A 114,166-nucleotide genomic window follows, 5' to 3' on the forward strand; every position below is an offset into this window, starting at 1 on the left:
TTCAAGATTTCGCGTAGATCACTTGATCTTGGGCGGCCTGTTGTATAAGGCTCGAGTTCTTCGAAGATTTTTTCGACAATCTCCCATTCTTCATCGGAGATATCGCTTGGGTATTTTGGCGAAGAGTTTTTTTCTGAAGTCATATTCACGATATGAGTGGGGTTAATTAACTCGCAAAATTTGCCATATTCTCGAAAAAATCTACTTCAAAATCAATAGTTTAGTTTTTAGACAGTCTCTTAATTGCGGTTGATCCACGCTATTTTCGGCCCACTGAAGTTGAAACGTTGCTCGGCGATCCAACCAAAGCACGCGAACGACTTGGCTGGGTGCCGCGTATTGGTTTTCAGGAATTAGTCGCCGAGATGATGCGCGAGGATCTCAAAGACGCCGACCGCGACGCGCTCTGTGCTCACGAAGGATTTACGGTGTTACAACGGCATGAATAAAACCTATCAGCGCACTATATGAACACAGTCAAAACTAGTCCTATTCCTCGCCGCGCTGTACCATCATGGCTTGCATCCAATCCATTTGAATCCATCTAAATAAATAGGGCCGACTATGCAATGGGAAACCGTCATTGGTCTCGAGATTCACACCCAGCTCGCGACTCAGTCCAAAATTTTTTCCGCTGCGCCGACCGCATTTGGCGCTGAACCTAATACGCAAGCCTGCGCAATCGACCTCGGATTGCCGGGTGTACTGCCGATGCTTAATGCTGAGGCGGTGCGGCTTGCGGTGCGCTTTGGTCAAGCGATTAATGCAGATATTGCGCCGCGTTCGGTATTTGCACGTAAAAATTATTTTTACCCGGATTTACCGAAGGGCTATCAAATCAGCCAATACGAATTACCCATCGTGGGAACAGGGCGGGTTGAAATTGTGCTTGATGATGGCACAATTAAAACCATCGGCGTAACCCGTGCGCACTTGGAAGAAGACGCAGGTAAATCGCTGCATGAAGATTTTCACGGTTTTACTGGCATTGATTTAAATCGTGCTGGTACACCACTGCTGGAAATTGTTTCGGAACCGGATTTACGTTCACCGGCTGAGGCGGTGGCTTACGCAAAAAAAATTCATCAGATTGTGCGTTACATTGGCATCAGCGATGGCAATATGCAAGAAGGCTCATTCCGCATGGATGCGAATGTGTCAGTGCGTCCAGTTGGTCAAAAAACATTTGGCACTCGCGCTGAAATCAAGAATGTCAATTCATTCCGCTTTTTAGAAAAAGCGATTGCTTTTGAAGTCGAACGCCAAATCGAACTGATTGAAAGCGGTGGCACAGTTATTCAGGAAACACGATTGTATGATGCCGTGAAAGACGAAACGCGCTCTATGCGCACTAAAGAAGAGGCCAACGATTATCGCTATTTCCCTGATCCAGATTTGCTGCCGCTGGAAATTGATGATGCGTTTTTGAGTGCGGCAACCGCTGATTTACCTGAGCTACCCGATGCGAAACGCACTCGCTTTCAGTCTGAATATGGTTTATCCGAATACGATGCAAATTTGCTTACTGCCAGTCGTGAATTAGCTGATTATTATGAAGCTGTAGCACGCGCTTGCAATGAACCCAAGCTGGCAGCGAATTGGGTCAGCGGTGAACTTATGGCGGCATTAAATAAAAGCGAAGGCGAAATCAGCGCAAGTCCGGTCTCCGCTCATGCGCTGGCTGGTTTAATTGCACGCATTCAAGATGGTACCGTGTCGGGTAAATTAGCCAAGCAGGTATTTGAGGGTATGTGGAGCAGTGGTGATACAGCCGATGCGGTGATTGAAGCGCAGGGACTTAAACAAATCACCGATAGCAGCGCAATTGAGGCGATGATTGATGCCATTATTGCGGCGAATCCAGCGCAGGTTGAGCAATATCGCGCCGGCAAAGATAAGGTATTTGGCTTTTTCGTCGGTCAGGTGATGAAGCAGAGCGGCAGTAAAGCAAATCCAGCACAGGTGAATGAATTGCTTCAGCGCAAGTTGAGCGCCTAATAGTAACCGTGCATATGGTCACGAAGCTAAAACTTCGTGACCAGAAAATTATCTCCGCAGGTTGGATCTGGCTTTAAGCTGGAAACTGGCGGCTGATCGCTGGCCACTCAAAACCCCAATCAATCATCTTCAACATAATAAATCCAGGCATCCTGATCGACCTGTAAATCAATCAGGCTGCCATTGCGGACATCGAGATGAATATAAATCGGCTCACCTGCTGGCACCATTAGCCCATAACCGGACGGAAAGGTAATGGTCGTGTTGGTGATATTCGAGCCAACATAGGTGCTGCCTGAATTAGCGGCATAATCAAATAAGCCTGGGCCAGCGTATTTCGCCCGAAAAATACAGCCGCGTGAATCATCACCGGCGCATTGATACATTTCGGGGCGGGTGCTGACTTCAATGTCCGTGTATAGGTCAATATCGGCTTGTTCGGCGACCGAAACGCCGAGAATGGCAATCGCTTTTTTCGGCGTCCAAGAGCCAGCGCGGTCGCGGTGGCAGGTCTGGCCGCGCTGACAGAGGCCGGTTGTGGCCTTGATGACGGCGACCTTGAGCGGCTCGATGTCATCGGCGCGTGATGCAGTGGCCGGAAGCAGGGTGCTCAGAAGCAGCGCGGCCAGCAGCGGACGCGCACGAACGGGATTCAGTGACATGATTGATCCTTGATTGATCCTGATTGCGTGGAAAGGGACGCCGCCGCCGTGCCGAGTTGTACCCAGAGTCGATGTTGGCCCGCGCCCGCTGGGAGCACGGCTCGCGCCGCGCCCTGTTCGATGGTGAGCGGTTCGGCGTTGAGCGTCGCGGCGCTGACCGGCCCGCCGCCGTCGCCATTCTCGACGGTGATCGCGCAGTCGGTCACGCCGTCGGGTAGTCGATACTGTAGCCGAAAGCCGCGCCAGCTTGCCGGAATGCACGGACGGATGACGAGTTCGCGCCCGTTTTCGACGCGCAGACCGAGCACGGATTCGAGCGCAACGCGATACCACCAACCCGCCGATCCGGTGTACCAGCTCCAGCCGCCGCGCCCGTTGTGCGGCGGTGCGCCGTAAATATCTGCCGCGACGACGTAAGGTTCGAGCTGATAGCGTTGCACTGCGGCGGGCGTGCGGCTGTGGCTGACTGGACTGAGCCGCGCCAGCCAGAGGGCGGCCTGTTCGCGGCGTTCCAGTTCAGCCAGCGCCGCCACTGCCCAGCACGCGGCGTGCGTGTATTGGCCGCCATTCTCGCGCACGCCAGCGACATAGCCTTTGATATAGCCCGGATCGTGTTCAGTGGCAACAAAGGGCGGCGTCAGCAAGCGAATCAGTTGTTCGTGTTCGCTGGCTAGATGCTGTTGCAGCGCATCCAGCGCCTGTTCCGCACGCGCTCGCGGCACCGCGCCTGAGAGCGCCGCCCACGCTTGCGCCAGCGCGTCGATGCGGCATTCGCTGTCGGTCGCGGTGCCCAGCGGTGTGCCGTCGTCATAATAGGCGCGGCGGTACCAGTCGCCATCCCAGCCGCTCGTCTCCAGCGCCTGTTGCAGGGCGATTTGATAGGTGCGATAGCGGTCGATTCGCGTCTGATCGCCGCGTTGTTCGCACAGCGGCAGAAAATCATCGAGCACGCGATAGAGAAAGAAGCCCATCCACACGCTTTCGCCGCGCCCCTCGCGCCCGACGCGATTCATGCCGTCGTTCCAATCGCCGGTTCCCATCAAGGGCAAACCGTGTGCGCCGCTGGTCAGCGAGCGGTCGAGGGCGCGACAGGCGTGATCGTAGAGATCGCCGGATTCATCGCTGACCAATGGGGCCAGATAAGCTTCATCCTGTCCCGAGGCGAGTTGCGGCGCGGTGAGATACGGCAGGCGCTCATCGAGCACACTGACATCGCCGGTGACGCGGAGATAGTGCGCGAGCACAGACGGCAACCACAGTAGATCGTCGGCAAAGCGGGTGCGCAGTCCGCGCCCGAGCGGAGCCGGATGCCACCAATGCAGCACATCACCTTCAACGAATTGATGCGCGGCATGGAGCAGAAGTTGCGCCCGCGTCAGATCGGGACGAATCGTGACCAGCGCGGCGGCATCTTGCAGTTGATCGCGGTAGCCATAGGCACCGCCGGATTGATAAAACGCCGACCGCGCCCAGATGCGGCAGCCGAGATTTTGATACAGCAGCCAGCCGTTGAGCATCAGATCAATCGCCGGTTCGGGCGTTGTGACCTGCAAGCGCGAGGTGAGATCGTCCCAGAAAGCGACAGCTTCTGTGTATGCGGTGTCAATCGCGGTGGCATCCGCGTAACGCTGGAGCACATCTGATAACTGCGCTTCGCTCAACGCTTCGCCAAACAGCCAATCACAGCTCAGGGTGTCGCCGGGCGCGAGGCTCACCACCAGCCGTTGTGTAAAGCAGGGATCACCGACTGTCCCATCACGACCGTCAAGCGGTTGGTCGGTGGTCATGGCAATCGGGTCAGAGAGATCGCGGTTGCGTCCGATGACGGCGCGGCGGTCGGTAGTGTAATCGCGGGCGATCACGGTCGCACCAGTGACATGCGCGGTACTGAACACGCTGCCGCCCGCGAAGTCACCCGCGTTGGGATTGCTCGCCCGCAACAGCGCGGCATCGGCGTCAATGCGGGTGATGATGGCGCTGCTGGCTGAGGGTTGCTGACCGAGCACCAGCCGTTGATAGCCGAATAGCGCCAAGCGGCGCGTGGCCGTGCTGTGATTGGTCAGACGCAGGCGCAGAATCCGCAGCGGATCGTGACGCGGTACAAACACCGTCGTGTCGTGCGCGAGATCGGCATAGTTGAGCAGACAGCGACTGAAACCGAAGCCGTGTGTCATCTGATAATCCGCTGGCGCTGGACGTGGCCCGGGCAGCGGCGACCAGCACGCGCCGCTGTGTGCATCGCGGATATAAAAAGCTTCGCCGTGTGGATCACTGACCGGATCGTTTGACCAGGGCGTTAGGCGATTAGCTTGACTATTGCGCGACCAGATATAACCCGCGCCCGATTCGCTCACCAGACAGCCAAACGTCGGATTGGCGATGACGTTGATCCAGGGGCGCGGCGGGCGGCGATGGCGGCCATCGGGTTGATAAGGCAGATGGATGACATAGCCGCGCCCGTCGGCAGTAAACCCGCCGTAGCCGTTAAAGTGCTGAAGTGCGGTGTCAGGTGGCGGCGCATGGTCGCCGAGAACCGGCGGCGGTGCCGATTCGGCGACAGCGAGCGGTGCCGGTGATAGTGGCGCAGCGGCTAACAGATCGAGCGCCGCTTGACGCTCGGCCGCCGCGCCAGTGAGCCAGGTTAATTCAGTGCTCGCGCCCGGAGCGAGTTCGATGATCGTGCGCAGGGCGAGTATCGGATCGAGAACATTGCCGAGTGTGCCCGACAACGGCACGTCCAGTGCCGCCGGATGCGCCCGCGTGCGCCCGCGACCGATGAAGCGGGCGCGGTCGGTTTCCCAACTCACCGCCGTCGCGCCCAGCAGCGCATGAATCAGCCACGGCCAAGATTCACCCTGAGCGCGTGGCCGTCGATGTGCGAGCAGAGCGCCGGTGGCCGGATCGCGTTCGGTTTGCACGAAGAGCTTGGCAAATGCCGGATGTGCCGCGTCCGCGTCAGCCGGAAATAGCACCACTTCCAGATAACTGGTCAGTTCGAGGCGGCGCGGGTGCGCGGCATGATTGGTGAGCTGCACGCGGCGGCGTTCGAGGTCGCCGGTCGGATCAAGGCTCAAATCGAGCCGCAGAGCGAGGTCGTGATCCTCACGTTCGAGCCAGAATTGCCCGTTCTGTGTTCCAGTGCGATAGACACGCGGCGCGGTGCGCGTGGGTTGATAGCCAAGCGACCAGATCGCGCCCGTATCCAGATCGCGTACATACAGCAGGCTCCCCAGATCGTCACTGACCGGATCGGCGTGCCAGCGGGTGAGCGCCACGCCGTTCCAGTGCAGTTGGCCGGTGCCAAGCTCGGTGATGCGCACATCGAGCCGATCCGTGCGCAGATGCTGACAGATCGGCGCGGGGCCGTGCGGGTCGAACAGCGGGGATGCGTTCATCAGTCTGGCCTTGTTGGTAGCGAGCGCGAGCAGTTAAGCGTGTCCGATCAATTCGTCGATATGCGTACTGATGCAGCGTCCCAGCGCCGAGAGCACATAGCCGCCTTCGAGACAGGACACGACCCGTTCTTGACTATGCCGCCGCGCTAACTGATGAATCTCGCGGGTGATCCAGCCGTAATCAGCTTCACGCAGATTGAAGTGCGCCATATCGTCCTCGATGTGGCCGTCGAATCCGGCAGAAATCAGGATCAACTGGGGGGCAAAGTCATCTAAGCGCGGCAGCCAGGCGGTTTCAACTGCGGCTTTGTAGGCGGCCCCATCGGTCAGGCGCGGCAGTGGGAGATTGATGATATTCGGGGCTTGGGTATCGGCACCGCTGCCGGGATAAAACGGATGCTGGAAGCTCGAACACAACAAAATACGCTCATCGCCGCTGATGATTTCTTCGGTACCGTCGCCATGATGGACATCGAAATCAATGATCGCCACCCGTTCGAGTCCGTGCGCGTCGAGGGCATGGAGTGCGCCAATCGCCACATTATTAAAGATGCAGAAGCCGCTGCCCTTAGCGCGTCCGGCATGATGTCCGGGCGGGCGAATGGCGCAAAACGCGGCATGATGCCGCTCGCTCATCACCAGATCGACGCCCAGAATCGCGGCACCTGCGGCATGTAGCGCGGCAGCGAGTGAGTGTTTATTTAATGCTGTGTCGCCATCAATCCACGTCAGCACATCCTCAGCTTGAGGTGCGGCATCGTGGATCATCTGAATATAGGCGCGATCATGGGCACGGGCTAACTGCTCGATGCTGGCCGCTGGCGCATCATAGTGCGTCAACAGCATTTCCAGCCCAGCGGCAATCAGCCGATCCTGAATGGCATACAGCCGTTCGGGACATTCGGGGTGATGTGCGCCCATCCGATGTTCACGACAGCTTGGGTGCGAGATGAAAGCGAGGTTCATAGCTAAAGGGGCTTCCGGCTTACAGCGTCCAGCGGACTTTGGCAAAGTTGCGCCGCAGCGTCAATCAAGACTGGTGTGAACGGCGCGTCGGTGGGGGCATGGAGCTGATGCGCGGCGATGAGCGGATCTGTTTGGGATCGAAACACTCACCCCAACCAATCCAACACCCGTTCATCCGGCGCGGGTTGCACGCCGAGCTGTTCGATAAACAGCCGATGCCAGATCGCAAACTGCATCAACCCAAACAGTTCGCGCACCCCGCCGCGTCCGCTCTGACAGGCCGTGACTAGCTCCGGAATCGCGGCGATCTCGAACCAGTCGCGCAGCCCCGGATGACGCAGCAATCGCTGGCCGATGTCAGCCGCCAGCGGCCCGCGCAACCACTCGCTCACCGGCACATGAAACCCGCGTTTCGGTTGCGCCAGATGTCCGGGCGGGAGCTTCGGTTCGGCCCAGCGTCGCATCAGCCATTTCCCCTGCTGCTGGCGCACCTTGAGCGCATCCGGCAGCGCCAGCCCAAATTCAACAATCCGATGATCGAGCAAGGGCACGCGCCCTTCTAGCCCAAAACCCATCAACAGCCGGTCGGTTTTGACCAGCAGATTATCCGGCAGCGCCGTGACGAGATCCGTGTATTGGCGGCGCTGCATCGCTGACCAGTGCGGCGGTGTCTCGCGCCAAGCGCGTTGAAATGGCGCTCGTTCGGTCGCAGCCACCGCCCGAAGCGCCGGCCCGAACAAACGTCGTGTCCAGTATCCAGACCATTGACCATGGGTGCGAAATCCACCGCTGCCCGGATGCAGCAGCGATTTCAGCAGCCGTTCGGCCAGCGGCGGACGATAGCGGCCATATCCCGCAAACACTTCGTCGCCCCCTTCGCCAGAAAAGACAACCTTTAAATCGGCGCTCGCTGTTTCCGCCAAAATCGAAGTCGGCAGACAGGCATAATCGCGCATCAGCTCATCGGCGCACCAAATTGTATGCGGCAGGCGTCCGAATACCTGAGCCCCGTCCAATTCGAGCGGTTGATGATCGAACCCAAAATGCGCCGCTACCCGCGCTGCGGCAGCTAATTCCGTCGCAAGACGGGTGCCGCGATAACCGACCGAATAGCTTTTAATCCGCCCCGCGCCCTGTTCGGCGAGCTTGGCGGCCAGCACCGCCGAATCCAGTCCACCGGAGAGAAATAGCCCAAATGGAACATCGGCACGTTGATGCTCGCGCAGTGCGTCATCGAGTCGTGCATCGAGTTCAGCAGCGGCTGCTTCAATCCCAAGCTGGCGCGGTGCGACAGCAAGCGCCGACCAGTAACGATGCGGGCGGATCTGCAACTCAGCATTGATGCGGAGCACCGTGCCCGGTGGAACACGCTGGATACCGTCGAGCACGGTGTCCTCACCGCTGGCAAATTGCTGTTGCAAAAACTGACGCACGGCGCTGGGCACAAGCTGTGGCGAGTGCGGCAAAATAGCCAGTAACGCTTTGATTTCAGAAGCAAAGGCGATGCGATCTGCCAGCCGGATATAAAACAGCGGCTTGATGCCGAGACGGTCGCGCCCAAGCAGCAGTTCACCGCGCTGGACATCATGGAGCGCAAAGGCATACATGCCGCGTAGCTGAGGCAGCGCGGCGAGTCCGTGTGCGGCATAGGCGTTGAGAATGGTTTCGGAATCCGAGCCAGTGTGCGGCGGATAGCCGAGATCGCGTAGGGTCGCGTTCAGCTCGATATAGTTATAGACCTCGCCGTTGGCCACCAGCGCATGTTGACCATCCGGCGACAGTAGCGGCTGATGACCACTATCGAGTCCGATAATTGACAGGCGCGTCTGCACCAAGCCGACTGGCCCGGCAATATATCGACCGCGATCATCGGGGCCGCGATGGGCGAGCCGCTCGGCAAGCCGGTCGAGTAAGTCTGGCTCCGGGCGCTGGCCGTGAGCGCAGATGAATCCAGCGATGCCACACATGTGTTATTCCCGCATCACCTGCACCAACTCGCGCAACGCTGCCAGTTCCTGCTCATCATCCGGCAGCGGCGGCGGCGCGAGCGCCAACAGCCCCGCCGTCGGTATTGGCTTTGGCAGCACGGCGCGGAGCCGCGCCTCGACCTCGGCAACACGATAGTGCGGCTGCTCAAACAGTCGCAGCAACGGCAAGCCCGCCACCCGACACAACCGATCCAGTCCATCACGCGGCGGCGTTTTTGTGTGCCACCAGCCGCGCGGCGTCAGATTGATGGCACAGCACGGCCTCAGCGTCTGACGCTCGCAAATCAGCAGATCGAAGCGATACCGCTCCAAGTGCGCAGCGGCGCGTTCCCGCTCCCGTCGCCGCAACTGGGGCGCAAGTTCCAGCACCTCCGCAACCCGCACCCGCTGCACATAACGATAGCTGTCGCCTAAAATCGCTTCTAGCACCGTGAGCAACGCCCGCTCAGACGGATCGAGCCAGTGCGGCGGCAAGCGATACAGCGGCGGACGCCGCCACCCGAGCGCCCGCGCCACATCGAGCACCAGTAACACCACCACCAGCGCACCGCTGCCGAGCAAAACGTGCAGATGCCACATCCGTCACCTCACCGTGCCCGCGCCTCACTTCGGCAACGGCAGACGCTGCTTGTGATACCACGCCCGATCCAGCGCCCAGACCACCGATTCGACATCCGGTTGACGCAGCATCACCTGAATCGCCTGCAACTCGATGGCCCGCCAGCGGCGCTCGGCTGCCACGACTTCAGGTGCCGTGTCGGGTTTATCAGCCAGTGCCGGATCAAAGCGATTGAGCACCGGACGTAGCGGTAACTCCGAGGTGTGCGGACTGCTCAGGGTGGCGACCCCATTGATAAACAGTAACACCTTGAAATCATAAGGATAGTCAGCCAGCACCGGGTCTTGTTCCAACAGCTCATTGAGCTGCCAAACACGCGGGCGCAGTTCATCGTTATGCCAAGTCAAGGTCACAATCAAAAAGACCAAAAATGCGGCAGATGCGATGATCGAACTCAGGGTTAAGCGATCCATGATTAAATGCGGGCCTCAAATGCGTTAGATGCGTTAGATACGTTCACCAAGCCCGACATGATGCGTGCGTGCCCCTATTGGACGCAAGCCGCGCCCGTCACAGTCACTTAACTCCAGCGATCCATCAGCGACCGAACCGCGCCCGACATGACCACCGAGCCTCACGTTCTCCCGCCCTTTGGCACGCGCCGCCTCTGGGATTTTCTGCGCCTCAAACCCTATGGCGACAGCCTACTGACACCAGCGGTGCGGGTGTGGCTGGGGTTTGCCTGGACGATCATCCTGCTCATGGCGACCCTCGAAGGTATCGTCTGGGGGCTGGTCGGCGCGAGCATCGTGCCAGCCGAGAGCGCCAGTTTGCGCCCCTTTGCTGGGCTGCTGCTCTTTGCGCTGATCTTTTCAGTCGTCTGGATTATCGACGCCTCGTTAGTGATGTCCGAACGCCCGACAGCGCGGTCACGGCGCTGGAATCGCGGCAACAATCAGGGATTTTTGGCGCTCGTGCGCTGGTTATTTGGCTTTTTAGCGCGGCTGGCAATTGTCGCACTCTCGCTCTATGTCACCGCGCCGTTTTTGGGCAAAATCATTCGCGCCGATGATATTGCAACCTATCATCAACAGCAGGTCGAACGCTATTACGCCCAGCGCGACGCGCAATTCAAAGCGCAATTAACCGAGCGCACCGCGCAATTCGAGCAAACCTATCAAGCGCGTGTTGCGACTTTACAGGCCGAAATTACCCATCTGACTGAATCCATCACCCGCGAACGGCAGCGCCGCAGTGACATCGAAGCGCAATTTTCTCCCGAATTAGCCGTCTTGCGCCGCGATTTAACTGCAATGCAGCAGCGTGTCGGCGATGAAATTTTAGGGCGCGACGGGCGGGCATCCGGGCGCGGGCCAGAAGCACGGAAATGGGAATTTAACGCTCAATTACTCACCAGTCAATTAGACAGCAAACAAACCGAATTAAATACCCTCGTTGGGAATATCAATCAGCAGCTTACTGATTGGGAACGCACTTTGAATGAACGCACCGAAACACTGCAACGTCTCGGTGCCGAACACCAGCAGCGCCTTGACAGCATTGCCGCCGAATTAACCGCGCAACAGCTGCCACCGAATCCACCGCGCTTGAGCTTTGCGGCGCGTTCTAAAGCCCTGCAAGCCCTGCAAGCCAGCCCTGAAGAACAGGGCGTGCCGCATTTTGAGACCGTCGAAGGCTTTGCTCAAGCTACCCTCGGCGTTTTATTTTTATCGCTGCTGGCGCTGAAATTATTTGAACCAGGATCCGTCCGCGCCTATTACAGCGAAACGATTCAAATGCAGTACCGTAAATATCTCGAAGGGGGTTTAGCTGATATTCCCAGCTTCGAGTGTTTAGATAACGAACATCGACTCAACCCGATTGAATTTACCCGTCTCTGGTTAGCCTACGAAAAAGATCCGACTGCGTTTTTTACGGAACGACAGGCGATTATTGAAGTCCGTGAACCACTGTTGCGTTATTTAGCCGAGCGTGAATTAGAACGCGACCGGTTAGCGCACCGTCAAACCAATCTCGAAGATGAGTTATTATTTGCACATCGCCGCCGCGAACGCCAATTAGCGGCTTTTGAGCGCGAATTAGAGGTGCGGACAACGCAACTGCAAGCACAACTCGCCTGCGAAACCAAAACCATCAACGATCAGCGGCGCATTCAATTAGCAATTGAATTACAAAAAGCCCGTCAAGATTGGAATGTTCGGCGCTTACATGAAGAAGAAGCCTTAAACCGCGAACGCGAACGCTTAGAGCACGAACATCAACAAGCACTCGAAGCCTTGCGCTTACGTGAGCAAGAAATTGAGCATGTGCGCGAGCGTAGTCAAACGCGCTTACATCAAGCTGAAGTGGCCGCGCAATTAGAGCATGAGCGCAAGTTATTAGAAATCGAGCAACGCCATGAACGCGAACAGCATAAAGCACGGGTGAATGATGTCCGTGCGGAATTAGCGCGTTTACATACTGCTGAAATCAAACAACGCGCCGAACGTCAAAGCGTGCGTGAAGCGGCACGTAAGCTCGAAGATGAAATGATGGGGCTGCGTTCGAGTATCACCGTAGGTGAGGTTGAATTGATTTCACTGCAACGGCGCACCAAAACCCTGCGCGAACAACTCGCCTTGTCGCGTCAAACTCAAGCGGCAGCGGCTGAAGAGCAAGCGACCGATGAAGGCGATGCAATACAGAAATCACGGTTTTGGGCGCGGTCACGTTCAGAAGGTGAATTAACCAGTCAGCGTGAAGTCGAGCGCGAATACAAAGCGGCTGAAAAAGCTGAACGCGCCATGATGGAGCAATTAACGAAATTGGCTGATACGCTCAAAATACTGGAATTGCGTTTCGAGTCCAACGCCAGCGAGCAGCGTGATATTGAAACACGCTTAGATACCACTGAAACACAGATTCAATTTTATGAAGATAGTTTGACAACGCTGTTGATGCCGATGGCGAAAGAATCCTAAACTGCGCATCTCATCAGTTTATCTTTCGGCTTGCGCTTAACGAATCTGAATAGCCTGCAACACAAAAAAGCCACCGTCCGATTATCAGCGGGCGGTGGCTTTTAAATTAACATGAGTTCTGTTTAAGAGGCTGTCTAAAAACTAAACTATTGATTTTGAAGTAGATTTTTTCGAGAATATGGCAAATTTTGCGAGTTAATTAACCCCACTCATATCGTGAATATGACTTCAGAAAAAAACTCTTCGCCAAAATACCCAAGCGATATCTCCGATGAAGAATGGGAGATTGTCGAAAAAATCTTCGAAGAACTCGAGCCTTATACAACAGGCCGCCCAAGATCAAGTGATCTACGCGAAATCTTGAATGCTATCTTTTATTTAAACAAAACAGGTTGTCCGTGGCGTTATCTCCCAAATGATTTTCCATCTTACAAACTGGTTAACTATTACTACAATAAGTGGACAGATAACAAGTTGCTTGAAAAGCTGAATACCGCTTTACGCAAGCACTTACGCGAAAAAAAAGACCAAAAACCAGATCCGACAGGGGCGATCATCGACAGTCAAAGTGTCAAGGGAACCCCAGAGTCTAAACAGGCTTCTGGGTTCGACGGCGGTAAGTTAGTCAAAGGCCGCAAGCGGCATATCGTTGTAGATACAATGGGTTGCGTGCATGCCGCCAATATCTTTGATGGTACCGCCGCACGCGAAGTCATCGCACGCTTATTTTTACTCCTTCAATCCGTCAAAATTATTTGGACGGATGGCGCCTACGCCGGAGCAGAACTGATTGAATGGGTATTTAAGCAGTTTGCCTGTACGCTCACTCTTGTTCGGAAACAAACTGGTCGCAAAGGTTTTCATGTCTTGCCACGTCGCTGGGTCGTTGAAAGAACATTCGCTTGGCTTGGACGCTCGCGCCGATTGAGTAAAGATTATGAGCGTAAGCCAACCTCTAGTGAGTCTCAAGTTTACTTAGCGTCTAGTCGATTGTTGCTTCGCCAAATTTGCAATAATCAAGTTCGCTATAAATTAGCCGCTGGCTAGAAAAAAACTGATTTGCCAGTTTCTAGACAGCCTCTAAGAGCCTTGTCAATTCAACAGAATAAGCTAATTTTTAGTGCGGTTGTGGGATGGATCTGAGGGCTGATTAAATATTCGGTGCTGTGTGGTATTTGGGATTGATGGCGCTCCAGATTGAATAACGCGCCCAATATCAAATACCCGATACCGCATCATTACGGCAAAAACGAACAGCAATAATCGGTCAAGCGCGCAACGCGCATGGTAAATTTCGCATTAGCTGGCACTGCAAATGATTCGCCGCCCTGCACCGACCGCCAGCCATCTTCGCCCGGAAGCTGTACTGTTAATTCACCGCTGAGAATTTCCATCACCTCAGCCGCTTGCGTATTAAATTCAAATTCACCCGGCTGCATGATGCCGAGTGTTTTGCGGCTGCCATCAGCACAAATCACAGTGCGACTGGTCACCAGACCATCGAAATAAATATTGGCCGTTTTAATCACGGTGACTTGCGTCAATTCGGACATCAGTGCATTCCTATTAGTCTTTGTCAGAAATAAAAGCAATTCGCGGTTGCTTAAGCTGAAGCCGCTAATTGGCGCATTAAAAACGGCTCAATTGCGGCTAAAAATGCTTCGGGGCGTTCTTCTTGCGGCAGATGTCCGGCATCGGCAATCACCTGCAATTCCGCTCCGGTAATGGCTTGTGCAAGCTGTGCGCTTTCGCTGGGTTTTACACCGCGATCATGTTCGCCAGTCACAACCAATGTTGGTTGCGTAATGCGGTCGAGCTGGGTATCGAGATGCAATCGATGCGTAGCCAGAAACAATTCCAAAAAAACCTTGTCCCACTGACCGCGCATGAAATCGCGTTTAAATTCCGCCAGCGTCGCATCACTTAAGCGTTCTTGCCGATGCCAGAATTTGCGGATCGCTTTTTCATACAGCCGATTGATTAAAAACCCCATTAGCCGCGTAAACAGCGGTTTTAAACCGCGCATCAGCGCCAACACCGGCGCGGGCACCTGACTGGTCGCATAGCCGCTGTAAACCACGGTATCAACCAGAATCAAGCTCTGCACGCGCTCACGATGACGCAAGGCGGTTAGCAGCGCAATGGTACCGCCGGTCGAACTGCCAACCAGGATCGCCCGCTCAAAACCCAGCGCCGGAATCAAGGCCGCGATCAAATCGCCCTGGGCTTCGGCGCTATAAGGCGACGGTTCGGGCGCACCCTTCGGCGGCAGCGGGCGCGAGGTCAGGCCACAGGTCGGGCGATCAATGGCCACCACGGTTGCGTGTTGAGCCAACGGCGCGATCACCTGCGACCAAGATTTAAGGCTCAAAAAACTCCCATGCAGCAGCAGAAGCAAGGTCGCGCCGCTGCCCTGACGCTTGTAGTGCAGCCGAAAGCCGTTGACCGCAATGAATTGACTATCGGGATCGGCAAGCTGGGTTTGATACCGCTCAATCGTAGCCATGACGTGTGGAATCTCTGCAAGCGCAAGCGATTAAAGGCGAATAGCGACGCCACTCGCAAAACTCGATACACTATACTGCTTTTTAGTCCCCGAGGCGAAAGACCATGTTCGAGCAAACACAACAGATCCGTGACTATGATCCCGAACTTTGGGCGGTGATCCAGAACGAAGAGCGGCGGCAAGAAGAGCATGTCGAACTCATCGCTTCGGAAAACTATACCAGTCCGCGTGTCATGCAAGCACAGGGCAGCGTGCTGACTAATAAATATGCTGAAGGTTATCCGGGCAAACGCTATTACGGCGGCTGTGAATATGTCGATATTGCCGAGCAATTAGCAATTGACCGCGCCAAGCAATTATTCGGCGCAGACTATGCCAATGTGCAGCCGCATTCGGGTTCGCAAGCGAATGCAGCGGTCTATATGGCGCTGTGCGAGGCTGGTGATACCGTTTTGGGCATGAGTTTAGCGCATGGCGGTCATTTAACGCACGGAGCCAAGCCGAATTTTTCCGGTAAGCTGTATAACGCGGTGCAATATGGTTTGAATGCCGAAACCGGCGCAATTGATTATGCTGAAGTCGAACGCTTGGCGCATGAACATCAGCCGCGCATGATTGTCGCTGGATTTTCCGCCTATTCGCGGGTGATTGATTGGCAACGCTTCCGTGACATCGCCGATAGCATCGGTGCGTATTTATTAGTCGATATGGCGCATGTCGCTGGATTGATTGCAGCGGGACTCTATCCCAGTCCGGTGCAAATTGCTGATGTGACCACAACGACGACGCATAAAACATTACGCGGCCCGCGTGGTGGCTTGATTCTGGCGAAAGCCAATCCTGAGCTTGAAAAAAAGCTCAATTCAGTGGTATTCCCCGGCACACAAGGCGGGCCATTGATGCACGTCATCGCGGCCAAAGCCGTTGCCTTCAAAGAAGCCTTGGAGCCGAGTTTTAAGGCCTATCAGCAGCAGGTATTAAATAATGCGCGGGCGATGGCCGAGGTCTTTATTCAGCGTGGTTATGATGTCGTTTCCGGCGGCACCGACGATCATTTATTCCTCGTCAGCTTTATTCATCAAGGACTGACCGGCAAAGACGTTGATGCGTGGCTGGGCGCAGCGAATATCACGGTCAATAAAAATGCGGTTCCCAATGATCCGCAATCTCCGTTCGTGACCAGCGGCATTCGCATCGGCACCCCCGCTATCACGACTCGTGGTTTTGGTGCGGATGAAGCCCGGATACTGGCTGAATGGATGTGCGACCTCATTGACGCCCGAGGTGCTGCGGAGACGCTGGCTACTGTCAAAGCGCAGGTACTCGATCTGTGCCGGCGTTTTCCAGTGTATAGTCACTGATTGTTTGCGGATCGTCGAGCGCGATGCCGACGACTGGCAGGTGCAAAAATGCGTTGTCCCTTTTGTGGTGCGCAGGATACCAAGGTCGTTGATTCGCGCTTAAGCGGCGAGGGCGATCAAGTGCGACGGCGGCGCAAGTGCGAGCTGTGCGGCGAGCGGTTTACGACCTATGAGACGGTCGAGCTGAACTTGCCGCGCATCGTCAAGCGTGACGGCAGCCGCGTTCCCTTTGAGAGCGACAAACTACGGGCGGGCATGATGCGGGCGCTCGAAAAGCGTCCCGTGAGTACCGAGCAAGTCGATCAGGCGGTGGTGCGGCTGCAACGGGCGCTGATGTCGAGCGGCGAGAGTGAGGTCGCAACGCAGCGCATCGGGGAATTGGTGATGGACGAATTGCGCCAGCTCGATCCGGTCGCCTATGTGCGCTTTGCGTCGGTGTATCGCCATTTTGAGGATATTGCCGCCTTTCGTGCCGAGATCGAGCGTTTGGAATCGCAACCTGCTCCCGAAATCAGCCGTCAGCAGCTTGGCTTGCTCGATGAATTAGAGGGCGACCGCTGATGATCTGGTCACCCACGAGCGTCGCTGAAGACATCATGGATCGTCGTTTTATGACGCGAGCGATCCGCTTGGCCGAACGTGGCCGCTATACCACTGACCCGAATCCGCGTGTTGGCTGTGTGCTGGTGCGTGAGGGCCAGATTGTCGGCGAGGGCTGGCATCAGCGTGCCGGTGAGCCGCACGCCGAACCGCTGGCGCTGGCGCAAGCCGGTGAACGCGCCCGCGGGGCGACGGTGTATGTCACGCTGGAACCCTGTGCGCATCATGGCCGCACGCCGCCCTGTGCTGAGGCGCTGATTGCAGCGGGGGTAGCGCGGGTCGTGTGTGCGATGCGTGACCCGAATCCGCAGGTCGCTGGACGCGGGATCGAGCGCTTGCAGGCGGCGGGGATTCGGGTTGAGGTCGGCTGTCTCGACAGCGACGCGCAGGCGCTCAATCCCGGATTTATCAAACGTCACACCCAACAGCGACCCTATGTGCGCTGTAAGCTCGCGGCCAGTCTCGACGGGCGCACTGCGTTAGCGACTGGGGAAAGCAAGTGGATTACCTCAGATGCAGCGCGGCGCGATGTGCAACGCTGGCGGGCGGCGAGTTCGGCGATTGTCACTGGACTGGGCACGGTGCTGGGCGATGATCCGAGCTTGAACGTGCGTTTAACCGCTGCTGAACTTGGTCTGGATGCGGATGCGCCGGTGCGGCAACCCTGGCGCGTGGTGGTCGATAGCTATTGGCGCACACCGCCGACAGCGCGTTTATTGAGCTTGCCCGGGCGCACGCTGATTGCTGGCACTGGCCCCAAAGGTCAGGCGGCGGCCGCACTGGCAGCGGCTGGCGCGGTATTGCTCGAACTGCCAGAACAGGCGGGACGGGTGGATTTGGCCGCGCTGATGACCGCCCTAGCGCAGCGCGAGATCAACGAAGTGCTACTCGAAGCCGGTTCGACACTATCGGGAGCTGCCGTGCAAGCCGGATTAGTCGATGAAATTTTGCTCTATCAAGCGCCCTGCTTGATGGGACAGGCCGCAAAAGGGCTGTTTGATCTGCCCGGCATCGACAGCATGGCCAATCGTGTTGTGCTGGAGATATTCGATGTGCGGCGCATTGGCGTTGATCTGCGGATTCGGGCGCGGCCGCAATTAAAGACGGCGTAGCTGATAGCTCATCGCTGGCAGCTAGAAACTGCCCGCTGATACGCTATACACTGCACTTCAGCATCCAACCCCCGCGATCCCGTAACCGCCGCTTCGGATTTCACTGATTACTATGATTTCGCTCCTCGATTATGGCGCGGGCAACGTCCGCAGTCTGCGCAACGCCATCCACGCCCTCGGTTTTACCCTCAATGAGATCGCGCATCCTGAAGAAATTCTCAAAGCCGAGCGGCTGATTTTCCCCGGTGTCGGCGCATTTGGCGCGGCGATGGAGCGGCTCCAGCGGCTAGGTTATGTCGAGCCACTCAAGGAATATCTGGCCGCAGATCGGCCCTTTTTTGCCATCTGTGTCGGGCTGCAAACGCTGTTTGAGGGCAGTGAAGAATCCCCCGGCGTGCCCGGACTGGGCGTCATTCCCGGACAGATTCGTCGTTTTGCCGGTCAGGGTCTCTCGGTGCCGCACATGGGCTGGAACGCGGTGCGGCTCGAACGGCCCGCGCCACTGTTTGCCCAGTATGCCGGTGAAAAGTTTTACTTTGTCCATTCCTACCACGCCGCGCCCAGTGCCGAGAATGCCGACTGGCAACTGGCGTTGACCGATTATGGCCAGCCGTTTTTGAGTGCCGTGCAGCGCGGCGCGGTGGCTGCTGTCCAGTTTCATCCCGAAAAAAGCGGCGCGGCTGGTCTCGCGTTATTGCGCAATTTTTTAGCGGGTGAGACGGCAATCAGTAGCGCCATGCCGCGCCCGAGCACCGCGCCAACGCGCTTTGCTAAACGCATTGTGGCCTGTCTCGATGTGCGCACCAACGATCAGGGTGATCTGGTGGTCACCAAAGGCGATCAATACGATGTGCGCGAAAAATCCGGCGAGCGTGAGGTGCGCAATCTCGGCAAGCCGGTCGAGCTGGCAGCGCGGTATTTCGACGAGGGCGCGGATGAGGTGACCTTTCTCAATATCACCGCGTTTCGGGATTTCCCGCTTGCCGATCAACCGATGCTCGAAGTGCTCAAGCGGGCATCGGAGCGCGTATTCGTGCCGCTGACCATCGGCGGCGGGATTCGTGCATTTACTGATGCCGATGGCCGTCACTACTCGGCGCTCGATGTGGCGCATGAATATTTCCGCTCCGGTGCAGATAAGGTCTCTATCGGCTCCGATGCCGTCACCGCAGTCGAAGCCTATCGCGCACGCGGCGGCGTCAAAGACGGCTCAACAGCGATGGAGCAGATCGCCGCTGTGTATGGCAATCAGGCGGTGGTGATTTCCATTGATCCGCGCCGTGTTTATGTCACCGCGCCCGAGGACACCGCGCACGCGGTCGTTGAGACTGCAACGCCGGGGCCGAACGGCGAACGCTATTGCTGGTTTCAATGCACCATCAAGGGTGGCCGCGAGGGGCGCGATGTCGATGTCGTCGAGCTGGCGCAAGCGTGCGAGGCATTGGGCGCAGGTGAAATTTTGCTCAATTCCATCGACCGCGATGGCACTGGTGCCGGGTTTGATCTGGAACTGATCGCGCAGGTACGGGCGGCGGTGTCGATTCCGGTCATCGCGTCGAGCGGCGCGGGCTGTGTCGAGCATTTTGCCGATGTGTTCGCAGCGACCGGCGTCGAAGCGGCGCTGGCCGCTGGCATCTTTCATCGGCGCGAGGTGCCGATTCAGGCGGTCAAATCCTATCTGCGCACACAAGGCATCGAGATTCGGAACTAATGCAGATGGCGAGCCCCTCATTCAAATCTGCGCTTTTCTAAGCCAATCTAGGCTTTTGAAGCGCACAGTTGAGGGTGCAGGGTCAGGTCTATGCGACCTACGTTGAACAGGTCACGACACCCATGAATGAACGCCAGTTTGTGGCGCTGTCGATGGCTTTTAAGGAACGGCCTGGAGATTTGACCATGCCGCGTGAGGCCATCCCGACAAGCCTGTTCAACATTCCCGAGGCAAACATAACCCCTTTACGGGAGATGGTTCAGAAATGAACACCAATTTTGTTTTCGTGCTGGACACTGAAAGGCGACCCTTGTCGCCTTGTCATCCGGCCCGCGCACGGGAGTTGCTGCGCACTGGCAAAGCGGCGTTGCTGCGGCGGTTGGGGCTATCGGCTCTTTGGTGCTTGCCACAGACCGACCATTGAACATAGTCGCCAAAGGGCAGGGCGGGCGGCAGAAAGCCGTGCTCGATCAATTCGGCTACCCAAAACAGCACCGCAGCCTAAAACCGCTTCACGGCTGGCGTTCTGGCGACATCGCACGCTGCGAAGGCAAGACAGGGCGTATTTCGCCGCGTGTCAAAGGCAGTTTCGAGATGCGGCCATTCGATGGCGGGAAACCATTCAGCCGTCCGATGCGAACCTTTCAACCCCTGCACCGGAATGATGGCTACGACTATGGCACCACAGAAAAGAATACATAGGCGAGATTATCCGAAACAAATCGGAGCCGCCAGCACGTCCGAAGTGCGGTACGCTCGGTGTTCGGACTGAAGCGGCGGGCGCTATTTGGTCTTCTGGGCGGCATCAGTCTGCTGCTGCTCGGATGCGTACCGCCGCCGGAGCGCAGCGAGGCTGAGGCTGAGACGCCGGCCTCGCGGCTGACGCTCAATCGTGAAGCGTTGTTAGTGACCATCGCTTCCTGTCATCTATTGCGCGTCGGGCAAACCAATGATGTCGCGTCCACAGATGCAACGGTCATCATTGCAGCGGACAAATATCGCCTCTCGATCACCTCCATTGTTGAGCGTGCCAATCGGCTGGTGATGGACTATGCACAGCGCCCGCTGGAGCTGATTAACCAAGCTGTTGAAGCCTGTAATCAGCTTGCCGAGCTGACCGATACGGCACCGGCGCTGGTGCGGTTTGAGCCGGATGGCACGCTGCGCACGGCATGGTTACGGCTCGATGGCGTGGAAATCACCACCGGTTTTGCCCAGCGCACCATCACCGAATTACGCCTACGCAAAGCGATTGGCTTGGTCATCAACAGTCCGGGCGGTTCCGTGGACGAGGCGCGGAAACTCGGACGTTATCTACGCGCCAACGGCCTGCGCACGGCGGTCGATGATTACTGCGCCTCGGCCTGCATCGATGTGCTCGCCGGTGGCGTCGAACGCTACGCGACCCCGCTGGCGCGGATCGGCGTGCATCAAAGCAAGGTGCCGCCGCGCTACAGCAGTCACGAAGGCGGTCAACTCTATGTCGCCGATTCCTTTCTCTATCTGCGTGAAATGGGCGTTGATGCCGATGTCGCCATTGCAGCGGCGACGGTGCCCAACAATCGCGTGCTCATCATCTCACCTGCCGAAGCCCTGAACGCACGCTTGATTACCGGGGTTGTTGAGGGGTTTGAGTGAATGTTTTGACGCGCACTGACATAAACAACGCGCCGCGCAGGATCGTGCCAAATCAAAAGCGATGTACTCAGTGCAGCGTTTAGAATAGCGCCATCCTTTGCCTCGTATCGGACGCTACACACACATGAGCGAACTGCATCACAACGTCGATCACGCCGAGATCAGCAAGTTCGAGGCGCTGGCCTCGCGCTGGTGGGATCCGCACAGCGAATTTAAAACCCTCCACGATATCAACCCATTACGTTTGGATTATGTCGAGCGCGGCGCGGGCGGACTGGCTGGACGGCGCGTGCTTGATGTCGGTTGCGGCGGCGGGCTGCTGTCTGAAGGCATGGCGCTGCGCGGGGCGCAGGTCACGGGCATTGATATGGGTGATATGCCGTTGCGTGTCGCCGAACTGCATACGCTGGAAACCGGCGTTGAGGTCGAATATCGGCGCGTGCCAGTCGAGACGCTGGCCGCCGAGCAGCCGGGCGCGTTCGATATTGTCACCTGTATGGAAATGCTCGAACACGTTCCCGATCCGGCGTCAATCGTCGCCGCCTGTGCGCAGTTAGTGCGGCCGGGCGGTTGGGTGTTTTTTTCGACGCTGAACCGCACGCCAAAAGCCTATCTATTTGCCGTGGTCGGGGCGGAATATCTGCTGCGGATGCTGCCACGCGGCACCCATGATTACGCCCGTTTTATCCGTCCAGCTGAGCTAGATGCTTGGATTCGCCCGACTGCACTCCGCACCACCGCGCTGACCGGCATGGTGTATAACCCGCTCACCCAAGTTTATCGGCTCGATCCGCATGACTTGGATGTGAACTATTTTGCGACCTGTGTCCGCGCTACCCATGACTAATTCACGTCCGCCACGCGACGGCCTGGTGCTGTTTGATCTCGACGGCACCTTTGCCGATACCGCGCCTGATATGGCGATTGCGCTTGATCGACTGCGCAAACGTCACGGACGCTCGCCGCTGCCGTTTGCGCGGGTGCGGCCCTATGTGTCGCATGGTGCGCCGGGGATTCTCAAGGTCGGCTTCGATCTAACGCCCGATGATCCAAACTATGAGCCGTTACGCCGCGAGTATTTGCGGATTTATGAAAGTGCGCTTGTTGAACACACCGCGCCCTTTCCGGGCATTGTTGAGCTGATTGATGAACTCGACGCACGCGGCGTACCTTGGGGGATTGTGACGAACAAAGCTGCCGCATTAGCTAAACCACTGCTGGAGCGCCTCGGCTTTTTAGAGCGCGTCGCCTGTCTGGTCTGTGGCGACACCACACCACGCCCAAAACCCTATCCCGATCCGCTGCTGTATGCCTGCGATCTGCTCGGAGTGACGCCGGAGCGCGGCTGGTATATCGGTGATGCCGAGCGCGATATTCAGGCTGGATTAGCCGCCGGTATGGGGACGCTCACGGCGCTCTTTGGCTATTTGGGGCCGGACGATGATCCGCGCACCTGGGGCGCACACGGGATGATCCAGCATCCGCTGCAACTGCTCGATTGGCTCGCCGCTGAAGCGAATCATGCGGCTTGACTAAAAGCCAAACAGCTCGGGCGCAGACGGCACCAATCCCAAAGCTGGTCGCCGGAAGCCGAAAGCTGATCCACACGCTAGGCTTTGGTATCCTTGCCGCTTATCCCAAGCTGTCATCGGGAGTCGCCATGCCCATCGCTCATCACGCGCTCGTGCTGAATCTCCATCAGCCACCCGGCAATCTTCAGCAGTTGCTGGAGCATCAAACCTGGGAGGCCAAAGAAATCCTCTTCGCGCTCGACCGCATCCCGCGCAGTCTCTGGGGCCGCGAGGAGCTGGCCCGTGTTCATCTCTCGCTCTCCGGGACACTGCTGGAAACGCTCTCCGATCCAGCTTTTCAGCAGCAGGTGTATGGTCTGGTCGATTGCGGCGCGTTGCTGTGGCATGTTCAGAATCAAGCCCTGTTTGAAATCGTCGGCACCGGCTATTTTCATCCGGTGCTGCCGCTAATTCCCGAACCCGACCGGCGCGAACATCTGGCGCGTTGGCTCGACATCGCCCGCCATCTGCTGTGGCGTCCGCAATTTCAGGGCTTTTGGCCGCCCGAAATGGGCTTTTCAATGGAATTGATCCCGCTGCTCCAGACATTCGGCTATCGTTATGTGTTCGTTGATAGCGAACACGTCGAGCCAGTCACCGCAATGAGCTGGCAAGAATTACGCTATCGTCCACATATCGCCCGCTATGGTGAACACGAGATCATCGTGATCGTGCGCGACCGCGAACTCTCCGACGCGCAAGAATCCGGCATGGATGTCGGCTGGTTTTTGCACGAAGTCGCCGAGCGTACCAAATGGTGCGATTTTGCCCCGCTGGTCACCACCTGCACCGATGGTGAAAACGGCGGCTGGTTCCGCAATGTCACCGAGGGCGCGAACTTTTGGAGCGCTTTCTATCTGCCCCTATTGGATCGCGTTGCCGCTGGTGAAGCCGCGATTCGCCCCACCTTTGTCAGCGATTATCTTGACGAGTATGGCGCACACGGCGAAGTGCGCGTCCGTACCGGTGCGTGGAACACCGGCTGGCATCACGGCCGTGATTTCACCCAATGGATGGGGTCAGAGCGCCAGCGTTACGCCCTTGCCGAATGCGCCGCAGTCAGCCACGCTATCCACGAAGCGCGTTGGTTTGCCGGTGAACGCGGCGTTACAACGGGGCCAGAGTCCGACGCGCTCACCGAGGCGCTCTGGCATCTGTTACGCGCTGAAACCAGTTGTCATTTTTACTGGGGTGAATCCTGGGTGCCGCGTGCCGAGTCCGATTTACACGCCGCTCGGCTGGCGCTCGAACACGCTTTGCTCTTTGCGCCGTCACCAGCGCCGCCCACAGCAGCGAGCGCAACGCCGACCGACGATGCCAACGCCGCCGACACACCCCGAATCACGCCCACACTAACCACACCCTCATCCCCCACTCAAGCCCAAGAAGGAGCTGATCGTGAACGCCATGCCTGAATACATCGGAGACGTGCCCAATCTGTCCGGCCAGGAGGCCGAAGTCGCGCAGGTTGTCGCGCGGGGCCGCGAGCGCGAACTGTTTGCCAAACAAGGCGGGGTCGATTTTGGCTCCATCCGCGCTGCTACTGCGATTGCGCTGCACCAACATCAACCGCTGATTCCCGCCGGAGGTGGCGATTTGCGCACCGCTGCACTCATTAGCAATCTGCAATATATGATGGAAAACCAGCATATCGGCGACAATCACAACGCGCCGACCTTTGTTTGGTGTTACAAGCGCATCGGCGAATTTGTGCCGCAATTAATCAGCGAAGGTAAATCGCCGCGCTGTATGCTCGAATATTCCGGCACCCTATTACATGGTCTGCGCAAAATGGGCGAACATCATGTGATTGATGCGCTCAAAACCGTCACCTGTAATCCCGATTATAATTGGGCAGTTGAATGGCTCGGAATGCCCTGGGGTCATGCCGTTGCGCCCTCAACGCCGGTGCAAGATTATCGCCTGCATGTGCGGGCTTTTCAGCATCATTTTGCCGCAATTTTCGGCTGGGAAGCACTGGAACGAGTGCGCGGTTTTTCGCCATCAGAAATGGCGCTGCCGAATCATCCCGATGTAGCGTATGAATTTGTTAAAACCCTCGTTGATTGCGGCTATCAATGGGTGTTAATTCAAGAACACACAGTACATCAGATCGGCAACGAACGTCATCCTGAACGCCCGCATATTCCACATCGTCTCGTCTGCACCAATTCCAAAGGCGAAACCGTGAGCATTATTGCGATTCTCAAAACCCAGGGTTCAGATACCAAGCTGGTCGCGCAAATGCAGCCCTGGTATGAAGCGCAAAGCCTCAATCGTGTTGAATTAGCCGGACGTTCAATTCCGCCGCTGGTGACGCAGATTGCCGATGGCGAAAATGGTGGCGTGATGATGAATGAATTTCCGCCAAAATTCATGGAAGCCGTGCGCGGCGCAAGCGGCACCCAAACGCCCTTGATGAATGCCAGCGAATATCTGGAACATCTATTTGCATCTGGCATCAAACCCAGTGACCTGCCCGAAATCCAACCACTCTTCCATGATCGCATTTGGTCACGGATGCAACCCGGCGATGGCCCCGAAAAACTCAAGCAAGTGATTGAAGAACTCAAACGCGAAGATGGCCGGTTTCACATGGAAGGCGGCAGTTGGACAAGCGATTTATCTTGGGTCAATGGCTATGAAAACGTGCTCGGCCCAATGGAAGCCGCCAGCTCGCGCTTTAATGAACTGGTATTACGGCCCGGCATTGCGACCAATCATCCGGCGTATCGCAACGCGCTGTTTCATTTGATGTCTTCGCAAACCAGTTGCTATCGCTATTGGGGTCAAGGGCTGTGGACGGATTATGGCCGCGAGATTTGTCGGCGTGCCACCGAAATCGTCGAGCAGGATTTCGCCAAACACTAACCGTCACTGGAGAATAGAATGGATGTCAACGACGCATTCCAACGTTTGAATATAACCAAACAGCTTACGGCGCAGATGACGCGCCTGATGACGCTTTATCATCCCCGCGTGTGGCGCGAAAAAGGGCTGATGTGGACGGGTGGGTTATTTATTGTCACCTATCTCGTCGTCGTGGTGGTATTGGGAATGCTCTGGTCGCGCTCACCGGAAATATTCGATGTCCGTGCCAATGCGCTGGCGATGGTGAAAGCGGATGAAACGCGGCTAGTTACCGGCAGCTACACCGCTGCAACGGCCATTCGTATCGGTGAAACACTGTTGGGTAAACCGGGCGGTTATCTCAGCAATGATAAAACCCCACCCGGCGTCTATCTGGATAATATTCCAAATTGGGAATTTGGTGCACTCACTGAATTGCGCGATCTAGCCAATTCGATGCGCAATGAATTAAGTCGCGCTCAATCGCAATCGATCGAAGATCGGGATTTGCAAATTGCGCAACCGCAGTTTAATTACAATTCCGATTCTTGGATTTTACCGTCAAGCGAATCTGAATACCGCGATGGCATCAAGGCGCTAGAGCGTTATATGCAGCGTCTGTCAAAAGGCGAAGCGCAGTTTTTCGCACGCGGTGATAATCTGCGCGTTTATTTGCAGGTTGTCGAAAAACGCTTAGGTAATTTGGCGCAGCGGCTATCGTATGCCGTTGGTCAAGATGATCTGGATACCGAATTAGCGGGCGATCCGAGTGCGCGGCGTGCGGATGGTATGGCGGAGCAGATGCACAATCAAACGCCCTGGGCGCAAATCGACGATGTATTCTTCGAAGCGCGCGGTTATACCTGGGCACTGATTCACACATTGCAAGCAATGGCGCTGGATTTTGAAAGCGTGCTCAAAACACGCAATGCGCAGGTTTCGCTCGATCAAATCATCCGCAAATTGCAAAGCACGCAAGATCCGGTGTGGAGTCCGCTGATTCTCAATGGCACTGGATTTGGCCCAATGGCGAATCATTCGCTAGTGATGGCGTCCTATATCTCGCGTGCCAATGCAGCGATTATTGATTTGCGGCGGTTATTAGAGCAGGGGTGAATGGTTAGCGATCAGCGGCCAGCTTAATTTGAGTGGGGTATGCACTGCGTACCCCTTTATTTTACTTTTACTATCCATCTGTTCCCAGCGACAAACCATCCACCCGGCATAGCGATTCGGGCGCGTCGTTGGTACCATTGCCTGCTTGAGTCCTGCTCGGTGTGCGTGTTGGTGCGAGGACGTTCAAACCCTGCGCGTTCTAGGGTTGCCTAGACCAACCCAACCGACGCATCCTCCTTAAATTCTGTGGCCGAGCCGCCGCCGTCCTGAGAGGCGTCCGTGACCGCCCCGTCTTGAGACAACCCGGAGCTGATGATGCGAATTCTTTTTGTTCACCCCAACTATAGTGCCGGTGCCGCTGACATCGCCGGTAACTGGTCTCCAGCCTGGGTCGCCTATATCGCGGGCTATCTGAAATCGGGGGGCTATCAAGATTACCAGTTCATCGACGGGCTGGTTGATCGGCTCGATGATGACCAGATGCGGGCCGCCATCCGCGCCGCACAACCCGACATCATCGCCACCACCGCGATGACGCCGATGATCTATGCCGCACAGCGCGTGTTGCAGATCGCCCGCGAAGAGCACCCGAACGCCATCACCGTGCTCGGCGGCATTCACGGCACCTTCATGTACGAACAGGTGCTGGGCGAAGCGCCCTGGATCGACGTGATTGTGCGCGGCGAGGGCGAGGCGGTCACGCTGAATCTGGTGCGCTGCATCGACGAAGGCCGCTGGCCGAATGAGCGCGAATCCGTGCGCGGCATTGCATTCCTTGATGAGTCGGGCAAGGTCATCGCCACTGAAGCCGAGCCGTCGATTAAAGATGTCGATTCGATTTGGCCGGATTGGAGCATTCTGGAATGGAAAAAATATATTTATATTCCGCTTGGCGTGCCGGTCGCGACGCCGAATATGGCGCGTGGTTGTCCCTTTACCTGTAGCTTCTGTTCGCAGTGGAAATTCTGGCGTGATTATCGCGTGCGCAATCCAAAGCGCATGGTGGATGAAATCGAAGAATTGGTCAAAGTTCATGGCGTGGGCTTTTTTATCCTCGCTGACGAAGAACCGCAGATCAATAAAAAGCTATTCGTTGAATTCTGCCAAGAACTTATCGACCGCAATCTCGGCATTCACTGGGGTATTAACACCCGCGTGACTGATGTGATGCGCGACGAGGATCTATTGCCCTTCTATCGCAAGGCCGGTCTGGTACATATTTCGCTCGGCACGGAAGCGGCGGCACAGCTTAATCTGGATCGCTTTGTCAAAGAAACGACGATTGAGCAAAATAAGCGTGCCATTCAGTTATTGCAGAAAAATGGCATTGTGACTGAAGCGCAATTCATCGTCGGGTTAGAAAATGAAACCCGCGAGACGCTGGAAGAAACCTATCAGATGGTCATGGATTGGGGCGCAGATATGGCCAACTGGTCGATGTACACCCCTTGGCCGTTCTCGGATATGTTCGCTGAAATGGGCGATAAGGTCGAGGTCTTCGACTATTCAAAGTATAACTTTGTCTCGCCAATTATGAAGCCGGACAATATCGACCGCGCTGAATTGCTTGATGGCGTGATGGCGAATTACCGGCGCTTTTATATGAAACGGATGTTCTTCCAATATCCGTGGGTGCGCGATCCGTTCCGCCGTAAATATCTGATTGGCTGTATTAAGGCGTTCTTAAAAAGCGCAATGGAGCGGCGCTTTTATCAGCTTGGCAAACAGAATTACTGGGGGCCGCTGTTTAAAAAGTTCATCAAGTTCGAGTACGACACCAACCGCTCCAAGATCATCGAGCCAGATCATAATGCTTGGAAGAAAGCGCCGCCGGCCAAGCGTCAGGCCGTGGTCAGTGCCGTGGGTGCGGCACCGCAAGCCTGTGGTGGTGGCCCGAAGGCGTGCGGTGGCGGTGATGAGCAGATGACCGACGAGCAAATGGAAGCGGTTGCACGCGCCAGCAGCGGCCAGTCTAAACAGGCTGAGGTCGCTTGATGGCGATGATTTGAATGGTATTTGAACCGCAAAGACGTGCAGTGCGCTAAGAAAAACTGAAAAAAGAATTAAATTTAATTTTAATTTTTTATTCTTTCGTGTGCTTTGTGTCCTTTGCGGTTTAATACAGCTTTTCAGTTCATTGATCACTGACCCGCATTCGTTGAATATAATGAATGCGGGTCATGTCGTTTTAAGAGATTTTCTACATGACTGATTCCGCGCCCTCGATTCGTCTCGAACTCCCGCCGCTTGGCACCTACGGCCCACGCCGCGCCCGGGCGCTGATGATCCAAGGCACCGCCTCGGATGTCGGCAAAAGTCTGCTGGTTGCTGGACTGTGCCGCGCTTACACCCGACGCGGATTGGTGGTGCGGCCATTCAAGGCGCAGAACATGAGTAACAACGCGGCGGTGACGGCTGATAGCGACGCACCGTCCGGCCCCGATGGTGAAGCGCCGCGTGGTGAGATCGGACGGGCGCAGGCGCTTCAGGCGCGTGCGTGCGGCGTGCCGCCGTCGATTCACATGAACCCGGTGCTCTTGAAACCGCAGACGAATATTGGTTCGCAAGTCGTGTTGCGCGGACGGGCGCTCGGCAACTGTCCGGCGCGGGTTTATCACGAAATGCGTCAGGGGCTGATGCCAGCGGTGCTCGATAGTTTTGAGCGTCTCTGTGCTGAAGCTGATCTGGTGCTAGTCGAGGGCGCGGGCAGCGGTGCTGAGGTCTATCTGCGGCAGAGTGATATTACCAACATGCACTTTGCCGAACGCGCCGATATTCCGGTGATCGTGGTCGGCGATTTGGACAAGGGCGGCACCATGGCCGCGCTGGTCGGCACTTGGCTGCTGCTCGATCCGGCGGATCGCCAGAGCGTGGTCGGCTATCTGGTCAACAAGTTTCGCGGCGATTTTTCGCTGTTTGAGCCAGCGTGCGCCACCATTACCGAGATCACCAGTTGGCCGTTTCAGGGCATGGTGCGCTGGTTCGAGGGCGCGTCACGCTTACCCGCTGAAGATTCGCTGGCGCTCGAACGCCCAGCCGAGACCACCGGCGGCACCCTGAATGTCGTCATCCCGCGTTTGTCACGCATTGCCAATTTCGACGATATGGATCCACTGGCGGCGGAACCGGCAGTGAATCTGCGTTGGATCGAACCTGGCCACCCAATTCCCGCTGAAACTGATGTCGTGATTCTGCCCGGCTCAAAAACCACCCGCGCTGATTTGGACGTGCTGCGCCGTGAGGGGTGGGACATCGACATTTTGGCGCATGTGCGGCGCGGCGGGCGCGTGGTCGGACTGTGCGCGGGCTATCAGATGCTCGGGCGCGTGGTGCGCGATCCGCTTGGCGTCGAGGGTGAACCCGGCGCAACGCTGGGACTGGGCCTGCTCGACATTGAGACCGAGATTGGCGCAGATAAACGCTTGATTGAAATTGACGGGCACGAGCAACAGAGCGGCTGCCAGATCAGCGGCTACGAGATGCACATGGGCCGCACCACTGGGCCGGGGCTGGAACGTCCCTGGCTGCTGTTAGCAGATGGCGCGGGTCGGGTGCGTCCTGAAGGCGCAATCACTGCTGACGGGCGCGTGATGGGCGGGTATTTGCATGGCATCTTTGGCGCGGATGAATTTCGCACCCATTGGCTGGAACAGGTCGGCGCACAAGCAGCGCGGATTGATTTTGAAGCGCGAATCGAAGCGGCTCTAAATGAACTCGCCGATCATATTGAAAGCTGTTTAGATTTGGATGCGCTGCTGGAATTAGCGCGTTGAGTAATGATACTGCAAATATAACGCGAGTAATATTGATATGCTGACAACTCAGCATTATAGCGACTCCCGCTATCAGACCACGCCTGGTACTGGATATGATGGCGTCGTGCGCGTTCAAGTTGGCAGTTATTATGGCTCAGGTAGTTTGCTATTTGATGGTCGAGCGGTTTTGACGGCGGCGCATTTGTTCAGTCACGGTCATACGAATACATCCGTTACCTTTGAAACAACCGCTGGCTCTCAGACAGTCACTGCAACGCAAGTTGTGATTCATCCCAAGCATAATCGCATTGATATTAGTAATGATCTAGCTTTGGTATGGCTCTCTGAAACAGCACCTGTAGCCGCTAACCGCTACAACCTATATCGAGACACAAACGAACTAGACCAGACTATGACGATGGTCGGTTATGGTATGACTGGAAGCGGAACCATTGGAACAGATGCTTATTCCAGCGAGCCACCGCGTTTGCGTGCCTATAATCAATTCGATGCTGATGGGGCCGTCTTAAAACAAGCTTTAGGCACATCTATGACCTGGTCGCCACCAGCAGGCACGCAGTTAATTGCTGATTTTGATGATGGCAGCGCTGCCCATGATGCACTTGGTGATATTTTAAATGCTTGGGATACTGGTTTAGGCGATTATGAGGGGCTAATCGGCGTTGGCGATAGCGGCGGCCCGGCATTGATTGCTGGTCAGGTGGCCGGTGTTGCCAGCTATACAGCGCGGCTAACGTCAGAGACTGGAAGTGCTGATATTGATGCGATTGCGAATAATAGTTTTGGTGAAGTTGGCGCTTGGACGCGAGTGAGTGCTTATCAGCAATGGATCGATCAGCAATTACGCGCTCAATATCCCGATGCCCCAACCACGCCCGCTGAAGTCGAGCGTAGTATCACTGAAGGGCACACGGGAACCGAGTATGTTTATTTCTTATTGCAATTTACTGGCATACGCACGAATCCCGAACAAATTCTCAGCGTTGATTATGTCACACGCGATGGAACAGCAGTTGCTTACAGTGATTATCTGCCGGTCAGTGGCCAACTCAATCTCTATCCAGGCGAAAATCAAGCCGTGATTCCAGTTGAAATCATCGGCGATACTGTGCCCGAATTAGATGAAGTCTTTTATCTCGATGTCTTTAATCCAGTGGGCGGCCATTTCGGTAATGGTGTCGTTCAGCTCACCGCAATGCGCACAATTCTGAATGACGATGGCGTATTCATATAACTGTCAATTCACGCATCACGCATAGATCAACACCATGAACGCACTTCCAGCCTGTCCCCACTGCGCCAGCGACAACACCTATCCCGACGGCGATCTCTATATCTGTGCTGACTGTGGCTATGAGTGGCCACAATCGGGCAGCGCAGACCAAGACGCCGACGCGCTCCCCATAGTCAAGGATGCCAACGGCCAGCCTCTCAGCGACGGCGATAGCGTGGTGCTGATTAAGGATCTCAAAGTCAAGGGCACCTCGACCACGCTCAAAGTCGGCACGAAAATCAAAGGGATCCGCTTAGTTGGCGGCGATCACGCGGTTGATTGCAAAACCGAGGCGGGGAGCTTTTTGTTAAAAGCCGAGTTTCTCAAAAAAGCGTGAGCGCCCGCACGGCACGCGCCCCGAACGTCGCTTGAAAATCCCCGCCGCGCCTGTTCAACTGTGTGTTGCAGTGCCCCGCGCCTAGACGCTGGCAGCCTGTCACTGGGCGCACCGACCATCTACTACACGACCAACGAGGCAGCGTACCTGATGAACACCATGATTCAGTATGTCTTTGCGTTTGAGGACGGCGATGGCAAGGACAAAAAATTACTCGGTGGCAAGGGTGCCAATCTGTGTGAAATGACGCAAATCGGGCTGAATGTCCCACCCGGCTTTGTGATTTCGACGGCGGCCTGTCTGGAATATCTCGATGATCCCAAACGCGCCCTGCCACCTGGTCTCAGTGAGCAGGTGCAGATGCAGATGCGGGCGCTGGAGCAGAAAACCGGCAAGGGCTTCGGTGATCCCGATAATCCGCTACTGGTTTCAGTGCGCTCAGGCTCGGCAATGTCGATGCCGGGCATGATGGACACCATCCTCAATCTGGGGCTGAATGCCGAGACACTGCGCGGTGTGATCCGTGCCACCGACGACCCGCGCTTCGGCTATGACGCCTATCGCCGCTTTATTCAGCTCTTCGGCAAGGTTGCGCTCGGCATTCCCGATGAGGCATTTGACAAAGAATTTGCCGCGATCAAAGACGCCGCCCACGCCAAGCAAGACGTGGATCTGTCAGCGAACGATCTGCGCGAGACCTGCGAACGCTTCCTCAGCGTTGTCGCCGAGGCCACCGGCCAGCCGTTCCCGACTGACCCGTATCAACAACTCGAAATCGCCATCAAAGCGGTTTTTAATTCGTGGTCAGGAAAACGGGCGGTCGATTATCGCCGTCAGTTCAATATCACGCCGGACATGGCCAACGGCACGGCAGTCAATGTCGTGACAATGGTGTTCGGCAATCGCGGTGATGATTCGGCCACCGGCGTTGCGTTTACGCGCAATCCGGCCACTGGCGAAAACAAGCTCTACGGTGAATATCTGGTCAATGCGCAGGGCGAAGATGTGGTCGCGGGCATTCGCACGCCCAAACCGCTCGACCGGCTCAAGGTCGAGATGCCCGAGCTGGCCGATCAGCTCGATGCCCTGCGCGATAAGCTCGAAAGCCATTATCACGAAGTACAGGATTTTGAGTTCACCATCGAGCGCGGGCAGTTGTACTGCTTGCAGACGCGCAACGGCAAGATGAACACAGTGGCGATGGTGCGCACCTCGGTCGAGATGGAGCGCGAAGGTCTCATCACCAAAGAACAGGCGCTGTTGCGCATCGCGCCCGAATCGCTGGAGCAGATGCTGTTTCCGCGTCTCGATCCGCATGTCAAGGCCGAAGCAGTCGCGCAAGGTCTACCGGCCTCACCGGGCGCGGCCTCTGGAATCGCGGTGTTCGATGCCGACCGCGCCGAACTGTTAGGCAAGGGTCAGGGGCTAAAAGTCATTCTGGTGCGCGAAGAGACCAAGCCCGAGGATATTCACGGCTTTTTTGCCTCAGAAGCGATCCTGACCTCACGCGGCGGCAAAACCTCCCATGCCGCTGTCGTCGCACGCGGCATGGGCAAGCCGTGCGTGGCCGGTGCTGAGGGCATCAGTGTCGATGTCGAGCGGCGCGAAGCGCGGGTCGGGTTGACCAGTTTCAAAGAAGGCGAGGTCATCACCATCGACGGCACTTCGGGGCGGGTGTATCTGGGCGCGATCCCGACCGTTGAACCGGATTTCACCCCCGAACTGCATACCCTGCTCGGCTGGGCGGATGAACTGGCCAAGCTCAAGGTGCTGGCCAATGCGGACACGCCGGACGATGCACGCCGAGCGCGGCGCTATGGAGCCGTCGGGATCGGGCTGGCGCGAACTGAACGCATGTTCAACGATGTCGAGCGGCTGCCGATTGTGATTGAGATGATCGTCGCCGAAACGCCCGAAGCGCGGCAGGCGGCGCTCGACCGGCTGTTACCGTTGCAGCGGCAAGATTTCCATGATTTGTTTGAAGTGATGTCGCCGCATCCGGTCACAATTCGGCTACTGGATCCGCCGATCCATGAATTTTTGCCCGATGAGCATGTGCTGGAACGCGAGCTATCGGAACTGCGGGTGCTGGCGCAAACCGCACGCGGCGTCAGTGTGCTCTCGGGGGCGCTGGGATTGCTGCACGCAAATGATGGACTGCGCCGCGAGATCGAGGCGGCACGGCACATGCTCGATGCGTCGGTGGTCGAAGAAGCGATTGCGAAAAAAGAAGCCATGCTCAAAAAAGTGCGGGCGCTCTACGAGACCAACCCGATGTTGGGGCATCGCGGCGTGCGGCTCGGCATGACCTTCCCGGAGATTTATCAGATGCAGGTGCGGGCGATTCTCGAGGCGGCGGCTGAATGCGCTAAAGCTGGAATCGAAGTGCATCCACAGATCAAGGTACCGCAAGTCTGCACCGTGCAGGAATTGCGCAAGGTCAAAGAATACGTCGCGACCATTCATGCCGAGGTAATGGCGCGTTATGGCAAGCCGGTGAAATTCGCGTTCGGCACCATGATTGAAGTCGTGCGGGCCTGTATGCGGGCGGATTCGCTGGCTGAAGAAGCGGAGTTTTTCTCTTTCGGCACCAATGATCTGACCCAAGCGACCTTCTCGTTCTCACGCGAAGATGCCGAGAATAAATTCCTGCCGCTGTATAACCAATCGGGCTTATTGCAGGACAACCCGTTCGATGTGCTGGATGTCAAGGGCGTGGGCAAACTGATGCAGTTAGCCGTTGACTGGGGACGGGCAGTGAAGCCGGATTTGCATGTTGGCATCTGTGGCGAACATGGCGGACATCCGGCCTCGATTGCGTTCTGTCATCAGGCTGGACTGGATTATGTGAGCTGTTCAGGGCCACGAGTGCCGATTGCGCGGCTGGCGGCGGCTCATGCGGCGTTGAAGGCCAGTTGAGGGCAATACGCCTGATAATTCAGGTGTTTTGTTATGAAAAGCGGTGAAGTGATCAAGCGCCTGATGTCCGACGGCTGGGTGCTGGTGCGTGTCAAAGGCTCGCACCATCAGTTTCGGCGGCCTGAGCAGCCGGGCTTGGTCACGGTACCGCATCCACAAGCCGATCTTCCGCTGTCAACCTTGCGCAGCATCTACCGTCAGGCCGATTGGCCCTGGAAGTGAGTTATGCGATTGGCATTGGCCCTACACACTGATGACGGCGTGACCTATGGGGTCACGGTACCTGATCTTCCCGGGTGTTTTTCGGCGGGTGACAGCTTGGATCAGGCGATTGAGAATGCCTATGAAGCCATTGATGCCCATGTCGAGCTGCTGATCGATGACGGAGATGCTCTGCCGTGTCCGCGTCCGCTCGCCGAACATCAGGCAAATCCTGATTTTGCGGGGGCGGTGTGGGTGGTGATTGATGCGCCAATCGAGCATGATTTCGGCCCAACTGAGCAAATCAAGATTCAGGTGCCGCGCCAATTGCTCCAGCGCATTGATGCACACGTCAAGGCGCGTCATCTCAGTCGTTCGGCCTTTTTGACACAGGTTGCCAGCGAAGCGATGGGACGTGAAGAACCGTGCCGTAATTAGATGAGCAAATTGTATGGATCTCGATGCCCTCAATGCCGCTTTTGCCCGACCGGATGTGCTGCGCTTTGTCGAAGGACGCGGCGGTCTGATATGGATCGAGATCGACAACGGCCTAGCGCGAGCGACCCTGACCACGCATGGCGCACAGGTCTTGTCCTACCGTCCCGCCGGAGCGCGGGACGATCTGCTGTTTGTCAGCGAATGCGCGACCTATGGGCCGGAGCAGGAAATCAAGGGCGGGGTGCCGATCTGCTGGCCCTGGTTCGGGCGCGATCCGGCGATACCGGAGCGGCAGATTCATGGCTTTGCGCGGCTCCGCGAGTGGTCGGTATTAGCGTGCGAGACGCGACCCGATGGCGCAACTTGGGTGCGGTTCGGGCTGGCTGATGATGCAGCAACGCACGCGCTCTGGCCGCATTATTTTAATCTCTGGGTCGAGGTGACGGTCGGCGCGACCCTGACGGTGACGCTCACCACCCGCAACGCCGGTGATGAACCCTTTGCCATCACGCAAGGGCTACATGCTTATTTTAAAATCGGCGATCCAGCACAGCTTCAAGTGCATGGACTCGACGGCTGCCGCTATCTGGACAAGGCAACGGACGCGCCGGCGGATGCAGTGGGTGTGCAGTCTGGTGCGCTGGTTGTAGCCGCTGAGGTCAATCGCATTTACGAAGGCGTGCCGCCGCGCCTGGTGATCGACGACGCGGCACTCAACCGCCGGATTCAGCTTGACAGCCAGCACAGCCGTACTTGTGTGGTGTGGAATCCGTGGAGGGCCGGAGCGCAGGCACTGCCCGATCTGGATGTGGAGGATTACCGGCGTTTTGTGTGCGTTGAGACGGTGAACGCGGCCTCTGAGGTGATTTGGATTGCCCCGCAGCAGGCGGCGCAGATTGGCGCTGAATATCGGATTGTTGCGCTTGAGTCGTGATAAATAATTGAAAATCAACGGATTATGGGATTTTGACTGATGTCACAGTTTGCACCGCTTGCTTACAAACTTCCGCTGGCGTCACTGGTGCTGATGACCGTGCTCACGGCGGGCTGTTCTAACTCGGGCGAAGATGTTCGGGTCACACTCTGCCGCGATCTGGTGCGCGTGCAGCTTGGCAATACGCCCAATTGGAGCGGCCAGCGCATTGAGCCGCACGGGCGTGCTGGAGCGGTGGTCAGTCTGAATTGGACGGGCACTGCTGGTAGCGACGGGCAGGCGACTTGTCACTATCCGTATAATGCGGCGGACAGCGATCTATTTACGACGGCTGATCCGATGGCGGCGTATTCGACCTCACCGACGCAATTTGTGCTCAATGGTCGCTCGATTCGTAATCCCGAATTGGCGCGGCTGATTGGGTTGGCGATGCGTCAGCAGGGGCAAGAACTGATTGATCGGGCGCGGGCGGGGTTGTAAATGTCCTATCAACCGCCGCTCGCCCCCCAATCACACACAGACGAGCGGCGATTCATTCAACCCGCCGTTGCTCGCACCGCCTGATTGAGCGCATTAGCGTCGGCATGGGGCAGCGGTAAATACACCGCGCCCATTTCTTTCGCCAATTCGCGCCCTTGCGGTTGCGGACGCGGCGAGGTATCGATCACCAGTGCGGCGATCTCCAGCGACCGCACCACCCGCGCCGCTGCTAGAGCTTCTTCATTCGCACGGGTGCGACCACCCGTCCCATCGCGGGCGACATTCGCACGGCCATCAGTCATCACAATCAGCACTGGCGTACCGCCGCGCCGCTGCACGCCATCGGCCAGCATCATCCCCAGATCAATCCCCGATGCCAGCGGCGTACCACCGCCGCCCGGTAATCCGGCCAAACTGCGTTTGGCCCGTACCAGTGAGCGCGTCGGCGGTAACAACACCTCAGCGCCCTGCCCGCGAAAAGCCACCAACGCCACTTGATCGCGGCGCACATAGCAATCGGCCAACAGCAATTCGACCGCGCCCTTCGCCTCGGCGAGCCGATGCAGCGCCGACGAGCCAGACGCATCGACAACAAAAATCGTCGTACTCTCGGATTTGTGCTTAAAGCGCGTGATGCGGAAGTCATCTTGGCGGATTTCGAGCCGATTCGACGGCTTGCCCGCACGCGCGCGTTCTTCGCGGCGGATGCGCTGCCAGGGTGCGGCAGCGCGGAGCGTTTCGATCACATTGAGGCGTTGTCCAGCGCGTGGCTCACCGCGTAGCACACCGGCTGGGCGGCCGCGTGACGGGGCATTTTGCACCGCACCGGCTTTGCCGGTCGCCCGCGCCCGTGAGCGCCGCAATTTGCCCATCTGGAGTTGCGCCAGCAAACCCGCCGGAATCGCCGCCCGCGTCGCGTCGAGGATTTTGTCCTGTAACTCTTGCGGTTCCTGCGGCTCTTGATTGGACTGTTCTTCGTCTGGCTTTGGCTCGTCCGGCTCAGGGGGTGGTGGCTCGGCGTCCGGTGGTGGCTCCATCGGCGGTAATTGGGTCGCACGCGGCGCAAGCACGAGGCGTCCGGCAACGGCGAGATCTTCGTCTGTCACCGCGTCACGGTCTTCAAGCGCGGCATGAGCGCAAGCGACGCGAGTCGCGAAGATCGAGGCGCGGAGCGACGGGATACCGAGTGCCAGCGCAATCCCGCACAGCGTCTCAACTTGCGCATCGGTGATAGTGACCTGTGACAGCCGGGGCCGCGCTGCCAGCACATCTTCAACCGTGTAATCGCAAGCGATGGCCTGATCGTAGCGGAGATAATTTAACTCTAAATGAAAGGCCAGCCGGTCGAGCAGCGCATTGAGCAATCCTTCATCGTCGCCGACCCCTTCATCCAGCGCGACCACAGCAAAGCGCGACGGTGTGCGCAGCGCCAGCCCATCGCGTTCGAGGACGACTTCGCCCGAATCAAACGCCATATTGAGCCGCGCTGCCGTGCCGGGGGCGATACGCTCGGCCATTGCCAGTTCAATCAGACCGCCGTTGGCTTCGACCAGCAGCCCTTTTTCAGCCACTGGACGCCCGGCATTGAGCGTCGCGGCCAGATCCAGTCCGCCGAGTAAGCGCCCATCGGCGACATGCAGCGGAATGCGCCGCTGTGGAGTGCCCTCGGGCTGGAGGTCGCGCAGGATTGACAGCCACTGATCGCGCACTGGGCCGGGCAAGGCCCGCAGTGCGACGCCACCAGTGCCGACCGGATCGACCGTCATCAGCACTGCTGCCAGTACGGCATCATCCCAAGGCGATGCGCCCGAACCCGCCTGATGCGAAGCCGGTGCGCCACCCGCCGCGACAGCGGGATTCGGGGCGGGTGTGCTCATTCGCCAAACAGCTCCTTGATCGCCCGTTCGACGCGACTGGTCGAGCCGGATTCGTCGAGCGGATCGCGGCGCAGACGATGGCGCAGGGCTGAAACCGCGATGGTTTTGACGTGATCGACAGTGACGGTTTTATCGCCTTGCAGCGCCGCAAGCGCCCGCGCCGAGCGAATCACGGTCAGCTCACCGCGCAGACCATCGGTGCCGAGTTTGATGCAGAGCTTGGCGGTTTCTTCAAGCGTCCGATCTGGGACTGCGACTTCGGGCAGCAGCTTTTTGGCTTTTTGAATCTGACGGCTGACTTTGGCGTCTTTGCTCTTCCATTTTTCGACGAAGGCCGCCGGATCGCGCTCAAATTCATCGCGCAGCCGCACCACCTTCATGCGTGTCGGCAGGTCGGTCGGTGTTTTGACCTCGACCGAGAGACCAAAACGATCTTGCAACTGCGGGCGCAGTTCACCTTCTTCGGGATTACCCGAACCGACGAGAACGAAACGCGCCGGATGGCGCACGCTCAAGCCTTCGCGCTCGACGAGATTTTGACCGGATGCGGCCACGTCGAGCAGCGAATCGACCAGATGATCTTCGAGTAGATTCACCTCGTCGATGTAGAGAAAACCGCGATGGGCACGCGCCAACAGGCCCGGCTCAAACGCTTTCTCACCTTTGGTTAGAGCGCGTTCCAGATCGAGCGCACCGATGACGCGATCTTCGGTCGCGCCCAGCGGCAGATCGACCACCGGCACCGGCACCTGATGACTCTTGAGGCTGCCGCCCTTTGCTTTCTTGGTGCGGCACTCCTCGCACAGATAATCGTCACTGGCATCGGGATCGCAGTGATAGGTGCAATCAGCCGCACGCATCTTCGGCAGCAGCGCAGCAAGTCCACGAATCGCCGTGGATTTACCGGTACCACGGTCTCCGAAGACGAGCACGCCGCCGATAGATGGATCAATAGCCGCCATCAGCAGGGAGCGTTTCATCTCCTCTTGGGCAACAACGGCGGAAAAGGGAAAGGGGATGGGCATACGCGGCGAACCTGGTTCTTGAGGGTTGCGAATGGGTCGAAATCAGCGTGTCGCGCCGGAGAGCGCCCGCACGCTAATCGAACTCGCGACCCTAGCGCCCATGAGTAGTTAGGTCAAGTTCCATTTGGAATCTCGCTGTGACTGATTTCGATCAGACCCGACGGATGATTTTTGCCTAAGTCTACTGTAAAACGCGATTTTTACACTCAATCTCAAGCACCGTCAGGCATGACCGACCGACGCCAACTCGGCCACTCACCGGCCACCCTTACCGCCGCTCAAGCTGACAATCTGCAACGCCTCGGGCGCGCGGTGATCGCAACCGAAGCCAATGCGGTCGCGGCACTCGCGGCCCGCATTGACGCCAGCTTTGTTGCCGCCTGCGCCCACATGCTCACCTGCGATGGGCGCATCGTTGTGCTCGGCATGGGCAAATCGGGGCATATCGGCGGCAAGATCGCCGCGACCCTGGCCAGCACCGGCACGCCGGCGTTCTTCGTTCATCCGGGCGAAGCCAGTCACGGCGATCTAGGCATGATTACGCCGCGTGATGTGGTGCTGGCCATTTCCAATTCTGGCGAAACCGATGAAATCCTGACCATCCTGCCGTTGATTAAGCGCCTCGGCGTGCCGCTGCTGGCGATGACCGGGCGCACCGATTCCACCCTTGCCCGCGAAGCGGACGTGCATCTGGATGTCAGCGTGGCAATGGAAGCCTGTCCGCTCGGATTGGCACCGACTTCGAGCACTACGGCAACACTGGCAATGGGCGATGCGCTGGCCATTGCGCTGCTTGAAAGTCGCGGTTTTACGGCGGAGGATTTTGCCCGCTCACATCCGGCAGGCAGTCTTGGGCGACGCTTGCTGCTGCATGTCGAAGAGGTGATGCACCGAGGGGAGCGACTGCCGTGGGTTGCGCTCGGCACGCCGCTGCTGGAGACGCTGGAAGAGATGTCGCGCAAGGGCTTAGGCATGAGCGCCGTGCTTGCGGCAGATGGAACGCTCGCCGGCGTGTTTACGGATGGTGATTTACGTCGCGCCCTCGATCACGGCATCGACGTGCATCAGACGCCGATTGACGCCGTGATGACGCGCCAATGCGCGACCATTCAAGCTGGTGCGCTGGCGGTGGAAGCGGTGCGGCTGATGGAAGCGCGTGCGATCAATGGTTTACTTGTCGTTGATGCTGCAAACCGCTTGATCGGTGCGCTCAATATGCACGATCTACTGCGTGCTGGCGTGGTTTGAGCGCGACGGCGGAAAAGCTGGCCGCTGGCGGCTAGGGACGCTATCAGCCAACTAACGCCACACTTCCATAGCTTAAGCCCAGTCCAATCACGGTCGCCATCAAGACATCACTTGGATAATGCAGCCCAAGAATGACACGCGAGAGCGCAATCAAAATCGTCAAGGGCACCAATATCCAAGCCAGCAGCGGAAAATAGGTGATCGCTACGCTTGAAAAAACAACCGCATGGAGCGTATGCCCCGAAGGAAAGCTGTATTGATCCAGCGGCGGCACCAGTGCCGTGATGTCATGCGCGTGACACGGACGCGGGCGGCGCGTCAGACCTTTGAGCGATTTATACAGCAGTAGCGCCAGCCCGCCCGTAGCCAGCATGTGCAGACTCGCCTGTAATCCCGTCAGCCCATACACCAGCGGCAGCGTCACCATGAGGCTATACCAAAACACCCCATCCCCCAGCCGGCTCACAAACGCAAAGGGATAGCGAATCCAGCGCCGCTGCTGCCCCGAGCGACTCCAGAGGCGGCACACGGTCGTTTCCAGTTCAGTCAGATGATGTAGCCAGGCTTGCATAAGCGCCCTCCGCTTGACGGCGTCGGTGCTGGATCACGGCACCGGCTTGTTCTTCGACCCGTTTTAACACGCGCTCCCATCCTAGCGTCAGTGCCGAGGCTCTCGCGGCCTGACCGAGGCGACGCAGATGCTCCCGCTCCGCAACACTCGCTCGGCACGCCTGCACAAAAGCGGCCTGATCGTTAAACGGCACGGTGATGCCATTGACCCCAGATTGGAGATATTCATGCGCAGCGGCATAGTCAAACGCAATCACGGGCAGTCCGCTGGCCATCGCCTCGGTGACCACGTTCCCAAAGGTTTCAGTCAAACTGGGAAATACAAACAGATCACCCGAAGCATAGTGTGCGGCCAATTCCGCCCCAACACGCGCTCCGGCAAAGATTAAATCAGGATGCTGCCGTTGCAGCGTTTGGCGTTCTGGCCCATCGCCGACTAATACAAACCGCGCCGTCGGGCAGGTTTGTTGTAGAGCGCGAAAGCCTTCCAGCGCCAGCGTGAGATTTTTTTCCGCCGCAATCCGCCCGACATAGAGTGCCACGAGATCGGCGTCACCACAGCCCCAAGCGCGGCGCAAATCCGCCGACCGCCAAGTCGGGGCAAAGCGTTCAGTATCGACGCCACGTCCAAAGACATGCACATTGGCAAAGCCGTCAGCGGTCAGACTTGCGCATAGTTCCGCCGTCGGCACCAGCGTTGCATCTGAACGGTTATGAAACCGCCGCAGACTCGCTGTGATTGGGCGCATCAGCCAGCCTATGCCGTAATGTTGGCTATATCGCTGAAAATGGGTGTGAAATCCGGTCAGGGTCGGAATATCCAGCGCCCGCGCCGCCATCAGCGCCGTTTGACCCAGCGGCCCCGGCGTGGCGATATAGACCAAATCAAAACCCTGCCCCTGCCACAGTCGGCGCAGCCTGCCATAGGCGGGCAAGCCAAAGCGCAGACCGCGATAGCCCGGAATCGGCAGTCCGGGCAAGCACTGTTCATCGATTACAGATGGCGACGACGGCGCTGGCGCTGACGCATCATGCGGCTGGCGCGGGCGGATCAACTGAATCATCTGGCCGCGTGCCGCCAAGCCCTCGGCGAGCTGGCGCATCGTCTGCGCAACGCCATTGATTTCCGGCGGATAGGTCTCGGTCACGATGGCGATTTTCCATCGCTGATCGCTGCTCGGCGGCGCGGTGATGGGGGGTTGATATGACGGCATCATCACGCCGCTCCCGGCTCTAGCCAACCGGCGACCGGTGGCGCGTAGCAATCAGTTACGGGCACAAGCGCAGGATGTGGGCGCAGATGTGGCGGTTCCCACTGCTCCAGCGCCGTGAGAATCGCGCAGCGTGTCTGTTCCGCAAGCGCCCGGCGTGAACAGCCCTCAGCGGCTGAGATCGGTTCGAGAAACTGCACCGTTGCCACCAGTCCGGGATGGCGAATCAAGCGTCCGAGATTCGCTAACAGACTGTCATCGCCGGTGTAGGGCGCATCGCCATCGAGCGCCAGCGTCTCGCGGTGGCGGTAGCGAATCGCAACCGGCTGCACACGCACTCCGGGCTGTTGTGCAATGGCGAACAGTCGCGGATGAAAGCGCCCCAGTGTGTGTCCATCGGTCGTCGTGCCTTCGGGAAACAGCATCACGGTACGCTGTGCGGCAAGATCGGCGGTCAGTTGTTGCGCTACGGCATCGGCTTGATGTGCGCCGCGTGTGATAAAGCGCGTTCCGGCCAGTCGTGCTAACCAGCCGATCACTGGCCAGGCCGCGACATCAGCTTTGGCCAAAAAGGTGATCTCGCCCTCAGCGCCGAGAATCGGAATATCTAGCCAAGACACATGATTGCCAATCAGCAGACAGCCCGGCACGAGGGTGCCGTCGCGCTGCACCGTGATATCCAGTGTCTGCACCAATCGCCGATGCCACCAGCGCACACAACGCGGCAGCCACGCTGGAGCCGGACGGCTACGCGAGCGCAGTGCGGTGTTGAGTCCGAGATACAGCCCGATCAGGGTTCCAGTGGCCAGATGCGCACTGACCCGCCCGGCTCGCCACAGTGCGCGTCGAATTACCATGAGTTACAGACCGTGCCGATCAAAGAAATGCCGTGAATAGGCGGGATTGAGTGCCTGAATATCAAGTAACATCAGCACATCCGCCACGCCGAACGCGGGATCGCGGCAGGGTTCGCCGCAGGCTTTCGCGCCCAAGCGCACATAGGCGCGTAGCAATGGCGGCAGTGGGGCATCTAGCACGGCGTCATCGGCGCTCGGCGGGGTGTGTAGTGGTACCCGTGGCGCAACCTGCCAAGCTGTCGGCGCGAGTGCTTGGCGGCGCAAGCGGTTCATAATCGCAGCGGCCTGTACATCATCATCTCCAAGCGGCACGCTGGCACAGCCGAAGAGATAATCAAAGCCGTTGTCGCGTACAAAACCGGCTAATCCCGACCAGAGTACGCCAATCGCTGATCCCTGACGAAATGCCGGCGCGATGCAGGTGCGCCCGACTTCGAGCAGTCGCCCGTCGAGTTGTTTGATCGCCGTGAGGTCAAATTCACTTTCGGAATAAAAACGCCCGAGCCGTGCGGCATCCGCGCCAGTCAGCAGGCGCGTGCAGCCGACAACACGTTCAGTGCGTGCATCACGCACTAATAGATGTTGGCAATGGTCGTCGAATGCGTCACGGTCGTAGCCGATTTCGCCTTGAAGCTGTGCGCCTAGTTCTTCGCCGAAAACCTGATAACGCAGTGCCTGCGCCTCACGGATTTCGGCGGCGGAGGTTGCCAGCTCGACAAACAGACGCTCGCCACGTTTGGCGCGTGACGCGGAGGCCGAAGCGACCATCGGATGCCCTCATCGGTTAAAGAATTGCCTAGAGGGATATCTTAGGTGGCGAGTATTGCGGACTGATGTGGGCGGCGTGACAGCCGGATGAAAGCGCGGTTAAGTTGCTGTGAGTTTCGCTTTTGGCCGCTGAAAACGCTGAAAAACGCAGAAAGTAACACACCCCAACACTGGAGCCGAGGCCACGCCTGAGCTACTTTAGTTAGTTTTCTGGTCACGACGCTTCAGCTTCGTGACCTAAAAAAACACAGTGAGATCTGATGAAGTTAGGGCTTCGTCACGAGAAATATCGCACCAGCACTCACCCCACAATCCCCGAATGCCGCAATAGCGCATCCGTTGTCGGTTCGCGGCCTCGGAATTTCACAAATAGCGCCATCGCATCGTCTGAGCCACCTTTTTCCAAAATATGCTCTAGGAAAGCCCGCCCAGTCTCCGCATCGAATACACCGCGCTCTTCAAATAATGAGAACGCATCCGCCGATAGCACTTCTGCCCATTTATAGCTGTAATATCCAGCGGCATAGCCACCGGCGAAAATATGCGAAAACCCATGCGCAAAGCGATGGAAAGCCGGTGGTTTAATCACCGCAACTTGATCGCGCACAGATTCGAGAATTTCATCAATCCGTCCGCCGTGTTCTGGGTTGTATTCGCGGTGCAAGCGAAAATCAAAGAGCGCAAATTCTAATTGCCGCACCATTTGCATCGCCGATTGAAAGTTTTTCGCAGCAATCATGCGCGTATACAATTCATCGGGGAGTCGCTCGCCGGTTTGCCAATGCGCAGCGAAGAGATCCAGTGATTCACGCTCCCAGCACCAGTTTTCTAAAAACTGACTCGGCAATTCGACTGCATCCCAGGGCACGCCGTTAATACCAGATACGCCGGGATAATCCACCCGCGTAAGTAAATGATGCAGCCCGTGACCAAATTCATGAAACAGGGTGATGACTTCATCATGCGTCAACAGTGACGGCTGTTCACCAACCGGCGGGGTGAAATTGCAGACTAAATACGCCACCGGAAGTTGTTCACGCGCTTTAGTGCGCAGGCGATCAATGCAGGTATCCATCCAGGCACCGCCGCGTTTATGTGGGCGGGCGAAGGGATCGAGATAAAATTGACCGCGCACTGCGCCGCTATGCTGATCGCGGATAGCAAAAAACCGCACCTCAGGATGATAGCTATCAAATTGGGTGATTTCTTCAATTTGAATGCCGAATAAGCGTTCGACGACGCCAAATAATCCCTGTAATACGCGGGCGATGGGAAAATAGGGGCGCAATTCTTCTTGGCTAATTTGATAGCGATGAACGCGCAGTTTTTCGGAATAATAGGTGATGTCCCAGGGTTCAAGCTGGGCAATGCCATGATGTTCGCGGGCAAAATTGGCTAATTCCGCTAATTCACGCCGCGCTTGTTCAACTGAGCGAGCGGCGAGATCTTCGAGAAAGCCGAGCACGGCAGCGGCGGATCGCGCCATTTTGGTCGCTAATGAGCGTTCGGCATAATTAGCAAATCCGAGTAACTGCGCTAATTCATGACGCAAGGCCAAAATGCGTTCCATGATTTCGCTGTTATCCCACTGTCCGGCGTGTGGCCCTTGATCGGAGGCGCGGGTGCCGAATGCCTGATAGAGCTCAAAACGGAGTGCGCGGTCGTCGGCGTAGGTCATCACTGGCAGATAAGACGGCATATCGAGCGTAAAACGCCAGCCGTCTAGCCCGTGCTGTTCGGCGTTCTGCCGCGCTAATCCGAGCGCCGATTCGGGCAGTCCGGCAAGCTGGGCCGCATCCGTGATGTGTTTGCTCCACGCATTCGTCGCATCGAGGACGTTTTCAGCATAGCTGCTGGTCAGTTGCGACAATTCCTGACTGATGGCTTTGTAACGCGCCTGCTGATCGGGCGGTAGATCGACGCCGGACAGATGAAAATCGCGCAGGGCGTTGTCGAGCAGGATGCGCTGTGCGGCATTGAGATCGACTTGCTCAGAGACAGCGCGGTAGGCTTGGAACAGGGCGACATTTTGGCCAACTTCGGTGCCATAGTCGCTTAATTTCGGCAAACAGGCGTTATAGGCGGCCCGCAGTGCGTCGCTGTTGAGCACGCTGTTGAGATGACTGACCGGCGACCAAGTGCGATTGAGTCGCTCATCGGCGGCATCAAGTGGCTCGATGAAGTTTTCCCAAGTCGGTGCTGTTATGTCCTGTGTCAGCCGCGCAATGGTGGCGCGACAGTCGGCTAAGCGTGCATCGAGCGCCGCTTCGACGTGTTCCGGACGAATCTGAGGAAATAGCGGCAGATCAGTCGCCGTGAGCAGGGGATTGGACATGATGAGCAGAATCCGTGATGAAGTGAACGGGGGCAGACTATTAGAGACTCTATTAGAAAATCAGTTAGTTGAACAAAAAGCCGCTGTGATGGCGCGAGACGCTGTGGCCGCTCAGTGAGCGTTTGATGTCAGCTAATGGGCGTGGGGTGATGGAGCGCGGGGTGCAGAGATGATGTTGCCAGAGTTCGACGCGGTAGCGTTCGGGGCTGGCGTCAATGCTGTGCCAGTCTTCATCGACGGGGATAAATCCGCTCTCGCTGCCGTAAGCGTAAACGCGATATTGACCCTTAAGCGTGCAGCGAATGCCTTCAAAGCTCAGATTCCGTGCGCCGCTGGCGCTGCGGGCGAGTAGGGTATAGCGCACGACTTGATCGGGGCCGATCTGAAGCTGGCGACCGTCGATGAAATAGTCAAAGGCATCAGGAGTGCCGTCGAGCTGCACGGCGATGAGATCGGCGTCGGCGGGCAGCGTCGGCAAACGGGTGTGGGTGTCTTCTGTCCAGGGGGTGCCGTCGGTTACGCTGGCCGGAGCAGTGGCGCGGTGGCCGAAGATGAAGGGACTCTCTTCGGCCTGAGCGGAGCACATCCAGGTAAGTGGAAGCAGGGTAAGTGCGGCGCGGATTAGGAAACGCTGTGGTCTCATGCGGGTTACGAATCAGGCATCGGCAATAGCAATAGATTTAACCATGATGCGACAGGATCCGTTTGAGGTCGAGCGTGTTTCCGCATCGGTTAGCGCCGCGCTGTTACAGCGGCACACGCGGCGCGACTGCCCAGCTCTAGCGAAATCACGTAACATGATGCGCGACTATCGCGGCCCGCAGCAACAACTCTGCGTGTCAGCCGTCCGATTTGTTTTTCACGACCTCGAAGGCCCGAACCATCATGCTGAACTGGGATGACCCGCTCGCGATCACCGCACACCCGACAACACCGCGCCCGGGACAGGGACTCGTCGATAACGCAACTTTGATGCAAACCGCTGGCGCGGCACCGAGCGTCAATCCTAATCCGATTAGCTGGACGCACGCCGATGAACAAATTTTGCTCAAAACGCCGACCCCTCATCACGGCGCGACCGGACTGGAGTCGCTCACACTGGGCGCGAGTCGCGTGCGGGTTGATGATAAACGCATTATTAATTGTCGCGCCGATCTGAATCAACTCGTGCCTTTTAAATATGATTGGGCTTGGCAAAAATATCTCGACGCCTGTGCTAATCACTGGATGCCGCAAGAAATCAGCATGAATGCCGATCTGGCACTTTGGAAAGATCCGCACGGCCTAACCGACGACGAACGCATCATTATTAAACGCAATCTGGGCTTTTTTTCGACCGCTGATTCACTGGTCGCTAATAATTTAGTGCTTGCCGTGTATCGCCATATTACCAATCCAGAATGCCGACAATATCTGCTCCGTCAAGCCTTTGAAGAAGCTTTACACACCCACGCTTATCAGTATATTGTCGAAAGTCTCGGCCTTGATCAAGGCGAAATCTTTAATATGTACCGTGAAGTGCCAGCCGTTGCCCGTAAAGCAGAATGGGCGTTGCCATTTACGCAGTATCTCGCCGATCCGCATTTTCAAACCGGCACCATCGAAAACGATCAGCGCCTATTGCGGGAATTAGTGGCCTTCTATGTCATCTTTGAAGGCATCTTTTTTTATGTCGGCTTTGTGCAGATTTTAAGCATGGGGCGACGCAATAAAATGACCGGCACCGCTGAACAGTTTCAATATATTCTGCGCGATGAATCCATGCACATGAATTTTGGCATCGATGTCATCAATCAAATCAAAATCGAAAATCCACAACTGTGGACAGCCGAATTTCAACAGCAACTGATTAGCATGATCCGCGAAGCAGTTGAACTCGAAGCACAGTACGCTTATGACACCATGCCGCGTGGCGTGCTGGGATTGAATGCGCAGATGTTTGAAGAATATCTGCATTTCATTGCCAACCGGCGCTGTGCGCAAATTGGTTTAGCCGAGCAATATTCGGGCGCAACTAATCCATTTCCCTGGATGTCGGAAGTTTTAGACTTAAAAAAAGAGAAAAACTTTTTTGAAAGTCGCGTCACCGAATATCAAACCGGCGGTGCATTGCGCTGGGATTGAGTGCTAGATTTTAGAGCTGTGTGTCACATGAATATTCGCGTTTATCGCTATAATCCCGACACCGATTCGCGTCCGCGCATGCAGGACTATGTCGTCTCAACTGCTCAGGGAATGATGCTGCGCGATGCACTATTAGCGATTAAAGCGCAAGATGAATCATTCAGCTTTCGGCATTCTTGCGGCGAAGGTGTATGCGGATCGGATGCCGTCAACGCGAATGGGCGCAATGTTTTAGCCTGTATTACGCCAATCAGTGAATTACGCACGCCGATTATTGTGCGTCCATTACCCGGGCGACCTGTCATTCGTGATTTAGTCGTTGATTTAACCCAATTCTATGAGCAATATCGTGCTGTCAAACCCTATTTAATCCGCCATGATCCTTTGCCGGAGCAGGAAATTCCCCAAACCCCTGCTGAACGCGACCAACTCGACGGTCTTTATGAGTGCATTCTTTGCGCCTGTTGCTCGACTGCCTGCCCGTCGTTTTGGTGGAATCCGGATAAATTCCACGGTCCGGCGGCATTATTGCAAGCCTGGCGTTTTCTCGCTGATAGCCGCGATCAAGCGACCGAAGCGCGATTAAATGCGCTTGAAGGCCCGTATAAATTATTTCGCTGTCATAGCATTATGAATTGCGTTGAAGTCTGCCCCAAAGATTTAAATCCAACCCGCGCAATCGGCCAGATTAAAGCCTTGATGCTTGAACAGGGATTATAGAATACGCTGCGATGAACGCAATTCAGCCCGATGCCAATGATTGTATGACGCTGCCGCGTTTGCGCTGGCAATGTCGGCGCGGCATGTTAGAGTTAGATGAATTACTCGGACGCTTTCTCGATTGCGGCTATCCTGAATTATCACCCGCCGAGCAACGCGCATTTGTGGCATTGCTTGAGACAGCGGATCCGCAATTACATGATTGGTTTATGGCGCGTTCACAACCGCCAGAACCATCGCAACGCGCCCTGATCGCACACATTTTGGCGGTCGCGCAAGCCGCGCCCCACCCGCGTTGACTGCGCATGAGCACCCCGCGCACCTATCCACCGCTGGTGTTAGAACCGCGTGTGTCGCGTTGGCTATTGGGCGTGGCGCTTATCATTGCACTGTTGGCGCTGGCCGTGACCGCCGTGCTACCACTGGGTTGGCTTAGGTTGCCACTGACTGGAATCGTGTTCATCAGCGCCTGGTGGACACTGTGGTGCGATGTGCTGGGACGTGCGCCCGTGTCGATTCAATCTGCAACCTGGGAATCAACAGGATATTGGGTATTGCAACACGTTTCGGGGTATACCTGCACAGCGCGACTTGCTACAACAACCTTTTTCAGTCCAGTGGGCGTGGCGCTGGTATTCATTATCGAGGAATCTTGGTGGCGACGGCGCACACTGGCATTAGCGCCTGATTCACTGGATGCAAATACTTTGCGCCGTTTGCGGCAGCGATTGCGTTTAGCGGGCGCACGCATTGAACGCGACGCCTAAATTCAATGCAAATTATACAGCTTTATGTATTATTGGAGCGCATTAAATCATGCGAGTGCTTGTAACTGGTGGCGCAGGTTATATCGGCAGTCATACCTGTTTGGAATTACAACAGGCGGGTCATCAAGTCGTTGTAATCGACAATCTTTCTAATAGCCGTGAAGATGCACTACGGCGGGTTGGTGAAATTACTGGTCAAGGGGTTGGTTTTTTTGAAATCGATTTACGTGACCGCGAAGCATTAGACGCGATTTTGCGTCAAGGCCGATTTGATGCTGTGATTCATTTTGCTGGTCTAAAAGCAGTTGGCGAATCAGTCGCGCAACCGCTGAGTTATTATGATAATAATATTCAGGGGACGCTCTCGCTCTGTCAAGCAATGGCAGCGGCTGAGGTGCGTAATTTAGTTTTTAGTTCTTCAGCAACAGTATATGGCGATCCGGCAACAGTGCCAATTCGTGAGAATTTTCCGCTAGGGCCAACGAATCCCTATGGGCGCTCTAAGCTATTTATTGAGGAAATCTTGCGCGATTTATATATTTCCGATCCGCGCTGGAATATCGCTTTGCTGCGTTATTTTAATCCGGTTGGCGCACATGTAAGCGGGCGCATTGGTGAGGATCCCAACGGCATTCCTAATAATTTGATGCCCTATATTGCGCAAGTTGCCGTTGGGCGATTAAAACGGGTGCGAGTATTTGGCAATGATTATCCGACAACTGACGGAACCGGCGTGCGCGATTATATTCATGTCGTCGATCTGGCACGCGGCCATTTAGCGGCATTGCGTTTATTGTGCGATGCGCCAGGTATTGTCACCTATAATCTCGGCACAGGGCGCGGTTATAGCGTATTAGAAGTGATTGCCGCTTTTGAGCAAGCGAGCGGGCGCACTATTCCATATGAAATAGTTGAACGACGTGCCGGTGATATTGCCTGTTGTTATGCTGATCCAACACGCGCCCATGATGAATTAGGCTGGCGGGCTGAATATGATTTGGCGCGGATGGTGACAGATGCGTGGCGCTGGCAGTCACAGAATCCTGATGGCTATTAAGCGATAGGTTTTAATACGCATCGCTGTTAGTCTGATAATATTTAAGTGTTTTTTGCTGAGGAGGCCAAATGGCCATTAAATCAGATCGCTGGATACGACGCATGGCGGTCGAATATAACATGATCGAACCCTTTGAACCGAATCAGGTGCGCGTAGGCGAGCATGGGCGCGTAATTTCCTATGGCACATCGAGCTATGGTTATGATGTGCGCTGTGCCGATGAGTTCAAAATCTTTACAAATATCAACTCAGCAATTGTTGATCCGAAAAATTTTGATTCTAATAGCTTTGTTGATCTTAAATCGGATGTCTGCATTATTCCGCCAAACTCGTTTGCGTTGGCGCGTACAGTGGAATATTTCAGAATTCCGCGCACGGTGATGACAGTTTGTCTTGGAAAATGCTTGACGGCTGACACGCGCGTTGTTGATGCAGAGAGCGGCGCTTATTTACCAATCGTTGATTTTGCTTTTGGGCGTTCAACTTTAGGAATGAAAGATTGGCGTTTAAAATCTGTCAAAGTAAGTGCCTTTTTGCCACAAGGTAAAAAACCAGTTTATCAGTTAAAGACGCGCACCGGATTAAAAATACGTGCGACGGCTAACCATCCATTTCGCCAATTGCATGGTTGGACAGCACTAGAAGATCTTAAAATTGGGGATCGAATCGCTGTTGCGCGTGAGATTCCGGTATTTGGCAAAACGCCGATTCCAGATTGGGAAGCAATTCTACTAGGATTGATGATTGCTGAAGGTCAGTGCAAAACACCTGGCTATAGCCCTGTTTTCACGACAGCCGATCCCGTGTTAGCGGATTTGCTAAGTCAGTGTGTTCAAGAAGGTCAGCTTGGTGTCACAACCTTCAACGGCAAATATGGTCATCGTCTTGTCAATAAAGCCGAACGTGGCGGGATTCCAGAAAAAAATCGCGCTAACCAATGGTTAAAAAACTATGGTTTAGATGTCAAAGCTGATAAAAAATTTGTGCCGCAAGCTATTTTTATGTCGCCAAAAGAAACAACGCGCCTGTTTCTTCAAGCATTATTTTCCGGCGATGGCGGATTCTATGGTTCTGGTCAAGGATTTTTCCTTGAATATTATTCAAGTTCCCGCCGCTTGATTGAAGATATCCATCACTTATTATTAAGATTTGGAGTGTTTTCGCTCATTCGCGAGAAAAAAACTGCTATTAACACTGACGCTTATCGTGTTCAAATTACGGATCGCGATCAAATTAAACGCTTTGCGACTAAAATTGGATTTTGGCCGGGCTCGGTCAAACAGCTTCGCTTAGAGCAAGAAATTATGCCAGCCGTCTTAGCTTTGGGTTCACGTCAGCGTAGCAATTTTGATACGCTCCCTAAAGCAGCGAATGAATTGCTGAAAACAGCGGTTGCGCGTGCCGATATTAGTTTAAATAGTTTGGAAGTTCATACAAATCCGACGCAATCTGTTGCCTATCGTTCAGCAACACAGGTTGCGCTTGCTACCCAAGATCCAGATTTGCTCCCGCTGATTGACGGGCCGGTATGGGATGTGGTGGTTGAAATTGAATACATCGGCGAAGAGGAGGTTTTTGATCTCAGCATTCCGAATGTGCATAATTTTGTTGCAAATGACATGATTGTGCACAATTCAACGTATGCACGTTGCGGATTGATCGTCAATGTCACCCCGCTAGAACCCGAATGGGAAGGTCATGTTACGCTCGAATTTTCTAATACCACACCCTTGCCGGCAAAAATTTACGCCAATGAAGGTGTGGCACAGATTTTATTTTTTGAATCGGATGAAGTGTGCGAAACTTCGTATAAAGATCGCGGCGGTAAATATCAAGGACAACGCGGCGTGACTTTGCCGAAATCCTAATTGATTACCGCTGGCAGCTAAATGCTAATTGCTGGCCATTTTCTTCGCACACCGCCGAAATATCCGCCAGTGCGCATCAAAACTCGCAAGCCAAGTATCGGCCTGATGCGCACGCCAACCAATTAACGCGCCTGCATAGCGAATCACGTCGCGGTCGTGCTCATCGGCCAGCAGGGTTGCGAGCACATCCGACATCACCGCGACATCATGCAGCGCCCCAAGCACATCTTGTAACCCTTTTAGCGCCTGAATCAACGCCTCCAGTCCGGGCGTGACCGGCGCGAAAAACTCAGCGGCATAGCGCAATTTTTTGCAGTCAATACGCAACCTATGCAACGACGCGGGCACCTGTCGGTCGAGATCCAGCCCCGCAGCGAGCACGTTTTGCTGTAAGCGCATCAGACGTTTTTGGGCATAGTGTGCAAGCGGGCGTTCCAGTTGCTGCCGCGCTTGCGGCGATAATTCGGCCTGTTCCCAAGCTGCGTGCTCAAACCAATGCGAAAAATCCTGCTTAAATTGCGCATAGCGAACACTGTCGAGCAGTGCGCCCACTGCTGCATAGGCGGCCGTCCGCTGCTCGGCGGCACGAGCGGCCAGACGGTCGCCGCCGGGCAGCGTTAACCGCTTGCGGATGGTGTTTAAGCTGCTGTCGATGAACACATCCAGATCACGCGCCGGGCCAAGCTGATTGGCGATCCAGCGCAGTTCATCGCGCCACGGCTGGCTGACCGCTTTGGGTACGGCGGAGCGAAACGCCGCGAGCGCCGCTCGCAAGCGCCGTAAGCTCACGCGAAGTTGATGCACCCCTTCTGGATCGCCCCCCGAACGCGTTACCGGCTCCCACTGCGCCAGTGCGGCGAAATCCTGACGCAGAATCACTGTCAGCGCCGCGCTGACCGACAACTCAGCAGTCAACGTTTGTTCAGATGTGTCAGGTGTGCGCCGCATCGCCGTCGCCTCTGTTCAGAACGGGTGCTGATGTCTGCCGCCGCGTTAATGCAGCCGGAAAAAAGTCACTTGATCGCGCAAGGTTTGCGAGAGTCTGTTGAGCTGTGCGCCCTGGCTGAATCCCGAATCGGCGGCCTGCGCGTGTTCCTGTGCTAATTCGGCAATCTGATTGATCGCGACCGCGATTTCCTCGGCCATACGGCTTTGCTCTTCGGCGGCACTGGCAATCTGCTGGGTCATATCGGTGAGCACATCGACCGATTCGGCAAAGGCTTCGAGATTATGTACCGCCTGACCATAGTGATTGACGCTCTGTTGCGCACGGTCACGATTAGCATGAATCACCGTGACCGCTGCTTTGGAGCGACTGCGCAGGGCGTCGATCAAGGCTTCGATTTCCTCAATCGAATGCTGGGTACGCTGCGCCAGTTGGCGCACCTCGTCGGCGACCACGGCAAACCCGCGCCCATGCTCCCCAGCGCGAGCAGCTTCAATCGAGGCATTGAGTGCTAACAGATTGGTTTGACTGGCAATTTCGCGGATCACGCTTAACACATTGCCGACATCTTGACTGCGATCAGCCAGCCCGAGCACAACCTCGGCGGCTTGCTCGATCTCGTGCGCTAAGGCTTCGATCACATGCGTGGTTTGGTCGAGAATCTGACGGCTATTCTCGATGCGTTGATGGGCATTATCGGTCGCTTCGACCGCCCGGCTGGTGTGATCGGCGACCTGTTGCGCGGCATTGGCCAGATGAGTCACGGCCTGATCCATGTGTCCGGTTTCAGCTTTTTGCCGATCAAACTGGATTTTGCTGGTTTCAGCCAAGCGCACCATCTGCCCGGCAGAGTGATGTAGATCGCCGCTCGCGCTATGCAGATGGCCAATAATCTGACGCAACCGCTCGACCATATTTTGCAGCGCCCGCATCAGTTGCCCGACTTCATCTTGGCGTTCAGTGGCAAACGACACACTGAGATCGCCCTCAGCCAGCGCCGAAACCGTTGCCAGCGCATGATAAAGCGGGCGCAGCGCGTAGCGCATGTAATAAAACAAGCCGAGCGACGCCAGCACCAACAGCAGCGCCACGCCGGTATAGGCGATGCGATCAAAGCGCCGCTGTTCACGATAGGCTGCGGTATCGTCAGCGACGCTGACCAAATGCGCCAGCGGTTGCCCGTCGAGACCGCGCAGCGGCAGCACGGTTGCGGTATAGATGGTCTCAGCGACGTTGAGTGTCTGGCGGTCGATCTCACCCAGCGTCGGCCAGACCAGCGGGAGCTGGGCGAAGCGTTCCGGGTGCGTGCCGTCAAAGAGCGTACCGTTGGCAGCGGTGAGATAAATCTCAGCACCCTGCACCGCTTTGAACCGCTCTAACACCGTGTGCAGCGATTTTTGAAACACGATGGTGCCGATCAAATCGTGACGCACGCTGAGCGGAAAGGCCAGCAGCGCCACTGGCTCACCGGTCGCTGCCGCGCCGAGACCCGCTTGCGGCTGTTGGGTGCGCGTGACCGAACTGACTAATATTGGCACCGCTGGCGAGCGCGAAGCGGATGCGGCGTCCGTGAGCGGTGCGCCACTGGTATCGAACACGAATAATTGATCGAAATAGCCTTGCTCGCCGGTCAAGTTGGTCAAGGTTTCCAGAGCATGTTGCACAGCAGCGACATCGTGGCTTTTGAGCGCCTGCCGAAGGGCAAAATCGCGCTCAAAATCGAGCCGCCCGCTGTGCATCTGCTCAAACAGACGCTCTAGGCTTTGATTCCAGACGAGTTGACGGCCCGAAGCGGCCTCCTGCATCACGCGATCTTGCAGCCGCGTTTGGCTAAAATGTGTAACAAGAATCAGCGTCGCCGCGACCGTCAAGGTGACGAAAATGGCGGCCAGCGTGACACTTTTACGGATGGTCATAAGGAAAATCGCGGCGTTATTTCAATGCAGATGGCGCAATGATTCATTCAAACAAAAACGTATGACTAACTTGTGACGAAGCCGAGCGCAGCCGGTATTTGCATCCGGTCTATTCGGGTTGGGCGTTGTTTCACGCTGAGGTTCGCGCTACAGTCATGCGTCAATAGCATTGAGTGGCGGTATGCGTCAGGATGGCCATTAACCGAGTATGAACAAACACTTAACCGCAGCCAAATCAGCTCAACAGATCAACTGAATAGACTGTTTTCTTACATGATGACTACCCTCACGCAACCGCCACCGCTGACGACCATGCTCGAAGCCTTAATCGGCACGCTTTCCGTCAGCAGCGTGACGTCGGCCTTCGATCACAGCAACGAACCGCTGATTATGCTGTTAGCCGGTTGGCTGGAGCGGGCTGGATTTCAGGTTGAGATTCTGTCGGTGCCTGGGCATCCACGCAAATTTAACCTGCTCGGCACGCTCGGCTCTGGCCCCGATGGTCTGGTGCTGTCGGGTCATACGGATACTGTCCCTTTTGATGCGCCACTCTGGAACTATGATCCGCTCAAGCTCACCGAGGCCAACGGGCGCTATTACGGGCTGGGCACATCAGATATGAAGGCGTTTTTTGCGCTGGCGCTGGAAGCGGCGCGGGGCCTGCAAGCGGCGGATTTACGTGCTCCGCTGATGATTTTAGCCACTGCTGATGAAGAATCAGCGATGCACGGTGCCCGCGCCCTCGCCGATGCCGGACGCCCACTCGGACGGCACGCGCTTATCGGTGAACCGACTAATTTGCGCCCGGTGCGGCTCCATAAAGGCGTGATGGGCGAAGCGGTGCGGCTGATTGGGCGCAGTGGTCATGCCAGCGATCCGCGTTTTGGCAACAATGCGCTCGATGGGATGCACGCAGTCCTGTCGGCGCTGATGGCTTGGCGCGAGACCTTGCAACACACCCATCAGCATCCGGCATTTCCGGTGCCCTATCCCACTGTCAACTTTGGTCAGATTCGCGGCGGCGACAATCCCAACCGCATCTGTGGCGATTGCGAACTGCATCTGGATCTGCGCGTGCTGCCGGGCATGGATCCGGCAGATTTGCGTGCCGAATTAGCGCAGCGCGTAGCGGAAGTCAGCGAGCGGCGCGGGTTACAGTGGTCAGTTGAGCCGCTGTTTACACCGATTCCACCCGCTGAAACGCCCGCTACTGCGCCGATTGTGCGGGCCTGTGAATCGCTGACTGGCTATTGCGCCGAGGCGGTGAGTTTTGGCACAGAAATGCCGTTTTTGAATCAACTCGGCATGGATACGTTAATTCTTGGGCCGGGTGATATTGCACAAGCGCATCAGCCGGATGAATTTTTAGCCCTTGATCGCATTCCACCGATGCTGGAGATTTTGCGGGCGTTAATTCAGCAGTTTTGTGGTGTGCGCTCATAATGCGCACTGATTTTAAATGCTGAAGATCATCGCTTCAGCATTCTATTGGTTACGGCGCTGCTCAATAGAAGATAAGCACAGAAAAGCAGCAAAATGGTGCCCACGGCAGGATTTGAACCTGCGACCTATCGCTTAGGAGGCGATTGCTCTATCCAACTGAGCTACGAGGGCGTATAGAGACAGACAGAATCAGGCATTTTAGCCCAGCGTGGACGCCTGAATGACATCCGACTTGAATCCATCAAATGCAATCAGCGAGCGTGATTACAACACAATCACGCCCGCTCTGTACTAGTAAAAAATCATCACATCAACGCGGCGACACTAATCCCAGCAGATGCGCCATATCTTTTAAGAAGATGCGTAAATGCGCACCGGGACGCGCTTTCACTAGCCGCTTATTCATATAGGCTTCCCAAGTCAGATATTGAATATCTGGATCAGCGCAGAGACTGACAAATCGCTCGCGGCGCTTATCGCTGGAATACCAGAAACGCTGCATCATGCCGAGCACCCAAAAGACCTTGCCGTGATCTTTCATAAACCGCTTACGCGCCAGTTTTAGTGCTTTAGGATCACCCGTGCGGCAAAATTCATCGACCGCTTGCGCCGCTAATCGACCGCCGAGCAGCGCATAATAAATGCCTTCGCCGGACGCTGGCGCAACCACGCCTGCGGCATCACCGGCAAGCAAAATATCGCGTCCATTATCCCAGCATTTGAGCGGCTCAAGCGGAATCGGCGCACCCTCACGACGTAAAATCTCGGCATCAGCTAATCCAGCGCGGCGGCTTAATTCCGTGCAGGCAGCACGTAATGAAAAACCGGGCACGGCAGTGCCAACGCCAACGCTAATTGTATCGCCGTGCGGAAACACCCAGCCGTAGAAATCCGGTGAAATATCGCCTTGATAATAAACATCACAGCGGCTGTTATCAAAGCCTTCCGGTGTGCGCAGAATTTCGTGATAGGCTGAAACATATTTAACTGTTTCATAGCCGGGAACATAATGCTTGCCGACAAATGAATTAGCACCGTCTGCGCCAATAATGGCCCGCGCTCGAATCTGTTCACTTGGCGAATCATTGCGACCCTGACCCGGACGATAAACGACAATCGCTGTGCCATCGTTATCGCGCTCGATCTTTTCAAAGGTGCCGGTTACGCGGGTCGCGCCGGACTCAGCCGCTCGTGTTCGGAGCCACTCATCAAAATGCTCGCGATCCACTAAACCGACATAACCATTTTCAATCGGCATATTCACCTTGCGGTCTGAAGGTGAAATCATGCGAGCGGATGTAACGCGATTTGCCAACACAGATTCAGGTAAATCAAATTCACGCATCGCTTGCGGTGGAATAGCTCCGCCGCAAGGTTTAATACGTCCAGCGCGGTCGAGTAAGCAGACAGAACGACCGAGTTTGGCTAAATCATTCGCTGCCGTTGCACCAGCCGGGCCGCCGCCAATCACGACGACATCAAAGGTTTTAAGGTTAGACATGAATACAATCTCGCTAGGAATTTAGACAGGATGAACAAGATTTATCAGGATTAACAGGATTTTTTTAAAGATTATTTAAAATCCTGTTAATCCTGAAACATCCTGTAAATCCTGTCTATTTTAAATTAGGCAGCAGAAGCCAACCCGCGCACGGCAAAGGCACTAATCATCATGCCGGTGACATAGACGGTGACGCCTAAACCACTGAACCAAACAGCGCGTTCAATTGGTTTAGCGAGAAACCGTACCATCAAGGCAACCTGAATCAATAAGACGACGGTGACTGCAATCGCGTGCGCGGGTTTATCCCAAGCAAACAGCAGCGCAATCACACCCGCTTGCGGTAAACCCATGACGCTACAGGCCCACCAAGCTGCTTTATCGACGCCTAATTGCACTGGCAACGAGCGCACGCCCATTTGAATATCGCCTTCAATGGCTTTGAAATCATTGAGCGTCATAATACCGTGCGCACCAAGACTATAGAGCAGCGCCAGTAATAGAATTTCCCAGCCGGGTAAAGCGCCACCAATCATCACGGCAGCGCCAGTAATCCAAGCTAATCCTTCATAGGAAATGCCGGCAGCTAAATTGCCCCACCAGCCGTTATTCTTAAAACGTAGGGGCGGCATACTATAGCCCCAAGCAATGAAAACGCCGAGTAATGCCATGCCAAAAACCCAGGGGCCAAGCGCATAGGCGAGTGCTAGTGAAACGGCTGTCCACATCAGCGATAAATACAAACCCCAGCGTCCGGGAATGCGACCGGACGGAATTGGGCGATTGGGTTCATTGATGGCATCAACATGCCGATCATACCAATCATTGACAACCTGACTGGTTGCGCAGAGTAATGGCCCGGCGAGCAGAATACCGGCCAGCAACAGCCACCATTGTTCCAGAATTGGCGCACCGGAAGAGACCACGCCACAGGTAAACGCCCACATCGGCGGAAACCACGTAATCGGGTGCAAGACTTCGAGAATCGCCTTCGGTTCGGGATACGTCCGGGTCAGGCTGACCGTGGTGTGATTCATGCAAAAAACCTGTCGTTCTAGGAAGGTGTTTATTTCTAAAATGCGCTGAGGTGAATTGAGAACCACACAGGCGCAAAGAACTCAAAGATTATTTTAGATCATTTTAGTTGATGATTAAGCAGAGTCGATTCCAATGAATTGCTATGATGCTTAATCTCAAACCATGAATAAACTTTGCGCCCTTTGCGGTTCCAAAAAACAATTCAACGAATTTCAGGTTTTTGATGGCTCTTCGGCAGCGGTCGCCGCCGCGTGATGATGGTCTGCAACAATGCCGTAACGATCAATTTTGACGTACAGACTTTGCCGACTCAAGCCCAGCAATTCGGCAGCTGAGGCGCGATTATCACCCGTGAGTTTGAGCGCCGCTTCAATACACAGCCGCTCAATGGTATCAGTCGATTCGCGCACCAATTCCTTGAGCGGCACGCGCCCAACACGCTCGGTGAGCTGATCGAGCCAGCGCGTTTGCTCCGGCGTGGTCGGCGGTTCGCTATGCAGGCGTCGCCCAATATCACGGATGAAAAAGCCAAAATAGGGCCGCTCGCTGCTGCGCACGGCTGCGGCTGAGAGTTCGATTTCAGTGATCGTGCCGTACTCGCCGCGTAGCAGGGTCGCAAACAGTCGCACCGTTGTATCTTGGCGCAGATTGGCCATGAGCACGTTCAGATCCACGCCTGGACGACCCAGCCAGCGGTCGAGTGGCTCGCCGCGTGCTTGCTGTTCAGTGGCGATTTCGGCCAGATTCAAAAAAGTGCTGTTAGCCGTCAAAATGCGCCCGTCGGCATCGGTGATGACCAAGCCATCGGGCGCTTGCTCTAACACATGCAGATACCGCGCTTTGACATCCGGCGGCGCATTGGCGGCGGATTCGGACAAAATCGGCGACAGGCGCACCAGCAAAAATGCAGCGTTTTCTTGCCGCAATAACGAAGCGGCAACGAGAAATTCTTCCGCTCCATCAACCAGCCGCGCCCGCACATCATCGCCACGCCCAGCCGCCCGCACGCCCGCGAGTAAGCCGTTGATGGCTTGGGTGCTATCGGTATCAAAGCCTTCGGGGAACGGACGACCGATAATCCGCGTCGGTGCTTCGCCGAGCAGTTGACCGGCGGCGGGATTGGCTTCAACAACCCGCTGCGTCGGCGCGTCGATGATGAGAATGGCTTCAGCGACCATGCGAAACAGCAGCCGATAGCGGGTTTCGACTTGGCGAAAGCGCCAATAATCGCGCTCTAGGGCTTGCTGGGCGTCGATTAACTGCTGTTGCAGCGCCGCCAAGCCTTGCAGATTGCGCCCCAGCGCGATGATCGGCCCGTGTGCATTTCTGAGGCGCAGGGCGCGATATTGAATCGGGATCTCAATTCCACGCGCACTGCGATGCGTGACCTGTCGCCAGCGCGTGATCGACTGATAACCCGCTTCATCGAGCAAGGCTTCCAGATTCGGGCGGGTGTCGAGCGAAACGGTCGCCAACCACGGCTGGCCAATCCAATCGCCGCCGAAATCGGCGCGTAGATCGTCGCTGCCAAAGGCGACCTCTTGCACCATCCCAGCGGCATCAAGGGTCACAGCGACATCGGCCAGCCCTTCGATTAAGGCCGCCGTCGTGCTGGCATCGAGGACGCCTAAACGTTCAGTCATCGGGGTGAACGGACTCACGCGCTCCAGACCCTCCACGGCCATCGGGGGCGGCCCGTCGCGCTCCAAGTCGGCGCAGTCAGTTCAGCCATGATGGCAGTGGATTCCTCAGCGATCGTGCAACATTTTGGCAGGTGCGCTCCGAGCGCAGTACAACAAGCGACGGTTCGAGCCAGCACACAGGCGCGGTTCAATTCCCTATTAGAGTTAAGAAATGCGAGATCAGGCACAGACCAGCATACACAATGGTTCCCAATTCGGGGCTAGTCGCTATTTTGGTAGCTTGCGCGGCGTTGTCAAGTCAGGTTTACGTAAAGTTTGGTTGACGCCTTAGAGAAAGCAGACTAGATTTCCGCTCACGATTCAGTGAAGATTGACGGGATCTTTTTATCCCACAATGTTGACCTCGCACACACGATGACCCAAGATTCCGCCTCCAAGCCCCCGCGTCGGCCACTCTACACCCCAGAAGAGCGGCGGCGACGGGATGAATCTGTCTGGACAATTGTTCAGGGCATTCTTGCGCCAGTGCAGTTTTTGGTCTTTTTGGTCAGTCTGTTTTTGGTGCTGCGCTATCTGCTGACAGACTTTGGCTATGAGGCGGCGACCATTTCGGTTGTCGTCAAAACGTTAGTGCTCTACACCATCATGATTACCGGCTCGATCTGGGAAAAGGTCGTCTTTGGCAAATATCTCTTTGTTGAAGCCTTTTTCTGGGAAGATGTATTCAGTATGTTGGTGCTGGCGCTGCATACCGCCTATTTGGTCGCCGTCTTTACTGGACTTGACCACCAGACCCAGATGTTCATTGCGCTCGCCGCTTATGCGACCTACATCATCAATGCCGGTCAGTTTTTAATCAAACTGCGGGCGGCACGGCTCGATAGTCAGCGCATGGATGCCGAGCGCACCGAATCCGTCCCCAATAGCGGCGCACTGGCCGGAGCTGCCGAATGAGCGCCCCGGAGATTCGCTGCGAACAGGGACAACGGCAGGTGTTCTGTGGCTTGTCCGGCATTGTCTGGCTGCATCGCAAGATTCAAGATGCCTTCTTTTTGGTCGTTGGTTCGCGTACCTGCGCCCATCTGCTGCAATCGGCGGCCGGCGTAATGATCTTTGCCGAGCCGCGTTTTGCGACCGCGATTTTGCAGGAACGTGATTTAGCGGGTCTCGCTGACTGCAATCAAGAACTCGACCGCGTGGCCGCCGAAGTGCTGGAGCGCCGTCCCGACATCAAGACGCTGTTTTTGGTCGGTTCCTGTCCGTCCGAAGTCATCAAGCTCGATCTGGGCAAGGCCGCCGAGCGGCTGTCCGAGGTCTATCGCGGTCGCGTGCGCGTGCTCGATTATTCGGCCAGCGGTTTAGAAACCGCGTTTACGCAAGGCGAAGATGCGTGTTTGCAGGCGCTGCTGCCCGAATTGCCGACCCGTCCGGCGGGCGAGCGGTCGCTGTTGATTGTCGGCACGCTGCCGGATGTGGTCGAGGATCAATTCAAGCGGTTATTTGCCGAGTTGGGCATTGGCCCAGTTGAGTTTTTGCCGCCGCGTCATGCGACTGACTATCCATCGGTCGGCAGCGGTACCCTGATGTTGCTGGCGCAACCCTTTGTTGGCGAGACCGCACGGGCGTTGCAACAGCGCGGCGCAACCCTGCTCACCGCGCCCTATCCGTTCGGTATCGAAGGCACCCGCGCTTGGCTCAAGGCCGCAACGGATGCCTGGGGCATCGCCGCCGAGCAGCTAGAGCGCGTCACAGCGCCAGCGATTGCCCGCGCTCAAACCGGACTGGCGCGGCAGCGTGACATCCTCGCTGGCAAGCGCATCAGCTTTTTGCCGGATTCGCAGTTAGAAATTCCGATGGCGCGGTTTCTTCAGCGTGAATGTGGCATGGAGTTAGTTGAGGTCGCCACGCCGTTCTTAGATCGTCAGCTCATGGAAGCCGAATTGCCGCTGTTGCCGCCGGATCTGCATCTGACTGAAGGGCAGGATCTCGATTTGCAACTCGACCGGCTCCGCGCCGCTCGCCCCGATCTCACCGTCTGCGGTCTCGGGCTGGCTAATCCGCTCGAAGCCGAGGGCTTGCGCACTAAATGGTCGATTGAACTGGTGTTCACGCCGGTTCACGGGTTTGACCAAGCGGCCGATTTAGCCGAATTGTTTGCACGCCCGCTGGTACGCGGTGCGCTTCTGAAGGTTTGATGCCATGCAGTTGACACTCTGGTCGTATGAAGGGCCGCCGCATGTGGGTGCGCTGCGCATTGCCGCGTCGATGACGGGCGTGCATCTGATTCTCCATGCCCCCCAGGGCGATACCTATGCCGATTTGCTGTTCACCATGATCGAGCGCCGCCCATCGCGCCCGCCGGTGAGCTATACCAGTTTTCAGGCGCGTGATTTGGGACGCGATACCGCTGAGTTGTTCAAAACGACGGTTGAGGCGACCTACGAGCGGTTTAAGCCTGAGCTGATTTTGATCGGCGAATCCTGCACTGCCGAATTGATCCAAGATCAACCCGGAGCACTGGCGCAGGGCATGGGACTGCCGGTGCCGGTGTTGCCGCTGGAATTGCCTGCTTACACGCGCAAGGAGAACTGGGGCGCAAGCGAGACCTTCTATCAGATGGTGCGCGGATTGCTGAAAAACCGCGTTCCCGCGCCCGGCACTGCGCGTGAATTACGCGCCGCCGGTACGCGCCCGACCGCGAATCTGCTCGGCCCGACCGCGCTCGGCTATCGCTGCCGTGACGATAGTTTAGAAGTCACGCGCCTGCTCGATTCGATTGGCATTGGCGTCAACGTGGTCGCGCCGCTCGGTGCATCACCGGCGGATTTACTGCGCCTTCCGGAAGCGGATTTTAACGTCTGTCTCTATCCCGAAATTGCCGATCAAGCCTGTGATTGGCTGCGCCGCAGTTTCGGTCAGCCGGTGGTCAAGACGGTTCCCATCGGCATCGGCGCAACCCATGAATTTCTGCACGAAGCCGCCCGCGCCGCTGGTCTGGAACTGGACACGACGCCCGCGCCAATCTCGTCTAGAATGCCTTGGTACTCGCGTTCGGTCGATTCGACCTATCTGACCGGCAAGCGGGTATTTATTTTCGGCGATGCCACCCATGTGGTCGCGGCGGCGCGCATGGCGGCGGATGAATTAGGCTTCACGGTCGTCGGGCTAGGCACCTATGCCCGCGAATTTGCCCGCGAAGTGCGCGAGGCGGCGAAACGCTATGGCGTCGAGCCGTTGATTACGGATGATTATCTTGAAGTCGAAGCCAAGGTCGCCGAACTGCATCCCGAATTAGTGCTCGGCACCCAGATGGAACGCCACATCGCCAAGCGGTTAGGCGTGCCCTGTGCGGTGATTTCCGCGCCGGTGCATATTCAGGATTTCCCGTCGCGCTATGCGCCACAAATGGGCTTCGAGGGGGCCAACGTCATCTTCGATACTTGGGTGCATCCGTTGATGATGGGACTTGAAGAACATCTCGTGACTATGTTCCGCGAGGATTTTGAGTTTCACGACGGGGCAACACCGTCGCATCTCGGATCGACAGCGGCACGCTCAAATCCAGCACCTGAGACACCGACCGCACCGATGCCTGCTACTGCGGCGGCGGATGCTGGGGGAATGGTGTGGGCAGCGGACGCCGAGCAGGAACTGAAAAAGATCCCGTTCTTCGTGCGCGGCAAAGCCAAGCGCAATACTGAGCGTTTCGCCGAGGAACGCGGGATCCAGACCATCACTGTGGAGACGCTCTACGATGCCAAAGCGCACTTCGGCCGCTGATCAGACGCGCCCCAACGCGACTCCAGTTCGCGTCGTCATCATCAATCTCGATGGCCATTTAGCGGGAACGACGCAACGTGCGCTCCCGCAGGTGCAGCGCGATCTGCCGGGGTTGCAGTTGAAGCTGCACGCGGCCACCGAATGGGCGGACGATCCGGCTTCACTCGAACGCTGCCAGCAGGACATCGCCGCCGGTGACATCATCATGGTCACCATGCTGGTCATGGAAGAGCATTTTAAGCCGATCCTGTCGGCACTCGCCGCCCGCCGCGATCAGTGTGATGCAATGATCGTCTGCATGTCGGCCTCAGAACTGATGAAGCTGACGCGCATGGGCGGCTTCAGCATGGACGGCTCTTCCAGCGGTGGCCCGATGGCGCTGCTCAAGAAACTGCGCGGCAATAAAGAGCGCAAGCAAAGCGCCGGTGCCCAGCAGATGTCGATGCTGCGCCGTATCCCGAAGCTGCTGCGCTTTATCCCCGGCACGGCGCAAGATGTCCGCGCTTATTTCTTAACGCTGCAATATTGGTTGGCCGGTTCTGATGAGAACCTAGCCAACATGGTGCGTTTTCTCGTGGATCGCTATGCCGCTGGCGAGCGGGCGCATCTGCGCGGTTCGCTCAAGGTCGCCGCGCCGGTCGAATATCCTGAAGTCGGTCTCTATCATCCGCGCATGAAGGGCCGCATTTCCGACAAGCTCAATCAGTTGCCCGGCATTCAGGACGCGAAAAAAGGTCGTGTCGGGTTGCTGCTGATGCGGTCGTATGTACTCGCCACCAATACTGGGCACTATGACGGCGTGATTCAGGCGCTCGAAGCGCGTGGCCTGCATGTGATTCCAGCCTTTGCTAGTGGTCTGGATGCACGTCCGGCGATTGAAGCCTTTTTTATGCAGGATGGCATCGCGACCGTCGATGCGGTGGTCTCGCTCACTGGCTTTTCACTGGTTGGCGGCCCGGCCTATAACGATTCGCACGCTGCCGAAGAGATTCTCAAGCGGCTCGATGTACCCTATCTCTCGACGATGGCGGTTGAGTTCCAGACGCTCGATCAGTGGCAGGAATCGGCGCAGGGTCTGATGCCGGTCGAAGCGACCATGATGGTGGCGATTCCCGAACTCGACGGCGCAGCCGGATCGCTGGTGTATGGCGGACGCAACGGCGGCGGCGCAGACGATGGCGCACGCGATATGCAGGCCCATCCTGAGCGCACGCAGATGCTCGCGGCGCGGGTTGAAAAACTGGTGCGGCTGCGGCGGGCCGAGCGTGCTCAACGCAAGGTTGCAGCGGTGCTGTTTAACTTCCCGCCAAATGCCGGCAATACTGGCACCGCCGCCTATCTGTCGGTATTTGCGTCGCTCTATAACACGCTGGTCGCGCTGGAAGCAGCGGGCTACAGCGTCGATCTGCCGGAAAGCGTTGACGACCTGCGCGAACGTATTGTCAACGGCAATGCTGCACGTTATGGCGCACACGCCAATGTCCACACGCGCATTCCGGTCGATGATCATGTGCAGCGCGAACCCTATTTAGCCGAGATCGAGCAGCAGTGGGGATCTGCGCCCGGCAAGCAGCAGAGCGACGGCGCGTCGATCTTTGTGCTCGGTGCCCAATTCGGCAACGTGTTCGTCGGCATTCAGCCGTCCTTCGGTTACGAAGGCGACCCGATGCGCCTGTTGTTCGAGAAAGGTTTTGCGCCGACTCACGCCTTTACTGCTTTCTATCGCTATATCCGCGATGATTTCGGCGCTCATGCAGTGCTGCATTTCGGTACGCATGGGGCGCTGGAATTTATGCCCGGCAAACAGGCCGGTATGTCGGCTGAATGCTGGCCGGATCGCTTGATTTCGGATCTGCCGAATATTTATCTCTATGCCTCGAACAATCCGTCCGAAGGCACGATTGCCAAGCGCCGTTCCGCCGCAACCCTGATTAGCTACATCACGCCGCCGATTGCTCATGCCGGATTGTATAAAGGCTTGATTGATCTCAAAGGCTCGATGGAGCGGTGGCGGTCGCTGCCGCCGTCTGAAGTCGATGAGCGCACCTCGCTGGCTGAGATTATCCAAGCCCAAGCCGCCGCGCTGGAGCTGGCGCAGTTAGAACCGGCGTGGACAGAAGCCGAGATTGCAGCGCGGATCGCTAAGCTCAACGAAGATGTGTTGGAACTGGAATACACCCTGATTCCGCACGGTCTGCATGTTGTCGGTGAATCGCCGACCGCAGAAGAGCGCGTCGATTTGTTGATGGCGATTGCCGAATCAACAAAAGATATTCGCCCCGAACGCGCCGCGCTCGAAGCTCTGATTGCCGGGAAATCGCCGGATAAGGCGCTGAAAGCGGGCAAGATGGCGACCTCTGAAGAATATGTCACGCTGTTCCGCGAGCTGGCCGAAATCGACCGCCTGTTAGTGCAAGATACGGAAATTCCAGCGATTTTGCGGGCACTCGATGGGCGCTTTATTCCGCCCGCACCCGGCGGCGATCTGTTGCGCACGCCGGCGATTCTGCCGACCGGACGCAATCTGCACGGCTTCGATCCGTTCCGCTTGCCGAGTCTGTTTGCCGTGAAAGATGGCTTCAAACACGCGGCGCTCTTGATCGAACGCCATTTGGCCGAGGGCAACGGCTTCCCCGAAACCATCGCGCTGGTGCTCTGGGGTACCGATAACCTCAAGACCGAAGGCGGCCCGATTGGTCAGGCGCTGGCGCTGATTGGTGCGCGGCCACGTTTCGACAATTATGGGCGGCTGGCGGGTGCGACCCTGATTCCGCTGGAAGAACTTGGGCGGCCACGCATTGACGTGGTGATGACGCTTTCGGGCATTTTCCGCGATCTGTTGCCATTGCAGACCAAGCTATTAGCGGATGCTGCCTATCAGGCCGCCTGCGCTGACGAGCCGGTTGAGCAGAACTTCATCCGCAAGCACGCGCTGGAGTATCAGCAGGCGCATGATTGCGATCTGGAAACCGCCGCTTTGCGCGTGTTCAGTAACGCCGATGGCGCTTACGGGGCCAACGTTAATCACCTGATCGACAGCAGCACCTGGGACGACGAAGGCGAGCTGGCCGAGACCTACACCCGCCGCAAGAGCTTCGCCTATGGCCGCTCAGGTAAGCCGGTGCAGCAGGCCGAATTGCTCAAAAGCTGTCTCGGTCATGTGCAACTGGCCTATCAGAATCTCGATTCAGTCGAGCTGGGCGTCACCACAGTTGACCATTACTTCGATACCCTCGGCGGGATTGCCAAAGCAGTCGGTCAGTACAAGGGCGATGAGGTACCGGTATACATCGGCGACCAGACACGCGGTGATGGCGTGGTGCGCACGCTGGCCGAACAGGTCGCGCTCGAAACGCGCACGCGGATGCTCAATCCCAAGTGGTATGAAGGGATGCTCAAGCACGGCTATGAGGGCGTGCGTCAGATCGAGGTGCATGTCACCAATACGATGGGCTGGTCGGCGACGACCGGACAGGTTGCGCCCTGGGTTTATCAGCAGTTGACCGAGACCTTTGTGCTCGATGACGAGATGCGCAATCGGCTCGCGGCGCTCAATCCAACCGCGTCGGCGAAGGTCGCCAATCGGCTGATCGAAGCCCATGAACGCAATTATTGGTCGCCCGATGAAGCGACGCTCGAAGCACTGCGACGTGCAGGAGAAGAATTGGAAGATCGGCTCGAAGGTGTGTTCCAGGAGGCGGCAGCGTGACGGTGCAGGCATCATCCAGCGGCTTTCACTTGCCCAGTCATCCAGACGGCGAGGGCAGTGTGCAAGTCCAGCTTGACCCGGAGATGCAGATTGAAGGCGCTAAGGTCTTCGCTGTGTATGGTAAGGGCGGCATTGGCAAAAGCACCACCTCGTCGAATCTGTCGGTCGCGTTTTCTAAGCTCGGCAAGCGCGTGCTTCAGATCGGCTGTGATCCCAAGCATGATTCGACCTTTACCCTGACCAAATGTCTGGTGCCGACGGTCATCGACATTCTGGAATCGGTGAATTTTCACGCCGAAGAGTTGCGCCCGAGTGATTATGTTTATGAAGGCTACAACGGCGTGATGTGCGTCGAGGCTGGCGGCCCGCCCGCTGGCACCGGCTGCGGCGGTTATGTGGTCGGGCAGACGGTCAAGCTCTTAAAACAGCATCATCTGCTCGAAGATACTGATGTGGTGGTGTTCGATGTGCTCGGCGATGTGGTCTGCGGTGGTTTTGCCGCGCCGCTGCAACATGCTGAACGGGCGCTCATCGTCACCGCCAATGATTTCGACTCGATCTTCGCCATGAACCGCATTGCGACCGCGATCAAAGCCAAGTCCAAGCATTACAAGGTGCGACTCGGCGGCGTGATCGCGAACCGCAGTCGCAACACCGATGAGATCGACCGCTTTGCCGAAGCTGTTGGACTCAAGCGGCTGGCCCATCTGCCCGATCTGGACATCATCCGCCGCAGTCGGCTGAAAAAATCGACCGTGTTCGAGATGGAGCCGGAGCCGGATTCTGGTCTGGAAGCCGCGCAACAGCAATATTTGCAACTCGCGCAGCAACTGCTCGATGGCGTCGAGCCGCTGGAGGCCCGTCCGATGGCCGACCGCGACATCTTCGATTTTTTGGGGTTCAATTGATGTCAGACGCCTCTTATCAAGAACGACGCGGCAAGATCGAGACCTACTTTGATCGCACGGCGGCGGATGCCTGGTCGAAGCTGACCTCAGACGCGAAAGTGAGCCGCATCCGCGAAACTGTGCGGGCTGGGCGCGATGATATGCGCCAGACGCTGTTGAGCTGGTTGCCCGAAGATCTTAGCGGCAAGCGGCTGCTGGATGCAGGATGCGGTACCGGAATGCTGGCGGTTGAAGCAGCGCGGCGCGGCGCTGAAGTGGTCGCCATTGATGTCGCCCCGACGTTGATTGAGATTGCTCGTGAGCGCCTGCCCGCCGATCTCGGGTCGGGGTCGGTCGATTTTCAGGCTGGCGATATGCTCGATCCGGCACACGGTCAGTTCGATCATGTGGTCGCAATGGATTCGCTGATTCACTATCGCTCGGCGGATGTCGTCAAGGTTTTGGCGGGATTGGCCGCTCGCACACGCGGTTCGATAGTTTTTACCTTCGCGCCGCGCACGATTCCGTTGACGATCATGCTGGCAGTCGGTCAGCTCTTCCCGCGTAGCGACCGCTCGCCGACCATTGAGCCAGTGAGCGAAGCGCGGATGCGCGGGTTGATCGCGGCTGAATCCGGGCTGAGTGGTTGGCGGCCCGAGAGGACACGGCGCATCACCGTCGGGTTCTATATGTCTCAGGGGCTGGAGCTGATCCCGAACTGAGAGACTGCTGTACGACGTGCGCGATGGCGGTTGCGTCCATCGCGGCGGTTGGGTGTGGAGCCTGAGCGAGCGGTCGCGTTCAGGCCATTGAAATCGCAAGCTGTGTTTCGCTACGTTGATCGTCTTGGATTGACGTGATCCATGACGGTCGTCGCGCATCGGTCTAGCCGGTTGTTTCGGTTAGCTTTTTACTCCTACGGAGGTTCATTCATGTCTGCTGCCCTCACTACCAATATGGACGTTGCCCAGCTCACCATCTGGGCATTCTGGTTTTTCTTCGCCGGTCTGATTATCTATCTGCGTCGTGAAGACAAGCGCGAAGGCTATCCGCTTGATTCTGACCGCACCGAACGCTCCGGCGGTCGCGTCAAGGTTGTCGGCTTCCCCGATCTGGCTGCACCTAAGACCTTTGTGCTGCCGCACAATGCGGGCACCGTGATGGCTCCGCGTGTTGAGACTGAGACGCCGATCAACGCCACGCCAGTCGCGCCCTTCCCAGGTGCGCCCTTTGAGGCTAATGGCGATCCGATGCTCTCCGGTTTTGGCCCGGCGGCTTCACCGGATCGTGCCAAGCATTGCGATCTGACCTTCGAAGGTCTGCCGAAAATTGTACCGCTGCGTGTGGCGACCGATTTCTCGATTGCCGAAAAAGATCCGGATCCGCGTGGCATGACCGTCGTTGGTCTCGATGACACTGTTGCAGGCACCGTGACCGATGTTTGGGTTGACCGTTCCGAGCCGCAAATTCGTTATCTGGAAGTCAAGGTCGCCGCTGGTGGCAAGAACGTGCTGCTGCCGATTGGCTTTAGCACTTTCAACAAAAAGACCCGTACCATCAAGGTTCGCGCCATCAAAGCCGCGCACTTTGCCAATGTTCCGGCCCTGTCCAAGCCAGACCAGATCACGCTGTATGAAGAAGATAAGGTCTGCGCCTACTACGCTGGCGGCAAACTCTACGCCACCGCTGAGCGTGCTGGCCCTCTGTTGTGAGAGAGTACGACTTCGAGCCCATCCCGGGCTTGCCGGAGCGCCTCCCCCTCGGGGAGGAGGTGCTCTGGCAGGGTTCGCCGAACTGGAAATCTCTAGCTCGGCGGGCTTTTCATGTCCGTAAGGTGGCTATTTATTTCGGCATCTTGGCGGTGCTGGCCGTGGTCGTGGATGCTTCGGACGGCTTGACGCTGGCCAGCTTGCTTCAGGGATTGACTTGGATTTTGCTGCTGGCGGCGGTGTCCATCGGTGCTCTGACGTGGCTGGGTTGGTCAATGGCCCGCTCCAGCATTTACACGATTACCAATCGGCGCATCGTCATGCGCATCGGCGCAGCCTTGCCGATGATGATGAATTTGCCGTTCAAGCAGATCCGCTCGGCGGATTTGCGCGTCTACGAAGACGGGACGGGCGATATTCCGCTGCTGCTTGATCCCACCGCCAAGCCGTCCTATATGGTGTTTTGGCCGCATGTCCGGCCGTGGCATTTTGCGCCGGTGCAGCCGATGTTGCGTGCCATTCCCGATGCAGCGCAGGCAGCGGGGATTCTCGCCGAGGCGCTCACCGGCTATCTGGAAGCGGAAGCGGTCGCGCAAGACGCGGCCGACACCAGTGCGGCACCTGCTGTAACCCCAACCCAATCTTGATGAGGTCGTGAGTGAGTGATGCATTCGAGGGGCGTGCCTTTCCGAAGGGCGTCCTGATCGCCGTGGCCGCCCTGCTAGGATTTACCATCGTAATGATCGGGGTGGCGCGGCTGACTGGCTACATGATGCCGCAAGCGCCATTTTTGGCCGAAGTAGAGTCGCGTGATATTCGTTTTGTTGAGCAAGCGGATGGCTCAATGGCGGTGCGCGATGCGGCAACCGAGAAACTCATTCAGACTCTGCCGCCCGGCGGTGAGGGCTTTGTGCGCGGTATGTTGCGCAGTTTTGAACGTCAACGCAAAGGCTATAAAGCTGACATCAGCGAACCCTTCCATCTAGCGCGGCGTGAAGATGGGATGTTGACGCTCGAAGACCCGATCACCGGCATTCGGCTCGATCTGCGTGCTTATGGCGTGGACAACGAAGCATCCTTTGCGCTATTCATGCCCTCAGCGGCGGTGCAGCGATAGCATTCCGGTCGCTGGCTGAATGCGGCTGCTCGCTTATAAACGGCTCGTTCGCGGGCCGTTCTCCGCTTGTTTAGGACGCCTGCGGCGTCCGCCATCCTCTACGCCGACCACCTCCGAGACGCGGTTTAACGCATGGCTGATTACGGTTTTCCCCTCCTGTTTGCGCTCGGTCTCTGGTGGTTTAGCACCGGCGTGGTGCTTTATCTGGATAACCTTCCGGGCCGCACCTTTCGCTGGACATTGGTGGGCGGTTCGATTGTGCTCGCCATTGCGATCTTTACCCTAGTCATCAGCAGTGCGGCGACCAGCGTGTTTGGTGCCTATGTTGCCTTTACCTCAGGCGTGGTGATCTGGGGCGTGATCGAGATGAGCTATTTTACCGGCTTCATCACTGGGCCACGCAAAACCCCATGTCCGCCCGGCTGCTCCAAATGGCAACGCTTCGGCTTGGCGATTCTCACCAGTCTGTATCATGAATTGCTGATTCTCAGCACCGTGCTGTTTATGGCACTGATTACTTGGGGTGAGCCGAACAAGGTTGGTACCTGGACGTTCGTGGTGCTCTGGGTGATGCGCTGGAGCGCCAAGCTCAATCTATTTTTGGGTGTGCCCAATCTCAACGAAGATTGGCTACCCGAACCGCTGCGCTATCTCAAAACCTACATGGTCAAGCGGGCGATGAATCTGCTGTTTCCGCTCTCGGTGACGCTGGCGACGATTGTTGATGTGCTGATTGTGTTGCAGGCGCTCGCGCCCGAGGTCAGCAGCGCGGAAGCGGTCGGGCTGATTTTGGTCGCCAGTCTGCTTGGCTTGGCGATTCTGGAGCATTGGTTTTTGGTGCTGCCGCTGCCCGATGAGGCGCTGTGGGCATGGGCGCTGCCATCGCATCCGTCCGCGCCTGTGAATCCGCCGTCGGGCGCGGCTGAAAACGATCCGGTGACACCGCACCGCGCTGTTGCGTCATCTTAGCTCAGGTACGCGGGAACTTTTCCCATCGCAGGCGATACGCTGGAGTGCGCCGCCAAGTCTCGTTATACTCCCCGCTCGATTATCGCGAGCCGTCGCATGTGTGTGCTCGCGATGTACGCCGAATGCTTTTACCCTGAATGCGCTGGCGCGGTCGCTGTTTTCCGTCTTGTTGTGAAGAAGATGGGTCAATCCAGCGGCCTGTTACGGCCTGTATTGTGGTCAGGTGCTTGTGCGCATGCTGCTGGCGACAACGAGACTGGCAACGATTCACATTTTGATTCGATGGATGACAGACATGGCGCCTCCTCTCCCTGCGAGCCTTCCATTGGAATTTCTTGAACGACACGATCTCGCTGCCCCCGGGTGTCCGATGTCGTCCCTGCAATCGCCCGGAGAGACACCCTTTAGCCAGATGCAATATCTGGACGTATTGGACACCTTGCGTCAGGTGCCCGACGGGAATCTTGCGGTGTATATCCATGTGCCATTCTGTCATGTGCGCTGTTTGTATTGCGCCTGTGACACCACGGTCACGCATAGCTTAGAAAAGGTCGATCAATATCTCGACGCGCTCGAACGCGAAATGGCGATGGTCACCGAGCGCATCGGGCGACGGCGACCGTTGCAACAGCTTCATGTTGGCGGCGGCACGCCAAATCATCTCAATGAGCCGCAATTAGCGCGGTTGATGGAAATTGTTGAGCGTCATTTCACCCTCACCCCTGACTCTTGCACGTCGATTGAATGCAATCCGCGCCGAGCGTCAGTCGGTCAGTTGGAATTGATTCGCGGTCTCGGATTTAAGCGCATCAGTTTTGGCGTGCAGGATCTCAATACGGATGTGCAGCGGGCGATTGGACGGGTGCAGTCGCTCAATATGGTGCGCGATGTATTTTTGACCGCCCGCCAGACCGGATTTGCAAGCATCAATCTTGATCTGGTCTATGGTCTGCCCTTTCAGACGCCGCGTGGCTTTCAGGCAACGCTCGATCAAGTGCTCGATCTGGGGCCGGATCGCGTCGCCTGTTTTAGCTACGCTCACGATCCCGCCCGCCGCCCCCATCAGCACGCCATCAATACCGCCCATCTCCCGACCCCAGCCGAAAAACTCGCGCTCTTTCATCGTGCCGTGCGGACGTTTACGGAAGCCGGCTATCGCTGGGTGGGGCTGGATTTATTCGTGTTCGAAGACGATGAACTCTATGATGCACAGGTCGCCGGGCGGCTCTATCGCAATGCCCTCGGCTACACCACCAGCGCCGACCGACAGGTGCTGGCATTCGGGCCGAGCGGTACCGGCGAGATCGCCGATGCCTTGATTCGCAACGAGCGCGATCTGCGCGTGTGGCAGATGCGCTTAAATAACGGTCAGTTTCCGGTTGCTTGGGGACGGCGGCTCGACGAAGCCGACCGGCGGCGGCGACAGGCCATGCTTCATCTCATGTGTAATCTTCAGCTTCCGGCCAGTTCAGCGGCCGATCTTGACCATGAATACGCACAGCTTTGCCGCAAGGCCGAGCAGGGACTGGTCGAGATTTCGGACGCGGGCATTCGGGTCACTCCGCAAGGGCGCTATATCCTGCATGGTCTGTGTTCCGATCAGGACGAGTTGAGCGATTACAGTAGCAGCCAGTGGCGTTTTAGGATGTCCTCGTGAGTCAAACCGACAATCATGGCCGTATCGGCCCCAATGCGATCATTCGCGTTTATGAGGCGCTTAACGCGCAGCATGATCCGCGTGTTACCGAAGCGGTGTTCAAACGCGCCGACTTGACGGCGTACCTTGACGCGCTCCCCGAAGCGATGGTGCCCGAAGCCGAGGTAATCGCGCTGCAACAGGCATTGCGCGACGAGCTGGGCATCAGCGCAGCGCGGGCGGTATCGCGTGAAGCTGGCCAGCGTACTGGCGATTATCTGCTGGCGCGGCGCATTCCACGTCCGGCACAGGCGCTGCTGAAGCTGCTACCGGCAAAGCTTGCCAGTCGCACCCTGCTCAAGGCGATCTCGCGCAATGCTTGGACGTTCATCGGTACCGGACATTTTGCGGTGCTATCGGACAATCCGCCGCGCATTGAAATCACCTATGCGCCGCTGTGCCGGGATGTGCAGGCCGATGAGCCGGTGTGTGATTTTTATGTTGGCACCTTTGAACGGCTGTTCCGCGTGCTGGTGCATCCGAACACAGTGTTTACGGAAATCGCCTGTCAAGCGATGGGCGATCCGACCTGTCTGTTTGAGGGGCGTTGGTCATAACTCTGGCTACATGCCCGTCTGATTTGAGCTGGTTGAATGCGCCCGGGCCGCTGCTGCTCGGGGACGATGCGGGTGTGCTGTATCTGGCGCAGCGCATCGCTGACCGGGCGGCACTGTTGCGGGCGACTGGCGTGATCGCCGGTCAGATTGTCATGGCCCCCGATGCACCGGCACGCGATCTGGTGCTAACCCTGCTGGCGCTTGCGCAATTGGGCGCGGGGGTGTTTCCGTATCGTTCAGGACGTGATCCAAGCGAATTGTTGACGCTGGCGCACCGAGCCGGCGTCGAATGGCGCTGGGATCCTGAAACCGCGACGCTTATTCCGCTTGCCCCGCAACAAACTATTCCCGCCGCGCCGGCCGCGCTGCTGATTCAAACCAGCGGTAGCAGCGGTCAACCCCAGATTGTCATGCACAGCGCCGCTGGACTCTACGCCTCGGCCAGTCGCGTCAATGCGCGGCTTGCGGTCACAGCGGCGGCGACTTGGCTGTGCTGTCTGCGCCTTAGTCATATCGGCGGTGCGGCGATGGTGTATCGCGCCGCACTCGCTGGAGCGCGGCTACGTCTCCACGATAGCTTTGATGCCCGAACTGTCCGGCGCGAGCTGGAATCTCATCATGTTACCCATGTCTCACTCGTCCCACCGATGCTGGCGCGGCTGCTCGATCTCGGTGATCGCGCACCGCCGACACTGCGCGTGGCGCTGGTGGGTGGACAGGCGTTGAGTCGTCCGCTGGCGGAACGGGCGCTGGCCGCTGGCTGGCCGCTCCAGCTCACCTATGGCATGACCGAAACCGGATCGCAGATTGCGACCAGCGGGCCGCTGACAGCGCAACCTGATGCACTGGATACCAGCTTGGCCGGTGCGCTGCTGCCGGATGTGGCGCTGGCAGCTACCGACTGTGAGGCCGACAGGCCAGCGCGTTTACGAGTACGCGGGCCGCTGCTAATGCTCGGTTACGCTAATCCTGAGCGCCGCCCCGGGCAGGGGCTAGATGCAGACGGCTGGTTTACGACGGCGGATCTCGGTTGCCTAACCGAAGCTGGGCAGTTGCGGCTACTTGGTCGCGCTGATAATCGGCGGGTAATCGGCGGTATCAACGTATCGCTGACACAGGTAACGCAGATGGTGCAAAACGCGCCCGGTGTTGCCGATGCGCAGGTTATTGCGACCGCAGATCCGATTTGGGGACATCGTCTGACAGTTGTGTATGCGGGGACATGCGACGAGCGTGAGCTGGCGCACTGGTGCCAAACCCAGCTACACGGCCCGACCTGTCCGCGTGCGTTTGTACGACTAGAACGGCTGCCGCTGCTCGATTCCGGTAAATATGATCGGGGGCGGATGGGGGAGTTGGTGGCGCAGTTAGAATCGGGCTGATTTTGATCGTGTTGCTAACGAGCGGGGCGCAACCGATCCACACTGCCGCTATCGCACCAAATCCGGTGCCCGCTGCAATCAAAAACATAATCAGCAGTTGATATTTGGCCGGTCATCATGCCGGGCATGACTAGGGTGCGTGTGGTGATTTGGTCAAGTCGCAGACTGGCCATGCGGCGTTATTCAGCGCCGCCGGTAGATCAAATCGGCGACCGGATGCCCGAGGCGCTCGCCGCGCTGCTCGAATTTCGTCAGCGGACGATGAGCGGGACGCGGGGCATAGCGGCCGACACCAGCGGTGTTCTCAAACCAAGCCGACGCGCCATCGAGAACCGTCAGCATCTGTTCCGCGTAGTGCGGCCAATCGGTCGCAGCATGGAAGATTCCGCCGGAACGAATCACTCGCGCCAGCAGCGCCACCAGTTCTGGGCTGAGAATGCGGCGTTTATGGTGGCGTGTTTTCGGCCAGGGATCGGGGAAAAAGAGTTGCACCGCATCCAGCGTATTTGGGGCGATCCCGTCGCGCAAGACTTCGATGGCATCCTGACGCATCACGCGCAAATTAGTCAGACCGCGCCGCTCGATTTCAAGTAATAAATGCCCGACGCCCGGACGATGCACTTCAATTCCCAGCCAATTCCGCGCCGGATCGCGCTCGGCCATTTCCGCCAATGATTCGCCATTGCCAAAACCGATTTCAAGCACCACCGGCTGTGAATTACCGAATAGCGATGTGAAATCCAGCGCGGCAGCGGTGGGCGACCAACTCACGCCGAAATGTGGCCAGAGATCATTAAAAGCGCGTTCCTGCGCACTGGTCAATCGCCCTTCACGCAATACAAAGCTACGAATGGCGCGACGCGGGGGCGTATTAGAACCGCTATCCGAGACAATCACGGGATTTCCTAAAGGGTGTGAAATACAGTATTGAACCGCAAAGACGTAAAGAACACAAAGTTTTTTAAATTAAAAAAATTGAGAATCTTTGCGTTCTTTGTGTTCTTTGCGGTTCAAGCAATTAAAAAAACAACCCTTCAATCGGCGATGACGCTGATGCAAAGCGTTTAGCCGGCATTCGTCCAGCTAAAAATGCCTCACGTCCGGCTTCAATCGCTTTGCGCATCGCACTCGCCATCAGCACCGGATTTTTCGCCGCCGCAATCGCGGTATTCATTAACACGCCATCGCAGCCCAATTCCATCGCCACTGCCGCATCGGATGCGGTACCGACTCCGGCATCAACCAAAATCGGCACCTTAGCATTTTCAACAATGGTGCGAATATTCAGCGGATTGCGAATGCCTAATCCTGAACCAATCGGCGCAGCCAGCGGCATCACCGCCACGCAGCCGAGTGCTTCTAATTCACGCGCTACAATTGGGTCATCATTGGTATACACCATGACCTGAAAATCATCTTTCACCAAAATTTCAGCGGCTTTGAGCGTTGCCATCACATCCGGAAACAGCGTTTTTTCATCGCCGAGCACTTCGAGCTTGACCAGATTATGCCCGTCGAGCAATTCACGCGCTAACCGACACGTGCGCACAGCGGTATCAACATCATAGCAACCCGCTGTATTTGGCAGAATGGTGTACCGCTCTGGCGGCAGCACATCGAGAATATTCGGCTCATCATTATTTTGACCGATATTCGTGCGCCGCACCGCAATGGTGACGATTTCCGCACCGCTGGCATCAATAGCGCGGGCGGTTTCGTCCATATCCTTATATTTACCAGTGCCGACTAATAACCGCGAGCGGTAAGTCCGACCGGCAATAACGAGGGAATCCGTCGATGATGAACTAGACATAAGTATCAGCCGTTACAAACACATCAAAAAAAGCCGTCGCCTATGAATCAGCAATTCAACCGCCGCCGACGGCCTGAATAATCTCCACGCGGTCGCCGCTGATTAAGTGGCATTCAGCGAAACGACTACGCGGCACCAATTCCGCATTCACCTCGACGGCAAAGCGTTGCCCAATTAAATCTAATTGAGCGATCAGATCGGCTAGGCAGAGATCGTCAGCGATCTCATGCGGTGCGCCATTCAAAAGAATGTTCATAAAATCAAATCGTGATTGCAGTGAACGATAAACACGGATGCGATAAGATGAACAAGATGATTCAATCTCTATAGAATTAAACAAAATAAATCCTGTCAATTCTGAGCCATCCTGTTAATCCTGTCTTATTCAATCAACGCACCTGATTCGCGTCCTGTCCGAGCATTTCTGGCGTCACTAGGGTGACACCGCCGGCGCTGACCTGAAATCCGGCGCGGCGGTCGGCTTCAGCATCGACCCCGATCTGTGTCCCTTCCGGCAAGCGGCAGTAACGGTCGAGGATCGCTTTGCGCACAATGCAGCGTCGCCCAATTTCGACATCAGGCAGGATCACTGAGTCACTGACTTGGGCATAAGAGTTCACGCGCACATTGGAAAATAGTAGCGAATGGCGCACCGTAGCCCCCGAGATGATGCAGCCACCTGACACCATTGAATCGACCGCCATGCCGCGCCGGTCATCGTCATCAAATACGAATTTAGCCGGTGGCAGTTGCTCTTGATACGTCCAGATCGGCCAGTGTTCGTCGTAGAGATTGAGCGGCGGCGTGACGCCGATTAGCTCCAAATTGGCTTCCCAAAACGCATCCAGCGTGCCGACATCGCGCCAATAGGCTTGCTCGCCGCTGCGCGGATCGCGGAAGGTGTAAGCCATGACGCGATAGAGCTTGATGACATTCGGAATAATATCCTTGCCGAAATCATGGCTCGATCCGGGCATATCCGCATCTTTGAGCAATTGTTCAAACAAAAATCCGCGATTGAACACATAGATCCCCATTGATGCCAAGCAGCGATCCGGCTGGTCGGGGATGGTCTCGGGAGCGGCCGGTTTTTCGGCAAAGCGGCGCACGCGCCCATCGTTATCGACCGACATCACGCCAAATTCTCGCGCCCGCTCAACCTCGACTTCCAGACAGCCAACGGTCATATCTGCGCCGCTTTCGACGTGATGGGCGATCATCGCGCCATAATCCATCTTATAAATATGATCGCCAGCCAAAATCAGGATGTACTCGGGATCATGGTCGCGGATGATGTCGAGATTCTGAAATACCGCATCGGCTGTGCCCGCGTACCACGCCGTTTCGGTCACGCGCTGTTGCGCTGGCCAGAGTTCGACAAACTCGCCGAACTCCCCGCGCAAAAATCCCCAACCCTTTTGAATATGCAAAATCAGCGAATGGGCCTTGTACTGCGTCAATACCCCGATGCGGCGAATGCCCGAATTGATGCAGTTTGACAACGGAAAGTCGATGATGCGGAACTTACCGCCAAAGGGCACCGCCGGTTTAGAGCGCCAGGCGGTGAGCTGCTTGAGACGGGAGCCGCGCCCCCCAGCCAGGATGAGCGCCAGCGTGTTACGGGTCAGGCGACTGATGAACCTGGGGTTGGTGTGGGGCATGATTCCTCCGGCTTCACACGACATACAAAGGATTGAGAACCGCCTTATGATACCATCCCTGCGTATTCCAATCCCCAACGGTACAGGAACGATATGGCCAACGCGACCCGCTCCGCCCCCCAGCTCCCGGACACCTTGCAGCGCATCATCGAGGCGCGTCATCACGACCCCTTTGAGGTGCTCGGACGCCACGAGGACACCGGCCGGGCGGTCGCACGGGTGTTTTTGCCGCAAGCCGAGCGCGTGCGGTTGGTGACACCGGATGCCGCGATGGAGCGCATCGAGGGCACGGATTTCTTTACTTGGGAAGGGCCAGCGGCAGACTTACCGGCGCGTTATCAGATCGAATGGCTCGACGCCGATGGCGTGACGCACGTTCAATACGATCCCTATTGTTTCCCACCCGTGCTCGGCGATCTTGACCTGCATCTGTTCGGCGAGGGCAAGCATTGGCACATTTACCGCATTCTCGGCTCGCATCAGGTTGAAGTTGAAGGCGTGACCGGCATCCGTTTTGCCGTCTGGTCGCCGAATGCCGAGCGCGTCAGCGTGGTCGGCGATTTCAACGCTTGGGACGGACGCGCCAACCCGATGCGCGTGCGCGGCGGTTCCGGCGTGTGGGAGCTATTTATTCCTGGGCTAGAAGCGGGCGGCTTTTATAAATACGAAATCCGCGACCGCGCCACTCATATTCATATCAAAATCGACCCCTATGCGCAGGCATTTCAAGAGCGTCCACAAACAGCCGGATTATTAGCTGTCGAAAGTGCCTTTACTTGGACAGATACCGCATGGATCACGCGCCGTGCTAAAACCAATTGGCAGCAAGCGCCGATGTCGGTCTATGAAGTCCATCTCGGCTCTTGGCGACGCGATCCCGATGGCAATTTTCTCAATTATCGCGTGCTGGCGCATGAAATTGCCGCCTATGCTCAAGAACTCGGTTTTACTCATATCGAATTGATGCCGATTACTGAGCATCCGCTTGATGCGTCTTGGGGCTATCAATGTACCGGCTATTTTGCGCCGACTTCGCGTTTTGGCACGCCAGATGATTTGCGCTATTTTGTCGATTATTTCCACAACCTCGGTATCGGCGTCTTGCTCGATTGGGTACCAGCGCATTTTCCCAAAGATGCCTATGCGCTGGCGCGTTTTGACGGCACGGCACTCTATGAACACGCCGATCCGCGTCTTGGTGAGCATAAAGATTGGGGCACACTGATTTTCAATTTTGGGCGCAATGAAGTGCGTAACTTCTTACTCGCTAGTGCGCTCTATTGGCTGGAAGAATTTCATATCGACGGCCTGCGTGTCGATGCCGTCGCCTCGATGCTGTATTTAGATTATTCGCGTAATGCCGGTGAATGGATTCCGAATAAATACGGCGGCAATGAAAATCTCGAAGCTGTCGATTTTATTCGGGAATTAAACATGGTCACCCATGAGCAATTCCCTGGCACCCTGATGATTGCTGAAGAATCAACCGCTTGGCCAGCGGTATCACGTCCGACCTATTTGGGCGGTTTAGGCTTTAGCATGAAATGGAATATGGGGTGGATGCACGATACCCTATCTTATATGCAGAAAGATCCGATTTATCGTCATTTCCATCACGATTTGCTGACATTCGGGCTACTCTACGCCTTTACTGAAAATTTCGTGCTGCCGTTTTCGCATGATGAAGTCGTTCACGGCAAAAAATCGATGCTCGATAAAATGCCCGGCGACGGTTGGCAAAAATTCGCCAGTCTGCGGCTGCTCTATACTTTCATGTTCAGCTATCCGGGCAAAAAGCTGTTATTCCAAGGCTGTGAATTTGGACAGGGCAAAGAATGGAACTTCGCCGGTCAACTCGATTGGGAGTTAATGGAACGTCCGCCCCATCAAGGCATGCATCAACTTGTCTGCGATCTCAACCGAATTTATGCTGAATTACCGGCGCTGCATGAAGTGGATTTCGATGCCGGTGGTTTTGAATGGATCGACTGTCACGATAGTTCGCAATCCGTGCTGAGTTATATTCGCAAGGATCGCAATGGCAAAACGCTGATTGCCGCAGTGTTTAATTTCACCCCAGTGCCGCGAACCAATTATCGCATCGGTGTGCCCGAAGCGGGCTTTTATCGTGAAGCTATTAATTCAGATGCGGAATTATACGGCGGCAGCAATGTTGGTAATCAAGGCGGTGTGATGGCCGAGCCAGTGAGTTGGATGGGGCGGCCACATTCGCTCTTGATTTCTCTGCCGCCGCTCGCTGGTTTGATTTTAGTGCATGAGCCGTTGACCGCTGCATCTGGCACAGTGACCGATGTCAGCGCCGCACCGCTCACCGCATCTGAAGCCACAACATTGGATGCCCAGGATGTCAGCGATCAGGCCGCTTGACGATCCAGAAACGCTGGAGCGGGCGCGGATCAATCAGGAGACCGCCCGCTTGCCGTGGCGCGAGCTGCAACGCTTGTTTGCGCAAGGGCGGGTGATTGCGGTCGCGCCAGAGCTGGATTTAGTCGAGCTGGCGCTGCGCTGTGCGCGAGATGACGCGCCGACCATTGCGGCTAATTTGGAGCAGGGACGCCTCGCGCCGGTTAGCGATGCGCAGGCGCGAGCATGGTTGGCAGCAGATGCGGAGGTGTGGGCGGTGGTGGTCAAGCCGTGGGTGTTGGTACAGCAGATGTGCCCGACATCTTCTGTCGAATAACGCTAATCTATCATTCCAACGAAATCCGCAACGCCGCTGCCGCTGCCAGCGGCGCTAAAGTCAGAGCCGCGAGCAAAAACGCACTCAGTAACAGCAAATACGGTTCTGTATCAGCGAGCGCAATCCGGCTCACCTCGACCGCCCCCGCGCCATACACCAGCACCGGAATATAGAGCGGCAAAATCAGCAGCGCGAGCAAAATCCCGCCGCCGCGCAGTCCCAATGTCAGCGCCGCACCAATCGCTCCGATCAGACTCAAAATCGGCGTGCCAAGTAACAGCGCCAGCAGCATCACCCCAATCTGTGTGTCCGAAAGATGGTACTGCATCCCGACTAGCGGCGCGATCAGCACTAGCGGCAGCCCTGTCAGCAACCAGTGTGCGCTGATTTTCGCCAATACCAGCAGTGACAGCGGTTGCGCTGTCAAGAGCATCTGTTCCAAAGTTCCGTCTTCATAATCGGCGGCAAATAGCCGTTCGAGTGCCAGCATCGAGGCCAGCAGCGCTGCAACCCAAACCACGCCCGGCCCCAAAATCTGCAATACCTGACGCTCGGTGCCGACGCCCAGCGGAAACAAACTGACCACGATGATGAAAAAAAACAGCGTCGTCAGCACGTCAGTGCGCCGCCGCAGCGCCAGCAGCAGATCGCGCTTGAGCACACACCAAAACACTGCCCACATGCGCGTTAGTCTCCCAAATCGAGTCGGGCGACCTGGCCCGAGGTCAGCGGTACAGCTTGATGGGTGGTCAGGATCGCCAACCCGCCGTCAGCGATATGCGCGGCAATCAAGCCCTGAAGCAGCGCCACAGCTTCGACATCGAGCGCGGTAAATGGCTCATCGAGCACCCAAAGCCGAGCGCGACTGAGCATCAGTCGGGCGAGAGCGACGCGCTTTTTTTGCCCCTGCGAGAGCATCCGCGTCGGTAAATCTTCAAAACCACGCAAGCCGATACGCGCCAATGCCTGCCAGATGTCCGCCATTGCGACTGGATCGCCGTCGAGTCGCGCCGCAATCGCTAGATTTTCGAGGCCGGTCAGATCGGCTTTGATGCCGTTGAGATGGCCAAAATACAGCAGCTCACGCCGGTAGTCCTCCGCTAACTCGCGGATCGACTCGCCGCGCCAGCGGATCTCGCCCGCTTCGGGCGTGAACAGACCGCAGAGCGTGCGCAGCAACGTGGTTTTGCCGCTGCCGTTGCGCCCGCGTACATGCAGCAGCGTCCCCGGCTCCAGCGTCAGATTGAGATTGCTGAACAAGCGCCGATCCCCGCGTCGGCATTCGAGGGCATGAATCTCAAACATGGTGCGCGGTGTCCGCCGCTGCGTCTGGATGTTGCAGCAGCCAGCAATGATGAATGCGCGGATTGCGAGCGAAGTCACGCGGCAGCGTCTCGGCGCTGAGGTCGGTGATCCGAAAATCCGCTAAAGCAGCGTGATCGAGGTGGAAACGGCGCAGATTATTCGAGAACAGCAGCCGCCCGCTGGGTTCGAGCAGGCGCATGGTCGCGTGAATGATCTCGACATGATCGCGCTGAATATCGAGCGTGCCCTGCATTCGTTTAGAAGTCGAAAAACTCGGCGGATCGAGAAAAATCAGATCAAAGCGGCGCACGCCGATCATCGACGCAATCCAGCGCAGACAGTCGGCTTGGATTAACTGATGCTGTGTACCCTCAATGCCATTGAGTTCCAGATTGCGTCCGGCCCAATCTAAATAGGTGCGCGAGAGATCGACTGTCGTCGTTGCGCTTGCGCCACCGTTAGCGGCATACACGGTCGCGGTGCCGGTGTAGGCGAAGAGATTGAGAAAGCGTTTGCCCGAGGCCAGCGAACCGATCAAGCGGCGCACATCGCGATGATCGAGAAACAGCCCGGTGTCGAGATAATCTTCAAAATTGACCCAAAACTTGTGGCCATATTCGGTAACAGCATGAAACCGTCCGGTTTCGGCCAAGCGTTCGTATTGCGCATGACCTTTCTGCTGCCGGCGCACCTTGAAAAACACCTGTTCGCTCGGCACGTCGAGCACGTCGGGAATCACGCCCAGCGCCTCGCGCAAACGCTGCCGCGCCCGTTTCGGATCGACACTCGCGGGCGCGGCATATTCCTGTACATGCACCCAGCGCCGCTCGCCGTCATAGAGATCAATCGCCAGCGCATATTCCGGCAAATCGGCATCATAGATGCGCAAACAGTCGATGCCCGCGCTCTGCCGCCATTTGCGCAATGCCTTGAGGTTTTTCACCAGCCGATTAGCCAGCATGGTCGCGCCCGGACTCCGCGCTTCTACGGGCAGCGGGCGCGGCAGATGACTGATGAAATAGGTCGGCTCGACCTGAAAACTCAGCAACCGACACTCAATCGGGCCGTTATAGAGCGTGTGCAGCTTGATCGCCCGCAGACCGAGACTTTTGCCCAGCTCTTGGCTTGCAGTAAAAACCGCCGCCCGCCAGCCGACAAATCGTTCTTTCAGCACCGAGCCGAGTCGCGCATATAACTGGGTTAAATCTTCATCTGCGCCGAGCCGTTCGCCATAGGGCGGATTGACGATCACTAAGCCTTCGTCGTCCTCGCGTCCGGGCCAGCAATCGGCCAGCTCGCGGCGCTCAAAATGGGCGAGTCCAGCCAATCCAGCGCGTTCCAGATGGTGCAATGCGGTGCGAATCGCGTTCGGGTTGACATCATAGCCACGCAGTGAATAGGCACTAAGTCGCTTGAGTCCGGCGGTGCGCCTGAGCCGCGCTTCGGCTAACAGCCGTTGCCATGCTGTGTCGGCATGTTGCGTCCAACCGTGAAAGCCAAAGCGGTCGCGCAGCAGCCCGGGGGCGATGTCTGCGGCAATCAAGGCTCCTTCGATAATCAACGTTCCGGAACCGCACATCGGATCGAGCAATGCTCCGCCCTCGGCGGCGATGTCTGACCAGCCAGCGCGGAGCAGCAGCGCAGCGGCGAGATTTTCCTTCAGCGGCGCAGCAGAACCGGCCTCACGATAGCCGCGCTGATGCAGTGATTCGCCCGACAGATCGAGGCTAAAGGTGAGCGTGTCGCGCTGGCCGTAGAGATGAATCCGCAGATCAGGATACTCAGGATCGACACTCGGACGCCGCCCATACCGCCGATTGAAGCGGTCGGCGATAGCGTCCTTGACTTGGAGAATAGCAAAATGTGGATTGGTGACGCCCTCAAGTTGGCCGTCGAATTGAATCGCAAAGGTACGATCCGGCGTCAGATGATCCTCCCACGCGATGTCGAGGGCGCGGTCGTAGATCTCATCTGGGCCAGCCAGTGCCACCTGCGCCAGCGGCAGCAAGATGCGATTCGCGATCCGTGACCAAAGACAGGCGCGATAGCCGTCCTCGATGCGACCGGAAAACCGCGCTCCGCCGCGTGTTTCCGTCGCGCCCGTCATGCCGAGTCGGGTGAGTTCTTCGGCCAGCAGACTGCCGAGATGCTTGGGTGCGGTCGCAAAAAACAGATGATCGGACATGCGTGAGTGGGAAAGCTGTTCCATTTAACTTGAGCAAACTTGCTCAATAGATTTATCTGCACTTGGTTGACGCGGCGAACCGCCCAACTCAAGCCCTTGACGCTCAGTGGCGCCAGCATCTGTCAACACGTTTGAGCAAAAATCAGCGATCAGTTAGCGGCTCCGGTTATTTTGTTTGGGTCAGTCCTTGTTGAGCAGATCGCCGAGCGCAGCGAAGGGATTAAAGGTCGCGGTGGTGCCGCCGCCGGCGCTGGGCTTGGCCGGTTTGCCGCTGCCGCGCACGAGCGTCGCTAAATGCTCTTCGTATTTTTGGTGCTCATTGTCGTGACAATAAATACACAACAGCTCCCAATTGCTCCCATCGGGCGGGTTATTGTCGTGATCCATGTCTTTATGATGCACGGTCAGTTCGCGCAAATTCTCACGGCTAAATGTCCGCGCACAGCGCCCGCAGACCCAAGAATAGAGTTTTAAGGCCTGATCGCGGTAACCGGCGGCGCGTTCTTCGCTGGCTTTGCGGGCGTTGACGACGACCTGATCGAGTTTGGCGGTGTCGATGGGCTTGCCGGTTTTGCCGTGGCGGGGCGGAGTAGGGGTGGCCATGAGTCGCTGCTGTCTCGTAGGCGGGAGCGGATGCGCCGAACCGTGCGTGGTGTTAAAGCAATCCACAGCGGCGCTGACGCGGCGTTTAGAACGAGGCATTTTGCCACGAGAGCACAAAGACGCGCTAGAGATTCGGCAGCGGCGGCGTACCCGCTCCGCTAGGCATCCGGTTTAAACTGATAGCCAAATGTGACTGGCCGATTGATTGGCTGGGTTTTGATTCAATTCGCGTTGATAGGTTGATTTGCTTTGATTGGCTTTGACAGGACGTACCATGCACACACTGCCTCACCGTTTAGGACTGTCGCTGAAACTGCTGCTGGCCATGTTAGCCATGAACTTAGCGGCCACACTGAGTTTTACGCTGTACACCTATACCAGCCAAAAACAGGCGATCCTGCAGGGCATCGACCACAATTTGCGCACAGGCGCATTGGCGGTGCGGTTGGTCGCTGATGCCGCGCACGATCACTTCCTGACACAACCGACATTACCGCCGGAGCACTTACAGACCGTGCAAGCGGCGCTCTCGACCCTCGCCACTGAAGCGGGCATGGCTTATCTCTACACGGTCGCGCACCAAAACGGCGTTTATAGCTTCACGCTGTCGAGTTACACGGCTGAAGAAGCTGCTGCGGGTGAGTTCACCACGCCCTTTGAACCCTATGCCGATCCCAGCGCGGGCTTGATCGCTGCCTTTGCCGAGCGCCAGCCGCAATACGATCAATATACGGACGAATGGGGTACCTTTCGCTCGGTGTTTATTCCGGTGCGCTCACCGCAGGGCTTTGACTATGTGTTGGCCGCCGATATTGCGATTACTGATATTGCCCAACAACTGCGGCAAACGCTCTGGGCGTGTCTGCTGATGGCGGTGCTGGTGTTTAGCGGTGGGCTGGTGCTGTCGTGGTGGTTGACGCGCACGCTGCAACGTAATGTGGCGATTTTGGCGCGTGAGGTGGATCGGATCGCCGCTGGTGAACTCGGGATTGCGATTCAGCCGACGGCTGACGATGAACTGGGCCGTTTGGGGGCGGGCATCAATCACATGGCGCAGCAGCTACGCACGCTTATCAGCGAAGTGCAGCAGGCGACCACGCGCTTAGGCAGTGTATCGGGCACGCTGTCGCAGACTTCGGGGGCGATGGCTTCGGGCGCAGCGCAGGTTGCGCATCAAGTCGAACAGGTGCAAAACGCCAGCGGTACCTTGCAGTTAACAGCCGATGAGATCGCACGCAATTGCGCGGCAGCGGCGGAGGGAACGCGCCATGCCAGCCACTCCGCTAATACCGGCGCGGGAGTTGTCCGCGAGGCAATGGCGGCGCTGAGTCAATTAGGTGAGCGCGTCAAGCACATGGCTGGCGCGATGAGTCAGCTTGGGCAACGGTCGCAGGAGATCGGTCAGATTGTCGGTACGATTGAGACCATTGCCCGCCAAACGAATCTGCTGGCGCTCAATGCGGCGATTGAGGCCGCACGTGCCGGTGAGCAGGGACGCGGGTTTGCGGTGGTTGCCGATGAAGTCCGCGCACTCGCCGTGCGCACCACCAGCGCCACCCAGGACATCGCCGAGCGCATCACCGCCGTGCAAAGTGAGATTCAGCAACTCGTCGGCTCGATGCACACTAGTGTTGGCGAGGTCGATGCCGGAACGGCCGAGGCTAAGGCGTCGGTGAGCGCATTAGCGACAATTTTGGAGTGGATCGCCACCCTGAGCACGCAAGTTGAGCAGATTGCAACGGCGGCTGAAGAACAAACAGCAACCACGACTGAGGTTAATCGCACGTTAGAACAGATTGTCGCAACCGTGCGCTCTACCGCCGAGGGTGCCCAGCAGACGGCCCATGTCGCGGTTGAGATTGCTGACCAAGCCGGGGAGCTTCAAGAGCAGTTGAGTCATTTTCGGTTGGGTGTGTGAGCATTGGACATTTTGAGACAGGATTAACAATCAGCGTGAACACCCACCACATCCCCCACCAACACCAGCACATACTAGCCCGCATCCGCGCTGCGACCGAACGCGCCGCCCGACCAGACGGCGCAGTCACCTTGATCGCGGTGAGCAAAAAACAGCCAGCAGACGCGATCCGCGCTGCCTATGCCGCTGGGCAACGTGCTTTCGGCGAGAGTTATGTTCAGGAAGCCTTAGATAAACAGGCACAGCTTGCCGATCTCACTGAGATTGACTGGCATTTTATTGGGCGGATTCAGGCCAATAAAACGCGCCAGCTTGCTGCGCACTTTGATTGGATTCACGGTTTAGCTGATATCGCACACGCCCGCCGCTTGAGCGAACAGCGTCCGGCCAAGCGTCCGCCGTTGAATGTCTGTCTTCAGGTCAATCTGAGCGGCGAGACGCGCAAAGGCGGCGTGATGCCCGAAGCGGTCGGCGCACTGCTGGCCGAATGCCGAATGCTGCCCGGCCTGCGCGTGCGCGGCCTGATGACGCTGCCAGCTCCAGCAGAAGATGAAGCCGAACAGCGCCGCCCATTTCGGGCACTGCGCGATCTGCGCGACCGCTTGGCGACCCCGGACTGTCCGCTCGACGTGTTATCAATGGGGATGTCCGACGATCTGGAAGCGGCGATTTTGGAGGGCGCGACCTGCGTGCGTATTGGAACAGCAGTGTTTGGCGCACGTCCGCTTGACTGATAAGGGCGCAAAAATTGCCGTACAATCGCGCCTCACCGTCACACGGCATTTGGTGTTTTGAAGAAAGATGACTACAGCAGCCAACATTCGCTTCATCGGTGGCGGCAATATGGCCACCAGTCTGATTGCCGGTCTGATTGCCGACGGCTATCCCGCATCGGCGATTCAGGTGTCCGATCCCAGCCCCGAGCGGCGTCATGCGTTGCAAGCCCGTCTCGGTGTGCGGGCGCTGGCCAGCAATGCCGAGGGGCTGACTGACGCCGCCACGCTGGTGCTCTGCGTCAAACCGCAACTGGCCGCATCCGTGTGCGCAGAACTGGCGCCGCTGCTGGCCGATCAGCGCCCGTTGCTTGTCTCGGTGATGGCGGGTGTCGGTGAGCAGATGCTGCAACGCTGGCTCGGTGCGCCGCTGCCGATTGTGCGGGCGATGCCGAATACCCCAGCGATGGTGCAAACCGGCGCGATTGGCTTACACGCGAGTCCTGAAGTCGATGCCGAGGGCCGTAATCGTGCTGAGACGATTCTGCGGGCAGTCGGGTTGGTACGCTGGGTGACGGATGAAGCGCAGATCGACGCCGTGACGGCGATTTCGGGCAGCGGCCCGGCTTATTTCTTCCTATTTATGGAAGCATTGGAACAGGCGGCGCTGGAACTTGGGTTGGATGGCGAGACGGCGCGGTTGTTGACGATTCAGACGGCACTGGGCGCGGCAAAGATGGCGATGGAAAGCGACGATCCACCAGCGCGGCTGCGCGAACAGGTGACTTCGCCGGGCGGTACCACAGAACGGGCGCTGGCGGTATTTGCTGAAGCCGATCTGCGGGCGCTGGTTGCACGGGCGACTCGGGCGGCGCGGGATCGGGCAGTTGAGCTATCGCAGACGCTCGCGGAGGCGCCATGAGCGGTTCCTATCTGCTTGATCCGTTGGTGTTTTTGATTCAAACCCTGTTCGGGCTGTATATCGCGGTAGTGGCGATTCGCTTTTTGCTGCAATGGGTGCGGGCAGATTTTTATAACCCACTCTCACAATTTGTGGTGCGGATTACGACACCGGTCTTGCGTCCACTGCGCCGCGTTATCCCCGGCTACGGCGGGCTGGATTTGGCGGCACTGGTACTGATTTGGCTGCTCTCGACTGTGCAACTGGGGCTGATGGCGCTGGTTGTTGGGCTGGAGCGTTCGCTGTTTGGTGCGCCGTTGTGGGCGATTCCAAGCATGGTTGAACTGTTTATCAATATTTTGCTGTTTTCGGTGCTGATCCGCGCTATTTTGAGCTGGATCAATCCCGATCCCTACAATCCCGCCGCCGCACTGCTGGATCGGCTGACAGCACCAGTGATGCGTCCGGCGCAGCGGGTGATTCGACCGATTGGCGGGATCGATCTCGCGCCACTGGTGGTAATAATCGGCTTAGTGCTGCTGAATATGCTGCTGTTACCGCCGCTCAAATGGCTGGTTGCCAGTCCGTTTTGATCTGATCCCTCTCTAATTAATAAGACGTTACGCGCCAAATGAGTTGGTATCGCTGGGACGGCGACAATCTGGAACTGCGGGTGCGGGTGCAGCCGCGTGCGCCCAAAGATGCGTTCGTCGAACCCGATCCGAGCGGCGAGTATTACCGCGTGCGGCTGAAAGCGCCGCCGGTCGAGGGCAAGGGCAATCTGGCGCTGCGGCGGTTTATCGCTGAGGCATTTGGGGTTGCTGCCTCGCATGTTGAAATCCTCAGCGGCGAACAGGCTCGCTACAAACGCCTGCGCATCCAGCGCCCGCGTACCCTGCCGCTGCCGGTCGGAACGCCGCCATGCAGCCATTAAATCTTCTCAGCTACAACGTTCAGGCCGGGATTGCTTCGCGTCAATATAGCGATTATGTAGTGCAGAGCTGGAAACATCTGCTGCCGCATCCCGAGCGACTGGCGAATTTGGCGCGGATTGCGCAGTTATTGCGCCAGTTCGATATTGTTGGGCTGCAAGAGGTGGATGCTGGCAGTTTGCGCAGTTCTTATGTCGATCAAACGCAGTATCTGGCCACGCAGGGCGCTTTTCCGCATTGGTATCGTCAGATCAATCGCAATCTGGCCCCATTCGCACAGCACAGTAACGGGCTGCTGGCGCGGCCACATCCGGCGCAGATTATCGAGCATCGATTGCCGGGCTTGCCCGGACGCGGGGTGGTGGTGGCGGAATTTGCGCTTGATGATGGCGAGCGGCTGGCGGTTGGCATTGTGCATCTGGCGCTTGGCTGGCGGGCGCGACGGCAGCAACTTGATTATCTCAGCCAGTTAGCCCAGGAGTATCCCTATCTGGTGCTGATGGGGGATTTTAATTGTGGCTGTGATTCCAAAGCCCTGCGCAATATGGTGCGGCGCTGCGGGATGCGTGGTCTGGATTGCGAACTTAAGACATTTCCGAGTTGGCGGCCTCGGCATAATCTCGATCATATCCTTGTCTCGCGCCCCATCGAAGTGCTCGCCGCTCGCGTGGTCGATTATGCGCTGTCGGATCATCTGCCGATCAGTATGCGGATTGCGTTGCCGAGTGGGGTTAAGCTCATGGCACCATCAAAAGGGTCGGGCACCGCGTAAATGCTGACTGACTGCCAGCCAACTGCCGACCAATCCCAGCACAATCCCCGAACTGAGCATTAAGCCGGTATCGCCGACGCCCAAGCCGGCTAGACGAAATTCACTGTGATAGAGCGATGCCAGCCGCGAGACTGGGCCTTGTAGCAGCAGCGTTGCCAGCGCCACCAAGAGCCAAGCGGTCATTCCCCCGAGCAAGCCGTACCACGCGCCGGTATAGAGAAAGGGTCGCCGAATAAAATTCGCTGTCGCGCCGACTAATTCCATGATCTCGATTTCGATGCGGCGGTTGAGAATTTCCAAGCGAATGGTGTTGCCGACGGTGAGCAACACACCGATGCTTAACAATCCGCCGAGCAGCAGCGCAACCACCTGCACTAGATCAAGAATTGCCTGCAAGCGTTGCAACCACAGCGTATCCATCCGCGCAAAATCCGCCTCGGGCAAATCAAGCAGCCGCTCTTGCAGCAGCGTCAGGCGCTCGGGGTCGGCGTGTTCGGGATGCGGATAGACGGCCAGCACATTGGGGAGCGGATTTTTGGTGATCTTATCGAGCGCATCTTCAAAGCCGCCCAGATCGCGAAACTCGGCTAACGCCTGATCGCGGGTGATGAGCTGGATGCGGTCGATTTCTTCCCAGGCTTCAAGCTGTTGGGCCAGCGTCGTTGCCTGCGCGTCGTCGATGCGCAGTTCGAGAAAGAGCGAGATCGCGGCGGTTTGATCCCAACTGCCGGCCATACTGCGCAGATTTTCACTCAAGATATAGAGCGCGGCGGGCAGCGCCAGCGAAATGCCGATCACAGCGACCGTCATCGCCGAGGGCAGCGGCGAGGCACGCAGCCGACCGAGGGTATCGAGCACGGTTTGCAGATGGAGACTCAGCCAGACTCCGGGGCGTTGCAGCAGACGCGGCCCGCGTGGGCGTGGGGCTGGAGCGGAGCGATGTTTTTTAGCCATGCTTACCAGCCTCCGGTATCGCCGATGAGCCGCCCTTCGTCGAGGGTCAGGGTGCGATGGTGCATGGTGTTGACGAGGCCAAAATCATGGGTGGCGATCAATAGGGTCACGCCGACATATTTGAACCGCTCGAATAGCTCGAAGATTTCGCGGGACAGATCAGGGTCGAGATTGCCGGTTGGCTCATCGGCCAAGAGCACCGGCGGCCGTCCGACCAGCGCCCGCGCAATACCGACGCGCTGTTGCTCACCGCCGGAGAGGGCTATCGGCGTGGCGCGTTCGCGCTTGAGCAGGCCGACTTGATCGAGCGCGGCGCGGACGCGGCGGCCGATTTCACGCGAATGCACACCCGTGACCACCAACGGCAGCGCGACATTATCGAACACACTGCGATCCGGTAGCAGGCGATGATCCTGAAAAATCATGCCGACTTGACGACGGTGATAGGGAATCTCGCGCCGAGGCAGGGTGCTGAGATTGCGCCCATCGACGAGCACCTGACCGCGTGACGGACGTTCGAGCAGACCGATGAGCCGCAACAGCGTGCTTTTACCGGCTCCCGAATGGCCGGTTAAAAACACCATCTCGCCGGTTTGGATCTCAAAATCAATCGCCGAGAGCGCCTCACCGCGTTCAGGATAGCGTTTAAAGACGTTTTGAAAGCGGATCACGGTCGCGGCAACCTCATCGCGGATCACTGGCGCTGGTTGCGACAGGATGAACAGGATGTTTCAAGATTGACAGGATTTTTTCTTTGTAAAACAAGCGTTTTGACAATCCGGTCAATCTGATCTGCTGTTTGATTATCCGAGCAGCGCCTCGATAAATTCATCGGGATCAAAGGGGCGCAAGTCCTCAATCGACTCACCGACACCGATAAAGCGAATCGGCACGCCGAGCCGTTCGGCAATGGCAAAGAGAATACCGCCCTTCGCGGTACCGTCGAGCTTGGTGAGGGTGATGCCGGTCAGCCCGACGGCGCGATGAAAATGCTCGGCCTGATGCAGCGCATTCTGACCGGTAGTGGCATCGACGACCAACATGACCTCATGCGGCGCATCGGGATCGAGCTTTTTGAGCACGCGGGCAACCTTAGACAGTTCGTCCATTAGATTGCTTTTTGTGTGCAACCGCCCGGCAGTATCCGCGATCAACACATCGACGCCACGCGCAGTAGCCGCTTGCAGCGCATCAAAAATCACCGAAGCTGAATCTGCGCCCGTGTGCTGAGCGATGACCGGCACGGCGTTGCGCTCGCCCCAAGTTTCGAGCTGCTCGACGGCAGCCGCACGGAAGGTATCCCCAGCGGCAAGCATGACGCTATTACCCTCATCTTGCAGCCGCTTGGCGAGCTTGCCAATCGTGGTAGTTTTGCCGGCACCGTTGACGCCGACCATCAACACCACCTGCGGCTTACCGAGCGCAGGCTGCTTCACTGTGCCATCGGCGGCCTGCAAAATCGTGCGCAATTCATCCTTGAGCGCAGCAAAGAGCGCATCCGGATCGGTCAACATTTTGCGCTTCACACGCTCACTAAGATCAGCCATCAGACGGGTGCTCGTCTCGATGCCGACATCTGCCGTAATCAGCACGGTTTCGAGTTCATCGAGTAAATCAGCGTCGATGCGCTGTCGCCCGCGCAACAGACTGCCAAGCCCGCCGCCAAGCTGAGTACGCGATTTCGACAGGCGTTCGCGCAAGCGGACTAAAGCACTCCGCTTAGGCGTATTGTCTTCTTCCGTGCTTTCCGCGCTTTCAGCGGCCATACTCGGCGCTGGCGCATCAGCACTCACGGGCTTAGAAGAGCGGAATAGCTTGCCGAACCAGGGTTTACGCGGCGTATCGCTCTCGGGTGTGGTTGGAGCGGGTGCTGAGGCGACTGACTCGGACGGCGCTGATTTTTTTCCGAAGCGGAACATAAGACTTGAACTTCAAGGTCGATGGTTGGTTAAGCGATCAGCCGGATACTATCAGAACCTTGCGTCCCAATTGGCGAGAACGGACTTAGTCCGCGTATCACATCACTCCCCCTCACCAAACCGCTCCTGCACTAACTGCGCAATAGCCGCCAATGCTGCCTCTTCGTCCGCGCCGGTCGCCTCGACCACAATGGTCGTACCCTGACTAGCGGCCAGCATCATAATACCCATAATGCTCTTAGCGTTGACGCTTTGCCCATTACGGGCAATCGTGATCTCACTGGCAAACTGGCTGGCGCATTGCACCAGCTTGGCCGAGGCGCGGGCGTGCAAACCGAGCTTGTTACAGATTTCGAGTTCTTGGCGCAGCATCCTGCACAATCCTGTTCAATAGGGTTAGAGCGAAAATCGTTTAGGTCAGTTCACGGTGCCGAATAATCACCGTATGGCCGTGCGCTTCCAGATACTGACCGAGGGCTTCAGTCATATACACCGAACGATGCTGACCACCGGTGCAGCCGATGGCGATGGTCAGATAACTGCGCCCATCGGTCTCAAAACGCGGAATCCAGCGTTCAAAAAACGCGACAATATCGCTGCGCAGTTGCAATGCTTCGGGGCTGGCTTCGAGAAAACGGGCGACTTCGGGATCACGCCCGGTGAGCAGACGCAATTCACTCTGCCAATGTGGATTCGGCAGGCAGCGCACATCGAACACAAAATCGGCATCCGGCGGCACGCCATGCTTAAAACCAAATGACTTGAGCAAAATGGAAAGACGCGGCGCTTCGCCGCCCAACAGCCAGCGGCGCACCTGATCGCGCAATTCGTGAACATTGGTGCGCGTCGTATCGAGCACTAGATCAGCGTGTTGCCGCACCGGTGCGAGAAAATCCTGTTCAAGCTGAATCGCTTCGCGCAATGACCGCTCGGCAGTGGTCAACGGATGACGGCGGCGCGTTTCGCTGTAGCGTTGAATTAACGTCTCGAACTGGGTTTCTAAAAACAGCACGCGACAATCGATCCCGCGCTCGCGAGCGGTTTGCACCAGCGGCGGCAGTTGTGGCAGGGCTTCGAGATTGCCGCGTGCGTCGATGCCCACGGCGGTTTTGCTAAAGGCAACATCGAGCGTTTCGCGCAGCCCGAGCACCAGTTCTTGCAGCAGAAAAAACGGCAGATTATCAATACAATAAAAGCCCATATCCTCCAGCGTGTGGAGGGCGATGCTTTTGCCGGAGCCGGATAATCCGCTCAGAAGAATCAGTTGCATACTGTGCTCGCCTCGCGGTCAGTGCGCGGTGAGAATCTGCAAAATCTCATCGGCTGAAGTGGCTTCGCGCAGCCGCACGCGCCGACTCGGATCGTTGAATAAGCTGGCGAGATGAGCGAGCAGCCGCAGATGTTCGTCGTTCGCCTCCTCGGGGACGAGCAGCGCAAAGGCCAGATCGACCGCTTCACCATCGCTGGCATCATAGTCAACGCCCTGCACGGTTTGCACAAAGGCCCCAATCGCCGTGGTGACATCCTTCATGCGCGAATGCGGCAGCGCCACACCATGCCCTAAGCCGGTGCTCCCCAACCGCTCGCGTTCGAGCAGATGTTCAAACACGGTTTCAGCTTGCAAACGTGGATGGTCACGCGCCAACAGCCCGGCGAGTGTTTCAATCAGGCGCTTTTTGCTGGCCAGCTCCAGCCCACAGCCGACGCGCACGACGTTGATGAGATCCGGGCCTAACATGGTGCCAACTCCGGCAAAGTGAGAGGGCGGCTCCCGCAACACACTTCGGCAGCCGCTGATAACAACCGGCGCTGTCGCCGCAGAACGACGACAGCGCCTCCTATCGCGCGCGCACGGTGGCCGCGTGGCCTGAATGCCTTACTCGGCTTCAGCAACCTTGACGGCAGCGCCGCGATGGCTGTGCTTTTTCTCCTTATGCCGGATGACCTGACGGTCGAGCTTGTCGATCAGGCCGTCGATGGCGGCATACATATCTTCATGCACGGCATCGGCAAACACCGTGCCGCCGTTGACATGCAGCGTCGCTTCGGCCTTTTGGTCGAGTTTCTCGACGCTTAAGACGACATGGGCATTGATGACGTGGTCGAAATGGCGTGCAAGACGCTCGAATTTGCTGTCCACGTAGGATTTCAGCGCTTCGGTCACGTCGATGTGATGACCCGTCAGATTGATTTGCATCATTGAACTCCTTACTAAGGTTCAAACGGCCTGTTAAGCCAGGCGTTTGCGCTCACTGGAGGCGGGGATACCCAACGCCTCGCGGTATTTGGCGACTGTTCGCCGAGCGACATCGATACCCTGATTCGCCAGTTCTTCGGCGATCTTGTTATCGCTCAGAGGCTTACGCGGTGATTCACCCGCGATCAGCTTGCGAATCAGGGCGCGGATCGCTGTTGACGAGCATTCGCCGCCAGAAGTGGTGTTGACGTGAGAAGAGAAAAAATATTTCAGCTCAAAGGTGCCGCGTGGGGTGTGCATGTATTTGTGCGTGGTGACCCGTGAGATGGTGGACTCATGTAGCTCCAGCGCCTCGGCGATGTCGCGCAGCACCAGCGGGCGCATTCCCTCTTCGCCATGTTCGAGAAAATCCTGCTGCATTTCGACGATTTTGGCTCCCACGCGCAGCACGGTCTCGTTGCGGCTGGCCAAGCTTTTGATAAACCAACGCGCTTCTTGGAGATGACTTTTGAGCGTCAGACCGTCGGCGCTGTGGTCGGCGCGGCGTACCAGCCGCGCATAGTCGGCATTGACGCGCAGTTTGGGCGTGATCTCGGGATTGAGTTCCACCTGCCAGCGCCCGTCTTGTTTGCGCACAAAGATGTCGGGGACAACGTACTCCGAAGCGGTCTCGGCAATCAAGCGTCCGGGCTTGGGATGCAAGCGGCGGATGAGATCGAGCGCCTGCGCTAGTGCCGGTTCATCCGCTTTGAGCAGCCGCGCTAAGGCGGTGAGATCGCCGCGTGGCAGATGCTCAAAACCGCTGTCGCAAATGGCCAGCGCCAGCGTCCGCCACGGCGTTTCGGGCGGCAATTGACGCAGTTGCAGCAACAGGCATTCACGCGGATCGCGGGCACCGACACCCGCCGGATCCAGCGCCTGTACGCGATGAATCAGCGTCTCGACCTCGTCGGGGCCAATTTCGGGATCGTCAATCGTCGCCACCAGTTCGGCGACATCGGCACGCAAATAGCCATCGGCATCAATGGCATCGACGATGGTTTCCGCGATCATAAAATCGCGTTCGTTCAGGCGGCTGAGGTTCAATTGCCACAGCAGATAATCGCTGAGTGTCTGCGGGCGCGAGCGATGCAGCAGCGGATCATAGTCGGCATCGTCACTCGCCGCGCCCGCGCCACTGGGCGGCAGATAGCCGTCGAATACATCGCCCCAGTTCGTATCAACCGGCAACTCGTCGGGCATGTTGCTCGATTCGGCCTGGACTTCGCGCTCAAACGATGCGTCTGATTCCGACGGCTGGCTCTGCGTAAACGTATCCTCATCGAGTCGCGGCAGGCGTCCGCTCTCTTCTAGTTCGCTGGTCGCGTCGTGCTGCTCGGATTCCTCGCCTTCCTCCAGCATCAGATTGCTGTCGAGTGCTTCTTGAATCTCTTGTTGCAGCTCTAACGTCGAGAGTTGCAGCAGCTTGATTGCCTGCTGCAACTGGGGCGTCATGGTGAGTTGCTGACTGAGCCGAAGCTGGATAGATGGCTTCATGGATCGTGTGCTGTTGTGTGTGAAATGCTCAGGGTCTGTTTTTTTAGGAATCGGGGGGGATGTGGCCGCGTTCACGGGGTCACAGTCGTCTTAGTGTCAGTCTAGTCTACATGGAAAAATCCGCACCGAGATAGACATCCCGCACCCGTTGATTAGCTAAGAGCGCACGCGGCTCGCCAGCGGCAATCACGGTGCCGCTGCCGATGATATAGCCTCGGTCACAGATGGCGAGCGTTTCGCGCACATTATGATCGGTAATCAGCACGCCAATGGCGCGATCCCGCAGATGGGTGACGATGGATTTGATGTCGCCGACGGCAATCGGATCGACGCCAGCAAAGGGTTCATCGAGCAGCATCACTGTGGGTTCGACGGCGAGCGCCCGAGCGATTTCTAGCCGCCGCCGCTCGCCGCCGGAGAGACTGAGCGCCAGCGATTCGGCGATATGGCTGATGCCCAGATCGGCCAGCAACTGTTCGCAGCGGGCCTCGCGTTCGCGCCGCGTGAGCTGACGGCGGGTTTCCAAAATCGCCAAGATGTTGTCACGGGCAGTCAGTTTGCGAAAGATCGACGGCTCCTGTGCCAGATAGCTCAAGCCGGCGCGGGCGCGAACGTGCATCGGCTGGCGCGTCAGATCGCGGTCATCGAGCAGAATGCGCCCCTGATCGGCTTGAATCAGCCCGACGATGAGATAAAAACAGGTGGTTTTGCCCGCGCCATTCGGGCCAAGCAAGCCGACGACTTCCCCCGGTGCAACCGTAACGCTGACATCGTGCAGCACCTGACGGCTGCCGTAGTGCTTTTTGAGGTGTTCGGCGCGGAGTCCGCTCATCGTTTTTGCACCGGCTGTTCCGCTGTCTTGGGCGTTTCGGGGGTGATGGTGATTTTCACCCGTCCCGCGCCACCAGCCCGAAACCGCGCCTGCGCTCGGTTATAGAGAATGCGCTCGCCGGTGAGTTGATCGGTGCCCTGAAGCAAGCGCCCCGCGCCGATTAACACCAGTTCTTCCGTCGCCGTGTCGTATTCCATGCGCTTGGCGAAGGCTTGCACTTCACCCTGATTGTCGTCGAGCTGTTGCCGATACTTGACCGGCTGGCCGAGCGCGATCATCAGGCGCGGTTGGCGGTCGGCGTGATGATACACGGTCACATGATCGGCCAGCAGGCGCATACTGCCCTGCTCGACCTGAACATGCCCGACATAGACACTGGTGCTCTGCGCCTCGTTGACCTCGACTTCATCGGCTTCGATATAAATCGGCTGTTGCGCGTCGTCTTTGAGCGCCCACGCCGGAACACTCAGCGCCACGCTCAACAGCAACCATAACAGGTGAAATCGGGTGCGAAACGGACGTTGAATCATGGTGCAGAGGCAGCAGGTGGAGCAGATTCAGGCATAAAACGCAGCCGGACACGGCCGTGTAAATTGGTGCGCGAGGCGTCATCCAGATACCACAGTTTTAGGCCGTTGGCGGTCATGGAATCGCCGTCGCTCTCAAGGCGAACGGGTTGATCGGTTTCGGCGAGACCGGTTTCGGGCCAGAGATCGAGGCGTTCAGTTTCCAGATGCACGGCGCGATTGACGGCCGTTGCCGCACGATTGAATTGCACCGCGCCACTTAAGCGAATCTGTTTGCCGTCATCTTTAACAACGCCCAGTTGTGCTTCTGCCAGCCAGGGCGCACCCTCGGCGCGATAGAGTTCTAAACGCGGCGTATCGAGTTCGGAGCGGTGTTCATCGAGATAATGGCGTAACTGTGGCGTGTGCAGATGACGGCTCGGCTGACCGTTGGCATCCGTTTCTAGCGCCGATAGTCCCCAGACGATGGAATCCGGCTGGCGCAGACGTGGCGCACGCTCGGCATCCGGCGGCAACGCTCGCCACAGCCACCACGCGCCTATTCCTAGCACGGTCAAGCCCATCCCCAGCCGCCACGCCCGCGCATCGCCGAGCAGCGCCATCCGCTGCCACATCACGAATAGGATGCCAGCAATGAAGCCAGATGCCCGTGCGCGTCGAGGATCAGTTCGCACACCTCACGCGCTGCGCCACGTCCGCCCGCAGCAGTCGTACACCAGTGCGCCAGCTCGCGCACGCGGGGGTCGGCATCGGCAACCGCAATCGCCAAGCCAACGCGCCGCATCACCGGCAGATCAATCACATCATCGCCAACATAGGCGATCTGTTCATCTTGGAGGGTATGGCGCTGCTTGAGCTGTTCATAGGCGGGCAGTTTATGACGGTAGCCCTGAAACACCTCAGTCACGCCCAGACTGTCCATCCGCAGTTTGACGACATTGGAGATGCGTCCGGTAATCACGGCTACATGAATGCCGCTCTCTTGCAGCAGCACCATGCCGTGACCATCGCGGGAGTTGAAGGCTTTGTATTCCTGACCATCATCGCCCAAAAACAGGCTGCCGTCGGTCAGGACACCATCGACATCAAAGATCACCAGTCGGATACGTGAGGCGCGGTCGTGAAGCTCGGTCATGGTGTACAGGCAAGGCGCGTCTAGGGTGGGCAATGCGTGCTCTTGTAGCCGTTTCGCGGCGGGTGGTCAATAGATTGGCGAAAGCTTCCAGCTATCGGCCACCAGCATGGCTGGAAGCTGGTAGCTGAACGCTCACCGCTAAACCAACCGCATCGACAAATCCACCGCTCGCACATCTTTCGTCAACGCGCCGACTGAAATCCGATCCACACCGGTTTCAGCTACGGCGCGAATCGTCTCCAAGCTAATCCCGCCTGAAGCTTCAAGCTGGGCGCGACCGGCGGTGATGGCGACTGCTTGGCGCAAGGCATCCAGCGCGAAGTTATCCAACAGCACCACCGGCGCTCCGGCATCCAGCGCCAATTCCAGTTCATCTAAGGATTCAACTTCGATTTCAACCGGAACGCACGGATGCAGCATGCGGGCAGCTTCCAGCGCAGCAGGAATCGATCCGGCGGCGAGAATGTGATTTTCTTTAATCAAAATGACATCAAACAGGCCGAAGCGATGATTCTGGCAGCCGCCGCAGCGCACGGCATATTTTTGCTGCCAACGCAATCCCGGCACGGTTTTGCGGGTGTCGAGCACGCGCACCGGCAGATCGGCGACGGCATCGGCGTAACGTCGTGCCAGCGTCGCCGTGCCAGAAAGCGTTTGCACATAATTCATCGCCGTGCGCTCGCCGGTCAGTAGCGCCCGCGCTGAGCCATCGAGTACGCACAGCCGCTGACCGGGCGTGAGTGGCTCGCCATCGTGCGCCAGCCAGTCGATCTGTATTTCGGGCGCGAGCACACGAAATACGGCTTCAAACCAGGGCGCACCACAGAGCACCGCCGCTTCACGGGTGATCAGTTCAGCGCGTCCGTGTCGATCAGCCGGTAGCAGCGAGGCGGTCAAATCGCCTGCACCGACATCTTCGGCTAACGCCGCCCGCGCTTGAAATTCGATCAAAGTCGGATCGGGGTGTTCGTTTTGGGACGCAGTAACGGATAAATGAGGCATAAGCAAATACCGACGCTGACGGACATGACGGATAGGATCGAAGTCGAATAGCATAGGACAGCTTGCTTGTGTTTGGCTCAATACTGCACCACTGCGCTTCCAATTTTTTCCCGTTATCGTTCGCTCCCATGACCGCAATACTCGACCGCGCTGACCATGCGCCGACTGTTTCCGATCTCGATGCGGCTGGTTGGCTCGCCGCTGCTGTGCGCCGTCCGTCACCGAATCAAGACGCCCGCCCACCGAATACCCTGATTGATCTGCTGGTGATTCATAACATCAGCTTGCCGCCGGGGGAATTTGGAGGCGCGTGGATTGATGATTTGTTTTTAAATCAGCTCGATCCGAATGCGCATCCATATTTTGCGCCGATTGCTGGCGTGCGCGTGTCGGCACATCTGTTGATTCGGCGTGATGGGCAGGTGCTGCAATATGTGCCCTGTGAACGTCGCGCTTGGCACGCGGGTGTCTCCAGCTTTCAGGGGCGCGAACGCTGCAATGATTATTCGATTGGAATTGAATTAGAAGGCACGGACGATAGCCTATTTACCGAGGCGCAATATCAGCAACTTGTCATCTGTACCCGTCAACTTCAGCGCCGTTATCCGCAAATCAGCGCAGCGCGGATTGTCGGTCATGCCGATATTGCCCCAGGTCGCAAAACCGATCCCGGCCCGGCGTTTGATTGGGAGCGTTATCGGCGTGAGATTAGCTGATGTCAAGTTCCCGCAAATTATAAATGCTCATCTTTCGGCTTGCGCTTAACTAAACTGAATAGCCCTGCAACACAAAAAAGCCACCGTCCGATTATCAGCGGGCGGTGGCTTTTAACTGACTTCCAGTTCCAGCGTGACTATTAAATAAACATGCTGAACTGCAATCAGCAGCTAGGCGCGAGGGGCATCGGCTGTATCAGATTGAGCGCGATCCGCACGATCCGGCGGCGTATCAGATGATTGCGCCGCGTCGGTTTTACGGTCATGGATATTACGTCGGGCATTGGTTGCTTGGCTATAAAACAGCCAACCCACGACACCGCCAACAAGCAGCAATTCTAAAGCCGCTACAGAAGAACCATCAGCCATCGGTAGATACCTCGATAGAATAAAACACGAATACAATCACGCAGATCCTATTGCGCACAGTATACACACAGCCACCTACTGCTAGAAGCTGGCGGCTGAAAGCAGGTCATTCCCGCTCACCCCATTCTTCACTTCTCACCCACATCACAATACGCGCTGGCGCGTCGCGTTGTAATCCAATGCTGAATTTGTTGTGGCGGCGGTGTCGTGAAATTCGACACCAACCATGCGACTGCAATATTTGCTAACGCGCCAATTGCGCCGAAGGCTTCCGGCATCAAACCGAATAACCAATTCGGCCCCATGCCGATTTCAGGGATGAGAAAAGTGGTATTCGGAATCCAGAATAGCCCTTTATGCTGAAATATATAACCCAGTGTCAGCATCAGGCCGGTTAGCATTCCGGCGATTGCGCCGTATTGATTGAAGCGCGTTGAAAAAATCCCCAATAACAATGCTGGAAATAGCGTTGCTGCCGCTAAACTCAAAGCGAATGCAACTGTTTCAGCCGCCACTCCAGGCGGATGTAAACTCAAATAGCCAGCGAATAAAACTGCACCAAGCATCGCCAAGCGACCAGCTAATAGCTCCATTTTTTCTGAGCTATTCGGCGCGAAAACACCTTTCATTAAATCATGGGCCAATGCTGCGGCAATCGCTAATAATAATCCAGCGGTGGTCGCTAAAGCTGCCGCCAGTGCACCGGCAATCATCAGCGCCAGCACCCAATCTGGTAAATCAGCGATTTCTGGCATCGCTAATATCAAAACATCGGCATTGAGCACGAGTTCATTACCTTCCCAGCCGAATTCTTGCGCTTTCACGGCAAATTCGGGATTGCGGTCGTCATAATATTGAATCCGACCATCACCATTATGATCGGTAAAGGTCAGCAGGCCGGTTGCTTCCCAATGCTTAAACCACTCTGGGCGTTCAGCATAGAGCAAATAACTGTGCTCTTCGGCAATTGGGCCAGTGTGAATGCTATTCAGTAACGCCCAACGCGCCATAGCTCCCATTGCCGGTGCGGTTGCATAGAGCAGAACCAGACATACCAGTGTCCAGCCGATTGAATAGCGTACCGCTGCAACAGTTGGTACGGTAAAAAAACGCATAAGAATATGTGGTAGACCCGCAGTGCCAATCATCAGCGATAAGGTATACACGAACATATTAAAGGTGCTGCCTAAGGTGTGCGTGCTATAGTGTTGAAAGCCGAGATGCGTCACTACTTGATCGAGTTGATACAGTAAGGATAAGCCGTTGGGATCATTTAATAACGGGCTGGCGAGTGCTAATTGCGGAATTGGCTGGCCGGTGAGTTGCAGCGCCATAAAAATCGCCGCAACGGTATAGGCAAAAATCAACACGACATATTGCGCAATCTGCGTGTAAGTAATGCCTTTCATGCCGCCAAACAGCGCATATATCGCTACTAAACCGACGCCAATCATGACGCTTAATTCATAAGATAGGCCGAAAAAGCCAGCAAATGCGACGCCGATGCCGGTCATCTGACCGATTAAATACGTCAGCGAAATCAACAGCAAACAGAGCACCGCGACTACACGCACCGAACGCGCCGCGTACCGCTTGCCAATGAATCCGGGCACGGTGACAGCTCCGAATTGACGCAGATAGGGCGCAAGCAACAGCGCCAACAGCACGTAACCGCCCGTCCAGCCCATCAGCAACACCGAGCCGCCATAGCCGTTTAATGCCAGCAGACCGGCGAGCGATAAAAACGACGCGGCAGATAAAAATGACGCGGCGGTCGCCATGCCGTTAGCCAGCGGATGCAAACTGCCGTCGGCGACGTAAAATTCGCGGATCGAGCCAGCCCGCGCCCAGAATCCCAGACCAATATAGAGCGCGAAGGTCGCGCCAACGATGCCATACGTCCAGAGCGCCTGCGGTGTCATGGTGTTTAACCTCAGCTCAGGCAGCGTCGTCAGCGTCGGTGGCGTGGTACACGCGATCGAGGCGCTGCATCAGTACCGCGTAGACGAACACCAATACCACGAAAACAAAAAGTGACCCCTGTTGTGCGAACCAAAATCCGAGCCGATAGCCACCAAATTCCAGCGCGTTGAGCGGTTCGACCAGCAAAATGCCGCACCCGTATGACGCCCCAAAGCCGATGAATAACAGCAGCGTGAGTAGATTTAGATGCGCTCGCCAATAGTCAGCACGTTTTTCTGGCGTCATAGTTATCCCCGCGTTTGGTTATGATGCGTCGTCTGGATGCGGCCAGCGGTGGTAGCCGCGCCGCATTGTCTGGGTGCGTCTGGCAGGCTGTCAATCTGACCCCGCTCGCCGCACACATCCAAAGCATCGCGTTGTTCATCCCGAATTTGAGACAGTATTCATGCACTATATCAGTACCCGAGGCGGAATCGCGCCAATTGGTTTTGCACAAGCGGTAATGATGGGCCTGGCGACCGATGGCGGTCTGCTGGTACCGACCGCTATTCCAACCGTCGATGCCGAGCGCCTGCGCATGTGGGCCGGCTTGAGTTTTCCAGAATTGGCGCTGGAAATCACGACGTTATTTATTGGCGATGATATTCCACGCGCCGATTTAAAAGCACTCATCGACCGTTCCTATTCGACCTTTACCCATCCCGAAGTCACGCCGCTGGTCACGGCGGGCACAACGCGCATTCTCGAATTATTTCACGGCCCAACCGCCGCTTTTAAAGATATTGCGTTGCAATGGCTCGGCAATGTTTTTGAATATCTACTCGAACGCGAAGGCGGGCAATTAAATATCGTCGGGGCGACATCAGGTGATACCGGCTCGGCGGCGATTTATGGCGTGCGCGGTAAAGCGCGGATTCAGATTTTTATTCTGCATCCCAAAGGGCGGGTCTCACCGATTCAAGAACGGCAAATGACCACCGTTCTTGATGCCAATGTGCATAATATCGCGGTGCGCGGTACCTTTGATGATGCGCAAAGCATCGTTAAAACCCTGTTTAATGATCTGCCGTTTAAATCTGCCTATCAACTCGGCGCGGTTAATTCAATTAACTGGGCGCGGATTTTAGCGCAGACGGTCTATTATTTTTATGCTTGGGGGCGGCTCACGGGTGGCGAGATCAACCAGCGCATCAGCTTCTCGGTACCGACCGGCAATTTTGGTGATGTCTTTGCCGGTTATATCGCTAAACGCATGGGCCTGCCAATTGAACGGCTGATTATTGCCACTAATCGCAATGCGATTTTAACGCGCTTTATTCAAACCGGCGTGTATGCCGTCGAGCAGCAGGTACATCAAACACTCAGTCCAGCGATGGATATTCAGCTTGCCTCGAATTTTGAACGCTATCTCTATTATTTATATAACGGCGATACCGCGCAGGTTCGTGCCCGCTTAGATGATCTCCAGCGCACCGGTCAACTCAGCGTTTCCGACGCGCTGCATCAACAAGCGCAGGCCGATTTTGCGGCCGTCGCGGTGAATGATGCCGAAACGCTCGATCAGATTCGCGCCACCGAACAGGCCAGCGGCTATATTCTTTGTCCACATACTGCTGTTGGTGTGCGAGCAGCGCAGGACTGGCCAGACGCGGTGTGTTTGGCGACGGCGCATCCAGCGAAGTTCGGCGAAGCGGTGGCCGAAGCGATTGGCCGCGAAGCGCCGCCGCCGCTCGCTTTGCAGGGACTGTTAGATCAAGCCGCTCGTTGCAGCGAACTGGACGCAACCGCAGCGGCTGTTAAAGCACACATCGAGGCAACATTGTCGGGCGTAGCCAGCGCATGAACGCCGTCGCTACACACGAAACGTCGCGGCGCGTTCTCATCATGGACACGACACTCCGCGACGGCGAGCAAACGCAGGGTGTGTCATTTTCGCCAGACGAAAAACTCAACATCGCCAAAGTGTTACTCGAACAGGTGCGGGTTGACCGCATCGAGGTCGCCTCGGCGCGGGTATCGAGCGGCGAAGCGCGAGCAGTGGCGCAGATTATTAACTGGGCCGCTGAACGTGGATTAGCCGAACGGGTCGAGGTCTTGGGGTTTGTCGATGGCGGCGCAAGCGTTGATTGGATTCACAGCGCGGGCGGTCAAGTGATTAATTTATTGGCTAAAGGCAGTGAAAAACACTGTCACGGGCAATTAGGTAAAACACTGGATGCGCATGTTGCTGATGTCCGCGCAACCATTCAACACGCACAGGCGCGGGGCTTGCGCGTCAATCTTTATTTAGAAGATTGGTCGAATGGCTATCGGGATCATCCCGATTATGTCTATGGGCTGGTTGCGCAATTAAGCGATGTCGGAATTGGACATATCATGCTCCCCGATACGCTGGGCGTGATGACTCCAGATCGCGTCTTTGCCGCGTTGTCCGATATGGTTGGACGCTTTCCAACCCTACGTTTTGATTTCCACCCGCATAATGATTACGGATTAGCCACAGCGAATGTCTTAGCTGCTGTACAGGGTGGTGCGGCAGGTGTGCATTGCACGGTGAATTGTCTCGGCGAACGGGCGGGTAATGCGTCATTAGCCGAGGTTGCGGTGAATTTACGCGATCAATTTGGCTATGAACTCGGTATTGATGAGACGCATCTAGCGCGGGTGAGTGAATTAGTCGAATCCTTTTCCGGCAAGCGCATCGCCGATAACACGCCGATTGTTGGCGCGGATGTCTTTACGCAAACCGCCGGAATTCATGCCGACGGTGATAAAAAAGGCAGTCTCTATCACAGTCGCTTATCACCGGAACGCTTTGCACGGCGGCGCAAATATGCGCTGGGCAAATTAGCGGGCAAGGCATCGCTGGCAAAAAATCTCGAACGGCTCAATATTGAGTTATCGGAAGATAATCAGCGCAAAGTCTTAAAGCGTATTGTGGAATTGGGTGATTCCAAAAAAACCATTACGACTGAAGATTTGCCGTTTATCATTGCCGAGGTGCTGGAAAGCAAAGATTATCATCACGCCGAACTGTTAGCCTGTACCATTACCTCGACTCTCGATCTCGAATCAATGGTCGGCATTAAAATTCGGCTTGATGAGCAGATCTTCACCGGCAGCGGAATCGGAAATGGCGGTTTTGATGCCTTTACTAATGCGCTTGGGCGGATTCTCAAACGTCAAGGTCTGACGCTGCCGTCATTAGTTGATTATGAAATCCGTATTCCGAAAGGCGGGCGCACGGATGCACTCACCGAATGCAGCATTACTTGGCAAACCGAACGCGGTGAGTTACGCACGCGTGGTGTTCATGCGAATCAGGTATTTGCGGCAATCAGTGCAACCATGCGGATGTTAAATATTCAATTGCATCGGGCGGCGACATCGGGCAGTGGTGAATTAACTTGACACCGGTATGTTAATGCAATGAATACGCTGCTTTCTGGGCCGACATGGATTATTCATTTATTGACCGTCAGTGAATGGGCCATCGCGATGGGAATATTCTGGCGCTATGGGCAGGTATTGCAACGCGCTGAACTGCAAATATTCGCGCTCTGTATGGGGCCGCACCTGCTGTCAGGATTACTCATTCTCGGCTTTCATTTCAGCGGCGATACTATGCGTAGTTTGCTGGAATTATCGCGGCTGACGAATTGTATCGGGAGCCTGCTATTGCTGGCAGCAACCGCGACGCTATTACCGGCGCTGCGTGCGTGGCGGCGGTGGATTTGGGCGAGTATGCCACTGGTGCTCATCGCAATTGGGTGGGCGCAGTGGCCTTTATTCGGCACACACAGCGCCGCCCTATTACAGGCAGCGAATAGCGCCTATCTGCTGTTTTTGCTGATGTTGCTCTGGGTATATCGCGCCGAGCCAGTGCTATTTTCACCGCTGACTTTGGGCGGTTTTTGGTTTTTACTGGTATTTGTTGCAGTCACGATTGTGACAACGCGCTTTGCAACAGTCGAATTAGGCTTGCCCAGTTTAGCGCACGCTGATTGGCTGCATGGGCTGAGTGAAAGTCTGCTTTCAATTGCGAATCTCTGCGTCGCAATAGGGGGATATCGTCGGCTAAAACAGGCGCAGGGTAATGAATTGGTGCGATCACGCAATGATTGCAGCAATCTCTTCCAGAACCCAGGTTAATTCAGTGCCTTTGGAGGGAAAAACAGTCACTGCACCGTTTTTGGCGACATGCTTATGGTGGGGGAAGGTCGCAATATCCGGCCAATGTTCGGCGTTATCCCAGCGCATAATAAGCTGTTGGTCTGATGTTTGCCATTGATACGCATATTTCAACATACAGCCGTTAAGAACGATTTGCCGGATATGGGGCGGGGCTGACTGCCATCAACGAAAAGAATCTGCGCTTTCAGTCTGAAATCATCGCCTTCGCGATCAAAATGCGTGACTGTCCAAGATTAAATAATGCGGCTGTAACGCTCGATTAAATCAAGCAGCATAGCGGATGGCGTCCAGTTTTTCCCGCCATCCGAGCAAGGCGCGATGCGCAAACTCCCAATCCATCAAATCATCATCTGCCTCAACATCTTCCTGATGTTTGATTGCTTGAATGCGCTGACGGAAGGTTTCAAACGATTCGGCATATTTGGCTTCAAACACTGCGCATTCAGCTTCATAGCGGCTGATTCTGGCGAGGGCAAGTAGGGTAACATGCTCTTTGAGTGCTACGGATTCCTGCTCACCTACTTGCCGTAAAATGTCTGCAACCGTCATCGAATCAGCCCCTGCTTAATACGAATGCGCATTCAAATCACGCCACCGATTGATAATACAAATTCTGCGGATGACGTGCTTCGGCGAAGAACGACCAGCGTTCAATCAATAATCCAGCGAATTGAATGAAAAACGCCGTAATCGGCAGGCTTGATGAGCCGATCAGATACGACAGGCCAATTAACAGCACCGGCAGCGGAAACACCAGCACGATATAAATCATGCGTAATTGCTTGACCAACACCGGACTGCGCCCGTGAAAAAATTCGCGGGTATTAAAACTGCCGCCGGTTGCGCCCTGGGCTTTTTGAATGACCGTTGCATGACGCACACCGATTGCTGTTTGAACAGTGCTTTTATATTTCAAGCGGACATTGCGCCGCAGATGCGCTAACCGCGATGCCAATGCAATGAGCGTCAGAATCACCGCCCACGTACCATAGAAGGTCACCAGCGGATTACCGATATAGGCGGAATAGGCCGCAGCCAGCATAAAACCCGATGCGGCACCGAAAAAGAGGAAATTGCTGACCGTGAGCGGGGTATGCCATTCCTGTATAAAGCGCACGGCGGCATAAATCATTGCAGTGCAAATAAACAGCGCCAGACTCGCCACCGTTCCCAACACGCCAAGTAATAGCGTTAGATCGACTTGCAGCGCTGCGCCGACCTGAAATAGCGGCTGCGTCCAGCCAAACCAGTGCGCGACGCCATAGGCAAATACCAGCGTCATCACCAGCGGCAGAATAATCACTTCACGCGATAACCATGACGTGCGCCACATTGCGGCGGCTCGCCAACCGCGCTCCGGTCGCCCGAGATGGAAAAACGATGCGCCCAGTCCGGCGATCAGCAGCGCCAGCGCAACCAAGCTGCCGATGGCATAAAACTGGTCGGTCTGGGCGGGCAGAAAGCGGGCAATGGCATATAACTGCCCGGTGACCATCGCCAGATAAAGACCCTGACCGGCACCGATCAGCGTGGTCAGAAAGATGACGGAAAAAGCTGGATGCATGGGATTCGATCCTGAAGGGCGGATTACCAGGCCACGTCGTCGAGGGTTTCCTCGCCGGTGTAATCGGTGAGATCTTCGCGGCGCAAGGGGTTATCAACGCGGGTGAGTTCCTCGGGATCAATGTGCAGCCGCATCTTTTGACGCGGCAGATAATGATTCGAGGGCTGCGTGCCCCATTCGGGCATAAGCTGATAGCCGCCGCGCTCGCGGATGGCAATGGATACCTCAGAATCGGGATCATGCACATCGCCAAACAGTCGCGCACTGGCCGGACAGGCGAGCACGCAGGACGGCTTGCGGTCGCGTTCGGAGAGCTTGGCGTCGGTGATGCGGTCGATACAGAGCGTGCATTTTTTCATCACCTGTTGTTGCGCATCGAGTTCGCGGGCGCCATAGGGACAGGCCCACGAACAGTATTTGCAGCCGATGCACTTGTCATAATCGACCAGCACCACGCCGTTATCCGCCCGCTTGTACGATGCGCCGGTCGGACATACCGGCACACAGGGCGGCTCTTCGCAGTGCAGACAGCTTTTGGGGAAATGCAGCGTCTCGGTATTCGGGAAGGTGCCAATCTCGAACGTCTGCACACGGTTGAAAAAGGTGCCAGTCGGCGACCCTTCATAGGGGTTTTGATCCACCAGCGGGCCAGCCCAGCCGGAGGTATTCCACTCTTTACAAGATGTCACGCAGGCATGACAGCCGACGCAGACGTTGAGATCGATGACGAGGGCGAGTTGAGTCATTAGTTCAGCCTCCAGCCGCCAGCCGCCAGCCATCAGCGCCGAGCATGGCGCGTGTGGCTGGGGTTCGGGCCGGTCGTTGAAGGGTCATTTTTTGCCAAATACACCGGCGACATAGGCTTGCCATTTACCGCGTGGTTGGTCTTGTCCGGGCAGGCGCGGCATCGGCTTGAACTGGGGCGCGGTGACTGCGGGTTCACCGGCTTCCGCTTTATAAACCCGCACCCGCACATCGAACCACGCCGCCTGTCCGGTCACTGGATCGGAGTTAGAGAGATGTTCGCCAGCGTCGTGCGCGGGCAGTTCTTCGCTGATGATGTGATTGAGCAAAAAGCCTTTACGCGCTTCATCGGCATTCGGAGCCAAGCCCCACGCGCCCGCGCCCTTGCCAATCGCGTTCCATGTCCAGACCGTGCCCGGCTCGACGGCTTCAGAAAACCGGCACATGCAGCGCACCTTGCCGTGCGGGGATTCGACCCACACCCAATCGCCGTCATCAAAGCCATTGGCGAGACCAACTTTCGGACTCAAGAACAGATAGTTATGACTATGGATCTGGCGGAGCCACGCATTCTGGCTGTCCCACGAGTGATACATCGCCATCGGGCGCTGCGTGAGCGCGTTGAGCGGATAGCGTTGGGTATCGGTAAAACGCGATTCCAGCGGCTCATAATAAAACGGCAACGGATCAAAATAGGTCTCGACGCGCTGGCGCAGGCGCTCAGGTGGACGCCGCCCAGGCCGTTTGCCCTGCGCCGCCAGCCGGAAACGCTGCAACACTTCGGAATATAGATGCAGCGTGATCGGCTCGGCGTAGCGCACCATGCCGTGCGCCCGCGCCCAGTGCAGATAGCCCTTGTTCCAGTTGCGCATATATTGATAACTGCGCGGGAGTTCATGGTGATAAACGCAGTTGTTTTGCGCGTACATCTCCCACTGATGCGGATTCGGTTCGCCTT

109 protein-coding genes, 1 tRNA gene and 3 pseudogenes (1 of these 113 cut by a window edge) are annotated in these 114,166 nt (G+C 56.9%); 61 read left to right on the forward strand and 52 right to left on the reverse strand.

Translation table 11 applies throughout. From position 1 onward, the window contains the following. Nucleotides 1-239: 239 nt before the first annotated feature. Nucleotides 240-449, forward strand: a pseudogene (locus BLW10_RS00005) (GDP-mannose 4,6-dehydratase); the annotation flags it as partial. Between the two features lie 115 nt (nucleotides 450-564). Next, nucleotides 565-1,998, forward strand: coding sequence for an Asp-tRNA(Asn)/Glu-tRNA(Gln) amidotransferase subunit GatB (gatB, locus tag BLW10_RS00010; protein WP_091331296.1), 1,434 nt, complete (start codon nucleotides 565-567; stop codon nucleotides 1,996-1,998). Nucleotides 1,999-2,117: 119 nt separating this feature from the next. Here the strand turns inward: gatB and BLW10_RS00015 are convergent, their stop codons facing one another. The 6 genes from BLW10_RS00015 to BLW10_RS00040 form a co-directional block, all read right to left on the reverse strand. Continuing rightward, nucleotides 2,118-2,660, reverse strand: coding sequence for a hypothetical protein (locus tag BLW10_RS00015; RefSeq protein WP_091331298.1), 543 nt, complete (start codon nucleotides 2,658-2,660; stop codon nucleotides 2,118-2,120). Next, on the reverse strand, nucleotides 2,651-6,055 hold the full coding sequence (locus BLW10_RS00020; protein ID WP_091331300.1) for a GH36-type glycosyl hydrolase domain-containing protein: 3,405 nt from the start codon (nucleotides 6,053-6,055) through the stop codon (nucleotides 2,651-2,653). Before BLW10_RS00020 ends, BLW10_RS00015 begins: the two co-directional genes overlap by 10 nt. Before the next feature lie 33 nt (nucleotides 6,056-6,088). Beyond that, the gene (locus BLW10_RS00025) at nucleotides 6,089-7,021 is read right to left on the reverse strand and encodes a histone deacetylase family protein (RefSeq protein WP_091331302.1); all 933 of its coding nucleotides are present in this window, start codon (nucleotides 7,019-7,021) and stop codon (nucleotides 6,089-6,091) included. A 146-nt stretch (nucleotides 7,022-7,167) separates the two neighbouring features. After that, the gene (gene asnB, locus BLW10_RS00030; protein WP_091331304.1) at nucleotides 7,168-8,988 is read right to left on the reverse strand and encodes an asparagine synthase (glutamine-hydrolyzing); all 1,821 of its coding nucleotides are present in this window, start codon (nucleotides 8,986-8,988) and stop codon (nucleotides 7,168-7,170) included. A gap of 3 nt (nucleotides 8,989-8,991) precedes the next feature. Continuing rightward, on the reverse strand, nucleotides 8,992-9,588 hold the full coding sequence (locus tag BLW10_RS00035; RefSeq protein ID WP_091331305.1) for a DUF2726 domain-containing protein: 597 nt from the start codon (nucleotides 9,586-9,588) through the stop codon (nucleotides 8,992-8,994). Nucleotides 9,589-9,612: 24 nt separating this feature from the next. Beyond that, a complete protein-coding gene (locus BLW10_RS00040) occupies nucleotides 9,613-10,041 on the reverse strand; it encodes a hypothetical protein (RefSeq protein WP_091331306.1) in 429 nt (142 codons plus the stop codon). A 147-nt stretch (nucleotides 10,042-10,188) separates the two neighbouring features. On the opposite strand from BLW10_RS00040, the gene BLW10_RS00045 reads away from it, so the two are divergent. Together BLW10_RS00045 and BLW10_RS00050 are read left to right on the forward strand one after the other, a co-directional pair. Continuing rightward, complete coding sequence (locus tag BLW10_RS00045) at nucleotides 10,189-12,549, forward strand: DUF4407 domain-containing protein (protein ID WP_091331307.1); 2,361 nt, start codon at nucleotides 10,189-10,191, stop codon at nucleotides 12,547-12,549. Between the two features lie 222 nt (nucleotides 12,550-12,771). After that, nucleotides 12,772-13,596 (forward strand): IS5 family transposase, encoded by an 825-nt coding sequence (locus BLW10_RS00050; RefSeq protein WP_091331309.1) that lies wholly within the window; start codon nucleotides 12,772-12,774, stop codon nucleotides 13,594-13,596. Nucleotides 13,597-13,787: 191 nt separating this feature from the next. On the opposite strand, the gene ppnP is transcribed toward BLW10_RS00050, so the two are convergent. Both ppnP and BLW10_RS00060 read right to left on the reverse strand, forming a co-directional pair. After that, on the reverse strand, nucleotides 13,788-14,102 hold the full coding sequence (ppnP, locus tag BLW10_RS00055) for a pyrimidine/purine nucleoside phosphorylase (RefSeq protein ID WP_091331310.1): 315 nt from the start codon (nucleotides 14,100-14,102) through the stop codon (nucleotides 13,788-13,790). 50 nt (nucleotides 14,103-14,152) lie between these two features. After that, a complete protein-coding gene (locus BLW10_RS00060) occupies nucleotides 14,153-15,055 on the reverse strand; it encodes an alpha/beta fold hydrolase (RefSeq protein ID WP_091331312.1) in 903 nt (300 codons plus the stop codon). A 104-nt stretch (nucleotides 15,056-15,159) separates the two neighbouring features. Here BLW10_RS00060 and glyA point away from each other — a divergent pair, with 104 nt between their 5' ends. The 22 genes from glyA to BLW10_RS00170 all read left to right on the forward strand — a co-directional run bounded on the left by glyA (nucleotide 15,160) and on the right by BLW10_RS00170 (nucleotide 37,372). Continuing rightward, a complete protein-coding gene (gene glyA / locus BLW10_RS00065) occupies nucleotides 15,160-16,416 on the forward strand; it encodes a serine hydroxymethyltransferase (RefSeq protein WP_091331313.1) in 1,257 nt (418 codons plus the stop codon). Between the two features lie 48 nt (nucleotides 16,417-16,464). Beyond that, complete coding sequence (gene nrdR, locus BLW10_RS00070) at nucleotides 16,465-16,977, forward strand: transcriptional regulator NrdR (RefSeq protein WP_091331315.1); 513 nt, start codon at nucleotides 16,465-16,467, stop codon at nucleotides 16,975-16,977. Then, a complete protein-coding gene (gene ribD / locus BLW10_RS00075) occupies nucleotides 16,977-18,128 on the forward strand; it encodes a bifunctional diaminohydroxyphosphoribosylaminopyrimidine deaminase/5-amino-6-(5-phosphoribosylamino)uracil reductase RibD (protein ID WP_245709029.1) in 1,152 nt (383 codons plus the stop codon). Before nrdR ends, ribD begins: the two co-directional genes overlap by 1 nt. A gap of 112 nt (nucleotides 18,129-18,240) precedes the next feature. Next, nucleotides 18,241-19,839: an imidazole glycerol phosphate synthase subunit HisF gene (hisF, locus tag BLW10_RS00080; protein WP_091331316.1), complete on the forward strand. Its 1,599-nt coding sequence runs from the start codon at nucleotides 18,241-18,243 to the stop codon at nucleotides 19,837-19,839. 122 nt (nucleotides 19,840-19,961) lie between these two features. Next, nucleotides 19,962-20,108, forward strand: a complete 147-nt coding sequence (locus tag BLW10_RS13910; protein WP_177168946.1) for a hypothetical protein — start codon at nucleotides 19,962-19,964, stop codon at nucleotides 20,106-20,108. Beyond that, nucleotides 20,105-20,263, forward strand: coding sequence for an RRXRR domain-containing protein (locus tag BLW10_RS00090; protein WP_091331320.1), 159 nt, complete (start codon nucleotides 20,105-20,107; stop codon nucleotides 20,261-20,263). The genes BLW10_RS13910 and BLW10_RS00090 overlap by 4 nt, the downstream gene beginning before the upstream one ends. Then, complete coding sequence (locus BLW10_RS00095) at nucleotides 20,260-20,541, forward strand: hypothetical protein (protein ID WP_091331323.1); 282 nt, start codon at nucleotides 20,260-20,262, stop codon at nucleotides 20,539-20,541. The genes BLW10_RS00090 and BLW10_RS00095 overlap by 4 nt, the downstream gene beginning before the upstream one ends. Nucleotides 20,542-20,598: 57 nt before the next feature. Beyond that, complete coding sequence (locus BLW10_RS00100) at nucleotides 20,599-21,477, forward strand: COG3904 family protein (protein WP_177168947.1); 879 nt, start codon at nucleotides 20,599-20,601, stop codon at nucleotides 21,475-21,477. Nucleotides 21,478-21,601: 124 nt separating this feature from the next. After that, nucleotides 21,602-22,324 (forward strand): bifunctional 2-polyprenyl-6-hydroxyphenol methylase/3-demethylubiquinol 3-O-methyltransferase UbiG, encoded by a 723-nt coding sequence (gene ubiG, locus BLW10_RS00105; RefSeq protein ID WP_091331325.1) that lies wholly within the window; start codon nucleotides 21,602-21,604, stop codon nucleotides 22,322-22,324. Beyond that, entirely contained in the window at nucleotides 22,317-23,009 is a 693-nt protein-coding gene (locus BLW10_RS00110; RefSeq protein ID WP_091331327.1) for an HAD family hydrolase, read from the forward strand. Before ubiG ends, BLW10_RS00110 begins: the two co-directional genes overlap by 8 nt. 128 nt (nucleotides 23,010-23,137) lie before the next feature. Then, on the forward strand, nucleotides 23,138-24,463 hold the full coding sequence (locus BLW10_RS00115; RefSeq protein ID WP_091331329.1) for a polysaccharide deacetylase family protein: 1,326 nt from the start codon (nucleotides 23,138-23,140) through the stop codon (nucleotides 24,461-24,463). Further along, nucleotides 24,447-25,919 carry a glycosyl hydrolase family 57 gene (locus BLW10_RS00120; RefSeq protein WP_091331330.1) on the forward strand — a complete coding sequence of 491 codons (1,473 nt, stop codon included), beginning with the start codon at nucleotides 24,447-24,449 and terminating at the stop codon, nucleotides 25,917-25,919. Before BLW10_RS00115 ends, BLW10_RS00120 begins: the two co-directional genes overlap by 17 nt. 18 nt (nucleotides 25,920-25,937) lie before the next feature. Next, nucleotides 25,938-27,014, forward strand: a complete 1,077-nt coding sequence (locus tag BLW10_RS00125) for a DUF2333 family protein (RefSeq protein WP_091331332.1) — start codon at nucleotides 25,938-25,940, stop codon at nucleotides 27,012-27,014. A 315-nt stretch (nucleotides 27,015-27,329) separates the two neighbouring features. Further along, complete coding sequence (gene bchE, locus BLW10_RS00130) at nucleotides 27,330-29,009, forward strand: magnesium-protoporphyrin IX monomethyl ester anaerobic oxidative cyclase (RefSeq protein WP_091331333.1); 1,680 nt, start codon at nucleotides 27,330-27,332, stop codon at nucleotides 29,007-29,009. Between the two features lie 209 nt (nucleotides 29,010-29,218). Further along, a complete protein-coding gene (locus BLW10_RS00135; protein ID WP_091331335.1) occupies nucleotides 29,219-30,787 on the forward strand; it encodes a cobyric acid synthase in 1,569 nt (522 codons plus the stop codon). Nucleotides 30,788-30,824: 37 nt separating this feature from the next. Beyond that, a complete protein-coding gene (locus BLW10_RS00140; protein ID WP_091331337.1) occupies nucleotides 30,825-32,024 on the forward strand; it encodes a trypsin-like serine protease in 1,200 nt (399 codons plus the stop codon). A gap of 34 nt (nucleotides 32,025-32,058) precedes the next feature. Beyond that, complete coding sequence (locus tag BLW10_RS00145) at nucleotides 32,059-32,400, forward strand: zinc ribbon domain-containing protein YjdM (RefSeq protein ID WP_091331339.1); 342 nt, start codon at nucleotides 32,059-32,061, stop codon at nucleotides 32,398-32,400. 150 nt (nucleotides 32,401-32,550) lie between these two features. Beyond that, entirely contained in the window at nucleotides 32,551-35,319 is a 2,769-nt protein-coding gene (gene ppdK / locus BLW10_RS00150) for a pyruvate, phosphate dikinase (RefSeq protein ID WP_177168948.1), read from the forward strand. A gap of 33 nt (nucleotides 35,320-35,352) precedes the next feature. Next, nucleotides 35,353-35,541 (forward strand): type II toxin-antitoxin system HicA family toxin, encoded by a 189-nt coding sequence (locus BLW10_RS00155; RefSeq protein WP_091331340.1) that lies wholly within the window; start codon nucleotides 35,353-35,355, stop codon nucleotides 35,539-35,541. A gap of 3 nt (nucleotides 35,542-35,544) precedes the next feature. Further along, complete coding sequence (locus BLW10_RS00160) at nucleotides 35,545-35,958, forward strand: type II toxin-antitoxin system HicB family antitoxin (protein ID WP_091331342.1); 414 nt, start codon at nucleotides 35,545-35,547, stop codon at nucleotides 35,956-35,958. Between the two features lie 13 nt (nucleotides 35,959-35,971). Next, nucleotides 35,972-36,892: a D-hexose-6-phosphate mutarotase gene (locus BLW10_RS00165; RefSeq protein ID WP_091331343.1), complete on the forward strand. Its 921-nt coding sequence runs from the start codon at nucleotides 35,972-35,974 to the stop codon at nucleotides 36,890-36,892. 39 nt (nucleotides 36,893-36,931) lie between these two features. Next, nucleotides 36,932-37,372, forward strand: a complete 441-nt coding sequence (locus BLW10_RS00170; RefSeq protein WP_091331345.1) for a hypothetical protein — start codon at nucleotides 36,932-36,934, stop codon at nucleotides 37,370-37,372. Nucleotides 37,373-37,428: 56 nt separating this feature from the next. Here the strand turns inward: BLW10_RS00170 and BLW10_RS00175 are convergent, their stop codons facing one another. Both BLW10_RS00175 and bchI read right to left on the reverse strand, forming a co-directional pair. Next, nucleotides 37,429-39,249, reverse strand: a complete 1,821-nt coding sequence (locus tag BLW10_RS00175; RefSeq protein WP_091331349.1) for a magnesium chelatase subunit D — start codon at nucleotides 39,247-39,249, stop codon at nucleotides 37,429-37,431. After that, nucleotides 39,246-40,274 carry a magnesium chelatase ATPase subunit I gene (gene bchI / locus BLW10_RS00180; RefSeq protein ID WP_091331351.1) on the reverse strand — a complete coding sequence of 343 codons (1,029 nt, stop codon included), beginning with the start codon at nucleotides 40,272-40,274 and terminating at the stop codon, nucleotides 39,246-39,248. Before bchI ends, BLW10_RS00175 begins: the two co-directional genes overlap by 4 nt. A 228-nt stretch (nucleotides 40,275-40,502) precedes the next feature. On the opposite strand from bchI, the gene BLW10_RS00185 reads away from it, so the two are divergent. Then, nucleotides 40,503-41,522, forward strand: coding sequence for a KpsF/GutQ family sugar-phosphate isomerase (locus BLW10_RS00185; protein ID WP_091331352.1), 1,020 nt, complete (start codon nucleotides 40,503-40,505; stop codon nucleotides 41,520-41,522). Nucleotides 41,523-41,565: 43 nt separating this feature from the next. Here BLW10_RS00185 and BLW10_RS00190 read toward each other — a convergent pair whose 3' ends face one another. From BLW10_RS00190 to BLW10_RS00215, 6 genes are all read right to left on the reverse strand, one after another. Further along, on the reverse strand, nucleotides 41,566-42,093 hold the full coding sequence (locus BLW10_RS00190; protein WP_091331354.1) for a phosphatase PAP2 family protein: 528 nt from the start codon (nucleotides 42,091-42,093) through the stop codon (nucleotides 41,566-41,568). Beyond that, complete coding sequence (locus BLW10_RS00195; RefSeq protein WP_245709030.1) at nucleotides 42,065-43,309, reverse strand: glycosyltransferase family 4 protein; 1,245 nt, start codon at nucleotides 43,307-43,309, stop codon at nucleotides 42,065-42,067. Before BLW10_RS00195 ends, BLW10_RS00190 begins: the two co-directional genes overlap by 29 nt. Next, nucleotides 43,309-44,160, reverse strand: a complete 852-nt coding sequence (locus BLW10_RS00200) for a lysophospholipid acyltransferase family protein (RefSeq protein ID WP_091331356.1) — start codon at nucleotides 44,158-44,160, stop codon at nucleotides 43,309-43,311. The genes BLW10_RS00195 and BLW10_RS00200 overlap by 1 nt, the downstream gene beginning before the upstream one ends. Before the next feature lie 3 nt (nucleotides 44,161-44,163). Beyond that, nucleotides 44,164-44,928 carry a GNAT family N-acetyltransferase gene (locus tag BLW10_RS00205; protein WP_091331358.1) on the reverse strand — a complete coding sequence of 255 codons (765 nt, stop codon included), beginning with the start codon at nucleotides 44,926-44,928 and terminating at the stop codon, nucleotides 44,164-44,166. A gap of 301 nt (nucleotides 44,929-45,229) precedes the next feature. Further along, nucleotides 45,230-47,263 (reverse strand): oligopeptidase A, encoded by a 2,034-nt coding sequence (gene prlC, locus BLW10_RS00210; RefSeq protein WP_091331360.1) that lies wholly within the window; start codon nucleotides 47,261-47,263, stop codon nucleotides 45,230-45,232. A 64-nt stretch (nucleotides 47,264-47,327) separates the two neighbouring features. Next, on the reverse strand, nucleotides 47,328-47,906 hold the full coding sequence (locus BLW10_RS00215; protein WP_091331361.1) for a CNP1-like family protein: 579 nt from the start codon (nucleotides 47,904-47,906) through the stop codon (nucleotides 47,328-47,330). Nucleotides 47,907-47,949: 43 nt separating this feature from the next. Between BLW10_RS00215 and BLW10_RS00220 the strand changes: the two genes are divergently transcribed. The 8 genes and pseudogenes from BLW10_RS00220 (at nucleotide 47,950) to BLW10_RS00255 (ending at nucleotide 53,799) form a co-directional block, all read left to right on the forward strand. After that, the gene (locus BLW10_RS00220) at nucleotides 47,950-48,165 is read left to right on the forward strand and encodes a hypothetical protein (protein ID WP_091331363.1); all 216 of its coding nucleotides are present in this window, start codon (nucleotides 47,950-47,952) and stop codon (nucleotides 48,163-48,165) included. After that, entirely contained in the window at nucleotides 48,149-49,387 is a 1,239-nt protein-coding gene (locus tag BLW10_RS00225; protein ID WP_091331365.1) for a ribonucleotide-diphosphate reductase subunit beta, read from the forward strand. The genes BLW10_RS00220 and BLW10_RS00225 overlap by 17 nt, the downstream gene beginning before the upstream one ends. Before the next feature lie 27 nt (nucleotides 49,388-49,414). Continuing rightward, nucleotides 49,415-50,107 carry a succinate dehydrogenase iron-sulfur subunit gene (locus BLW10_RS00230; RefSeq protein WP_091331367.1) on the forward strand — a complete coding sequence of 231 codons (693 nt, stop codon included), beginning with the start codon at nucleotides 49,415-49,417 and terminating at the stop codon, nucleotides 50,105-50,107. 11 nt (nucleotides 50,108-50,118) lie between these two features. Continuing rightward, entirely contained in the window at nucleotides 50,119-50,406 is a 288-nt protein-coding gene (locus BLW10_RS00235; protein WP_091331369.1) for an FAD assembly factor SdhE, read from the forward strand. A gap of 6 nt (nucleotides 50,407-50,412) precedes the next feature. Beyond that, complete coding sequence (locus tag BLW10_RS00240; protein ID WP_091331371.1) at nucleotides 50,413-50,874, forward strand: protein YgfX; 462 nt, start codon at nucleotides 50,413-50,415, stop codon at nucleotides 50,872-50,874. Between the two features lie 49 nt (nucleotides 50,875-50,923). Continuing rightward, complete coding sequence (galE, locus tag BLW10_RS00245) at nucleotides 50,924-51,931, forward strand: UDP-glucose 4-epimerase GalE (protein WP_177168949.1); 1,008 nt, start codon at nucleotides 50,924-50,926, stop codon at nucleotides 51,929-51,931. A gap of 68 nt (nucleotides 51,932-51,999) precedes the next feature. Continuing rightward, nucleotides 52,000-52,359 (forward strand): annotated as a pseudogene (locus tag BLW10_RS14080) (dCTP deaminase); the annotation flags it as partial. After that, entirely contained in the window at nucleotides 52,336-53,799 is a 1,464-nt protein-coding gene (locus tag BLW10_RS00255) for an LAGLIDADG family homing endonuclease (RefSeq protein ID WP_425425869.1), read from the forward strand. The pseudogene BLW10_RS14080 and the gene BLW10_RS00255, both read left to right, overlap by 24 nt. Nucleotides 53,800-53,823: 24 nt before the next feature. Here BLW10_RS00255 and BLW10_RS00260 read toward each other — a convergent pair whose 3' ends face one another. Both BLW10_RS00260 and BLW10_RS00265 read right to left on the reverse strand, forming a co-directional pair. After that, nucleotides 53,824-54,747 (reverse strand): CHAD domain-containing protein, encoded by a 924-nt coding sequence (locus BLW10_RS00260; protein WP_091331374.1) that lies wholly within the window; start codon nucleotides 54,745-54,747, stop codon nucleotides 53,824-53,826. 45 nt (nucleotides 54,748-54,792) lie between these two features. Then, complete coding sequence (locus tag BLW10_RS00265; RefSeq protein ID WP_091331376.1) at nucleotides 54,793-56,661, reverse strand: methyl-accepting chemotaxis protein; 1,869 nt, start codon at nucleotides 56,659-56,661, stop codon at nucleotides 54,793-54,795. A gap of 273 nt (nucleotides 56,662-56,934) precedes the next feature. Between BLW10_RS00265 and argE the strand changes: the two genes are divergently transcribed. Beyond that, complete coding sequence (gene argE / locus BLW10_RS00270; RefSeq protein WP_425425867.1) at nucleotides 56,935-58,104, forward strand: acetylornithine deacetylase; 1,170 nt, start codon at nucleotides 56,935-56,937, stop codon at nucleotides 58,102-58,104. Between the two features lie 94 nt (nucleotides 58,105-58,198). Here argE and BLW10_RS00275 read toward each other — a convergent pair. From BLW10_RS00275 to ppsR, 4 genes are all read right to left on the reverse strand, one after another. After that, nucleotides 58,199-58,275: transfer RNA gene (locus BLW10_RS00275), tRNA-Arg, on the reverse strand. Between the two features lie 139 nt (nucleotides 58,276-58,414). Further along, complete coding sequence (locus BLW10_RS00280) at nucleotides 58,415-59,605, reverse strand: geranylgeranyl diphosphate reductase (RefSeq protein WP_091331378.1); 1,191 nt, start codon at nucleotides 59,603-59,605, stop codon at nucleotides 58,415-58,417. 125 nt (nucleotides 59,606-59,730) lie between these two features. Then, complete coding sequence (chlG, locus tag BLW10_RS00285; protein ID WP_091331380.1) at nucleotides 59,731-60,642, reverse strand: chlorophyll synthase ChlG; 912 nt, start codon at nucleotides 60,640-60,642, stop codon at nucleotides 59,731-59,733. 213 nt (nucleotides 60,643-60,855) lie between these two features. Beyond that, nucleotides 60,856-62,328, reverse strand: a complete 1,473-nt coding sequence (ppsR, locus tag BLW10_RS00290) for a transcriptional regulator PpsR (RefSeq protein WP_091331382.1) — start codon at nucleotides 62,326-62,328, stop codon at nucleotides 60,856-60,858. Nucleotides 62,329-62,700: 372 nt separating this feature from the next. Between ppsR and bchF the strand changes: the two genes are divergently transcribed. From bchF to BLW10_RS00355, 13 genes are all read left to right on the forward strand, one after another. After that, a complete protein-coding gene (gene bchF, locus BLW10_RS00295) occupies nucleotides 62,701-63,240 on the forward strand; it encodes a 2-vinyl bacteriochlorophyllide hydratase (protein ID WP_091331383.1) in 540 nt (179 codons plus the stop codon). Continuing rightward, nucleotides 63,237-64,481 (forward strand): ferredoxin:protochlorophyllide reductase (ATP-dependent) subunit N, encoded by a 1,245-nt coding sequence (locus tag BLW10_RS00300; RefSeq protein WP_091331385.1) that lies wholly within the window; start codon nucleotides 63,237-63,239, stop codon nucleotides 64,479-64,481. Before bchF ends, BLW10_RS00300 begins: the two co-directional genes overlap by 4 nt. Before the next feature lie 4 nt (nucleotides 64,482-64,485). Beyond that, the gene (gene bchB / locus BLW10_RS00305; protein WP_091331387.1) at nucleotides 64,486-66,066 is read left to right on the forward strand and encodes a ferredoxin:protochlorophyllide reductase (ATP-dependent) subunit B; all 1,581 of its coding nucleotides are present in this window, start codon (nucleotides 64,486-64,488) and stop codon (nucleotides 66,064-66,066) included. Beyond that, on the forward strand, nucleotides 66,041-69,775 hold the full coding sequence (locus BLW10_RS00310; RefSeq protein WP_091331388.1) for a magnesium chelatase subunit H: 3,735 nt from the start codon (nucleotides 66,041-66,043) through the stop codon (nucleotides 69,773-69,775). The genes bchB and BLW10_RS00310 overlap by 26 nt, the downstream gene beginning before the upstream one ends. Before the next feature lie 83 nt (nucleotides 69,776-69,858). Further along, entirely contained in the window at nucleotides 69,859-70,683 is an 825-nt protein-coding gene (bchL, locus tag BLW10_RS00315; RefSeq protein WP_245709037.1) for a ferredoxin:protochlorophyllide reductase (ATP-dependent) iron-sulfur ATP-binding protein, read from the forward strand. Beyond that, nucleotides 70,683-71,384, forward strand: coding sequence for a magnesium protoporphyrin IX methyltransferase (bchM, locus tag BLW10_RS00320; RefSeq protein WP_091331391.1), 702 nt, complete (start codon nucleotides 70,683-70,685; stop codon nucleotides 71,382-71,384). The genes bchL and bchM overlap by 1 nt, the downstream gene beginning before the upstream one ends. A gap of 210 nt (nucleotides 71,385-71,594) precedes the next feature. After that, nucleotides 71,595-72,374 carry a photosynthetic reaction center subunit H gene (gene puhA / locus BLW10_RS00325; RefSeq protein ID WP_091331393.1) on the forward strand — a complete coding sequence of 260 codons (780 nt, stop codon included), beginning with the start codon at nucleotides 71,595-71,597 and terminating at the stop codon, nucleotides 72,372-72,374. Then, nucleotides 72,371-73,018, forward strand: coding sequence for a photosynthetic complex putative assembly protein PuhB (gene puhB / locus BLW10_RS00330; protein ID WP_091331395.1), 648 nt, complete (start codon nucleotides 72,371-72,373; stop codon nucleotides 73,016-73,018). Before puhA ends, puhB begins: the two co-directional genes overlap by 4 nt. A gap of 11 nt (nucleotides 73,019-73,029) precedes the next feature. Beyond that, a complete protein-coding gene (gene puhC / locus BLW10_RS00335) occupies nucleotides 73,030-73,488 on the forward strand; it encodes a photosynthetic complex assembly protein PuhC (RefSeq protein WP_091331396.1) in 459 nt (152 codons plus the stop codon). A 132-nt stretch (nucleotides 73,489-73,620) separates the two neighbouring features. Continuing rightward, nucleotides 73,621-74,457 (forward strand): putative photosynthetic complex assembly protein PuhE, encoded by an 837-nt coding sequence (puhE, locus tag BLW10_RS00340; RefSeq protein WP_245709031.1) that lies wholly within the window; start codon nucleotides 73,621-73,623, stop codon nucleotides 74,455-74,457. A 370-nt stretch (nucleotides 74,458-74,827) separates the two neighbouring features. Next, the gene (hemN, locus tag BLW10_RS00345) at nucleotides 74,828-76,114 is read left to right on the forward strand and encodes an oxygen-independent coproporphyrinogen III oxidase (RefSeq protein WP_091331398.1); all 1,287 of its coding nucleotides are present in this window, start codon (nucleotides 74,828-74,830) and stop codon (nucleotides 76,112-76,114) included. Beyond that, complete coding sequence (bchJ, locus tag BLW10_RS00350; RefSeq protein WP_091331400.1) at nucleotides 76,111-76,710, forward strand: bacteriochlorophyll 4-vinyl reductase; 600 nt, start codon at nucleotides 76,111-76,113, stop codon at nucleotides 76,708-76,710. Before hemN ends, bchJ begins: the two co-directional genes overlap by 4 nt. A 23-nt stretch (nucleotides 76,711-76,733) precedes the next feature. After that, nucleotides 76,734-78,092, forward strand: a complete 1,359-nt coding sequence (locus BLW10_RS00355; RefSeq protein WP_245709032.1) for an AMP-binding protein — start codon at nucleotides 76,734-76,736, stop codon at nucleotides 78,090-78,092. Nucleotides 78,093-78,111: 19 nt separating this feature from the next. Here the strand turns inward: BLW10_RS00355 and BLW10_RS14500 are convergent. The 5 genes and pseudogenes from BLW10_RS14500 to glgC form a co-directional block, all read right to left on the reverse strand. Then, nucleotides 78,112-78,198 (reverse strand): annotated as a pseudogene (locus BLW10_RS14500) (ABC transporter permease); the annotation flags it as partial. 77 nt (nucleotides 78,199-78,275) lie between these two features. Beyond that, nucleotides 78,276-78,989 (reverse strand): tRNA (guanosine(46)-N7)-methyltransferase TrmB, encoded by a 714-nt coding sequence (gene trmB / locus BLW10_RS00360; RefSeq protein ID WP_245709033.1) that lies wholly within the window; start codon nucleotides 78,987-78,989, stop codon nucleotides 78,276-78,278. A gap of 121 nt (nucleotides 78,990-79,110) precedes the next feature. Continuing rightward, nucleotides 79,111-79,905 carry a thiazole synthase gene (locus tag BLW10_RS00365; protein WP_091331402.1) on the reverse strand — a complete coding sequence of 265 codons (795 nt, stop codon included), beginning with the start codon at nucleotides 79,903-79,905 and terminating at the stop codon, nucleotides 79,111-79,113. Nucleotides 79,906-79,960: 55 nt separating this feature from the next. Then, on the reverse strand, nucleotides 79,961-80,161 hold the full coding sequence (gene thiS, locus BLW10_RS00370) for a sulfur carrier protein ThiS (RefSeq protein ID WP_091331403.1): 201 nt from the start codon (nucleotides 80,159-80,161) through the stop codon (nucleotides 79,961-79,963). A 133-nt stretch (nucleotides 80,162-80,294) separates the two neighbouring features. Then, the gene (gene glgC, locus BLW10_RS00375) at nucleotides 80,295-81,566 is read right to left on the reverse strand and encodes a glucose-1-phosphate adenylyltransferase (protein WP_091331405.1); all 1,272 of its coding nucleotides are present in this window, start codon (nucleotides 81,564-81,566) and stop codon (nucleotides 80,295-80,297) included. Nucleotides 81,567-81,659: 93 nt separating this feature from the next. Between glgC and glgB the strand changes: the two genes are divergently transcribed. Then, nucleotides 81,660-83,954 carry a 1,4-alpha-glucan branching protein GlgB gene (gene glgB, locus BLW10_RS00380; protein ID WP_245709034.1) on the forward strand — a complete coding sequence of 765 codons (2,295 nt, stop codon included), beginning with the start codon at nucleotides 81,660-81,662 and terminating at the stop codon, nucleotides 83,952-83,954. Beyond that, nucleotides 83,932-84,267, forward strand: a complete 336-nt coding sequence (locus tag BLW10_RS00385; protein ID WP_091331407.1) for a DUF2288 domain-containing protein — start codon at nucleotides 83,932-83,934, stop codon at nucleotides 84,265-84,267. The genes glgB and BLW10_RS00385 overlap by 23 nt, the downstream gene beginning before the upstream one ends. A gap of 10 nt (nucleotides 84,268-84,277) precedes the next feature. On the opposite strand, the gene ccmB is transcribed toward BLW10_RS00385, so the two are convergent. From ccmB to BLW10_RS00405, 4 genes are all read right to left on the reverse strand, one after another. Further along, nucleotides 84,278-84,949, reverse strand: coding sequence for a heme exporter protein CcmB (ccmB, locus tag BLW10_RS00390; RefSeq protein WP_091331409.1), 672 nt, complete (start codon nucleotides 84,947-84,949; stop codon nucleotides 84,278-84,280). A 5-nt stretch (nucleotides 84,950-84,954) separates the two neighbouring features. Beyond that, complete coding sequence (gene ccmA, locus BLW10_RS00395; RefSeq protein ID WP_091331410.1) at nucleotides 84,955-85,572, reverse strand: cytochrome c biogenesis heme-transporting ATPase CcmA; 618 nt, start codon at nucleotides 85,570-85,572, stop codon at nucleotides 84,955-84,957. Continuing rightward, complete coding sequence (gene rlmKL / locus BLW10_RS00400; RefSeq protein WP_091331411.1) at nucleotides 85,565-87,757, reverse strand: bifunctional 23S rRNA (guanine(2069)-N(7))-methyltransferase RlmK/23S rRNA (guanine(2445)-N(2))-methyltransferase RlmL; 2,193 nt, start codon at nucleotides 87,755-87,757, stop codon at nucleotides 85,565-85,567. The genes ccmA and rlmKL overlap by 8 nt, the downstream gene beginning before the upstream one ends. A gap of 180 nt (nucleotides 87,758-87,937) precedes the next feature. Further along, the gene (locus BLW10_RS00405; protein WP_091331412.1) at nucleotides 87,938-88,360 is read right to left on the reverse strand and encodes a YajD family HNH nuclease; all 423 of its coding nucleotides are present in this window, start codon (nucleotides 88,358-88,360) and stop codon (nucleotides 87,938-87,940) included. A gap of 274 nt (nucleotides 88,361-88,634) precedes the next feature. On the opposite strand from BLW10_RS00405, the gene BLW10_RS13915 reads away from it, so the two are divergent. The 6 genes from BLW10_RS13915 (at nucleotide 88,635) to BLW10_RS00435 (ending at nucleotide 93,596) form a co-directional block, all read left to right on the forward strand. Then, nucleotides 88,635-90,278: a methyl-accepting chemotaxis protein gene (locus BLW10_RS13915; RefSeq protein WP_091331413.1), complete on the forward strand. Its 1,644-nt coding sequence runs from the start codon at nucleotides 88,635-88,637 to the stop codon at nucleotides 90,276-90,278. 35 nt (nucleotides 90,279-90,313) lie between these two features. After that, a complete protein-coding gene (locus tag BLW10_RS00415; protein WP_091331514.1) occupies nucleotides 90,314-91,012 on the forward strand; it encodes a YggS family pyridoxal phosphate-dependent enzyme in 699 nt (232 codons plus the stop codon). Between the two features lie 67 nt (nucleotides 91,013-91,079). Further along, nucleotides 91,080-91,913, forward strand: coding sequence for a pyrroline-5-carboxylate reductase (gene proC, locus BLW10_RS00420; RefSeq protein WP_091331415.1), 834 nt, complete (start codon nucleotides 91,080-91,082; stop codon nucleotides 91,911-91,913). Next, the gene (locus BLW10_RS00425) at nucleotides 91,910-92,485 is read left to right on the forward strand and encodes a YggT family protein (protein WP_091331417.1); all 576 of its coding nucleotides are present in this window, start codon (nucleotides 91,910-91,912) and stop codon (nucleotides 92,483-92,485) included. The genes proC and BLW10_RS00425 overlap by 4 nt, the downstream gene beginning before the upstream one ends. A gap of 38 nt (nucleotides 92,486-92,523) precedes the next feature. Further along, entirely contained in the window at nucleotides 92,524-92,826 is a 303-nt protein-coding gene (locus tag BLW10_RS00430; RefSeq protein ID WP_091331419.1) for a DUF167 domain-containing protein, read from the forward strand. Next, the gene (locus tag BLW10_RS00435; protein WP_091331421.1) at nucleotides 92,814-93,596 is read left to right on the forward strand and encodes an endonuclease/exonuclease/phosphatase family protein; all 783 of its coding nucleotides are present in this window, start codon (nucleotides 92,814-92,816) and stop codon (nucleotides 93,594-93,596) included. The genes BLW10_RS00430 and BLW10_RS00435 overlap by 13 nt, the downstream gene beginning before the upstream one ends. On the opposite strand, the gene ftsX is transcribed toward BLW10_RS00435, so the two are convergent. The 13 genes from ftsX to nadC all read right to left on the reverse strand — a co-directional run bounded on the left by ftsX (nucleotide 93,573) and on the right by nadC (nucleotide 103,698). Continuing rightward, nucleotides 93,573-94,550: a permease-like cell division protein FtsX gene (gene ftsX / locus BLW10_RS00440; protein WP_091331423.1), complete on the reverse strand. Its 978-nt coding sequence runs from the start codon at nucleotides 94,548-94,550 to the stop codon at nucleotides 93,573-93,575. The two genes, BLW10_RS00435 and ftsX, sit on opposite strands and share 24 nt — an antisense overlap. A gap of 2 nt (nucleotides 94,551-94,552) precedes the next feature. Then, nucleotides 94,553-95,221, reverse strand: a complete 669-nt coding sequence (gene ftsE, locus BLW10_RS00445) for a cell division ATP-binding protein FtsE (protein WP_091331516.1) — start codon at nucleotides 95,219-95,221, stop codon at nucleotides 94,553-94,555. Nucleotides 95,222-95,353: 132 nt separating this feature from the next. After that, the gene (gene ftsY / locus BLW10_RS00450) at nucleotides 95,354-96,469 is read right to left on the reverse strand and encodes a signal recognition particle-docking protein FtsY (protein ID WP_091331424.1); all 1,116 of its coding nucleotides are present in this window, start codon (nucleotides 96,467-96,469) and stop codon (nucleotides 95,354-95,356) included. A 102-nt stretch (nucleotides 96,470-96,571) separates the two neighbouring features. Then, on the reverse strand, nucleotides 96,572-96,841 hold the full coding sequence (locus BLW10_RS00455; RefSeq protein WP_091331426.1) for an HPr family phosphocarrier protein: 270 nt from the start codon (nucleotides 96,839-96,841) through the stop codon (nucleotides 96,572-96,574). Between the two features lie 40 nt (nucleotides 96,842-96,881). Next, complete coding sequence (gene rapZ / locus BLW10_RS00460; RefSeq protein WP_091331427.1) at nucleotides 96,882-97,739, reverse strand: RNase adapter RapZ; 858 nt, start codon at nucleotides 97,737-97,739, stop codon at nucleotides 96,882-96,884. 18 nt (nucleotides 97,740-97,757) lie between these two features. Then, the gene (locus tag BLW10_RS00465) at nucleotides 97,758-98,207 is read right to left on the reverse strand and encodes a PTS sugar transporter subunit IIA (RefSeq protein WP_091331429.1); all 450 of its coding nucleotides are present in this window, start codon (nucleotides 98,205-98,207) and stop codon (nucleotides 97,758-97,760) included. A gap of 138 nt (nucleotides 98,208-98,345) precedes the next feature. Continuing rightward, entirely contained in the window at nucleotides 98,346-98,666 is a 321-nt protein-coding gene (gene hpf / locus BLW10_RS00470; RefSeq protein ID WP_091331517.1) for a ribosome hibernation-promoting factor, HPF/YfiA family, read from the reverse strand. A gap of 33 nt (nucleotides 98,667-98,699) precedes the next feature. Then, nucleotides 98,700-100,202, reverse strand: coding sequence for an RNA polymerase factor sigma-54 (locus BLW10_RS00475; protein ID WP_091331431.1), 1,503 nt, complete (start codon nucleotides 100,200-100,202; stop codon nucleotides 98,700-98,702). A gap of 106 nt (nucleotides 100,203-100,308) precedes the next feature. Further along, nucleotides 100,309-101,034 (reverse strand): LPS export ABC transporter ATP-binding protein, encoded by a 726-nt coding sequence (gene lptB, locus BLW10_RS00480; protein WP_091331432.1) that lies wholly within the window; start codon nucleotides 101,032-101,034, stop codon nucleotides 100,309-100,311. Continuing rightward, nucleotides 101,031-101,564 carry a lipopolysaccharide transport periplasmic protein LptA gene (gene lptA / locus BLW10_RS00485; RefSeq protein ID WP_091331434.1) on the reverse strand — a complete coding sequence of 178 codons (534 nt, stop codon included), beginning with the start codon at nucleotides 101,562-101,564 and terminating at the stop codon, nucleotides 101,031-101,033. Before lptA ends, lptB begins: the two co-directional genes overlap by 4 nt. Beyond that, nucleotides 101,561-102,235 (reverse strand): LPS export ABC transporter periplasmic protein LptC, encoded by a 675-nt coding sequence (gene lptC / locus BLW10_RS00490; protein ID WP_245709035.1) that lies wholly within the window; start codon nucleotides 102,233-102,235, stop codon nucleotides 101,561-101,563. The genes lptA and lptC overlap by 4 nt, the downstream gene beginning before the upstream one ends. After that, complete coding sequence (kdsC, locus tag BLW10_RS00495) at nucleotides 102,175-102,696, reverse strand: 3-deoxy-manno-octulosonate-8-phosphatase KdsC (protein WP_091331437.1); 522 nt, start codon at nucleotides 102,694-102,696, stop codon at nucleotides 102,175-102,177. Before kdsC ends, lptC begins: the two co-directional genes overlap by 61 nt. A 138-nt stretch (nucleotides 102,697-102,834) precedes the next feature. Continuing rightward, nucleotides 102,835-103,698 carry a carboxylating nicotinate-nucleotide diphosphorylase gene (nadC, locus tag BLW10_RS00500; protein ID WP_091331519.1) on the reverse strand — a complete coding sequence of 288 codons (864 nt, stop codon included), beginning with the start codon at nucleotides 103,696-103,698 and terminating at the stop codon, nucleotides 102,835-102,837. Between the two features lie 128 nt (nucleotides 103,699-103,826). Here nadC and ampD point away from each other — a divergent pair, with 128 nt between their 5' ends. Further along, nucleotides 103,827-104,414, forward strand: a complete 588-nt coding sequence (gene ampD / locus BLW10_RS00505) for a 1,6-anhydro-N-acetylmuramyl-L-alanine amidase AmpD (protein WP_091331439.1) — start codon at nucleotides 103,827-103,829, stop codon at nucleotides 104,412-104,414. A gap of 171 nt (nucleotides 104,415-104,585) precedes the next feature. Here ampD and BLW10_RS00510 read toward each other — a convergent pair whose 3' ends face one another. From BLW10_RS00510 to BLW10_RS00520, 3 genes are all read right to left on the reverse strand, one after another. Next, nucleotides 104,586-104,783, reverse strand: coding sequence for a hypothetical protein (locus BLW10_RS00510; protein ID WP_091331440.1), 198 nt, complete (start codon nucleotides 104,781-104,783; stop codon nucleotides 104,586-104,588). Between the two features lie 128 nt (nucleotides 104,784-104,911). Next, a complete protein-coding gene (locus BLW10_RS00515; protein WP_091331442.1) occupies nucleotides 104,912-106,705 on the reverse strand; it encodes a sodium:solute symporter family protein in 1,794 nt (597 codons plus the stop codon). Nucleotides 106,706-106,721: 16 nt separating this feature from the next. Continuing rightward, nucleotides 106,722-106,991 carry a sodium/substrate symporter small subunit gene (locus BLW10_RS00520; protein ID WP_091331444.1) on the reverse strand — a complete coding sequence of 90 codons (270 nt, stop codon included), beginning with the start codon at nucleotides 106,989-106,991 and terminating at the stop codon, nucleotides 106,722-106,724. 160 nt (nucleotides 106,992-107,151) lie between these two features. Between BLW10_RS00520 and thrC the strand changes: the two genes are divergently transcribed. The 3 genes from thrC to BLW10_RS00535 are packed head-to-tail and all read left to right on the forward strand — an operon-like array spanning nucleotide 107,152 to nucleotide 110,858. Beyond that, on the forward strand, nucleotides 107,152-108,549 hold the full coding sequence (gene thrC, locus BLW10_RS00525; RefSeq protein WP_091331446.1) for a threonine synthase: 1,398 nt from the start codon (nucleotides 107,152-107,154) through the stop codon (nucleotides 108,547-108,549). 41 nt (nucleotides 108,550-108,590) lie between these two features. After that, the gene (locus BLW10_RS00530; RefSeq protein ID WP_091331521.1) at nucleotides 108,591-110,117 is read left to right on the forward strand and encodes an alpha-isopropylmalate synthase regulatory domain-containing protein; all 1,527 of its coding nucleotides are present in this window, start codon (nucleotides 108,591-108,593) and stop codon (nucleotides 110,115-110,117) included. 18 nt (nucleotides 110,118-110,135) lie between these two features. After that, on the forward strand, nucleotides 110,136-110,858 hold the full coding sequence (locus BLW10_RS00535) for a DUF2499 domain-containing protein (protein WP_091331448.1): 723 nt from the start codon (nucleotides 110,136-110,138) through the stop codon (nucleotides 110,856-110,858). On the opposite strand, the gene BLW10_RS14505 is transcribed toward BLW10_RS00535, so the two are convergent. The 5 genes from BLW10_RS14505 to soeA all read right to left on the reverse strand — a co-directional run. Next, a complete protein-coding gene (locus BLW10_RS14505; RefSeq protein ID WP_091331449.1) occupies nucleotides 110,817-111,014 on the reverse strand; it encodes a toxin-antitoxin system TumE family protein in 198 nt (65 codons plus the stop codon). The two genes, BLW10_RS00535 and BLW10_RS14505, sit on opposite strands and share 42 nt — an antisense overlap. A gap of 150 nt (nucleotides 111,015-111,164) precedes the next feature. Continuing rightward, the gene (locus tag BLW10_RS00545) at nucleotides 111,165-111,449 is read right to left on the reverse strand and encodes a hypothetical protein (RefSeq protein WP_091331451.1); all 285 of its coding nucleotides are present in this window, start codon (nucleotides 111,447-111,449) and stop codon (nucleotides 111,165-111,167) included. Nucleotides 111,450-111,486: 37 nt separating this feature from the next. Then, complete coding sequence (gene soeC / locus BLW10_RS00550; protein WP_091331453.1) at nucleotides 111,487-112,464, reverse strand: sulfite dehydrogenase subunit SoeC; 978 nt, start codon at nucleotides 112,462-112,464, stop codon at nucleotides 111,487-111,489. Nucleotides 112,465-112,487: 23 nt separating this feature from the next. Further along, nucleotides 112,488-113,210: a sulfite dehydrogenase subunit SoeB gene (gene soeB / locus BLW10_RS00555; RefSeq protein ID WP_091331522.1), complete on the reverse strand. Its 723-nt coding sequence runs from the start codon at nucleotides 113,208-113,210 to the stop codon at nucleotides 112,488-112,490. Between the two features lie 84 nt (nucleotides 113,211-113,294). Further along, on the reverse strand, nucleotides 113,295-114,166 hold the 3' end of the coding sequence (gene soeA / locus BLW10_RS00560; protein WP_091331455.1) for a sulfite dehydrogenase subunit SoeA. It continues 2,026 nt past the right edge of the window; the window shows 872 of its 2,898 coding nt (coding positions 2,027-2,898); the start codon falls outside the window, past its right edge; it ends in the stop codon at nucleotides 113,295-113,297.

Source organism: Allochromatium warmingii (assembly GCF_900107145.1).
Classification (GTDB): domain Bacteria; phylum Pseudomonadota; class Gammaproteobacteria; order Chromatiales; family Chromatiaceae; genus Thermochromatium; species Thermochromatium warmingii.

Excerpts from the sequence above, each read along its gene's own strand:
- ppsR (WP_091331382.1), bottom strand. The coding sequence starts at position 62,328 with ATGGCCGTGGAGGGTCTGGAGCGCGTGAGTCCGTTCACCCCGATGACT.
- galE (WP_177168949.1), top strand. The coding sequence starts at position 50,924 with ATGCGAGTGCTTGTAACTGGTGGCGCAGGTTATATCGGCAGTCATACC.
- BLW10_RS00220 (WP_091331363.1), top strand. The coding sequence starts at position 47,950 with ATGATGCGACAGGATCCGTTTGAGGTCGAGCGTGTTTCCGCATCGGTT.
- BLW10_RS00160 (WP_091331342.1), top strand. The coding sequence starts at position 35,545 with ATGCGATTGGCATTGGCCCTACACACTGATGACGGCGTGACCTATGGG.
- BLW10_RS00125 (WP_091331332.1), top strand. The coding sequence starts at position 25,938 with ATGGATGTCAACGACGCATTCCAACGTTTGAATATAACCAAACAGCTT.
- argE (WP_425425867.1), top strand. The coding sequence starts at position 56,935 with ATGATGACTACCCTCACGCAACCGCCACCGCTGACGACCATGCTCGAA.
- rlmKL (WP_091331411.1), bottom strand. The coding sequence starts at position 87,757 with ATGTCCGATCATCTGTTTTTTGCGACCGCACCCAAGCATCTCGGCAGT.
- BLW10_RS00545 (WP_091331451.1), bottom strand. The coding sequence starts at position 111,449 with ATGACGGTTGCAGACATTTTACGGCAAGTAGGTGAGCAGGAATCCGTA.
- BLW10_RS00145 (WP_091331339.1), top strand. The coding sequence starts at position 32,059 with ATGAACGCACTTCCAGCCTGTCCCCACTGCGCCAGCGACAACACCTAT.
- bchF (WP_091331383.1), top strand. The coding sequence starts at position 62,701 with ATGACCCAAGATTCCGCCTCCAAGCCCCCGCGTCGGCCACTCTACACC.
- ftsY (WP_091331424.1), bottom strand. The coding sequence starts at position 96,469 with ATGTTCCGCTTCGGAAAAAAATCAGCGCCGTCCGAGTCAGTCGCCTCA.
- bchB (WP_091331387.1), top strand. The coding sequence starts at position 64,486 with ATGCAGTTGACACTCTGGTCGTATGAAGGGCCGCCGCATGTGGGTGCG.
- BLW10_RS00385 (WP_091331407.1), top strand. The coding sequence starts at position 83,932 with ATGTCAGCGATCAGGCCGCTTGACGATCCAGAAACGCTGGAGCGGGCG.
- hemN (WP_091331398.1), top strand. The coding sequence starts at position 74,828 with ATGTCGTCCCTGCAATCGCCCGGAGAGACACCCTTTAGCCAGATGCAA.
- BLW10_RS00175 (WP_091331349.1), bottom strand. The coding sequence starts at position 39,249 with ATGAGCACACCCGCCCCGAATCCCGCTGTCGCGGCGGGTGGCGCACCG.
- BLW10_RS00535 (WP_091331448.1), top strand. The coding sequence starts at position 110,136 with ATGAATACGCTGCTTTCTGGGCCGACATGGATTATTCATTTATTGACC.
- bchL (WP_245709037.1), top strand. The coding sequence starts at position 69,859 with ATGCAGATTGAAGGCGCTAAGGTCTTCGCTGTGTATGGTAAGGGCGGC.
- BLW10_RS00265 (WP_091331376.1), bottom strand. The coding sequence starts at position 56,661 with ATGACCATCCGTAAAAGTGTCACGCTGGCCGCCATTTTCGTCACCTTG.
- BLW10_RS00110 (WP_091331327.1), top strand. The coding sequence starts at position 22,317 with ATGACTAATTCACGTCCGCCACGCGACGGCCTGGTGCTGTTTGATCTC.
- BLW10_RS00165 (WP_091331343.1), top strand. The coding sequence starts at position 35,972 with ATGGATCTCGATGCCCTCAATGCCGCTTTTGCCCGACCGGATGTGCTG.
- BLW10_RS00040 (WP_091331306.1), bottom strand. The coding sequence starts at position 10,041 with ATGGATCGCTTAACCCTGAGTTCGATCATCGCATCTGCCGCATTTTTG.
- ftsX (WP_091331423.1), bottom strand. The coding sequence starts at position 94,550 with ATGGCTAAAAAACATCGCTCCGCTCCAGCCCCACGCCCACGCGGGCCG.
- BLW10_RS14505 (WP_091331449.1), bottom strand. The coding sequence starts at position 111,014 with ATGTTGAAATATGCGTATCAATGGCAAACATCAGACCAACAGCTTATT.
- chlG (WP_091331380.1), bottom strand. The coding sequence starts at position 60,642 with ATGAATCACACCACGGTCAGCCTGACCCGGACGTATCCCGAACCGAAG.
- BLW10_RS00185 (WP_091331352.1), top strand. The coding sequence starts at position 40,503 with ATGACCGACCGACGCCAACTCGGCCACTCACCGGCCACCCTTACCGCC.
- BLW10_RS00190 (WP_091331354.1), bottom strand. The coding sequence starts at position 42,093 with ATGCAAGCCTGGCTACATCATCTGACTGAACTGGAAACGACCGTGTGC.
- BLW10_RS00530 (WP_091331521.1), top strand. The coding sequence starts at position 108,591 with ATGGACACGACACTCCGCGACGGCGAGCAAACGCAGGGTGTGTCATTT.
- BLW10_RS00310 (WP_091331388.1), top strand. The coding sequence starts at position 66,041 with ATGCCAAAGCGCACTTCGGCCGCTGATCAGACGCGCCCCAACGCGACT.
- gatB (WP_091331296.1), top strand. The coding sequence starts at position 565 with ATGCAATGGGAAACCGTCATTGGTCTCGAGATTCACACCCAGCTCGCG.
- ccmB (WP_091331409.1), bottom strand. The coding sequence starts at position 84,949 with ATGTGGGCAGTGTTTTGGTGTGTGCTCAAGCGCGATCTGCTGCTGGCG.
- BLW10_RS00035 (WP_091331305.1), bottom strand. The coding sequence starts at position 9,588 with ATGTGGCATCTGCACGTTTTGCTCGGCAGCGGTGCGCTGGTGGTGGTG.
- BLW10_RS00195 (WP_245709030.1), bottom strand. The coding sequence starts at position 43,309 with ATGATGCCGTCATATCAACCCCCCATCACCGCGCCGCCGAGCAGCGAT.
- BLW10_RS00465 (WP_091331429.1), bottom strand. The coding sequence starts at position 98,207 with ATGTTAGGCCCGGATCTCATCAACGTCGTGCGCGTCGGCTGTGGGCTG.
- BLW10_RS00060 (WP_091331312.1), bottom strand. The coding sequence starts at position 15,055 with ATGGCTACGATTGAGCGGTATCAAACCCAGCTTGCCGATCCCGATAGT.
- puhA (WP_091331393.1), top strand. The coding sequence starts at position 71,595 with ATGTCTGCTGCCCTCACTACCAATATGGACGTTGCCCAGCTCACCATC.
- BLW10_RS00135 (WP_091331335.1), top strand. The coding sequence starts at position 29,219 with ATGACTGATTCCGCGCCCTCGATTCGTCTCGAACTCCCGCCGCTTGGC.
- BLW10_RS13915 (WP_091331413.1), top strand. The coding sequence starts at position 88,635 with ATGCACACACTGCCTCACCGTTTAGGACTGTCGCTGAAACTGCTGCTG.
- rapZ (WP_091331427.1), bottom strand. The coding sequence starts at position 97,739 with ATGCAACTGATTCTTCTGAGCGGATTATCCGGCTCCGGCAAAAGCATC.
- glgC (WP_091331405.1), bottom strand. The coding sequence starts at position 81,566 with ATGCCCCACACCAACCCCAGGTTCATCAGTCGCCTGACCCGTAACACG.
- proC (WP_091331415.1), top strand. The coding sequence starts at position 91,080 with ATGACTACAGCAGCCAACATTCGCTTCATCGGTGGCGGCAATATGGCC.
- puhE (WP_245709031.1), top strand. The coding sequence starts at position 73,621 with ATGGCTGATTACGGTTTTCCCCTCCTGTTTGCGCTCGGTCTCTGGTGG.
- ampD (WP_091331439.1), top strand. The coding sequence starts at position 103,827 with ATGACCGCAATACTCGACCGCGCTGACCATGCGCCGACTGTTTCCGAT.
- BLW10_RS00155 (WP_091331340.1), top strand. The coding sequence starts at position 35,353 with ATGAAAAGCGGTGAAGTGATCAAGCGCCTGATGTCCGACGGCTGGGTG.
- lptA (WP_091331434.1), bottom strand. The coding sequence starts at position 101,564 with ATGATTCAACGTCCGTTTCGCACCCGATTTCACCTGTTATGGTTGCTG.
- ccmA (WP_091331410.1), bottom strand. The coding sequence starts at position 85,572 with ATGTTTGAGATTCATGCCCTCGAATGCCGACGCGGGGATCGGCGCTTG.
- BLW10_RS00225 (WP_091331365.1), top strand. The coding sequence starts at position 48,149 with ATGCTGAACTGGGATGACCCGCTCGCGATCACCGCACACCCGACAACA.
- BLW10_RS00435 (WP_091331421.1), top strand. The coding sequence starts at position 92,814 with ATGCAGCCATTAAATCTTCTCAGCTACAACGTTCAGGCCGGGATTGCT.
- BLW10_RS00300 (WP_091331385.1), top strand. The coding sequence starts at position 63,237 with ATGAGCGCCCCGGAGATTCGCTGCGAACAGGGACAACGGCAGGTGTTC.
- bchI (WP_091331351.1), bottom strand. The coding sequence starts at position 40,274 with ATGCCCATCCCCTTTCCCTTTTCCGCCGTTGTTGCCCAAGAGGAGATG.
- prlC (WP_091331360.1), bottom strand. The coding sequence starts at position 47,263 with ATGTCCAATCCCCTGCTCACGGCGACTGATCTGCCGCTATTTCCTCAG.
- BLW10_RS00205 (WP_091331358.1), bottom strand. The coding sequence starts at position 44,928 with ATGGTCGCTTCGGCCTCCGCGTCACGCGCCAAACGTGGCGAGCGTCTG.
- kdsC (WP_091331437.1), bottom strand. The coding sequence starts at position 102,696 with ATGACCGAGCTTCACGACCGCGCCTCACGTATCCGACTGGTGATCTTT.
- BLW10_RS00240 (WP_091331371.1), top strand. The coding sequence starts at position 50,413 with ATGAGCACCCCGCGCACCTATCCACCGCTGGTGTTAGAACCGCGTGTG.
- BLW10_RS00405 (WP_091331412.1), bottom strand. The coding sequence starts at position 88,360 with ATGGCCACCCCTACTCCGCCCCGCCACGGCAAAACCGGCAAGCCCATC.
- nadC (WP_091331519.1), bottom strand. The coding sequence starts at position 103,698 with ATGCCTCATTTATCCGTTACTGCGTCCCAAAACGAACACCCCGATCCG.
- thrC (WP_091331446.1), top strand. The coding sequence starts at position 107,152 with ATGCACTATATCAGTACCCGAGGCGGAATCGCGCCAATTGGTTTTGCA.
- ubiG (WP_091331325.1), top strand. The coding sequence starts at position 21,602 with ATGAGCGAACTGCATCACAACGTCGATCACGCCGAGATCAGCAAGTTC.
- BLW10_RS00090 (WP_091331320.1), top strand. The coding sequence starts at position 20,105 with ATGAACACCAATTTTGTTTTCGTGCTGGACACTGAAAGGCGACCCTTG.
- BLW10_RS00050 (WP_091331309.1), top strand. The coding sequence starts at position 12,772 with ATGACTTCAGAAAAAAACTCTTCGCCAAAATACCCAAGCGATATCTCC.
- BLW10_RS00235 (WP_091331369.1), top strand. The coding sequence starts at position 50,119 with ATGAACGCAATTCAGCCCGATGCCAATGATTGTATGACGCTGCCGCGT.
- thiS (WP_091331403.1), bottom strand. The coding sequence starts at position 80,161 with ATGAACATTCTTTTGAATGGCGCACCGCATGAGATCGCTGACGATCTC.
- BLW10_RS00455 (WP_091331426.1), bottom strand. The coding sequence starts at position 96,841 with ATGCTGCGCCAAGAACTCGAAATCTGTAACAAGCTCGGTTTGCACGCC.
- BLW10_RS00365 (WP_091331402.1), bottom strand. The coding sequence starts at position 79,905 with ATGTCTAGTTCATCATCGACGGATTCCCTCGTTATTGCCGGTCGGACT.
- hpf (WP_091331517.1), bottom strand. The coding sequence starts at position 98,666 with ATGCAAATCAATCTGACGGGTCATCACATCGACGTGACCGAAGCGCTG.
- ribD (WP_245709029.1), top strand. The coding sequence starts at position 16,977 with ATGATCTGGTCACCCACGAGCGTCGCTGAAGACATCATGGATCGTCGT.
- glyA (WP_091331313.1), top strand. The coding sequence starts at position 15,160 with ATGTTCGAGCAAACACAACAGATCCGTGACTATGATCCCGAACTTTGG.
- BLW10_RS00200 (WP_091331356.1), bottom strand. The coding sequence starts at position 44,160 with ATGGTAATTCGACGCGCACTGTGGCGAGCCGGGCGGGTCAGTGCGCAT.
- BLW10_RS00515 (WP_091331442.1), bottom strand. The coding sequence starts at position 106,705 with ATGACACCGCAGGCGCTCTGGACGTATGGCATCGTTGGCGCGACCTTC.
- BLW10_RS00140 (WP_091331337.1), top strand. The coding sequence starts at position 30,825 with ATGCTGACAACTCAGCATTATAGCGACTCCCGCTATCAGACCACGCCT.
- BLW10_RS00025 (WP_091331302.1), bottom strand. The coding sequence starts at position 7,021 with ATGAACCTCGCTTTCATCTCGCACCCAAGCTGTCGTGAACATCGGATG.
- BLW10_RS00520 (WP_091331444.1), bottom strand. The coding sequence starts at position 106,991 with ATGACGCCAGAAAAACGTGCTGACTATTGGCGAGCGCATCTAAATCTA.
- BLW10_RS00020 (WP_091331300.1), bottom strand. The coding sequence starts at position 6,055 with ATGAACGCATCCCCGCTGTTCGACCCGCACGGCCCCGCGCCGATCTGT.
- soeC (WP_091331453.1), bottom strand. The coding sequence starts at position 112,464 with ATGCATCCAGCTTTTTCCGTCATCTTTCTGACCACGCTGATCGGTGCC.
- BLW10_RS00475 (WP_091331431.1), bottom strand. The coding sequence starts at position 100,202 with ATGAAGCCATCTATCCAGCTTCGGCTCAGTCAGCAACTCACCATGACG.
- glgB (WP_245709034.1), top strand. The coding sequence starts at position 81,660 with ATGGCCAACGCGACCCGCTCCGCCCCCCAGCTCCCGGACACCTTGCAG.
- nrdR (WP_091331315.1), top strand. The coding sequence starts at position 16,465 with ATGCGTTGTCCCTTTTGTGGTGCGCAGGATACCAAGGTCGTTGATTCG.
- BLW10_RS00115 (WP_091331329.1), top strand. The coding sequence starts at position 23,138 with ATGCCCATCGCTCATCACGCGCTCGTGCTGAATCTCCATCAGCCACCC.
- BLW10_RS00170 (WP_091331345.1), top strand. The coding sequence starts at position 36,932 with ATGTCACAGTTTGCACCGCTTGCTTACAAACTTCCGCTGGCGTCACTG.
- bchM (WP_091331391.1), top strand. The coding sequence starts at position 70,683 with ATGTCAGACGCCTCTTATCAAGAACGACGCGGCAAGATCGAGACCTAC.
- BLW10_RS00425 (WP_091331417.1), top strand. The coding sequence starts at position 91,910 with ATGAGCGGTTCCTATCTGCTTGATCCGTTGGTGTTTTTGATTCAAACC.
- ppnP (WP_091331310.1), bottom strand. The coding sequence starts at position 14,102 with ATGTCCGAATTGACGCAAGTCACCGTGATTAAAACGGCCAATATTTAT.
- hisF (WP_091331316.1), top strand. The coding sequence starts at position 18,241 with ATGATTTCGCTCCTCGATTATGGCGCGGGCAACGTCCGCAGTCTGCGC.
- BLW10_RS00230 (WP_091331367.1), top strand. The coding sequence starts at position 49,415 with ATGAATATTCGCGTTTATCGCTATAATCCCGACACCGATTCGCGTCCG.
- BLW10_RS13910 (WP_177168946.1), top strand. The coding sequence starts at position 19,962 with ATGAATGAACGCCAGTTTGTGGCGCTGTCGATGGCTTTTAAGGAACGG.
- BLW10_RS00015 (WP_091331298.1), bottom strand. The coding sequence starts at position 2,660 with ATGTCACTGAATCCCGTTCGTGCGCGTCCGCTGCTGGCCGCGCTGCTT.
- BLW10_RS00510 (WP_091331440.1), bottom strand. The coding sequence starts at position 104,783 with ATGGCTGATGGTTCTTCTGTAGCGGCTTTAGAATTGCTGCTTGTTGGC.
- BLW10_RS00430 (WP_091331419.1), top strand. The coding sequence starts at position 92,524 with ATGAGTTGGTATCGCTGGGACGGCGACAATCTGGAACTGCGGGTGCGG.
- BLW10_RS00215 (WP_091331361.1), bottom strand. The coding sequence starts at position 47,906 with ATGAGACCACAGCGTTTCCTAATCCGCGCCGCACTTACCCTGCTTCCA.
- asnB (WP_091331304.1), bottom strand. The coding sequence starts at position 8,988 with ATGTGTGGCATCGCTGGATTCATCTGCGCTCACGGCCAGCGCCCGGAG.
- BLW10_RS00280 (WP_091331378.1), bottom strand. The coding sequence starts at position 59,605 with ATGTCTAACCTTAAAACCTTTGATGTCGTCGTGATTGGCGGCGGCCCG.
- bchE (WP_091331333.1), top strand. The coding sequence starts at position 27,330 with ATGCGAATTCTTTTTGTTCACCCCAACTATAGTGCCGGTGCCGCTGAC.
- BLW10_RS00045 (WP_091331307.1), top strand. The coding sequence starts at position 10,189 with ATGACCACCGAGCCTCACGTTCTCCCGCCCTTTGGCACGCGCCGCCTC.
- BLW10_RS00260 (WP_091331374.1), bottom strand. The coding sequence starts at position 54,747 with ATGCGGCGCACACCTGACACATCTGAACAAACGTTGACTGCTGAGTTG.
- lptB (WP_091331432.1), bottom strand. The coding sequence starts at position 101,034 with ATGAGCGGACTCCGCGCCGAACACCTCAAAAAGCACTACGGCAGCCGT.
- ppdK (WP_177168948.1), top strand. The coding sequence starts at position 32,551 with ATGAACACCATGATTCAGTATGTCTTTGCGTTTGAGGACGGCGATGGC.
- soeB (WP_091331522.1), bottom strand. The coding sequence starts at position 113,210 with ATGACTCAACTCGCCCTCGTCATCGATCTCAACGTCTGCGTCGGCTGT.